Origin of the sequence: Nocardia terpenica (genome assembly GCF_013186535.1) — a bacterium.
In the GTDB taxonomy this organism is placed as follows: domain Bacteria; phylum Actinomycetota; class Actinomycetes; order Mycobacteriales; family Mycobacteriaceae; genus Nocardia; species Nocardia terpenica.
The window spans coordinates 113,919-229,261 of the sequence record NZ_JABMCZ010000002.1 but is presented as its reverse complement, the minus strand read 5'-3'; the positions used below and the strand labels follow the sequence as shown (position 1 = coordinate 229,261).

106 protein-coding genes and 1 pseudogene (2 of these 107 cut by a window edge) are annotated in these 115,343 nt (G+C 69.9%); 79 read left to right on the top strand and 28 right to left on the bottom strand.

Annotated features, from left to right (window positions below; translation table 11 throughout):
- From HPY32_RS12410 to HPY32_RS12335, 16 genes are all read left to right on the top strand, one after another.
- Positions 1 to 867, top strand: partial view of a hypothetical protein gene (locus tag HPY32_RS12410; RefSeq protein WP_082870851.1) — the 3' portion only. It extends 300 nt beyond the left edge of the window; only the last 867 of its 1,167 coding nucleotides appear in the window; its start codon lies off the left edge, out of view; the stop codon is at positions 865 to 867.
- Positions 864 to 1,418 carry a hypothetical protein gene (locus HPY32_RS12405; protein ID WP_067581264.1) on the top strand — a complete coding sequence of 185 codons (555 nt, stop codon included), beginning with the start codon at positions 864 to 866 and terminating at the stop codon, positions 1,416 to 1,418. Before HPY32_RS12410 ends, HPY32_RS12405 begins: the two co-directional genes overlap by 4 nt.
- A 436-nt stretch (positions 1,419 to 1,854) precedes the next feature.
- Positions 1,855 to 2,160 carry a 30S ribosomal protein S10 gene (gene rpsJ, locus HPY32_RS12400; RefSeq protein ID WP_003938093.1) on the top strand — a complete coding sequence of 102 codons (306 nt, stop codon included), beginning with the start codon at positions 1,855 to 1,857 and terminating at the stop codon, positions 2,158 to 2,160.
- Between the two features lie 14 nt (positions 2,161 to 2,174).
- Complete coding sequence (rplC, locus tag HPY32_RS12395; protein WP_067581266.1) at positions 2,175 to 2,840, top strand: 50S ribosomal protein L3; 666 nt, start codon at positions 2,175 to 2,177, stop codon at positions 2,838 to 2,840.
- Positions 2,837 to 3,508 (top strand): 50S ribosomal protein L4, encoded by a 672-nt coding sequence (gene rplD / locus HPY32_RS12390; protein WP_067581268.1) that lies wholly within the window; start codon positions 2,837 to 2,839, stop codon positions 3,506 to 3,508. The genes rplC and rplD overlap by 4 nt, the downstream gene beginning before the upstream one ends.
- Positions 3,505 to 3,810 carry a 50S ribosomal protein L23 gene (rplW, locus tag HPY32_RS12385; RefSeq protein WP_014981657.1) on the top strand — a complete coding sequence of 102 codons (306 nt, stop codon included), beginning with the start codon at positions 3,505 to 3,507 and terminating at the stop codon, positions 3,808 to 3,810. The genes rplD and rplW overlap by 4 nt, the downstream gene beginning before the upstream one ends.
- 33 nt (positions 3,811 to 3,843) lie before the next feature.
- Positions 3,844 to 4,674 (top strand): 50S ribosomal protein L2, encoded by an 831-nt coding sequence (gene rplB, locus HPY32_RS12380; RefSeq protein WP_067581270.1) that lies wholly within the window; start codon positions 3,844 to 3,846, stop codon positions 4,672 to 4,674.
- A 15-nt stretch (positions 4,675 to 4,689) separates the two neighbouring features.
- Positions 4,690 to 4,971: a 30S ribosomal protein S19 gene (gene rpsS, locus HPY32_RS12375; RefSeq protein ID WP_067581272.1), complete on the top strand. Its 282-nt coding sequence runs from the start codon at positions 4,690 to 4,692 to the stop codon at positions 4,969 to 4,971.
- Positions 4,968 to 5,366, top strand: coding sequence for a 50S ribosomal protein L22 (gene rplV / locus HPY32_RS12370; RefSeq protein ID WP_067581274.1), 399 nt, complete (start codon positions 4,968 to 4,970; stop codon positions 5,364 to 5,366). Before rpsS ends, rplV begins: the two co-directional genes overlap by 4 nt.
- Positions 5,367 to 6,173 carry a 30S ribosomal protein S3 gene (gene rpsC / locus HPY32_RS12365; RefSeq protein WP_067581276.1) on the top strand — a complete coding sequence of 269 codons (807 nt, stop codon included), beginning with the start codon at positions 5,367 to 5,369 and terminating at the stop codon, positions 6,171 to 6,173.
- A gap of 3 nt (positions 6,174 to 6,176) precedes the next feature.
- Positions 6,177 to 6,593, top strand: a complete 417-nt coding sequence (gene rplP / locus HPY32_RS12360) for a 50S ribosomal protein L16 (RefSeq protein WP_067581278.1) — start codon at positions 6,177 to 6,179, stop codon at positions 6,591 to 6,593.
- On the top strand, positions 6,593 to 6,832 hold the full coding sequence (gene rpmC, locus HPY32_RS12355) for a 50S ribosomal protein L29 (RefSeq protein WP_067581282.1): 240 nt from the start codon (positions 6,593 to 6,595) through the stop codon (positions 6,830 to 6,832). The genes rplP and rpmC overlap by 1 nt, the downstream gene beginning before the upstream one ends.
- Entirely contained in the window at positions 6,829 to 7,125 is a 297-nt protein-coding gene (rpsQ, locus tag HPY32_RS12350; RefSeq protein ID WP_067581284.1) for a 30S ribosomal protein S17, read from the top strand. Before rpmC ends, rpsQ begins: the two co-directional genes overlap by 4 nt.
- A 225-nt stretch (positions 7,126 to 7,350) precedes the next feature.
- Positions 7,351 to 7,884 (top strand): hypothetical protein, encoded by a 534-nt coding sequence (locus HPY32_RS12345; RefSeq protein ID WP_171982843.1) that lies wholly within the window; start codon positions 7,351 to 7,353, stop codon positions 7,882 to 7,884.
- 70 nt (positions 7,885 to 7,954) lie between these two features.
- Complete coding sequence (locus HPY32_RS12340) at positions 7,955 to 9,166, top strand: MFS transporter (RefSeq protein ID WP_067585311.1); 1,212 nt, start codon at positions 7,955 to 7,957, stop codon at positions 9,164 to 9,166.
- 151 nt (positions 9,167 to 9,317) lie between these two features.
- Complete coding sequence (locus tag HPY32_RS12335) at positions 9,318 to 10,139, top strand: DUF6585 family protein (protein ID WP_231951440.1); 822 nt, start codon at positions 9,318 to 9,320, stop codon at positions 10,137 to 10,139.
- 6 nt (positions 10,140 to 10,145) lie between these two features.
- Here HPY32_RS12335 and HPY32_RS12330 read toward each other — a convergent pair whose 3' ends face one another.
- From HPY32_RS12330 to HPY32_RS12300, 7 genes are all read right to left on the bottom strand, one after another.
- Positions 10,146 to 10,544 (bottom strand): VOC family protein, encoded by a 399-nt coding sequence (locus HPY32_RS12330; RefSeq protein ID WP_067581286.1) that lies wholly within the window; start codon positions 10,542 to 10,544, stop codon positions 10,146 to 10,148.
- Positions 10,537 to 11,331: a phosphosulfolactate synthase gene (locus tag HPY32_RS12325; protein ID WP_067581288.1), complete on the bottom strand. Its 795-nt coding sequence runs from the start codon at positions 11,329 to 11,331 to the stop codon at positions 10,537 to 10,539. Before HPY32_RS12325 ends, HPY32_RS12330 begins: the two co-directional genes overlap by 8 nt.
- 146 nt (positions 11,332 to 11,477) lie before the next feature.
- On the bottom strand, positions 11,478 to 12,707 hold the full coding sequence (locus HPY32_RS12320) for an acyltransferase (RefSeq protein ID WP_067581290.1): 1,230 nt from the start codon (positions 12,705 to 12,707) through the stop codon (positions 11,478 to 11,480).
- The gene (locus HPY32_RS12315; protein WP_067581292.1) at positions 12,707 to 14,248 is read right to left on the bottom strand and encodes a class I adenylate-forming enzyme family protein; all 1,542 of its coding nucleotides are present in this window, start codon (positions 14,246 to 14,248) and stop codon (positions 12,707 to 12,709) included. Before HPY32_RS12315 ends, HPY32_RS12320 begins: the two co-directional genes overlap by 1 nt.
- A gap of 138 nt (positions 14,249 to 14,386) precedes the next feature.
- A complete protein-coding gene (locus tag HPY32_RS12310; RefSeq protein WP_067581294.1) occupies positions 14,387 to 15,052 on the bottom strand; it encodes an SGNH/GDSL hydrolase family protein in 666 nt (221 codons plus the stop codon).
- A 117-nt stretch (positions 15,053 to 15,169) separates the two neighbouring features.
- A complete protein-coding gene (locus tag HPY32_RS12305) occupies positions 15,170 to 16,783 on the bottom strand; it encodes a hypothetical protein (protein WP_067581296.1) in 1,614 nt (537 codons plus the stop codon).
- 117 nt (positions 16,784 to 16,900) lie between these two features.
- Entirely contained in the window at positions 16,901 to 17,656 is a 756-nt protein-coding gene (locus tag HPY32_RS12300; protein WP_067581297.1) for a CPBP family intramembrane glutamic endopeptidase, read from the bottom strand.
- Positions 17,657 to 17,802: 146 nt separating this feature from the next.
- Here HPY32_RS12300 and HPY32_RS12295 point away from each other — a divergent pair, with 146 nt between their 5' ends.
- Positions 17,803 to 18,249 (top strand): EXLDI protein, encoded by a 447-nt coding sequence (locus HPY32_RS12295; RefSeq protein WP_067581299.1) that lies wholly within the window; start codon positions 17,803 to 17,805, stop codon positions 18,247 to 18,249.
- Between the two features lies 1 nt (position 18,250).
- On the opposite strand, the gene HPY32_RS12290 is transcribed toward HPY32_RS12295, so the two are convergent.
- Both HPY32_RS12290 and HPY32_RS12285 read right to left on the bottom strand, forming a co-directional pair.
- On the bottom strand, positions 18,251 to 19,189 hold the full coding sequence (locus HPY32_RS12290; protein ID WP_067585316.1) for a pseudouridine synthase: 939 nt from the start codon (positions 19,187 to 19,189) through the stop codon (positions 18,251 to 18,253).
- Positions 19,190 to 19,275: 86 nt separating this feature from the next.
- Positions 19,276 to 19,746 (bottom strand): MTB12 C-terminal domain-containing protein, encoded by a 471-nt coding sequence (locus tag HPY32_RS12285; protein WP_067585319.1) that lies wholly within the window; start codon positions 19,744 to 19,746, stop codon positions 19,276 to 19,278.
- Positions 19,747 to 19,893: 147 nt separating this feature from the next.
- Between HPY32_RS12285 and HPY32_RS12280 the strand changes: the two genes are divergently transcribed.
- The 10 genes from HPY32_RS12280 to HPY32_RS12235 are packed head-to-tail and all read left to right on the top strand — an operon-like array spanning position 19,894 to position 40,618.
- Positions 19,894 to 21,180, top strand: a complete 1,287-nt coding sequence (locus HPY32_RS12280; protein WP_067581301.1) for a SidA/IucD/PvdA family monooxygenase — start codon at positions 19,894 to 19,896, stop codon at positions 21,178 to 21,180.
- Between the two features lie 31 nt (positions 21,181 to 21,211).
- Positions 21,212 to 22,153 (top strand): methionyl-tRNA formyltransferase, encoded by a 942-nt coding sequence (locus HPY32_RS12275; RefSeq protein WP_067581303.1) that lies wholly within the window; start codon positions 21,212 to 21,214, stop codon positions 22,151 to 22,153.
- Between the two features lie 30 nt (positions 22,154 to 22,183).
- On the top strand, positions 22,184 to 22,939 hold the full coding sequence (locus HPY32_RS12270; protein ID WP_067581306.1) for a thioesterase II family protein: 756 nt from the start codon (positions 22,184 to 22,186) through the stop codon (positions 22,937 to 22,939).
- Positions 22,936 to 24,249 (top strand): beta-ketoacyl [acyl carrier protein] synthase domain-containing protein, encoded by a 1,314-nt coding sequence (locus tag HPY32_RS12265; RefSeq protein WP_067581308.1) that lies wholly within the window; start codon positions 22,936 to 22,938, stop codon positions 24,247 to 24,249. Before HPY32_RS12270 ends, HPY32_RS12265 begins: the two co-directional genes overlap by 4 nt.
- Complete coding sequence (nbtC, locus tag HPY32_RS12260; RefSeq protein ID WP_067581310.1) at positions 24,242 to 27,406, top strand: nocobactin polyketide synthase NbtC; 3,165 nt, start codon at positions 24,242 to 24,244, stop codon at positions 27,404 to 27,406. Before HPY32_RS12265 ends, nbtC begins: the two co-directional genes overlap by 8 nt.
- A 34-nt stretch (positions 27,407 to 27,440) precedes the next feature.
- Positions 27,441 to 33,392, top strand: a complete 5,952-nt coding sequence (locus HPY32_RS12255; protein WP_067581313.1) for a non-ribosomal peptide synthetase — start codon at positions 27,441 to 27,443, stop codon at positions 33,390 to 33,392.
- Complete coding sequence (locus tag HPY32_RS12250) at positions 33,389 to 38,080, top strand: non-ribosomal peptide synthetase (RefSeq protein WP_067581315.1); 4,692 nt, start codon at positions 33,389 to 33,391, stop codon at positions 38,078 to 38,080. Before HPY32_RS12255 ends, HPY32_RS12250 begins: the two co-directional genes overlap by 4 nt.
- A gap of 23 nt (positions 38,081 to 38,103) precedes the next feature.
- Positions 38,104 to 39,075 carry an ATP-binding cassette domain-containing protein gene (locus tag HPY32_RS12245; protein ID WP_373686629.1) on the top strand — a complete coding sequence of 324 codons (972 nt, stop codon included), beginning with the start codon at positions 38,104 to 38,106 and terminating at the stop codon, positions 39,073 to 39,075.
- Complete coding sequence (locus tag HPY32_RS12240) at positions 39,072 to 39,857, top strand: ABC transporter permease (RefSeq protein WP_067581319.1); 786 nt, start codon at positions 39,072 to 39,074, stop codon at positions 39,855 to 39,857. The genes HPY32_RS12245 and HPY32_RS12240 overlap by 4 nt, the downstream gene beginning before the upstream one ends.
- The gene (locus HPY32_RS12235; RefSeq protein WP_171982842.1) at positions 39,854 to 40,618 is read left to right on the top strand and encodes an ABC transporter permease; all 765 of its coding nucleotides are present in this window, start codon (positions 39,854 to 39,856) and stop codon (positions 40,616 to 40,618) included. Before HPY32_RS12240 ends, HPY32_RS12235 begins: the two co-directional genes overlap by 4 nt.
- Before the next feature lie 263 nt (positions 40,619 to 40,881).
- Here HPY32_RS12235 and HPY32_RS12230 read toward each other — a convergent pair whose 3' ends face one another.
- Positions 40,882 to 41,868, bottom strand: coding sequence for an ABC transporter substrate-binding protein (locus tag HPY32_RS12230; RefSeq protein WP_067581323.1), 987 nt, complete (start codon positions 41,866 to 41,868; stop codon positions 40,882 to 40,884).
- 229 nt (positions 41,869 to 42,097) lie between these two features.
- Here HPY32_RS12230 and HPY32_RS12225 point away from each other — a divergent pair, with 229 nt between their 5' ends.
- The 20 genes from HPY32_RS12225 (at position 42,098) to HPY32_RS12130 (ending at position 64,845) form a co-directional block, all read left to right on the top strand.
- Complete coding sequence (locus HPY32_RS12225) at positions 42,098 to 44,218, top strand: amylo-alpha-1,6-glucosidase (protein ID WP_067581325.1); 2,121 nt, start codon at positions 42,098 to 42,100, stop codon at positions 44,216 to 44,218.
- Positions 44,219 to 44,591: 373 nt separating this feature from the next.
- Positions 44,592 to 45,668 (top strand): ParB/RepB/Spo0J family partition protein, encoded by a 1,077-nt coding sequence (locus HPY32_RS12220; RefSeq protein ID WP_082870854.1) that lies wholly within the window; start codon positions 44,592 to 44,594, stop codon positions 45,666 to 45,668.
- A 175-nt stretch (positions 45,669 to 45,843) separates the two neighbouring features.
- Positions 45,844 to 46,515, top strand: a complete 672-nt coding sequence (locus HPY32_RS12215; RefSeq protein WP_507236492.1) for a flavoprotein — start codon at positions 45,844 to 45,846, stop codon at positions 46,513 to 46,515.
- Between the two features lie 8 nt (positions 46,516 to 46,523).
- The gene (locus HPY32_RS12210) at positions 46,524 to 49,127 is read left to right on the top strand and encodes a class III lanthionine synthetase LanKC N-terminal domain-containing protein (RefSeq protein WP_067581329.1); all 2,604 of its coding nucleotides are present in this window, start codon (positions 46,524 to 46,526) and stop codon (positions 49,125 to 49,127) included.
- On the top strand, positions 49,124 to 49,915 hold the full coding sequence (locus HPY32_RS12205; protein WP_171982841.1) for an SDR family oxidoreductase: 792 nt from the start codon (positions 49,124 to 49,126) through the stop codon (positions 49,913 to 49,915). Before HPY32_RS12210 ends, HPY32_RS12205 begins: the two co-directional genes overlap by 4 nt.
- Positions 49,912 to 51,165: an aldehyde dehydrogenase family protein gene (locus HPY32_RS12200; RefSeq protein ID WP_067581334.1), complete on the top strand. Its 1,254-nt coding sequence runs from the start codon at positions 49,912 to 49,914 to the stop codon at positions 51,163 to 51,165. The genes HPY32_RS12205 and HPY32_RS12200 overlap by 4 nt, the downstream gene beginning before the upstream one ends.
- Complete coding sequence (locus HPY32_RS12195) at positions 51,158 to 51,625, top strand: hypothetical protein (RefSeq protein WP_067581336.1); 468 nt, start codon at positions 51,158 to 51,160, stop codon at positions 51,623 to 51,625. The genes HPY32_RS12200 and HPY32_RS12195 overlap by 8 nt, the downstream gene beginning before the upstream one ends.
- Positions 51,618 to 52,967 (top strand): AMP-binding protein, encoded by a 1,350-nt coding sequence (locus tag HPY32_RS12190; protein WP_067581337.1) that lies wholly within the window; start codon positions 51,618 to 51,620, stop codon positions 52,965 to 52,967. The genes HPY32_RS12195 and HPY32_RS12190 overlap by 8 nt, the downstream gene beginning before the upstream one ends.
- Positions 52,949 to 53,965 (top strand): beta-ketoacyl synthase N-terminal-like domain-containing protein, encoded by a 1,017-nt coding sequence (locus HPY32_RS12185; protein ID WP_067581340.1) that lies wholly within the window; start codon positions 52,949 to 52,951, stop codon positions 53,963 to 53,965. The genes HPY32_RS12190 and HPY32_RS12185 overlap by 19 nt, the downstream gene beginning before the upstream one ends.
- Positions 53,966 to 53,978: 13 nt before the next feature.
- Positions 53,979 to 54,248 (top strand): acyl carrier protein, encoded by a 270-nt coding sequence (locus HPY32_RS12180; protein ID WP_157777303.1) that lies wholly within the window; start codon positions 53,979 to 53,981, stop codon positions 54,246 to 54,248.
- The gene (locus tag HPY32_RS12175) at positions 54,242 to 54,856 is read left to right on the top strand and encodes a hypothetical protein (protein WP_067581342.1); all 615 of its coding nucleotides are present in this window, start codon (positions 54,242 to 54,244) and stop codon (positions 54,854 to 54,856) included. The genes HPY32_RS12180 and HPY32_RS12175 overlap by 7 nt, the downstream gene beginning before the upstream one ends.
- Positions 54,853 to 55,476, top strand: coding sequence for a GNAT family N-acetyltransferase (locus HPY32_RS12170; protein WP_067581344.1), 624 nt, complete (start codon positions 54,853 to 54,855; stop codon positions 55,474 to 55,476). Before HPY32_RS12175 ends, HPY32_RS12170 begins: the two co-directional genes overlap by 4 nt.
- Positions 55,473 to 55,937: a MaoC/PaaZ C-terminal domain-containing protein gene (locus tag HPY32_RS12165; protein ID WP_067581346.1), complete on the top strand. Its 465-nt coding sequence runs from the start codon at positions 55,473 to 55,475 to the stop codon at positions 55,935 to 55,937. Before HPY32_RS12170 ends, HPY32_RS12165 begins: the two co-directional genes overlap by 4 nt.
- Before the next feature lie 14 nt (positions 55,938 to 55,951).
- Positions 55,952 to 57,553, top strand: a complete 1,602-nt coding sequence (locus tag HPY32_RS12160) for a thiamine pyrophosphate-binding protein (RefSeq protein WP_067581348.1) — start codon at positions 55,952 to 55,954, stop codon at positions 57,551 to 57,553.
- Between the two features lie 40 nt (positions 57,554 to 57,593).
- A complete protein-coding gene (locus tag HPY32_RS12155) occupies positions 57,594 to 58,343 on the top strand; it encodes an ABC transporter ATP-binding protein (protein ID WP_197696382.1) in 750 nt (249 codons plus the stop codon).
- A complete protein-coding gene (locus HPY32_RS12150; protein ID WP_067581352.1) occupies positions 58,340 to 60,871 on the top strand; it encodes an ABC transporter permease in 2,532 nt (843 codons plus the stop codon). Before HPY32_RS12155 ends, HPY32_RS12150 begins: the two co-directional genes overlap by 4 nt.
- 25 nt (positions 60,872 to 60,896) lie before the next feature.
- On the top strand, positions 60,897 to 61,463 hold the full coding sequence (locus HPY32_RS12145; RefSeq protein WP_231951441.1) for a hypothetical protein: 567 nt from the start codon (positions 60,897 to 60,899) through the stop codon (positions 61,461 to 61,463).
- Complete coding sequence (gene fabG / locus HPY32_RS12140; protein ID WP_197696383.1) at positions 61,460 to 62,203, top strand: 3-oxoacyl-ACP reductase FabG; 744 nt, start codon at positions 61,460 to 61,462, stop codon at positions 62,201 to 62,203. The genes HPY32_RS12145 and fabG overlap by 4 nt, the downstream gene beginning before the upstream one ends.
- A gap of 12 nt (positions 62,204 to 62,215) precedes the next feature.
- Complete coding sequence (locus tag HPY32_RS12135; RefSeq protein ID WP_067581358.1) at positions 62,216 to 63,271, top strand: SAM-dependent methyltransferase; 1,056 nt, start codon at positions 62,216 to 62,218, stop codon at positions 63,269 to 63,271.
- Positions 63,272 to 63,315: 44 nt separating this feature from the next.
- The gene (locus HPY32_RS12130; RefSeq protein ID WP_171982840.1) at positions 63,316 to 64,845 is read left to right on the top strand and encodes an AMP-binding protein; all 1,530 of its coding nucleotides are present in this window, start codon (positions 63,316 to 63,318) and stop codon (positions 64,843 to 64,845) included.
- Between the two features lie 278 nt (positions 64,846 to 65,123).
- Here the strand turns inward: HPY32_RS12130 and HPY32_RS12125 are convergent, their stop codons facing one another.
- Together HPY32_RS12125 and HPY32_RS12120 are read right to left on the bottom strand one after the other, a co-directional pair.
- Complete coding sequence (locus HPY32_RS12125; RefSeq protein WP_067581362.1) at positions 65,124 to 65,714, bottom strand: Uma2 family endonuclease; 591 nt, start codon at positions 65,712 to 65,714, stop codon at positions 65,124 to 65,126.
- A 96-nt stretch (positions 65,715 to 65,810) separates the two neighbouring features.
- A complete protein-coding gene (locus tag HPY32_RS12120) occupies positions 65,811 to 67,856 on the bottom strand; it encodes a M13 family metallopeptidase (RefSeq protein ID WP_231951442.1) in 2,046 nt (681 codons plus the stop codon).
- Between the two features lie 291 nt (positions 67,857 to 68,147).
- Between HPY32_RS12120 and rplN the strand changes: the two genes are divergently transcribed.
- The 4 genes from rplN to HPY32_RS12100 are packed head-to-tail and all read left to right on the top strand — an operon-like array spanning position 68,148 to position 69,585.
- Entirely contained in the window at positions 68,148 to 68,516 is a 369-nt protein-coding gene (rplN, locus tag HPY32_RS12115) for a 50S ribosomal protein L14 (protein ID WP_040745724.1), read from the top strand.
- A 3-nt stretch (positions 68,517 to 68,519) separates the two neighbouring features.
- Positions 68,520 to 68,834, top strand: a complete 315-nt coding sequence (gene rplX, locus HPY32_RS12110) for a 50S ribosomal protein L24 (RefSeq protein WP_067581364.1) — start codon at positions 68,520 to 68,522, stop codon at positions 68,832 to 68,834.
- A complete protein-coding gene (gene rplE, locus HPY32_RS12105) occupies positions 68,834 to 69,397 on the top strand; it encodes a 50S ribosomal protein L5 (RefSeq protein WP_067581366.1) in 564 nt (187 codons plus the stop codon). Before rplX ends, rplE begins: the two co-directional genes overlap by 1 nt.
- A gap of 2 nt (positions 69,398 to 69,399) precedes the next feature.
- Positions 69,400 to 69,585: a type Z 30S ribosomal protein S14 gene (locus HPY32_RS12100; protein WP_029923637.1), complete on the top strand. Its 186-nt coding sequence runs from the start codon at positions 69,400 to 69,402 to the stop codon at positions 69,583 to 69,585.
- A 68-nt stretch (positions 69,586 to 69,653) separates the two neighbouring features.
- Here the strand turns inward: HPY32_RS12100 and HPY32_RS12095 are convergent, their stop codons facing one another.
- Complete coding sequence (locus tag HPY32_RS12095; RefSeq protein ID WP_082870857.1) at positions 69,654 to 69,914, bottom strand: PIN domain-containing protein; 261 nt, start codon at positions 69,912 to 69,914, stop codon at positions 69,654 to 69,656.
- A 303-nt stretch (positions 69,915 to 70,217) separates the two neighbouring features.
- Between HPY32_RS12095 and rpsH the strand changes: the two genes are divergently transcribed.
- The 10 genes from rpsH to HPY32_RS12045 all read left to right on the top strand — a co-directional run bounded on the left by rpsH (position 70,218) and on the right by HPY32_RS12045 (position 76,387).
- Positions 70,218 to 70,616: a 30S ribosomal protein S8 gene (rpsH, locus tag HPY32_RS12090; RefSeq protein ID WP_067581370.1), complete on the top strand. Its 399-nt coding sequence runs from the start codon at positions 70,218 to 70,220 to the stop codon at positions 70,614 to 70,616.
- A gap of 14 nt (positions 70,617 to 70,630) precedes the next feature.
- The gene (gene rplF / locus HPY32_RS12085) at positions 70,631 to 71,170 is read left to right on the top strand and encodes a 50S ribosomal protein L6 (protein ID WP_067581372.1); all 540 of its coding nucleotides are present in this window, start codon (positions 70,631 to 70,633) and stop codon (positions 71,168 to 71,170) included.
- Between the two features lie 3 nt (positions 71,171 to 71,173).
- Positions 71,174 to 71,581, top strand: coding sequence for a 50S ribosomal protein L18 (gene rplR, locus HPY32_RS12080; RefSeq protein ID WP_067581374.1), 408 nt, complete (start codon positions 71,174 to 71,176; stop codon positions 71,579 to 71,581).
- A gap of 37 nt (positions 71,582 to 71,618) precedes the next feature.
- Entirely contained in the window at positions 71,619 to 72,251 is a 633-nt protein-coding gene (gene rpsE, locus HPY32_RS12075; RefSeq protein WP_067581376.1) for a 30S ribosomal protein S5, read from the top strand.
- Position 72,252: 1 nt separating this feature from the next.
- A complete protein-coding gene (rpmD, locus tag HPY32_RS12070) occupies positions 72,253 to 72,438 on the top strand; it encodes a 50S ribosomal protein L30 (protein ID WP_067581378.1) in 186 nt (61 codons plus the stop codon).
- Positions 72,435 to 72,878, top strand: coding sequence for a 50S ribosomal protein L15 (rplO, locus tag HPY32_RS12065; RefSeq protein ID WP_067581381.1), 444 nt, complete (start codon positions 72,435 to 72,437; stop codon positions 72,876 to 72,878). Before rpmD ends, rplO begins: the two co-directional genes overlap by 4 nt.
- A 156-nt stretch (positions 72,879 to 73,034) precedes the next feature.
- On the top strand, positions 73,035 to 74,357 hold the full coding sequence (secY, locus tag HPY32_RS12060) for a preprotein translocase subunit SecY (RefSeq protein ID WP_067581383.1): 1,323 nt from the start codon (positions 73,035 to 73,037) through the stop codon (positions 74,355 to 74,357).
- Positions 74,354 to 74,899, top strand: coding sequence for an adenylate kinase (locus HPY32_RS12055; RefSeq protein ID WP_067581385.1), 546 nt, complete (start codon positions 74,354 to 74,356; stop codon positions 74,897 to 74,899). Before secY ends, HPY32_RS12055 begins: the two co-directional genes overlap by 4 nt.
- A 5-nt stretch (positions 74,900 to 74,904) precedes the next feature.
- Positions 74,905 to 75,705 carry a type I methionyl aminopeptidase gene (gene map, locus HPY32_RS12050; RefSeq protein WP_067581387.1) on the top strand — a complete coding sequence of 267 codons (801 nt, stop codon included), beginning with the start codon at positions 74,905 to 74,907 and terminating at the stop codon, positions 75,703 to 75,705.
- A gap of 58 nt (positions 75,706 to 75,763) precedes the next feature.
- Positions 75,764 to 76,387 carry a DUF6585 family protein gene (locus HPY32_RS12045; protein ID WP_067581389.1) on the top strand — a complete coding sequence of 208 codons (624 nt, stop codon included), beginning with the start codon at positions 75,764 to 75,766 and terminating at the stop codon, positions 76,385 to 76,387.
- A gap of 8 nt (positions 76,388 to 76,395) precedes the next feature.
- Here the strand turns inward: HPY32_RS12045 and HPY32_RS12040 are convergent, their stop codons facing one another.
- The 4 genes and pseudogenes from HPY32_RS12040 to HPY32_RS12025 form a co-directional block, all read right to left on the bottom strand.
- Positions 76,396 to 76,683 (bottom strand): hypothetical protein, encoded by a 288-nt coding sequence (locus HPY32_RS12040; protein ID WP_067581391.1) that lies wholly within the window; start codon positions 76,681 to 76,683, stop codon positions 76,396 to 76,398.
- A gap of 25 nt (positions 76,684 to 76,708) precedes the next feature.
- Positions 76,709 to 77,154: pseudogene (gene dtd, locus HPY32_RS12035) on the bottom strand (D-aminoacyl-tRNA deacylase).
- 28 nt (positions 77,155 to 77,182) lie between these two features.
- Positions 77,183 to 79,417, bottom strand: a complete 2,235-nt coding sequence (locus tag HPY32_RS12030; RefSeq protein ID WP_067581393.1) for a serine/threonine-protein kinase — start codon at positions 79,415 to 79,417, stop codon at positions 77,183 to 77,185.
- Positions 79,418 to 79,490: 73 nt separating this feature from the next.
- Positions 79,491 to 81,008: an amino acid permease gene (locus tag HPY32_RS12025; RefSeq protein ID WP_067581395.1), complete on the bottom strand. Its 1,518-nt coding sequence runs from the start codon at positions 81,006 to 81,008 to the stop codon at positions 79,491 to 79,493.
- Between the two features lie 155 nt (positions 81,009 to 81,163).
- On the opposite strand from HPY32_RS12025, the gene HPY32_RS12020 reads away from it, so the two are divergent.
- Together HPY32_RS12020 and HPY32_RS12015 are read left to right on the top strand one after the other, a co-directional pair.
- Entirely contained in the window at positions 81,164 to 81,949 is a 786-nt protein-coding gene (locus HPY32_RS12020; protein ID WP_067581397.1) for a MerR family transcriptional regulator, read from the top strand.
- A 118-nt stretch (positions 81,950 to 82,067) separates the two neighbouring features.
- Complete coding sequence (locus HPY32_RS12015) at positions 82,068 to 82,265, top strand: hypothetical protein (protein WP_067581399.1); 198 nt, start codon at positions 82,068 to 82,070, stop codon at positions 82,263 to 82,265.
- Between the two features lie 15 nt (positions 82,266 to 82,280).
- On the opposite strand, the gene HPY32_RS12010 is transcribed toward HPY32_RS12015, so the two are convergent.
- The 7 genes from HPY32_RS12010 to HPY32_RS11980 all read right to left on the bottom strand — a co-directional run bounded on the left by HPY32_RS12010 (position 82,281) and on the right by HPY32_RS11980 (position 93,228).
- Positions 82,281 to 82,943: a response regulator transcription factor gene (locus HPY32_RS12010; protein WP_067581402.1), complete on the bottom strand. Its 663-nt coding sequence runs from the start codon at positions 82,941 to 82,943 to the stop codon at positions 82,281 to 82,283.
- A gap of 57 nt (positions 82,944 to 83,000) precedes the next feature.
- The gene (locus HPY32_RS12005) at positions 83,001 to 85,007 is read right to left on the bottom strand and encodes a DUF6585 family protein (RefSeq protein WP_067581404.1); all 2,007 of its coding nucleotides are present in this window, start codon (positions 85,005 to 85,007) and stop codon (positions 83,001 to 83,003) included.
- Positions 85,007 to 85,366, bottom strand: a complete 360-nt coding sequence (locus HPY32_RS12000; RefSeq protein ID WP_067581406.1) for a hypothetical protein — start codon at positions 85,364 to 85,366, stop codon at positions 85,007 to 85,009. Before HPY32_RS12000 ends, HPY32_RS12005 begins: the two co-directional genes overlap by 1 nt.
- A gap of 43 nt (positions 85,367 to 85,409) precedes the next feature.
- Complete coding sequence (locus HPY32_RS11995; protein ID WP_067581408.1) at positions 85,410 to 86,108, bottom strand: hypothetical protein; 699 nt, start codon at positions 86,106 to 86,108, stop codon at positions 85,410 to 85,412.
- A gap of 72 nt (positions 86,109 to 86,180) precedes the next feature.
- On the bottom strand, positions 86,181 to 92,291 hold the full coding sequence (locus HPY32_RS11990; RefSeq protein WP_067581410.1) for a WXG100-like domain-containing protein: 6,111 nt from the start codon (positions 92,289 to 92,291) through the stop codon (positions 86,181 to 86,183).
- Positions 92,292 to 92,321: 30 nt separating this feature from the next.
- Entirely contained in the window at positions 92,322 to 92,840 is a 519-nt protein-coding gene (locus tag HPY32_RS11985) for a YbaB/EbfC family nucleoid-associated protein (RefSeq protein ID WP_082870858.1), read from the bottom strand.
- A 70-nt stretch (positions 92,841 to 92,910) separates the two neighbouring features.
- A complete protein-coding gene (locus tag HPY32_RS11980; protein WP_067581414.1) occupies positions 92,911 to 93,228 on the bottom strand; it encodes a type VII secretion target in 318 nt (105 codons plus the stop codon).
- 231 nt (positions 93,229 to 93,459) lie between these two features.
- Between HPY32_RS11980 and HPY32_RS11975 the strand changes: the two genes are divergently transcribed.
- The 13 genes from HPY32_RS11975 to eccB all read left to right on the top strand — a co-directional run bounded on the left by HPY32_RS11975 (position 93,460) and on the right by eccB (position 104,401).
- Positions 93,460 to 94,776, top strand: coding sequence for a hypothetical protein (locus HPY32_RS11975; protein WP_067581416.1), 1,317 nt, complete (start codon positions 93,460 to 93,462; stop codon positions 94,774 to 94,776).
- A gap of 27 nt (positions 94,777 to 94,803) precedes the next feature.
- Positions 94,804 to 96,669 (top strand): hypothetical protein, encoded by a 1,866-nt coding sequence (locus HPY32_RS43860; RefSeq protein ID WP_195115727.1) that lies wholly within the window; start codon positions 94,804 to 94,806, stop codon positions 96,667 to 96,669.
- On the top strand, positions 96,666 to 97,451 hold the full coding sequence (locus HPY32_RS11965) for an ESX secretion-associated protein EspG (RefSeq protein ID WP_067581420.1): 786 nt from the start codon (positions 96,666 to 96,668) through the stop codon (positions 97,449 to 97,451). The genes HPY32_RS43860 and HPY32_RS11965 overlap by 4 nt, the downstream gene beginning before the upstream one ends.
- A gap of 61 nt (positions 97,452 to 97,512) precedes the next feature.
- Positions 97,513 to 97,881: a DUF2694 domain-containing protein gene (locus tag HPY32_RS11960; RefSeq protein ID WP_067581422.1), complete on the top strand. Its 369-nt coding sequence runs from the start codon at positions 97,513 to 97,515 to the stop codon at positions 97,879 to 97,881.
- Positions 97,882 to 97,895: 14 nt separating this feature from the next.
- Positions 97,896 to 98,204 carry a YbaB/EbfC family nucleoid-associated protein gene (locus HPY32_RS11955; protein ID WP_067581424.1) on the top strand — a complete coding sequence of 103 codons (309 nt, stop codon included), beginning with the start codon at positions 97,896 to 97,898 and terminating at the stop codon, positions 98,202 to 98,204.
- A gap of 95 nt (positions 98,205 to 98,299) precedes the next feature.
- A complete protein-coding gene (locus tag HPY32_RS11950; RefSeq protein WP_067581426.1) occupies positions 98,300 to 98,617 on the top strand; it encodes a type VII secretion target in 318 nt (105 codons plus the stop codon).
- Between the two features lie 2 nt (positions 98,618 to 98,619).
- A complete protein-coding gene (locus HPY32_RS11945; RefSeq protein ID WP_067581428.1) occupies positions 98,620 to 99,957 on the top strand; it encodes a hypothetical protein in 1,338 nt (445 codons plus the stop codon).
- 16 nt (positions 99,958 to 99,973) lie between these two features.
- On the top strand, positions 99,974 to 100,270 hold the full coding sequence (locus HPY32_RS11940) for a PE family protein (RefSeq protein ID WP_067581430.1): 297 nt from the start codon (positions 99,974 to 99,976) through the stop codon (positions 100,268 to 100,270).
- Positions 100,271 to 100,279: 9 nt separating this feature from the next.
- On the top strand, positions 100,280 to 101,278 hold the full coding sequence (locus HPY32_RS11935; RefSeq protein WP_067581432.1) for a PPE domain-containing protein: 999 nt from the start codon (positions 100,280 to 100,282) through the stop codon (positions 101,276 to 101,278).
- Positions 101,275 to 102,063, top strand: coding sequence for an ESX secretion-associated protein EspG (locus HPY32_RS11930; RefSeq protein ID WP_067581434.1), 789 nt, complete (start codon positions 101,275 to 101,277; stop codon positions 102,061 to 102,063). The genes HPY32_RS11935 and HPY32_RS11930 overlap by 4 nt, the downstream gene beginning before the upstream one ends.
- Before the next feature lie 87 nt (positions 102,064 to 102,150).
- Positions 102,151 to 102,453 carry a WXG100 family type VII secretion target gene (locus HPY32_RS11925; protein ID WP_067581436.1) on the top strand — a complete coding sequence of 101 codons (303 nt, stop codon included), beginning with the start codon at positions 102,151 to 102,153 and terminating at the stop codon, positions 102,451 to 102,453.
- 32 nt (positions 102,454 to 102,485) lie between these two features.
- Positions 102,486 to 102,794, top strand: coding sequence for a WXG100 family type VII secretion target (locus HPY32_RS11920; protein WP_067581438.1), 309 nt, complete (start codon positions 102,486 to 102,488; stop codon positions 102,792 to 102,794).
- Positions 102,795 to 102,883: 89 nt separating this feature from the next.
- Positions 102,884 to 104,401 (top strand): type VII secretion protein EccB, encoded by a 1,518-nt coding sequence (eccB, locus tag HPY32_RS11915; protein ID WP_067581440.1) that lies wholly within the window; start codon positions 102,884 to 102,886, stop codon positions 104,399 to 104,401.
- 4 nt (positions 104,402 to 104,405) lie between these two features.
- Here eccB and eccE read toward each other — a convergent pair whose 3' ends face one another.
- From eccE to eccA, 4 genes are all read right to left on the bottom strand, one after another.
- Complete coding sequence (gene eccE, locus HPY32_RS11910) at positions 104,406 to 106,160, bottom strand: type VII secretion protein EccE (RefSeq protein ID WP_231951443.1); 1,755 nt, start codon at positions 106,158 to 106,160, stop codon at positions 104,406 to 104,408.
- A 4-nt stretch (positions 106,161 to 106,164) separates the two neighbouring features.
- Positions 106,165 to 106,965 carry an ESX secretion-associated protein EspG gene (locus HPY32_RS11905; protein WP_067581442.1) on the bottom strand — a complete coding sequence of 267 codons (801 nt, stop codon included), beginning with the start codon at positions 106,963 to 106,965 and terminating at the stop codon, positions 106,165 to 106,167.
- Positions 106,962 to 108,956, bottom strand: a complete 1,995-nt coding sequence (locus tag HPY32_RS11900) for a hypothetical protein (protein WP_067581444.1) — start codon at positions 108,954 to 108,956, stop codon at positions 106,962 to 106,964. Before HPY32_RS11900 ends, HPY32_RS11905 begins: the two co-directional genes overlap by 4 nt.
- Positions 108,957 to 109,109: 153 nt before the next feature.
- The gene (gene eccA / locus HPY32_RS11895; RefSeq protein WP_067581446.1) at positions 109,110 to 110,936 is read right to left on the bottom strand and encodes a type VII secretion AAA-ATPase EccA; all 1,827 of its coding nucleotides are present in this window, start codon (positions 110,934 to 110,936) and stop codon (positions 109,110 to 109,112) included.
- A gap of 147 nt (positions 110,937 to 111,083) precedes the next feature.
- Here eccA and eccD point away from each other — a divergent pair, with 147 nt between their 5' ends.
- The 3 genes in view from eccD to eccCa are tightly spaced (at most 31 nt apart) and all read left to right on the top strand, a layout consistent with a single transcriptional unit that may run on beyond the window.
- The gene (gene eccD / locus HPY32_RS11890; RefSeq protein WP_067581449.1) at positions 111,084 to 112,559 is read left to right on the top strand and encodes a type VII secretion integral membrane protein EccD; all 1,476 of its coding nucleotides are present in this window, start codon (positions 111,084 to 111,086) and stop codon (positions 112,557 to 112,559) included.
- Between the two features lie 14 nt (positions 112,560 to 112,573).
- A complete protein-coding gene (mycP, locus tag HPY32_RS11885) occupies positions 112,574 to 113,974 on the top strand; it encodes a type VII secretion-associated serine protease mycosin (RefSeq protein ID WP_082870859.1) in 1,401 nt (466 codons plus the stop codon).
- A 31-nt stretch (positions 113,975 to 114,005) separates the two neighbouring features.
- A protein-coding gene (gene eccCa / locus HPY32_RS11880) for a type VII secretion protein EccCa (protein WP_067581453.1) crosses the window boundary here: on the top strand, positions 114,006 to 115,343 show its start. The gene runs 2,712 nt beyond the window's last position; only the first 1,338 of its 4,050 coding nucleotides appear in the window; its start codon is at positions 114,006 to 114,008; its stop codon lies off the right edge, out of view.

The following is a 115,343-nucleotide window of genomic DNA, read 5'->3' as shown; positions in this document are numbered from 1 at the left end:
CCGCTGCCGCGCCTCGGCGGCACCCCGATCCGGGTGTTCGGCGGCCGGTTGACCGCGCCGCTGGGCTATATGGTCTCCGGCGCGGGCGCCGCGAGCTTCCTGCTCTACGGCCTGCTGGACCTGCAGTGGCACACCATCTACGGCTTCGACGCGGTGCTGAACACGCCCTCGCACGTGGCGCTGTTCCTGTCCATCTCGATCACCATGATCGGCAGCATCATCGTCTTCTCCGCCCACCGCGACGAGCTCTGGGGCCGCCTCGGCCTGATCTCGGCGCTGCCCATCCTCATCAGCTTCGCGCCCATCCCGGTCGACGCGCTCGCCAATCTGCGCATGCCGGTCGACCCGATCATCATCGGCGTCGTGCTGTTCGCGCCGCTGCTGCTGATCCTCGGCGCGGCCGTGCTGGCGTGGCCCGGGGCCGCCCTCGCCATCACCGCGGCCACCGCGGTCCTGCAGGGTGCGCTGTGGTGGTTCTCGCCGTGGGCCGCCCACGCGTACGCCGCCGCGACCGGCCTGCCGCTGCGCGACGGCCTGCTGCCCCGGCCCCCGAGCTTCCCGAGCCTGATGCCGATGTTCCTGGTGGTCGCGGCGCTCGTCGTCGAGGGCGTGTTCTGGTTGAGCCGCACCCGCGGCATCGACCTGAAGAAGCTGCTGCCGGTCACCGGCCTGGTTTCCGGGGTGATCCTCGCGGTGGGCATGCCGCTGCAGGTGCTGCTCACCAATCACTATGCGCACGTCCCCGGTTCGCAGTTCGTGCTGCTGGCCGTCCTCGGCGTGCCGCTCGGCCTGCTCGCGGGCTACCTGGCGGGCCGGTTCGCGATCATGCTGCGCACCCTCGCGCCCGCTGCGGAGGCCGCCCGATGAGCCCGCGCGCCGCCTGGCCGCGCCGCCTGGCCGCCACCCTGCTGGCCCTCACCGCGGTGTCGCTGGTGACGGCCGGGCCCGCCGCGGCCTACGCCCCCGTCGACATCGTGCACACCGAGCGGGTGCAGGCCGGGCCCTACGCGCTCACCGTCGGCTTCTCCACCTGGCCGATTCGCGCCATGCGCTCGCTGGACTTCACCTTCATGCCCGACGGCGGCATCGCCGACAAGTCCGGCACGCTGCTGATCAGCGGCCCCGGCGTCCAGTACAAACACCCCGCGCCCCTGGTCCGGCACCCGCGCAAGCGCGACTCCTGGGGCCTGGACGTCAAGGCCCTGGACGACCCCGGCACCTACACCTTCCGATTCGCCGTCGACGGCCCCGCCGGTCACGGCGAGGGGGCGCTCACCTCGCTGCAGGTCCTCGACCAGCCCGGACCGCCGCTCGCGCTGAGCTGGACGGTCGGCACCCTGCCGCTGCTGGGCCTGGTCGTCCTCCTGGCGGTAGCATGGCGGCGCATCCGCCCGGGCCGGCGTGCACTGGCCGTCTGACCTGGGATCGGCGTCGTTACGGGAGTCACACGCACCCCGATTTGAAGTCCCTGCGGGGGCTCAGGCATACTGTTCGGGTTGCCTGCACCGGGTGGCGTGTGTCCTGCGGATATGCGGCCCGAACGGTAGCAGGTGAGCACTACCCATTGTGTATCCCGTCGAGTTCGGCGTGGGTACGTCCGGGACGAACGTTCCGAGGCTCAGAGGGATTGCACCCGGGCCGGAGAATGAGCGGAGAGGCGACACGCCCGACCGCGTGGACCGGAAGAACCATGACAGATGAACAGCGGCGATGGATCGGGTCGGTAGAGATCCCGGTCGTGTTGAGCGCTGATGCGTCTTCGTAGGTTCGGGCATGCAAAGAGGGTGCTTCGGGAGTTCACTCCCGAACGCTGTCACAGCGGAGCAAGTACAAGCGGAGAAAAGGACACTCAGCGTGGCGGGACAGAAGATCCGCATCAGGCTCAAGGCCTACGACCATGAGGCGATCGACGCGTCTGCGCGCAAGATCGTCGAGACGGTGACCCGCACCGGTGCCCGCGTCGTCGGGCCGGTGCCGTTGCCGACCGAGAAGAACGTGTACTGCGTCATCCGTTCGCCGCACAAGTACAAGGACTCGCGCGAACACTTCGAGATGCGCACGCACAAGCGGCTGATCGACATCCTCGACCCGACGCCGAAGACGGTCGATGCCCTCATGCGCATCGATCTGCCGGCCAGTGTCGACGTCAACATTCAGTGACGGGGACTCCAGATATGACTGACAACAAGAGCAGGCCGGCTGCCGGCATCCTGGGCACCAAGCTCGGCATGACCCAGGTGTTCGACGAGAAGAACCGCGTCGTTCCCGTGACCGTCGTCAAGGCCGGGCCGAACGTCGTGACCCAGATCCGCACCGTGGAGCGCGACGGCTACTCCGCCCTCCAGATCGCCTTCGGTGCCATCGACCCGCGCAAGGTGACCAAGCCCGTCGCCGGGCAGTTCACCAAGGCCGGCGTGACCCCGCGTCGCCACGTCGCCGAGATCCGCGTCGCCGACGCCTCGAAGTTCGAGGTGGGCCAGGAGCTCAGCGCCGACGTGTTCGAAGAGGGCGCCTACGTCGACGTCACCGGCACCAGCAAGGGCAAGGGCTTCGCCGGCACCATGAAGCGCCACGGCTTCCGTGGTCAGGGCGCCTCGCACGGTGCCCAGGCCGTGCACCGCCGGCCGGGTTCGATCGGTGGTTGCTCCACCCCGGGCCGCGTGTTCAAGGGCATGCGCATGTCCGGCCGGATGGGTAACGACCGCGTCACCACGCAGAACCTCTCGGTCCACAAGGTGGACGCCGAGAACGGGCTGCTGCTGATCAAGGGTGCGATCCCGGGTCGCAAGGGCGGCATCGTGATCGTCAAGAGCGCCGCGAAGGGTGGTGCGCACGCGTGAGCACTGAAACCAAGACCAACCTGACGCTGCCGGTCAAAGAACCGGGCGGCAAGACCAACGGCACCGTCGAGCTCCCCGCGGAGATCTTCGACGTCACCGCGAACATCGCGCTGATGCACCAGGTCGTCGTGGCCCAGCAGGCCGCGGCTCGCCAGGGCACGCACGCCACCAAGACCCGCGGCGACGTCCGCGGCGGTGGCAAGAAGCCGTACCGGCAGAAGGGCACCGGCCGCGCCCGTCAGGGCTCGACCCGCGCGCCGCAGTTCGCCGGCGGTGGCACCGTGCACGGCCCGCAGCCGCGCGACTACTCGCAGCGCCTGCCCAAGAAGATGAGGATCGCCGCGCTGCGTGGCGCCCTGTCCGACCGGGCCCGCAGCGAGCGCATCCACGTGATCACCGAGCTGGTCGCGGGTCAGACCCCGTCGACCAAGACGGCCAAGAACTTCCTGGCCGAGCTGTCGGAGCGGAAGAAGTTCCTGGTGGTCGTGGGCCGCGAGGACGTCACCGCGTGGAAGAGCATGGCGAACCTGCAGAACGTGCACCCCATCGCGCCGGATCAGCTCAACACGTACGACGTGCTGAACAGCGATGAGGTCGTGTTCAGCGTGGAGGCCCTGAACGCCTTCGTGCACGGGCCCGCCGAGGCTGCACAGGAGGAGAGCAAGTGACCACCATCGCCGACCCCCGCGACATCCTGCTCGCGCCGGTCATCTCCGAGAAGTCCTATGGACTGATCGAGGAGGGCACCTACACCTTCCTGGTGCACCCGGACTCGAACAAGACGCAGATCAAGATCGCCGTCGAGAAGGTTTTCGGCGTGAAGGTGACCAGCGTCAACACTGCCAACCGTCAGGGCAAGCGCAAGCGGACCCGCTTCGGTTACGGCAAGCGCAAGGACACCAAGCGCGCGCTCGTGACCATCTCGGCCGACAGCAAGCCCATCGAGATCTTCGGAGGCCCGGTCGCGTAAGCGGCGGGGAATCCAGAAAGCAGAGAAGAACTCATGGCAATTCGTAAGTACAAGCCGACAACGCCGGGCCGCCGCGGCGCCAGCGTCTCGGACTTCGCCGAGATCACCCGGTCGACCCCCGAGAAGTCGCTGCTGCGCCCGCTGACCAAGTCCGGTGGCCGCAACGCGCACGGCCGGATCACCACCCGGCACCGCGGTGGCGGTCACAAGCGGGCCTACCGTCTGATCGACTTCCGTCGCCTGGACAAGGACGGCATCCCGGCCAAGGTCGCGCACATCGAGTACGACCCGAACCGGACCGCGAACATCGCGCTGCTGCACTTCGCCGACGGCGAGAAGCGCTACATCCTGGCGCCGAAGAACGTCACCCAGGGCACCCGCATCGAGTCGGGCCCGGGCGCGGACATCAAGCCGGGCAACAACCTGCCGCTGCGCTCGATCCCGACCGGTACCACCATCCACGCGGTGGAGCTGCGTCCGGGTGGCGGCGCCAAGCTGGCCCGTGCCGCGGGCATGAGCATCCAGCTGCTGGGTAAGGAAGGCGCCTACGCCGTCCTGCGTATGCCCTCCGGCGAGATCCGTCGCGTCGATGTGCGCTGCCGCGCCACCATCGGCGAGGTCGGCAACGCCGAGCAGTCGAACATCAACTGGGGCAAGGCCGGCCGCATGCGCTGGAAGGGCCGCCGCCCCACGGTTCGTGGTGTCGTGATGAACCCCGTCGACCACCCGCACGGCGGTGGCGAGGGCAAGACCTCCGGTGGTCGCCACCCGGTCTCGCCGTGGGGTAAGCCCGAGGGCCGCACCCGCAAGCCCAACCGTCCGAGCGACAAGCTCATCGTCCGCCGCCGCGGCAAGAAGCGTTAAGGAGGAGGTTAAGACATGCCACGCAGCCTGAAGAAGGGCCCGTTCGTCGACGAACACCTCCTGAAGAAGGTGGACGTCCAGAACGAGAAGAACACCAAGCAGGTCATCAAGACCTGGTCGCGTCGTTCGACCATCATCCCCGATTTCATCGGGCACACCTTCGCGGTGCACGACGGCCGCAAGCACGTGCCGGTGTTCGTGTCGGAGAACATGGTCGGCCACAAGCTCGGTGAGTTCGCGCCGACCAGGACGTTCCGGAGCCACGTCAAGGAAGATCGGAAGAGCAAGCGGCGATGAGCACTGACACTCAGATCACCACCGCGCGCGCGACCGCGAAGTTCGTGCGCGTGACGCCGATGAAGGCTCGCCGCGTCGTGGACATGGTCCGCGGCAAGCGGGTCGAGGACGCGCTGAACATCCTGAAGTTCGCGCCGCAGGCCGCGAGCGAGCCGGTCGCCAAGGTCGTGGCCTCCGCCGCGGCCAACGCCGAGAACAACTTCGGCCTGAACCCGGCCACCCTGGTCATCTCGACGGCCTACGTCGACGAGGGCGCGACCATGAAGCGTTTCCAGCCGCGCGCCCAGGGCCGCGCGTTCCGGATTCGCAAGCGCACCAGCCACATCACCATCGAGGTCGAGAGCGTCGCCAGCGCCGCCCCGGCTCGCAGCCGCCGGAAGGGAGGGGCTGAGTAAATGGGACAGAAGATCAATCCCCATGGCTTCCGCCTCGGTATCACCACCGACTGGAAGTCCCGTTGGTACGCGGACAAGCAGTACAAGGAATACGTCAAGGAAGACGTCGCGATCCGCAAGCTCCTCGCCACGGGCATGGAGCGGGCCGGCATCTCGAAGGTCGAGATCGAGCGCACCCGTGATCGCGTGCGGGTGGACATCCACACCGCGCGCCCGGGCATCGTGATCGGCCGTCGCGGCGCCGAGGCCGACCGCATCCGCGCCGAGCTGGAGAAGCTGACCGGCAAGCAGGTGCAGCTGAACATCCTCGAGGTCAAGAACCCCGAGTCGGATGCGCAGCTCGTCGCCCAGGGCGTCGCCGAGCAGCTGTCCAACCGCGTCGCGTTCCGTCGTGCGATGCGCAAGGCCATCCAGTCGGCCATGCGTTCGCCGAACGTCAAGGGCATCCGCGTGCAGTGCTCGGGCCGCCTCGGTGGCGCCGAGATGTCGCGCTCGGAGTTCTACCGCGAGGGTCGGGTGCCGCTGCACACGCTGCGCGCCGACATCGATTACGGCCTGTACGAGGCGAAGACCACCTTCGGCCGGATCGGCGTGAAGGTCTGGATCTACAAGGGCGACATCGTCGGCGGCAAGCGTGAGGTCACTGCCAGCGCTGCCCCGTCCGGTGAGCGTCGCGAGCGTCGTGAGCGGCCGAGCCGTCCCCGCCGTTCGGGTGCCCAGGGCACCACGGCGACCAGCACCGAGGCCGGGCGTTCCGGTGCCGCGACCGCGGTGGTCGACGCTCCGGCAGAAAAGCAGGAGGGCTGACCCATGCTGATGCCCCGCAAGGTCAAGTTCCGCAAGCAGCACCACCCGAAGCGCTCCGGCATGTCCAAGGGTGGCACTGCGGTGTCGTTCGGCGAGTACGGCATCCAGGCGCTGGAGCCGGCCTACGTCACCAACCGTCAGATCGAGTCGGCGCGTATCGCGATGACCCGCCACATCCGTCGTGGCGGCAAGATCTGGATCAACATCTACCCGGACCGCCCGCTCACCAAGAAGCCGGCCGAGACCCGCATGGGTTCCGGTAAGGGTTCGCCGGAGTGGTGGGTCGCGAATGTGAAGCCCGGACGGGTCATGTTCGAAATGAGTTACCCGAACGAGGAGACCGCTCGCGAGGCCCTGCGCCGCGCGATGCACAAGCTCCCGATGAAGTGCAGGATCGTGACGAGGGAGGAGCAGTTCTGATGGCTACCGGAACTCCGGCCGCAGACCTGCGCGAGCTCACCGAGGACGAGCTCGTCGCCCGCCTGCGTGAATCGAAGGAAGAGCTGTTCAACCTGCGCTTCCAGATGGCGACCGGCCAGTTGCAGAACAACCGGCGCCTGCGCGTTGTCCGTCACGAGATTGCGCGCATCTACACCGTCATGCGCGAGCGTGAGCTCGGCCTGGCCACCGGTCCTGCGGACAAGGGAGATGCGGCATGAGTGATGCCAAGGGCCCGGCCAAGACGCCGGCCAAGCAGGAGGAGCGTGGCTCGCGCAAGGTGCGCATCGGCTACGTCGTCTCCGACAAGATGACCAAGACCATCGTGGTCGAGCTGGAGGATCGCGTGAAGCACAAGCTTTACGGCAAGATCATCCGCACCACCTCGAAGGTGAAGGCGCACGACGAGAACGAGATCGCCGGCGTCGGCGACCGCGTTCAGCTGATGGAGACCCGCCCGCTGTCGGCCACCAAGCGCTGGCGGCTGGTCGAGGTCCTGGAGAAGGCCAAGTAGGCCCGCTCCACGGCTGACAGTCGAACACCGAAGGCCCGCTTCCCGTTTCGGGAGGCGGGCCTTCGGCATTTCCACCCGCCCGCTCCGGGAATACGTGTGTCGGGGAATACGTTTGTGCGGGAAGAGTATTGGCGCGTGACCCGATCCATTCGATACCGTGGACGGGCTATGAGGGATGCTGTGACGACGACTTCTGGGGCCTGGCGAACCGACGACGGAGAAGCGGTGTCCTTCCGTGACGCCACCGTGGCGTGGGCGCTGGCCGCGCACGAGGTACTGCTCGAAACCGCCCAGGACTACGGGCATTTCGTGACGATGAACGAACTGGCCGCGCGGGTGCAGGAGATGTCCGGCGTGCGCACCGACGCGCCCACCCGCACCTGGGTGGACGCGGTGCTGCGCAAGGTCGCCCGCCGCTGCCGCTCCGCCGACGAGCCGCCGCTGACCGCGCTGTGCGTGCGCCAGAACCACACGGTCACCGACAGTTACAAATACGTCCTGGAGCTGGCCGCCCTCCCGATCCCCGACGACCTGGAACTGCACGCCGCCTACGCCCGCTGGCAGTGCTACCACACCTACGGCACCGACGTCCCCGCCGGAATCCCGCCCCTCACACCCAAGGTCGCCGCCCGGCGCGGCGCCACCACCCCCACCCGCCCCGCGGGCACCCCCGAACCTGCCCGGGCCCGCGTGTGCGACGAATGCTTCGTCCAGCTCCCCGCCAGCGGCGTCTGCGGCTTCTGCAATCCATCGCGGTAGCGGTCGTACCGGCCGATTCATGGGATAAATCCGTGGCGCGCCCGTGTATTCCCGTGTCACGCTGAACGAGATGCGGTCGTACAGGGAGGTTTTGGCTACACCGGCGGTGCGGAATGTGCTGCTGCTCGGTGCGCTGGTGCGAATTCCGTTCTTCGCCGGGACAATCCTGCTGTCGCTGCACGTGGTGCAGACGCTGCACGGGTCCTACGCCCAGGCGGGCGCGCTCACCACGGCGGTCACGCTGTGCATCGCGATCAGCGGGCCGTGGCGCGGGCGGCTGCTGGACCGGTTCGGACTGCGCCGCACCATCGCCCCCTCGATCCTGGTGGGGGCGGCGTGCTGGAGTATCGCGCCGTTCGTGGGCTACGGGCCGCTGCTCGTACTCGCCGCCGTCGCAGGGCTTTTCGACATCCCGATCTTCACCGTCGTGCGGCAGGCGGTGATCGCCGCGACCACCGAGCACAATCGCCAGCCCGCGCTGGCGCTCGAATCCGTCTCGGTGGACGCGGCGTTCATGGTGGGCCCGGTGATCGGTGTCGCCGCCACCGCGCTCGGATCCACGCGGCTGGTGCTGTTCGCGGTGCAGATGTGCCTGGTGCTGGCGGGAATCCTGGTGTGGCTGCTGAATCCGCCGCTGCGGTCGGCGGCGAGCGACCGGGGCGCCGAGCGGGCCGTGCCGCGGCGGCAGTGGTTCGGTCCCGAATTCATTGCGCTGTGTGTCGGTGCGTGCGCGGCGATCTCGGTGCTGGCGGCCTCCGAGCTCACCCTCGTCGCGGCCGTCCGCACCGTCGGCGCGCAGCGGTGGCTCGGGCTCCTGATGGCCGTCTGGGGGCTCGGATCCGTGCTCGGCGGCCTGATCTACGGCGCGCTGCACCGGTCGATCTCGACCTACCTGCTGCTGGCCGCCCTCGGCGCGGTCACCGTGCCGCTGGCGTTCGCGAACGGCCCCGTCCTGCTGGGCGTGGCCGGTCTGATCGCCGGATTGTTCTGCGCCCCAACCATCGCCGCCTCGGTGAGCCGGCTCAGCCACATCGTGCCCGAGGGCGGGCGCGGCGAGGCCATCGGCTGGCACGGCGCCACCATGACCCTCGGCAACGGCATCGGCAGCTCGATGGCCGGTATCGCCATCGACGCGGGCGGATACCCGCTCGGCTTCGGTGTGTCCGCCGCCGTGGGAATCGGTTTCGGCCTAGGATTGGCCGTGCTGGTCGGTATTGTGACGCGCCGTCGCGCCGGACGCGCCGATAACGCCCGCGGCCGTACCATGGCCTCTCCGGTCTGAAATCCGAAGACCCGGGAGATAATCCGAACCGGTGTTCCCGGTGTCGTCGGCTTCGCCCGTTTTCCTCGGTGTGAAAACGCGCGTAGCAGTAGCAGAATTCGATACTGTCGAATACGCTTCGCCGCGGAGAAAATCTGCCAATGGAGGACGAGTGAGCACCCCGAGCACGCTGCAACGCGGAACCGGGGGAACCGAAGATCGGCGAACGGTACCCCTGTCGCAGCTGATCTACCTGATGGCCGAGCACGAGAGACTCGGCACGCATCGGCAGACGTTCCAGGCGGCGCCGATCAGCGGCGACACGCTGGTGCGCGGTTGTGCGCTGATCGCGGGTGGCCTGGTCGTGGTGGGTGCCATCTGCGCGACGGCCGGGACCTTGGTCGGCAGCGCCGCCGTCGGCGGGCTGGCGCTCGGCCCGGTGGCGGTCGCGGTGCTGCGCTGCCGGCGCAATCGGCGCCGCCGCGGGGCCCGGCTGGACCTGTTCGACCAGGGCATGACGGTGTATCGCAGCGGCGAGCAGATCGTGGCGTTCCGCTGGGAGGCCGCCGAGGTGCGCCAGCAGGTGATCCCGTTCCGGCAGGCCGACGCGCTGGCCACCGACTATTCGCTCACCGTCACCGGCCCCGGCGGCGCGCGTGCGGAATTCGACGAGGAGCTGTTCGTCGACGCCCGCGAATGGGGCCCGGCCATCCAAACCGCCGTCACCGCAACGCAATTGCCGAAGGTCGTCGCGGCCATCGATGCGGAGCAGACGGTGGAGTTCGGCGATCTCGCGCTCTGCCTGGACGATCTGCGCTTCGCGGGGCGGTCCTATCCGTGGGAGCAGGTGCAGACCATAGACTCGCGCGACGGCCTCGTCCGCATCAAGGTCTCCGGCCGGTGGGTCTCGCTGGTCCCGGTCGAATCCGTGCCCAACTTCTACATCTTCAACGAGGTCGCCGAGCGGCTCCGAATCGCCGCCGCCACAGCCTGATTCGGGTCAGTACATCATTCGCGGATCCAGGTAGTGCTTGAACTCCAGCAGATTGTTCGACGGATCGCGCAGCACGACGGTCAGGTGCTCCTCGGCGGTGCCCTCGAACCGGGTCGAGACGGGGGAGAAGACCGCGAGCTCGCGCAGCCGCACCAGGCGCAGCAGGCGATCGAAGTCCGCCCGCTCGCGGAAGGACACCCCGAAATGGCGCGGATACAACCGTGGGTCCGGGTCGATCCGGTCGGACAGGTGGCACACCACCTGATCGCCGAAGAAGTCCAGCGTGATCCGATCGTCGTAGCGGCGCGCCAGTTTCGCGCCCAGGCCCCGGACGTAGAACCGCTCGGCCTCGTCCAGATCGCGGGCCGGAATGGCCAGATGGAAGGCGTCGTGGGCGTCACGCATGGGTGGGCAGCTCCCGGTCGAGACGGGTGAAGTCGGTGAGGGTGTCGGCGCGCAGGCCCAGGCGCAGCGTCTCCAGCCCGATCACGCTGTCGGCGTGGATATTGCCGAGATTGGCCTGCGGGCCGAGTCTGTGTAGCAGATGCACCTGGAGCTCCTTGGTGGGCGCCTCGAACATGATGCGGTTGGTGTCGATGCCGGACTCGGCGATCTCCTCGATCAGCCCGATGCGCAGATCCCCGTTGGGGCGGCAGATTCCGCTGCGGCCGCTCTCGCGGGCCTCGGCGATCACCAGCCGCGCGCCCGCGTCGAGATCCTGCTCGATGAACTCGATCCACCGATTCGGCGGCAGCCGCTCCGAGCGCTCCGGGTCCTTGAAGCCGACCTCGGACACGATCTCGAACTCCCCGGCGAAGCGCCGGATGTGGCGGGCCTTCTCGTCGTTGGACAGCGCGATGGCGCCGTTGGAGATCTCCACCGTCCGCGCCCCCGCCCGATGACACAGCCGCGCCCACTCGCCGATCCGATCGCTGACCAGGAATTTCTCGAAAAGCGTGCCGCCGAAATAGAATTCGATGCCATTGCGGCGCAGCACCCGCGTCTTCTCGGCGATATGCGGGGTGACCAGGCAGGTGGCCCAGCCGAATTTGACGAAATCGATGAGATCGCCGTAGCTCTCGACGATGTCGGCGAAGTACGCGTCGGGCAGGCCGGGATCGATGACCATGGTCAGGCCGCGCCCGCGCGGTTTCGCCTCACGCACGGGCAGGCTCACGGTGTGGGGGTACATGGCATCTCCTTCATGTCGTCATCGCCTTGCCATTCCGGCGCGCTGTCCGCTCCGTCGTTCCGGCGTGCTCGTCATTCCTTGGTTCCGGCGCGCTGGTCATTTCTTGGTTCCGGCGTGCTGGTCATTTCTTGGTTCCGGCGTGCTGGTCATTTCTTGGTTCCGGCGTGCTGGTCATTTCTTGGTTCCGGCGTGCTGGTCATCTCTTGGTTCCGGCGTGCTTTTGGCCGGAACCGCAGCATCGGGCGCCCCACCAGCCACAGGCTCACCGGCAGTCGGCGCACCACCTCGGCCCCGGCGACCGCCAGCGCGAGCACACACAGATACAGCAGCGCCGTGCCCCAGCCGACGCCGAAAACCCGGTGGAGCCAAGGGATCACGGGGGCGAGCAGTTGCAGCATGAGCGGATGGATCAGGAATACGCCGAACGAGCGGTCCGAGCCGTAGCGCACGGCCCGCGCCAGCCACCGGTGCCCCTCGCGGCGCGCGGCCCACCACGAGCTCACCGTGTACAGCAGCGCGATGATCCCGACGAAGCACACCAGCAGGTGCGGCAGGAAGACATAGCTGGCCTGCCACGGCGGCATGCCCAGCCGGGTCGAGCGCAGATAGTCCCACTCCGACAGCGCCACGGCCACCACCGCACCGGCGACCAGCAGCGGGCCGAAGCGACGCACGGTCCGGTTCACCGCGTCGATGTGGCAGGCGGCGACCGCGCCGAGCAGCACATAGAACTGATACGGGAGGATGGTGACCGACAGATGGTCCCAGATGCCCGCGGCGACACCGGTCAGCGTCGGCGGATGCGCCAGCCACCACAGGCAACCCAGTTGCAGCGCCGCGCTCGCGGCCAGCAGCCACCGGTGCCTGCCCGCGGTCGCGCGCAGCACGCGCAGCAGCAGCGGGAACAGCACATACGCCTGCATGGTGACCAGCAGGAAGTACAGGTGATACCAGGCGCCGCCGGTGACGAGCTCGAAACCCAAGCGCCGCAGCGATTCCGCGGCGGTCTCCCGCTGTAGGCCCGCGCCGACGGAGTAGCCCCAGTAGATCAGCGACCAGGCCACGTAGGGGATGCCGACCAGCGCGAAACGCCTGCGCCAGAAGCGCAGTGCGGTAACCGGCCGGTCCGCGTACTGGTAGACGAGCACGAATCCGGTGAGCGCGAAGAACGCCTCGCGGGTGAAATGCAGCAGCACCAGCACGCCGTTGCCGGAAACGCTGCCGGGATCGGTGGATCCGCCGATCACATGCACCGCGATGACGCAGGCGAAGGTGAGGATCCGGAACAGATCGATCTGATGTAGATACGGCCGCAACGACTTTCGTGGCGCGGGATCGGCCGGCGCTTCGGCGGCGATGTCGACGGCGAGGCTCATCACGCCACCGCGGACCGCAGCCGGTGCCGCTGCACCTTTCCCGTCGCCGCGCGCGGAAAGTCGTCGACGACAAGGAATTCGACGGGACGTTTGACGCGGCTGAGCTGGTCGTCGCAGCGATATCGCAGGCCGCGCAGCAGGTTCGCGCGTTCGCGGTCGGTGCCAGGACGGTGGGCCGGGACGACGAATGCGATCGGGACGCTGCCGAGGATCGGATCCGCGCGGCCCACGACCACCGCGTCGCGCACGCCCGGATCGGCCACCAGCACCTCCTCGATCTCGCGCGGATACAGCAGCTCGCCGCCGCGGTTGATGACGTCGTCGGCGCGCCCGGCCAGGTAGAGGTAGCCCTCGGTGTCGCGGTGGCCGAGGTCGCCGGTGTCCAGCCAGCCCGCGGCGTCGAAGCGTTCCGCCGCCCGGCCGCCGAGGTAGCCGTCGATCACGGCGGTGCCGCGAATGTGAACGCGCCCAACGATTCCGGGCGGGACGGGCCGCCCCAGATCGTCCCGGATCTGCAGCTGGACCGCCACCGGCCGCCCGCACGAGCCGCGCGGCGCGGGGGTATCCAGATCGGTCGCGGTGATCTGGCTGGCCGCCTCGGTCATGCCGTAGCTCTCGACGATCGGTATGTCCGCCGCGGCCTCGAGCCGGGCGCGCACGGCCGCGGGCAGCGGCGCGGAGGCGGACCGAATGAACCGCAGCCCCGCCGGAACCACGGGCGGGGCCGCCCGCTCCGACGTCAACACCCCCAATATCGCCGGAACCGCATTGAGCCAGGTAATTCCCTTGTCCGCCAACAATTCCCAAAACCCGGTCGCATGAAATCGCCGGTCCAGTACCAGGCACGCCCCCGCCTCCAAGGTGGCCAGCAACGCCACCACCTCGGCATTGATATGGAACAGCGGCAGGCAGTTGTACCCCCGATCGCTGGGCCCGAGCTTATTGTGCTCGGCCACCGCCCTCGCCACATGCAACAACTGCTTCTCGGTAAGCCGCATGGCTTTGGGCGCACCGGTCGACCCGGAGGTAGCGAGTATGACCGAGCCCCCTTCCCGGCTCACCCCTTCCTGATCCCGGTGTGCCCCTTTCTGATCCCGGCGTGCTTTTGGCCGGGATCTCGCTGAGGATTCCGGCCAAAAGCACGCCGGAATCATGGGTAGGGCGGGATCGAATGCGTGCGCCAGATCAGTCCGGTCGCTCACGACCGCGCCGGGCTCCAGCGGAGCCAGCGTGCGGTGGCGTTCGGCGAGCGGGGCGTCGGGATCGACGGGGATGACACAGCGCCCCGCGGCCAGCAGTGCCAGGTAGACGGACGCGAAGGTGAGCGGGTCGGCGGTGTCGAGGACGACGCGTGCGCCCGGCGGCACGGAGTGGGCGTCCAGGTATCGGGACCACGTGTCCATGGCGGTGGCCGCGGCGGCGTAGCTGAGGGTGCGCTCGCTGCGTGCGTCCGCCAGGAACGGGTGCGCGGGCCGCTCGGCCGCGCGGGCGGCGATCAGAGTCGCCACGGTGGTCTCGGTTGCCCGGTTGTCGTGCGTCATCTGCTTCCTCGCGTCGGCCGTCACCCCATGGTTCCAACCGAGGCTGGGAATCGCCTCAGTGCATGCTCCGAAGCCACTGTGCCGCTTCGCAAATCGAATCGTAGCAGGTCACAGCGGGTGCGCGGGCCGCGATGCCGATCAGTGCACGAGGCCGTCGCGCCGGAAGTCTGTGAGCATGCGGTCGGCGATCCAGCGATGCCCGGCCGGTGTGGGGTGCAGGCGATCGGTCACGGTCGGGAACATCCAGTGCGCGGTGATCGGGTCGAAGACGGCGACGTGCGGGTCGGCGGAGCGCGCCGCGGACACGATGACCGCGTCGGTCGCCGCCGCCGCCTCCGAGGGCCGCCCCTTCGGGAACACCGTCAGCACACCGATGGCAGCGCCCGGGGCCTCGGCGTGGATCTGCCGGACGACCTGCCGCACGCTGTCGGTCAACTGCGCCGCGGGCATGCCGATGTCGTTGTACCCGGCCTGCACGATCACCACGGACGGGTGCGTGGTCGTCAGGTCGAGCTCGGCGAGCAGCTTCCGCATCGGCCCGCGCGCCCGCTGCCCGGGGGCCAGATAGCCCGCGCCCGGATCGGCGCTCACGACCGTCCGCCAGCCGAGCTGCTTGCCCAGGACCGCGGGCCACGCCTGATTCGCACCGTCGGCGCCGATGCCGTAGCTGATCGACGCGCCCACCACCGCCAGCACCGGCCGCGCCTGCGCCTTACCCGTCGAGCGCCCGGCCGTCGCCACGGCCACGATCGCGATGATGCCGACAACGACGGCGAGCAGTCCGATTTTCAGGGCGCGCCACACGCCGACAGTGTTCTGCGTGCCCCCGCGAAGGTCAAGAGGGTATGCGCCGCACCGAGAGCCGGGCACCAACGGATCGGCGATCGACCATCGACGGCCTGGCCTCGATCGCGGTGGTCGTTATCCGCTGACCGCATAGGGGCGCAGGCGGCGGGCGGCCTCGAGGATGCCGAGGATTCGGGAGCCGGGGAGGCCGATGGCGGCTCCGATGGCGGCGGGGGTCCAGGATTCGTCGGCGAGGGTGAGGACCTCGACGAGTTGTTCGACCGGGAGTTTGGAGAGCTTGCGCTCGGAGATCTCGCGGGCCACGGCCCGCACCTCGACCTCGGCGTCCATCCCGGCGCCTTCATCACCGTATTCGCCGTGGTAGGGGCCGGGGATGCGAGGGGTGTCGGCGGTGTCGTCGAAGGCCAGCTGGGTCGCGCGGTCGATGGCTGCTCGGGTGCGCGACGTCGCGGGGGCCTCCGACGGATGTTTGTCGGTGGCGTCCTCGGGCTCGGGGTGGGCCGGGCGGCGGGTGTAGGGGTGCTCGGCGGCGGCTTTACGAGCCGGAGGCTGAGATCCGTTGTGGTTGAGGGATTTCGAGCCGTCGTCCGGTGAAGCGGTAGGCAACGAGTAGTGGTAGCCGTTGTGTAGCGCGTCCGTGTGTGCACCATTACCGTTGCGCACCAACGGCTCTCGATGATCATTCCCGTTGTGGAGGGTTGTGGAGTAATCGTCCTCGACCGGCGAATCCGCCACGTGCTCATGGCCATTGACGGGCTGCCGCTCGTCTCGATCGGCTATGCGATGCAGGTACCCGTCGACAGCGTGGTCCTCGTGGCCGTTCACGCCGTGTTGCTCGTGCCCGTTGATCTCCCGGTGCTCGTGCCCATTGACACCGTGTAGCGCCGAAGGCCGTGCCGCCGTGGGGATTTCGCGGTCGATGTGGTCATCCTCGTCCAATGGCATGGCGATGACCGGCCCCGTCCCCCGGTCGACCACCGGAACCGCGTCGATCAGCTGTGCGTAGCGCGCGGATACCCAGGCGTGCAACCAGATCACGACGCCGACCATGACGGGGGCCACGGCGGCCTCGGCGGCGCGGGCGGGGGCGTGCGATACCAGGTGCGGGCCCGCGTTCAGGGCGATGGTGACCCCCAGCAGGGCCGTCTCCAGGAAAACGACCTTGCCCCGGGCGATTTCGCGGCCCCACCGGGCGGCCGTGGTCGCCACCACCATGATGGTGATGATCGGGATCGAGATCATGGCCTCGAAACCGTAGCTGAGCCAATACAGCGGGTCGGACATATCGCCGCTGGGCACCAGATTGTGCTGGACGTTGACCCCCGCCCACACCATGCCGAGCACCACCACGCCGATCAGCGCGCGCGAGGACCACTCGGCGCGGCGGTACAACTGCGCCAGGCGCGCATCGGGACTGGACACCCGGCGGCGGGCCGCCAGCGCCCTGCGGTGCCAGCGGGCGTCGGCGTCGTCGGCCCGGCGCAGGGCGCGCGCGACCCGCCGGTCGCGCCGTTCGGCGGACAGCTCGGCGGCCACGGCGCGGCGGCGCTGTCTACGGCGCTGGGCGCGAATCCATTCCGCGAGGTCGCGTTCGGCGGCGATCTCCGCCTCGGACAGTTCTTCCAGCAGTGCGGGGTCGGTCTGCAGCGGCAATTTGCCGCGCGCCGTCGCCACTCGCTGTGCCAGCGCGGCGATCTCGGTATTGCCGGTCGACTGGTCGTCGAGCATGGCGGGCCTTCCTGAGAGCAGGTATGGTGCCGTATGTCGGAGACCTGATTACTCGAACATATGTGTGATCGCAGTGAGAGTAATCCGTGACCTACTCGCGGTCAATGCTTTCGGCAATCAGTGCAGGGCGGTATGCCAGGCGACGGCCGCGGCGAGCGCTCCGGCGCCATTCAGCGACCAATGCAATGCGATGGGCGCGAGCAGACTTCCGCTGCGCCGCCGCAACCAGGTGAACACCACGCCCGCCCCGGCGGTGGCCACCACCGCGAGCGCGATTCCCGCGATCTGACCGGTCGTTCCGCCGCCGAGCAATCCGCTCAATCCGCGATTTCCGCTGGTCAATCCGAGCGACGAGGCGATATGCCAGAGTCCGAAAAGCAATGAGCCCGCGGCGAATACGCCGCGAGCGCCCCAGGCGCGGTCGAGCGTTCCGTGCAGGACGCCCCGGAATGCCAGTTCCTCCGGGATGGCGGTCTGCAGCGGGATGACGATCATCGACGCGATCAGCGCGCCGGAAATGGTGGCATAGCGGTCGGCGAGAAAGAACGGCCGCGTGATCGGCAGCAGTGCCCCGACGGCCACCGCGCCCAGCACGACCCCGATCGCGGCCAGCGCGTAGAGCGATCCGCGCCGCCACTGCCTCGGGTCGAGTCCCAGTTCGGCCCAGCCCAGCCCGCGGCGGCGCATCAGCGCGACGAGCGCGACGGCCGCCACCGGAACCGTGAGGATATTGGCCCACGCGGAGGTGAAGTGGGCAATGAGGTTGGTGCCCGCCAGCACGACGACGACCACGGCCACATCGATCCACGCATGCACCCGCGGGCGGGGGCCGGGCGCCGCCGAGGTCGGGGCCGTGTTATCGCTCCGAGACATTGCGGCCAGTCTACGTTCATTTGCCGCGCGTGTGCCGTGTCCGTCCTCTCACCCCCGGCGAATTGGGCCTTGCTCTATATGTATACGTCTACGTATAGTACCGAGCGGGGGACGGGTGATCCCCCTCGGCAATCGATGGAGGAGACATGACCACAGATCCGCAGCAGTCCGATGTGCTGGACCGGGTCCACGGCGACGCACCGGAGCCCGTGACCGACGGCCTCGAACAGATCGTGGTGAAGGACGGTCCCGGCGGCGCGCGGGCCAAGCGGTTCTTCGGGCGCTTCGTCGCCGAGACCCGCGACTACGCCAAGACCGGCGTCACGGTGATCCGCGTCTACCGCAGCCGCCGCGGCAAGTTCGTGGTGCAGCACCAGAGCTCGGACTGGTCGGACTTCTCGTCCCTGGCCAACTTCCCGGCCGACTTGCGCGCCTGGCGCAGCATGCTCGGCGTCGGCGACCCGCATTGGGGCGACTTCCAGGTCGACGTGGTCGATTCGCTCGACGAACTGGGCGGGGTGGTGCCGCCCAAGCTGTACCGCCGGGTCGTCGCCGCGATCGAACCGCCGCGGCTGGAAGACCTCGACATCTGACTCACTCGACGCCGGCGGCCCAGCCGTCCGGATCGGTCCACGCCCGCAGCGTGCGGGTGGTGCGGAAGCGGCGCGGCTCGCGGGTGACCGGATCGGTGAATTCCAGTGTGGTGGCGAGCAATTGGAGGGGACGGGTGAAATCGTCCACCGATCGGTCGGTGAGCTCGGGATAGAAGTCGTCGCCGAGAATGGGGATGCCGAGGCCGTTCATGTGCAGGCGTAGCTGGTGGGTGCGGCCGGTGTGCGGGATCAGCCGGTAGCGGCCGAGCCCGTCGCGCCGGTCGAGCAGTTCCACGCGGGTCTCGGCATTCGGCTCGCCGTCCACCTCGAAGGCCCGGATGATGTTGCGCTCCTTGACGATTCGGCTGCGAATCGTCAGCGGCAGCGTCAGCTCCGGATCGAAGCGGGCGATCGCCTCGTACTCCTTGTACACCCGGCGCTGGTGGAACATCGTCTGATACGCCCCGCGCCGGGCCGGATTGATCACGAACAGCACCAGGCCCGCGGTGGCGCGGTCGAGTCGATGCGCGGGTATCAGGTCGGGCAGGTCCAGATCGCGGCGCAACCGCACCAGCGCGGTCTGCAGAATGTGCTGCCCGCGCGGGATCGTGGACAGAAAATGCGGTTTGTCGACCACGAGCAGATCGTCGTCGCGATGCACCACGGTGATCTCGAACGGCACCTCGGTTTCGCGCGGTAGGTCGCGATGGAACCACACCGCGCCGCCCGGCACATAGGGGGCGTCGGGCGCGATCGGCCCGTCCAGATCGACGACGCCGCCCTCGGCCAGCAACCGATCGATCCGCTCGGCCGGGACCCGCGGCAGCCGCTCCACCAGGTGATCGCGAATCGTGGCCCAGCCGCCGTCCTCCGGCAGCCGCACCCGGGCCGGATCCAGTCCGTGCCGCTTCGCCAACGGCGGCTTCTGCCTGCGTCTCATCTCCAGCAAGGCTAACGGTTTGCTCCGAGCGCACGCGATTCGGCCGAGCCGGTCGGGACCGACCGGCCGATTCCGACGCGTGGCGGCTAGACCGTGCAGGGCAGCATCGCGATGCCCGCCACCGTGCACTCGGCCTCGCGGGTCAGCTTCCAGGTGCCGTCGATCTGCTTCCAGGACAGCTGGAAATGCCACGGCTCGTAGCCGTCGATGGAGGTCTGCAGGCCCGCGGTGAGTTGATCGCCGTCCACGGCGACCGGGCCCTGCACCTCCCAGCGGAAGCTCGGCGGCGCGGCGGCCATCACGGTGCCGACCTGGTCCACCAGCGGCAGACCGGCCTCGCCCGCCTCGAGTTCGTTGGCCCGGGCGCTGCGCGAGGCGCCCGTGTTCAGCACGAGTTGCAGCTTGGATTGCAATTCGCCGACGCCGGGGGCGGCGGCGTGGACGGGGGCGACGACCGGCGCGGCCAGCGCCGTGCCGGTCCCGGCGACCGTCCCGGTGACGACGGCGGCGGACAGGGCGAACGCCGCGACGGCGGCGCGGAACTTGCTCGTGTTCATGGGTGTGTCCATTCCTTTGCTGGCGTGTCGGGCCGCTCGCGGGTCGTGCGTCCACGGGCTGGCCCCACGAAGCAATATAAGGTAAGCCTATGCAAAGCTAGGTAACGCTTACTTTTGCGGTGGCCGGAATCACAGACGGGAGCATCCGTGGACACACTGGTCGTAGTCGGCGCCGGGCCGAAGGCCATGGCCGTGGCGGCGAAGGCGCACGTGCTGCGGGGGCTGGGTCTGCCCGCGCCGCGGGTGGTGGTCGTGGAATCCCATGCGGTGGGCGGCAATTGGCTGCCCGGCGGCGGCTGGACCGACGGGCAGCATCGGCTCGGCACCAGCCCGGAGAAGGACGTCGGCTTTCCGTATCACTCCACCTGGGCGCGCGGGCACAATCGCGCGATCGATGCCGCGATGCGGGCGTTCAGCTGGACCTCCTTCCTGGTCGAGCGGGGCACCTACGCGGAGTGGATCGATCGCGGCCGACCGAATCCGCATCACCACGTCTGGGCCGCCTACCTGCAGTGGGTGGCGGCCACCTCCGGTGTCGAACTGGTTCTCGGTGCGGTGCGGCGCATCTCGCCCGCCGCGGGCGGCTGGGTGGTGTCGGTGGCCGAGCCGGACGGCTCCGTCGCCGACATCGATGCCGACCGGTTGATGATCACCGGCCCCGGCGACAGCCGCCGCGCCCTGGCCGATCACCCGAAGGTGCTGAGCATCGCGGACTTCTGGGAGCTGGCGGGCAATCGCCGCCTCCCGGCCTCCTCGCGCGCCGCGGTGATCGGCGGCGGCGAGACGGCCGGATCCGCGATGGACGAGCTGGTTCGCCACGACGTGCTCTCGGTATCGGTGATCTCGCCCAACGCCACCATCTACACCCGCGGCGAAAGTTATTTCGAGAACGCGCTTTTCAGCGACCCCACGCGCTGGTCGGGACTGAGCGCCGACGAGCGCCGGGAGGTCATCCGGCGCACCGATCGCGGCGTGTTCTCGGTGCGGGTGCAGGAAAGCCTGCTGGGGGACAACCGGGTTCAGCACGTGCGCGGGCGGGTGGTGCGGGTGGCCGACCACGGGGACGCCGTCGCGCTCACGCTGCGCAACGAGCTGCGCCCGGATCGGACGCTCACCTTCGATCTGGTGGTCGACGCCACCGGCGGGCAGCCGCTGTGGTTCCTGGAGCTGTTCGATTCCGATGCTTTGGATTTGCTGGAACTGGCGGTCGGCGGCCCGCTCACCCAGGCGCGGCTGGAATCGGCCATCGGCTACGACCTGTCCGTCACCGGCCTGGACGCCCGGCTGCATCTGCCGAATCTCGCTGCGCTGGCGCAGGGTCCGGGCTTCCCGAACCTCAGTTGCCTGGGCGAACTCTCCGATCGCGTGCTCCGGCTGGCGCCGCGGCAGCTGCGGTCCGCGGCCGGGGAACTTGCCACCGCGCGGCAAGGATAGGTTAGGCTCAGCTTAGTTAACTGGAGGTTGTATGCGTATCGTGTCGTTCGGTTACCAGACCTGGGGCCGGAAAACTCTGCAGGCCCTGATCGATTCCGGTCACGAGGTGGTGCTGGCCGTCACCCATCCGACGAGTGCCGAGTCCTACCGGGCGATCTGGAACGATTCGGTCGAGGAGCTGGCACGCGAGCACGGCATCCCGGTGCATCTCACCGAGCGGGCCGACGCCGAGACCATCGACCTGGTCAAGCGCGCCGAGCCGGACCTGATCGTGGTCAACAGCTGGTACACCTGGATGCCCGCCGAGCTGTACAACCTGCCGCCGCACGGCACGCTGAACCTGCACGATTCGCTGCTGCCGAAGTTCACCGGGTTCTCGCCGGTGCTGTGGGCGCTGATCAGCGGTGAGTCCGAGATCGGCCTGACGATCCACCGGATGGACGAGGGCCTGGACACCGGCGATATCCTGGTGCAGCACGCACTCGCGGTGGGCCCCAACGCAACCGGGACCGAGCTGGTGCGGGCGGGCATGGAGCTCATTCCGGGCGCGCTGCGCGAGGCCCTGACCGCCATCGAGACCGGGACCGCGGTGTGGCGGCCGCAGAACAAGGCCGAGCGCACCTACTTCCACAAGCGCTCCGACCGCGACAGCCGCATCGACTGGTCCTGGCCCGCAACGGATCTGGAGCGTTTCGTGCGCGCGCTGTCGGAGCCGTACCCGCGCGCCTACACCCACTACCGCGGGCAGCGCGTCGAGGTGCTGGCCGCGACGGTGTCGCAGGCCCGCTACGGCGGCACCGTAGGCCGGGTGATCGTTCAGGAGGGCGGCGGCGCGGTGGTGTGCGGTCCGGACGCCTATCGCGGCGGCAATCACGGGCTGGTGATCACCCGGGTGCGCACCGCGGACGGCCGCGAGCTCGACGGCGCCGAATTCTTCGCCCGCGGTGGGTATCTCACCGATTCGCCCGAGTAATCCTCTCGTCAGTAGCGCAGGAGCCCTGTCATGCCAGCAAGTCTCGGGTGGGTCCGGCAGTTCCACAAGCCGGCCTCCGCCGCCCTTCCGCCCCTGGTGATCTGCCCGCACGCCGGTACCGGCGCCTCGGCCTACCGGGCCTTCTCCAAGGCGTGCAGCGAGCACTTCGACGTGGTGATCTTCCAGTACCCCGGCCGCCAGGACCGCGCCCGCGAGCAGGCGCTCACCACGGTGCCCGAGATCGCGCGCGGCGCGCTCGCCGATTACCTTGCCTCCCCGCATCATCGGGGCCTGCCGCTGACCGTGTTCGGGCACAGCATGGGCGCGATGGTCGGCTTCGAGCTGGTGCGCGCGGCGGAGGCGGCGGGCGTGCAGGTGCGGCTGCTGGCGGCCTCGGCCGCGGTGCCGCCGTGGCGGGTCGCCGAACTGCCGCCGCATCCGAGCGAGGACGAGCAGATCCTCGATCACCTGACGGCCCTGGAGGGTACCGGCGCGGAGGTGCTGGCCAGCCGCGAGGTGATGCGCATGGCGCTGCCCGTGGTGAAGGCCGACTACCGGGCCTTCGACGACTACACCTGTGCCCGGGATATCAAGGTGCGGGCCAGAATTGCGGCACTGGGCGGCGCGGAGGACCCGTACGTGACGCCGCGCGACCTGTACGGCTGGGCCGACCACAGCGCGCAGGAGCTCGAGGTGACCGTCTTCGACGGCGGGCACTTCTATCTGAACGACAATGTCGCGGGCATCGCCGAACTGCTCGCGCCCGAGCCGTCCGCCGTCCGATGACGGGAGCGAACGACCCGATCGTGGTGTCGGGCATGGCGATCGAGGCGCCCGGCGGGATCGATACCCCGGCGGCGTTCTGGTCGGCCCTGGCGCAGGGGCGCGAGCTGATCGGCCCGTTCCCGCGCGACCGCGAGTGGCCGGTGGACCGGCTGCTGTCGCTGCATCGCCTCGAGGGCTGGTCCAAGGTCTGCGACGCGGGCGGATTCCTGGACGAGGCAACCGAATTCGATCCGCTGTTCTTCGGCATCACGCCGCGCGAGGCGGTGGCGATGGACCCGCAGCAGCGGGTCGCGATGCGGGTGGCCTGGCGGGCGCTCGAGCACGCCGGAATGAATCCCGGTGCGCTGGCCGGTGCCGAGGCGGGCTGCTTCATGGGGGTGTCGATCGCCGAGTACGGCCCGGCCGCCGCGGCGATCACCGAGCACAGCGGATATCGGGTCACCGGAACGGCGCTCGGCGCGGTCGCGGGCCGGATCTCGCACGGGCTGGGCCTGATCGGGCCGTCGCTGAGCGTGGACACCGCCTGCGCCTCGTCGCTGTCGGCGCTGCATCTGGCCGCGAACGCGGTGCGCGACGGGGAGTGCGAGTGGGCGCTCGCCGGGGGCGTCTGCGTCATGGGTTCGCCCGCAGCGTTTTTCGAATTTTCCAAGAACAATGCGCTGTCCTCGGACGGGCACTGCCGCTCCTACGCCGCCGACGCCAGCGGCACCCTGTGGGGCGAGGGCGCCGGAATCGTGGTGGTGGAGCGCGAATCCCGCGCCCGCGCCCTGGGCCACCGCGTCTACGGCCGGGTGCTGGCCACCCGGATCAACCACAACGGCAGGGGCGCGCCGCTCGCGGTGCCCAGCGCCGCGGCACAGCAGCGGCTCATCGAGAACACCCTCGCGGCGGCCGGTATCGACGCCGACCGGGTGGGCCTGATCGAGGGGCACGGCACCGGCACGCCGGTCGGTGACCCGCTGGAGCTGACCGCGCTGGCCCGTGTCTACGGTGCGCCGGACCGCGAGCGGGGGCCGCTGCTGGGTTCGGTGAAGACGAATGTCGGTCACGCCCAGGCGGCCTCGGGGCTGCTGGGCCTGATCAAGGTGCTGCTGTGCGGCGCGCACGGACAGATCGCGCCGAGCCTGTTCGCCGACAACCCCACCGCCGCGGTCGACTGGGACGCGACGAGCCTGCGGCTGGCCGCCGAGCCGACGCCGTGGGAGCCCGTGGACGGCGTGCGCTACGGCGCGGTGTCGTCGTTCGGGGTCGCCGGGACCAATGCGCACGCGATCCTCGCCATGCCCGTTCTGGAGGAAGAACATGTCTGAGTACCGGCTTCCGGACGGCACCGTCCCCGTGCTGCTGTCCTCGGACACCGCCGACGGGCTGCGGACCGAGGCCGCGCGGCTGCTCGACTACCTGGAGGCGCACCCCGCCGTGACCCCGGATCCGGTGGCGGACATGCTGTTCCGCACCCGGACCGCGCGACGGCAGCGGGCGCTGGCGGTGGTCACCACCCGCGCCGAACTGATCGACGTGCTGCGCGCCGTGATCGCCGGGACCGAGCATCCCGCGCTGGTGGCGGGCACGGCGTCCGCGCGGCGGGTCGCCTTCGTGTTCCCGGGGCAGGGCAGTCAGCGGCCGGGCATGGGACGGCTGTATTACGAACTGTCCCAGCACTATCGGGACGAGGTGGACGCCTGCGCCGAGGTGCACCGCGAACGCTACGGGCACGTGCAGCCGCTGCACTACCTGCGCGGCGACGAGGGCGGGTACCGGGACGAGGTCTGGGAGGTCCAGCCCGCCTTGATGTTCCACATGGCCGGGCTGGCCGCGCTGTGGCAGGCGGCGGGGGTGCGGCCCGCCGCGACCGTCGGGCACAGCCAGGGTGAGCTGGCCGCGGGCTGGGTGTCCGGGGTGATGACGCGCCGCGACGCGGTGCTCGCGGTGACCGAGCGGGCGCTGCTGGTCGACAAGCTTTCTCCGCGTGGCTATTCCATGGCGGTGCTGGGCATGGACCGGGAGAGCTGCGAGGCGCTGCTCGCGCGCCGGTCCGGCTGGGCCGAGCTGGCGGTGATCAACTCCCCGCACATCCTGGCCGTGTCCGGCGATCGCGACACCATCGTGGGGCTGGTCGCCGACGCCGGGGCGCGTGGCTATTTCGCCAAGGAGATCCGGGTCTCCTACCCCGCGCACACCTCGCTGGTGGCGGAGCTGCGCCGCGGATTCCAGACCTTCCTGGACGGCGAGATGAGCGCGCCGACCTTCCGGGCGAGCGACATTCCCTGCTACGGGGCGACTCTCGGCGAGGCGATCACGCCGGAGCTGGTGCACGAGGACTACTGGTACTGGAACCTGCGCAATCGGGTCCGGTTCGACCGGGCCGTGGTCGCGGCCGCCGCCGACGGCATCGACACCTTCCTCGAGGTGTCCGAACATCCCATGCTGCAGTTGGCGATTCAGGAGAACCTGACGCTGGTGCCGCAGGATCCGGCCCTGCCGCCGCGCGATTTCCGGGTGCTCGGCACCTCGCTGCGCACCGCCACGGGCCTGAGCGAATTCGCCCGCAATCTCGCCACTCTCGCCGTGCTCGACCTGAATTACGACTGGCAGGCGCTGCGCACCGCCGACACGGTGCGGCCGCCGCTGCCCGATTTCCCGCACACGGTGATGGGTCGTCAGCGGCTGTGGCTGGCACCGGGAAGCGCTGCGGCGGAGCAGCTTTCGCTGCCGTCGCAGCGTCGCCCGCAGCGGTTGGCCGAGGAGTGGATCCGGCTGGATCGCCGCGGCCTGCTGCCGCCGCGGCGGATGCTGGTGGTCGATCACACCGGCCGCTGCGCCGAACTCGCCGCCGCCGTGTGCACCGCCGCGCACAATCACGGCGGCTCGGCCTGGCTGTCCGGCGACACCACCGCCACCGACATCGATACCGTCGTGGTGCTGCTGCCCGAATCGGCCGAGACCGACGAACCGCGCGCGGTGGACGAACTGGCCGAATTCTTCGGCGCCCCCGACTGGTTGCCCGATCTGACCGGTGTGCGCGACTGCTGGCTGCTGACGGTCGGCGGCGAGGCGGTCACCGCGGACGATCCCGCGCCCCATCTCTTCCACGGCGCGGTGGCGTCCGGGTTCCGCTGCGTCGGCATGGAGCAATTGGGTACCGCGTTCCGGCACCTGGATCTGGCTGCGGGACAGACGGATGCGAGCGTGGCCGCGGCGATCGTGCGCGCCCTGCACATCAAGGAGGAACCGGAACTCGCGCTGCGCGGCACAGCGGTTTACGCCAAGCGGCTCGAGATCGACGGCGGGCACGCGGGCGACGCGGGCGCGCAGAACCTCGAGCACGTTGTAATCATCGGCGGCACGGGCACACTCGGTGTGAAGTTCTGTGAACACTATGCGCGCCTGGGCGCGCGGCGCATCACGCTGGTGAGCCGGTCCGGCCGGACCCGGGCGGTGGAGCGGAAGCTGGCGGGGATCCGCACCGACACCGAGATCGTCGTCACCGCCTGCGATGTGAGCGATCCGGTGGCCGCGGCGGAGTTCGCGGCGACGCTGGCGCAGCGCCCGGCGAGCCTGATCATGCACGCGGCGGTGAACTATGTCCGTGCCGAGCTGGCCGAGGTCACCGCCGAGAAGATGCGAAACATGGCCGGTTCCAAGATCTTCGGCACCGCGCACCTGCTGCGCGAGCTGCCGCGCACCCCGGACTGCCGGATCGTCCTGTGCTCCTCCATCGCCGCGACCTTCGGCGGTCGCGGACAGATCCTGTACGCCGCGGTGAACCGCATGCTGGACGTGCTGGCCCGGCGGCTGCGCGCGGACGGTGTCGACGCCGTCGCCGTCCAGTGGGGCCTGTGGGACCTGGCGGGCCCGCTGCACGCGGTCGGCGTCGAGCCGGTGGAGGCCGCCGGTGTGGTCGCCATGGCGGCCGACGACGCCTTGACCGTCGGCCTCGCCGAGCACGCCGATTTGCCCGGCGCGGGCAATCGGCTGGTCGCTGCGGCGGAGTGGGCGGACGTGCGGGCGATCATCTCGGCGATCGGGTACGGGCCGCTGCTCGAGCGTGTGTGCGTTGCGGAAGCTAGTGGTGCGGTGGGCGAGTCCGGTTCGGAATCGGCGGGCGCGTCGAGTGTGGATTCCGGCCAAAAGCACGCCGGAATCATGGAGGCGCAGGCCGGAATGGCTGGGGCGCAGGCGGGTATGGCGAGCGCTGAGTGCGGAACGACGGTCGCCGCAGCGAATGGTGGTGCGTCGCTGGCGGAGCGGGTGCGGTTGGAGCTGGGGAAGGTGATGGGGGCCGAGGGGGCCGAGGCGCTGGATGGGTCGGTGCCGCTGGTTGCTCTGGGGCTGGATTCGTTGCAGGCGTTGGAGTTTCGTAAGCGCGTGCGGGCCGAGCTGGATAGGGAGCTGCCGGTGGCGGCGATTCTGGGCGGTGCGTCGCTCGACGATGTCGTGCGGTTGATGGCCGGGAATCGGGCGTGAGTCGTCGATGAGTATTTCAGGGAGCGAGATCTCGATGTCCAACGATGCCAAGTCCGTGCTGGACCGGCGCAGGGAACTGCTGCGGCGGCGCATGGCCGAAAGCGGCGTCGCCACCGCGGTATCCGCCCCGGCGATGCCGGGGCGGCGCGCGGGGGAGCGGGCCCGTCTGTCGGCGGGACAGCGCCGGATGTGGTTCCTGCAAACCCGCGGTCCGCGCGACACCACCCTCAATATCTGTGTCGCCTACCGGCTTTCGGGCGCGCTGGACCCGGAGCGGCTGCGCGCGGCGGCGCAGGCGGTCATCGCCCGGCACGAGATTCTGCGCACCACCTACGGTCTCGGCGACGATGGTGAGCCGTATCAGATCCTGCGCGACGACCTGACGCCGTCGTGGGAGACGCACGATCTGCGCGACCTGCCGGAGGCGAGCCGCGGGCGGCGGCTGGAGGTGCTGGCGCGCCGCGAGTTCGGCCGCCCGTTCGATCTGGCGTCGGAATCGCCGCTGCGGCTCACCCTGGTGCGCACGGGGGACGACGAGTTCGCGCTGGTGCTGGTCGCGCATCACATCTGCTGGGACGACGACTCCTGGGCGGTGTTCTTCGGCGAACTCAATGCCGCCTATCGCGGCGCCGAACTCCCCGCTCTCCCCGGCCAATTCGCCGATATCGAGGACACCGCGGGCACCGAGGCCGAGCTGGAATTCTGGCGGCGCACGCTGCGCCCGCTCCCGGAACCGCTGGAGCTACCCGGCCGCGCCGCCACCGCGTCCGCCCAGGCCGACCTGCGCCGGTACCCGATTCCCCCGGACCTGGTCGAACGGGTGGAGGGCTTCGCGCGCGAACACGCCGCCTCCCCGTTCATGGTGCTACTGGCCGCCTGGAATGCGGTGATCCACCGCTACACCGCCGCCGCCGACTTCCTGGTCTCGGTGCCGACCACGGTGCGGCGCACCGCGCTCGCCGAGACGCTGATCGGCTACTTCGGCAATACCCTGCTGCTGCGCGCCCCCATCGCGGCCGACGACACCTTCGCCAGCTTCGTCGCGACGGTTCGGGAGACCTGCCTGGGTGCGTTCGCCCACCAGGGCATCGGCATCGATCGCGTGGTGCGCGAGGCGAATCCGGAGCGGCACGGCGGTCGCGACGGCCTGGAGCAGCTGGTGCGGCTCGGATTCGCGGTGCGCAAGACCGCCGACGGCTTCGACCTGCCCGGCGTCGCCTCCGCCCAACTCGAGCTGGGCAGCCCGGTCGCGCAGGTGCCGCTGGGCCTGACCGTCGTGCTGGAGCCCGGCCGCGCCCACCTCGAGGCCGCCTACCGGACCGGCGAGCTGGAATCCACACTGGTGGAACGGATGCTGGCGCACTATGTGCGGCTGCTGGACAGCGCGCTGGCCGCCCCGCACCGGCGGCTGGCCCACCTGGACATGCTCGGCACCGCGGAACGCGTACGCGTGCTGGCACATTCGCACGGCGAACTCGTCGTCGCCGCACCGACCACGATGGTCGCCCTGTTCGAGCACACCGTGGCGACGCGGCCCGATGCGGTCGCGCTGGTCGCGCCGGACACCGGAGTCGAACTCGACTACGCCGCACTGAACGTGCGCGCGAACCGCTTGGCGCACTGGCTGATTCGGGCTGGGATCGGCCCCGAGGACATTGTCGGGCTGCGGCTGTCGAATTCGGTGGAGTTCGTGGTCGCCGTGCTGGGTGTGCTGAAGGCCGGGGCGGCGTATCTGCCCATCGATCCGGCCTATCCGCAGGACCGCATCGACTACCTGGTGAACGACGCGCGGCCGCGAATCGTGCTGGGACGCACCGAATTCGATGAGGCTGAGCGGGACGCTACCGGCCTGTCCGAGGCCGATCCCGCCGACGCGGACCGGATTCGGCCGCTGCGCCCGCACAATCTGGCCTACGTCATCTACACCTCCGGCTCCACCGGGAAGCCCAAGGGCGTCCCGGTGCCGCATCACGCCATCGCCGAGCACCTCGAGGGATTCGCCGCGCAGTGGGGGATGACCGCCGAGGACCGGCTGCTGCAGTCGTCGTCGGTGAGCTTCGACGCGTCGCTGCTGGACATCTTCGTCACCTTCACCGTCGGCGCGCGGCTGGTCGTCCCGAAACCCGATGCGTACCGGGATATTCCGTACGTCGCGGACGTGATCACCCGGTGCCGGGTGACGGTATTGCACATGGTGCCGTCGATGCTCAGCACCTTCCTGCTGCTGCCGGAGGTGTCGCAGTGGCGGGCGCTGCGGCACGTGCCGGTCGGCGGCGAGGCGCTGCCGGGCGAGGTCGCCGACCGGTTCGCCACCGTCTTCGACGCCGAGCTGCGCAATCACTACGGGCCGACCGAGGCTGTGGTGTGCGCGACGCATATGCCGGTGGAGGGACCGCAGGGCACCAGCATCGTGCCGATCGGCGTGCCCAACCGGAATGTGTACGCCTATCTGCTCGACGAGTCGCTGCAACTGGTGCCGGACGGGGTGGTCGGCGAAATCTATTTGGGCGGTGGGCAACTCGCGCGCGGGTACTTGAATCGCCCCGGGCTGACGGCGGACCGATTCGTGGCGGACCCCTTCGGGGAAATGAGAGGTGCCTCCGGCGAAGGAGGAATGAGAGGTGCCTCCGGCGGAGGAGGAATGCGGGGATCGCGCCTGTACCGCACCGGTGACCTGGCTCGTCGCAATGCCGCCGGTGAGATCGAATTCGTCGGTCGCGCCGACGAGCAGGTGAAGGTGCGCGGCTTCCGGATCGAGCTGGGCGAGGTCGAGGCCGCCGTCGCCGCGCACCCGGCCGTCGGCCACTGCGTGGTGATCGCGGTGCGCGACGAGGCCGTAGGGGCCATGCTGGCCGCCTATGTGGTGCCCGCCTCCGGGGCCCGGGTGGACCTGGACGAGGTCCGCGCCCGCGCCGCCGCCACCCTGCCGGACTACATGGTGCCGTCGGCGTTCGCGGAGATCGAGGAGATCCCGCTGACCGTGCACGGCAAGCTCGACCGCCGCGCGCTGCCCACCCCGGAACGCGCCGTCTCGCACCGGTATCGGGAGCCGGCCACCGCCACCGAGGCGCGGCTGGTGACCCTGTTCGAGCGGATCTTCGACCGCGACGGCATCGGCGCCGACGACTCGTTCTTCGAACTGGGCGGGCATTCGCTGCTGGCGACCCGGCTGATCGTGCTGATCCGCGCCGAATTCGGTGTGCGGCTGGATGTGCGGGCGCCGTTCGACACCCCGACCGTCGCCGGGCTGGCGGCGCTGATCGAGGCCGCTCCGGCCGACGTCGCCCCGGCGCAGCCCGCGCTGGCGAGACAGGCTCGCCCGGAACGGATTCCGCTGTCGCATTCGCAGCTGGCGCTCTGGTTCCAGCGAAAACTGGAGGGGCCCAGCCCGATCGGCAATATCCCCTTCGCGGTGCGGCTGGACGGCCCGATCGATCCGGCGGCGCTGACCGCCGCGCTCGGCGATGTGGTGCACCGGCACGAGGGACTGCGCACCGTCTTCCCGGAGGACGGCGGCGTGCCGTATCAGCACATCCTGCCGCCCCAGCCGGTCGAGGTCCCGGTCACGGTGCTCGACGACGCGGGCCGGTTGACCGCCGAACTGGACGCGGCCGGACGCCACTGCTTCGCGGTGGAGACCGAACTGCTGATCCGCCCGCATCTGTTCGTGCTGGACGAGCGCACCCACGTGCTGTCGCTGCTGGTCCACCACCTGGTCGCCGACCACTGGTCGTTCCGGACCATTCTCGACGACGTGGCCGCGGCCTACGCCGCCCGGGCGGCCGGGGTCGCGCCGCAGTGGGCCCCGCTGCCGGTCGACTACGCGGATTACGCACTGTGGCAGCGGAATTCGGCCGAGGCCGGGGCGGCGCACCTGGACTACTGGCGCGATCGACTCGCCGGAATGCCGGAGGAGCTCACCGTGGCGACCGACCGGCCCCGCCCGGCGGTGCTCGGCAAGAACGGCCACGTCGCGCCGTTCACGATTCCCGCCGATCTGCGCCGCGCACTCGGGGCGCTGGCCGAACAGGCGGGCGCCTCGGAATTCATGCTGTACCAGGCGGCCGTGGCCACGCTGCTGCACAAACTCGGTGCGGGCGTGGACATTCCGCTGGGCACGCCGGTCGCCAACCGGGTCGATCCGGCCGCCGCCGATCTGGTCGGCCTGCTCGCCAATATGGTGGTGCTGCGCAACGACCTGACCGGTGATCCCACGCCGCGCGCTCTGCTGCGACGGTCGCGCGATGTGGCCCTGGACGCCTACGCCCACCAGGAGGTGCCGATCGAGCGGGTGGTGGAGGCGCTGAACCCGCCCCGCTCGCGGTCGCGAAACCCGTTGTTCCAGGCCATGATGCACTTCCGCGAGGAGGACTGGGCGGCGGCCGGGCTGCGGCTCGGCGCGGCGACGGTGACGGTGCTGCCGCTGGACTTCGACATCTCGCTGCTGGACCTGAGCATCAACTTCTTCGCCGGTGCCGACGGCGGTTTCGACGCGAGCGTCATCGTCAACGCCGACCTCTACGATCCGGCGACCGCGGAGTCCTTCGCGCGCCGCATGATTCGGGTGCTGACCGCGTTCGCCGAGCAGCCGGACCTGCCGGTGAGCGAGCTGGACGTGCTGACCGGCGACGAGCGGCGGCGGCTCACCGGCGAATGGGCCACGGGCGTGGAGCCTTCCGAGGTCTCGAGCGTGGCCGGGCTGCTGCGCCGCGGCCGCGACGTGCCGCAGGTGCGGACCGCGCTGCGCTGCGACGGCCGGGCGATCACCTACCGCGAGCTGTTCGACGAGGCCGCGCGTGTGCCCGGCGGATACGACGGCGACACCGCCACGATCGACGGCGTCGTCCGGTTACTCGCGGCACTGGATCAGGGACTCGAACTGCCCGGTGGCACGGTGCGATTCGAACCGCATGCGATGGCCGTAGCGGCCGCCGATCGCCGGGCGCTGGCCGCCGAACGCCGCACCGTCTCCGGCGATCGCGCCTTCGGGTCCGCGGACGTCCGGCTGATCGCCGCCCCCTGGGGCAGTGCGGAGATCGCCGTCGAACTGCTCGCGGCCGTGGCCGACGGGGCCACGCTCGTGCTGGCCACCGAGGCGCAGCGGGAGGATCCGGTGGTGCTGGTGGAGCTGATTCGAGAGCACGCGGTCACGCACGTGGTGGCCGACCCCGCGACGCTGGCCCGATTCGTGCACACCGGCGTCTCGGTGCTGCCGTCGGTGCTGCGTTGGGACGTGCTCGGAACCTCCTGGCCCGCAGCGCTACCCGACCTGCTGCCCGCGCTGGCGGCCGACTCCCTGGCGACGTTCTCCTATCGCGTGCCCGGCTACGCGGGCGCGGTCGCGCGGGGCGCGCTCGATGCGACGGCGCGGGCCCGGCCCATTCCCGGTGCGCGCGTGCTGGTTCTGGACGAGCGGGGAAAGCCGGTGCCGCCCGGCGTCTTCGGCGACGTGTACATCGGTGGTGCCGCCCTCGCGACCGTCTCGGCCGGTGACGTCGTTCCCGATCCGTGCCTGCCCGACGAGCGGCTGCTCCGTACCGGCGACCGCGCCCGGTGGAGCGCGGAGGGCCGGTTGTCGTTCGCCACCAACGATTCCGAGGCCGTCGCGCCGCGGCAGCTCTCCGGGGCAGCCGGCGGTGACAGCGAGACGGAGCGGCGGCTCATCGCGCTCCTCGAGGAGCTGCTGGAGATCGAGGATGTGCGGGCCGACGACAACTTCTTCGCCCTCGGCGGGGACAGCGTCATCTCCATCCAATGGTCGGTGCGCGCCAACGAGATCGGCCTGCCGCTCTCGCCCCAGCTGGTGTTCGAGCAGATGACCATCGCCGATCTCGCGGCGGCGGTCGACGACGCGGTGGCCGCCGCGGGGGGCGGCACCGAAACCGACTGCGCGCCGGTCGAATCGGCGGCGCCCGAGGCGAATCTGTCGGGCCTGAGCGATGATGCGCTCGCCGCCCTCGGCTCGGCCTGGAAGGCGGCCCGATGACCTCCGGTGTGGATCGTTCGGCGCCCGCGGAGATCCAGGACGTGCTGGCGCTGAGCCCGTTGCAGGCGGGCCTGTTCTCGCTGGCGCGGCTGGCCTGCGACGGCGTCGACCTGTACTCGATGCAGTTCGTCATCGATATCGGCGGGCCGCTGGACACCGCCCGGCTGCGGCGCAGCGTGGCGGCGCTGCTGGAGCGGCACCCCAACCTGCGGGCCTCGTTCTGGGACCGGGATCTGCCCCGGCCGGTACAGATCGTGCCCACCCGGGTGGACCTGCCGTGGACCGAGATCACCGCGGCGGCAGCGGAATTCGACGCCATCGCGGAGGCCGACCGGCGGCGCAACTTCGATCTCGCCCGGGGGCCCGCGCTGCGCGTCACCCTGGTGACCCTGCCCGACGCCCGCCGCCGGATGATCCTCACCGCGCACCACATCCTCATGGACGGCTGGGCGGTCGCGGTGTTCTTCCGCGAACTGATCGCGGTGTACCAGGCGGGCGGGACCGCCGCGGCGCTGCCCGCGCCGCGCCCGTATCGCGACTACATCGCCTGGCTCGCGGCCCAGGACACCGCCGCCGCGACCCGCGCGTGGGCCGACTACCTGCGCCCGCTGTCCGGCCCGCTCATGCTGGCCGAGGCCACCGCCGAGGTCGGCGCGACCATGCCGCAGCGCACCCGCTGCGGCCTGGACGCCGCCGACACCGACCGGCTCGTGCGCTGGGCCCGGTCGAACGGGCTCACCCTCGGCTCGGTCGTCCAATTCGCCTGGGCCGTCGTGCTTTCCGGGCTGACGGGCCGCCGCGACGTGGTGTTCGGCACCACCATCTCCGGCCGCCCCGACGCGCTGCCCGGCGTGGAGTCGATGATCGGCCTGTTCATCAATACCGTCCCGGCGCGGGTCGTGCTGGACGGCGAGCACAGCGTGCGCGAGCAGTGCCTGCGGGCGCAGCGCGAGCAGGCGGCCATGCGCGACGCCGGATATCTCGGCCTGTCGGAGATCCAGCGCGCGGCCGGGCACGGCGCGCTGTTCGATGTGCTGTTCGTCTTCGAGAACGCCCCCATCGGCGCGGCCACCGACCCCATCGTCACCGCGGACGGCACCCGCTTCCTGCCGATGGCCATGGAAAGCCTGGTGCACTACCCACTCTCGGTCGTCTCGTACCTGAACGACGGGGTGCTGGTGGTCATGCTCGAGGCCGTCGCCGCCGCCCTCCCGTACTTCCCGCCCGCCGAGATCGGCGCCCGCATCCTGTCGATCCTGCGCCAGCTCCCGAACCACGGCGATCGCAGCCCGGACGAACTGGACGTGCTACTGCCCGAGGAGCAGCCATCGCCACCGACCGCTGCGGGCCATGTGGAGATCTCGCCGCGGCAGTCGGATTCGAGCGCAATGGGCATCGAGGAGCGTCGGCGGCAGGTGCGGGCGGCCAATGGTGAAGTCCGGCAGCGGCAGTCGGGTGCGAATGTCGTCGAGCTGTTCGAACGGCAAGTGGAGGCGACTCCGGACGCTCCGGCATTGAGCACCGGGTCTACGCGCTTCTCCTATCGCGAGCTGGAGGTGGCGTCCGGGCGGTTGGCGGCCGAATTGATCGCACGGGGGGTCGGGCCGGAAGGTGTTGTGGCGCTGGCGCTGCCGCGGTCTGCCGATTCCGTCATCGCCATTCTGGCCGTGCTGCGGGCAGGGGCCGGGTATGTGCCGATCGATATCGCGGCACCGGCCGCGCGGATCGGATCTATTCTGCGGCAGGCGGATCCGGCGCTCGTGGTGACCACCCTCGCCGGTCGGGGGCTGGTCGATGCCGCCGAGGTGCCGGACTCGCGGGTGCTCGTGCTCGACGAATCCGTGGCCGATCGGCGCATTGCGGAGCGCTCGGTGCCCGAAGTGCGTGCCGTGCACGCGCTTTCGCGCGCCTACGTGATCTTCACCTCCGGATCGACCGGGGAACCCAAGGGCGTCATGGGTACCCACGCCGCCCTGGCCAGCTACTTCGCCGATCATCGCGATCGCGTCTATCGCCCGGCGCAGGCGCGGCTGGGCCGCAACCTCCGCATTGCCCACGCCTGGTCGCTGAGCTTCGACGCCTCCTGGCAGCCGCTGGTCGGCCTGCTGGACGGTCACGAGGTGCATTTGTTCGACGAGGACGAGATGCGCGACGCGCACGGGCTCGTCGACGGCATCGCCCGGCACCGGGTCGACATGATCGACACCTCGCCGTCGATGTTCACCCAGTTGTCGGCGGCCGGGCTGGTGGACGGCGACCACCTGACCGTGCTCGCGCTCGGCGGCGAGGCCATCGGCCCCGCGATGTGGGAGCGGCTGCGCACACTGCCCGACACCGCCGTCTACAACTGCTACGGACCCACCGAGACCACCGTGGAGGCGGTCGTCGCCACGGTGAATACCGGTGGGGGACAGGCGATACCGTCCGAGATTCCGGTGATCGGCGCTCCCGTCGACGCAATGGCCGGGTACGTGCTCGACGCCGCGCTGCGGCCCGTGCCGCACGGCGCGGTCGGCGAGCTGTATCTGTCGGGCGCGCAGGTGACCCGCGGCTATATCGGCAGGCCCGCCCGGACCGCCGACAGGTTCGTCGCCGACCCGTTCCGCCGCGGCGACCGCATGTACCGCACGGGAGACCTGGTGCGGCAGTTGCCCTCCGGCGCGCTGTCCTACCTCGGCCGCGCCGACGACCAGGTGAAGATCCGCGGCTACCGCATCGAACTCGGCGATATCGAATCCGCCCTGCTGCGACTGCCGTCCGTGCGCGCCGCGGCCGTCGTGGTCGTGCAGCGCCCGAGCGGCCCCAGTCTGGTGGGCTTCGTGGTGGACAGTCCCGCGCGGGCCGAAGCGGCGCCGACCTCGAGCGATGTTCCGGACGGCGACCGTGGGTGGTCGGTGCGGGCGGGGCTCGCGGAACACCTGCCCGCCTACATGATTCCGGCGCGCGTCCTCCCGGTGGCCGCGCTGCCGATGACGCCGAACGGCAAACTGGATGTGCGGGCACTGACGGCGATCGCGCGGGAAGCGCTCGACGGCCAGGGCTCGGGCACCGCCCCGCGCACCGAGACCGAGCGGGCGCTGTGCGCGGCGTTCGGGGAGGTGCTCGGCGGCCGCGCGCTCGGCATCGACGACGACCTGCTGGATCTCGGCATCGACAGCATCGTGGCCATCTCCCTGGTGAACAAGGCGCGGCAGGCCGGTCTCGCGGTGAGCCCGGCCATGGTGCTCGGCACGCCGACCGTGCGGGATCTGGCGGCGGCGCTCGATGCCCGTGCGGCGCAGCGGGATTCGGCGGAGGTGGCCGTCTACGGCGAGGTGCCGACCACGCCGATCATGTCATGGCTCTACGAGTACGGTGGCTTCCGCCGCCTCGCGCTGTCCACCCTCGTCACGCTGCCCGCCGGTATCGATGGCGACCGGCTCGCGGCCGTCCTGCAAGCCCTCGTCGACGGCCACGACATGCTGCGCGCCCAATTGACCGAAACCCCGCAGGGCCGACGGCTGATCACCCGGCCGCCCGGCTGCGTGCGGGCGGCCGACCTGCTCACCGAGCGCACCGTGGACGGCGACCTGGGACCGGTCCTCGCCGACGCCGCCCGCGCCGCCATCGATCGCGTGGACCCCTACGCGGGCACCATGATTCAGGCCGTGCGCCTGCGTCGCGCATCCGGCGACATCCTGCTGCTGTCGATCCATCACCTCGCGGTGGACCCGGTCTCCTGGCACATCATCCTCGCCGATCTCGCCGACGTCTGGACGCGGCTCGCGGCGGGCGAACCGGCCGCGCTCCCGCCCGAGCACACCGGATATCGCCGCTGGGCCGAGCTGCTCACCGCCCGCGCCACGGACCCGGATGTGCTGGCGCAGCGCGACTTCTGGGCGGCGCAGCTGGCCGCACCCGATGCGTCGCTCGGCGACCGCCCGGCCGACCCGCGCCGCGACACCTGGTCCTCGTACCGGATCACGCCGTCGTTCGCCTCGACCGACCTCACCCGCCGTATCCTCGCCGGGACCGGCCGCGAGGGACGGCCCGCCCTGCCCGAATTGCTGCTCGCCGCATTGTGTCTCACGCTGTCGACATGGCAGTCCGGGCACGGCCGGGACACCGGTGCGGGCACCCTGGTCGCGCTGGAGGGCCACGGCCGCGAGGACGCGATACTGGGCGCCGACACCGCCCGCACGGTCGGCTGGTTCACCACCGTGTACCCGCTGCGCCTGGCCGCCGGGCTGGAACTGGATGTGGCACAGGTGGAATCGGATCCCGACGCCGGGGCGCGGCTGCTGAAGACCGTGGCGGCGGAACTGGGCGCGGTGCCGAACAAGGGCCTGGACTACGGCCTGCTCCGCTACGGCGGCGCGCTCGGCGAACCGGTGGCCGAACCGCAGGTGCTGTTCGACTACCTGGGCCGGATGGACCTGGCCGCGGGCCCGGCCGATGCCGCCCCCGCGCCATGGTCGCCGGTCTCGGATCTCGCGGTGCACCAGCATCTTCCGATCGCGCCCGAACCGGAGATGCCGCTGCGTTATGCGCTGGATCTGATCGCCGCCGTCCATCCCGGCGTGGACGGGCCGCAGCTGGTCGCGCTGTGGCGATGGAGCGACGCGGTGTTCGACGCCGCGGATAGCCAGCGGCTGACCGAGATCTGGGAGCGCGCGGTGCAGGCACTGTCCGGCAAGGGAAAACAATGATGAGGATCAGGACGGAGAACCCGGTGTCGAAAACACGCGCGGACACGGAGTCGGCCATCGTGGTCGAATCCGTGCGGAAGGCATTCGGCGACGTGCAGGCCCTGCGGGGCATCAGTTTCAGCGCCCCGGCGGGCAGCGTGCTCGGCGTGCTCGGGCCCAACGGCGCGGGCAAGACCACCATGGTCTCGGTGCTGTCGACGCTGATCCGGCCCGATGCGGGCCGGGCGCTGGTCGCGGGCCACGACGTGGTCCGCGAGGCCGCGCGGGTGCGGTCGTCGATCATGCTCACCGGCCAGTACGCCGCGCTCGACGAGGTGCTGACCGGGCGGGAGAACCTGGTGCTGTTCGGGCGTCTGATGGGGCTGCGCCCGAAGCAGGCGAAAGACCGTGCGGTGCAACTGCTCGAGCAGTTCGAGCTCACCGACGCCGCCGATCGCCGCGTCGGCCAGTACTCCGGCGGCATGCGGCGGCGCATCGACATCGCCTGCGGCCTGGTGCGATTGCCGAAGGTGGTATTTCTCGACGAGCCGACCACCGGGCTGGACCCCGCCAGCCGCCAGCGGCTGTGGTCGCTGGTGCGCGAGCTCAAGCAGCAGGGCGTGACGATCCTGCTCACCACGCAGTACCTCGAGGAGGCGGATGCGTTGAGCGACAACATCATTGTCGTCGACAAGGGCACCGTCATCGCCGAGGGCACCGCCGACCAGCTCAAGGCCCGCTCCGGCGCGAGCTACTGCGAGGTGGTGCCGGTCGACGCCGCCGAGGTGCCCGCGGTGGTGACGGCGCTGCGGGGGCTCGAGGGCGTGACGGTGGCGGAGTCGGCCGACCGGGTCGCGCTGCCCGCACCCGACGGCGCCGCGACGCTCGGTGAGGTGCTGCGCCGGGTGACCGACGCGGGCATCGACCTGATCGATATCGCGCTGCGGCGGCCCTCGCTCGACGAGGTCTTCCTCGAGCTGACCCGCCCGGCCGAGCCGGTGGAGGCGGGCGCATGACCGTCGACACCGCCACGGCCCCCGCGCAATTGCGGGTGCCGTCCGGATTGCAGTGGCGGGCGCTGAGCGGGCGTACCATCCGCGCCGCGCTGCGCGAGGGCGATCTGCCGTTCGGCTTCCTGGCCCCGATGATCTTCTTCCTGTGTTTCTATGTGCCGCTGCGGCATTCGATGGAGCTCGGCGGTGGAAAGTACGCCCAGTATCTGCTGCCGGTGATCGTGATCCAGGGCATGTTCTTCACCGCCATGTCCGCCGGGGACCGCGCGGCCCGAGACACGTTCACCGGCATGGGAACCCGGCTGCGGTCCATGCCGGTGCCGCCGTGGCTGCCGCTGGCCGCTCGCATGTCGGCGAATCTGGTGCGCGCGGTGGCGGCCGTCGCGGGGGCGCTGGTGATCGGGACCGCCTTCGGATTCCGGTTCCACGACGCCGGTTCGGCGCTGGCGTTCGCGGTGCTGGCGCTGGCGTTCGGGGTGGCCATCGTGATCGGCGCGGACGCGCTGGGCGTGGCGACCGGGAAGCCGGAGATCGGCGCCTCGGCGCTGCTGGCGCCGCAGCTGCTGCTGATCATGATGTCGACGGGTTTCGTTCCCGCGCAGGCGTTCCCGGGCTGGATCCAGCCGTTCGTGCGCAATCAGCCGGTCTCCCAGGCGGCGGCCGCGCTGCGCGACCTGGCGGAGGGGAAATTCACTGCGGCGCTGGGCGTCTCGATTGCCTGGATCGCCGCGATGGTCGTGGTGTTCACCGCGGTGTCGGTGCGGGTGGAAAGGCGGAGGGCGTGAGAAGTCTGGTGGACCAGAGCCTGGTCGAGGCCGGGCGGCTGATGCGGCGCTGGCCGCGCGAGCAGGAGGTGCTGACCTCCACCCTCATCCTGCCGGTCCTGCTGCTGCTGATGTACCAGCTGGTGCTGAGCAAGGTGCTGACCATGTCCTCCGGCACCGAGGCCATCTACGGTTTCGTGCCCATGATCGCGGTGACCGGCGCCATGTACGGCGCGATGGGCACCGGCCTGTCGCTGCACGCGGAGGTGGAAAGCGGTCTGCTGCGGCGCTTCTGGGTGCTGCCGGTGCATCGGGGCGCGGGCCTGATCGGCCGGCTGGTCGCCGAGTGCGGGCGCACCCTGGTCGCGACGGTGATCGTGGTGGCGCTGGGCGTGGCGCTCGGGCTGCGCTTCCACGCCGGATGGTGGGGCGCGCTGGGCCTGCTGGTGGTGCCCGTCATCCTGATCCCGGGCTTCGCCACCATGGTCATCACCGTCGGTGTCGGCAAGGCCGGAGCCAAGGTGGTGCAGCTGTTCGCCGCGGTAACCCTGCTCGGCATGTTCTTCAATTCCGGCTTCGTCCCCCTCCAGAACTACCCCGGCTGGCTCCAGCCCATAGTCCGCGCCCAGCCCATGAGCTGCGCCATCGAGGCCATGCGCAACTTCACCCTGGGCGGCCCCACCGCCCTCCCCCTCCTCCAAACCCTGGCCTGGTCCCTAGGCCTCGCCCTGGTCTTCGGCACCCTCGCAGTCCGCGGCTACCGCAAGGCAGCCGAGAGCTGATCCCGGCCAAAAGCACGCCGGGATCATGGGAGTGAGCCGCCGGGATCATGGGAGTGGGCTGCCGGGATCATGAGAATGGGCTGCCGGGATCACGAGGGTGGGCTGCCGGGATCACGAGGGTGGGCCGTCGGGATCACGAGGGTGGGCCGTCGGGATCACGAGAGTGGGCCGCCGGGACCACGAGAGTGAGCACGCCGGGGCCACAGGATTGGTCCCGGCGTGCTCTATTTCTTGGCCCCGGCGTGCTTTTGGCCGGGGCCTGGCTACTTGGCGGCGTTTTCCAGGGCGGGGGTGATCTTGTTCAGGATGTAGGGGAGGGAGAGGGCGGTGGGCTGGTTGATGGCGCTGATTTCCTGGACGGGGAGGAAGGCTACTGCGTTGTTGTGGACTGCGGGGAGGTCGGTGTATCCCGGTAGCTGGCGGTACTTTTCGTCCATGCCGGGGGAGTAGCCGGCGATCAGGAGGTCGGCGTTGAGCTCGTTCACGCGCTCGGTGGATAGTTGGGCGCGGCCCTGGTTGGCGGGGAGGGCGGTGATGGTCGGGGGGATGGTGAGGCCGAGGCGGCCGAAGACCTGGGACGAGCCGTCGTTCGGGTCGGTCAGGACCATCAGCTGGGAGGGGGCCGCGAGCCAGGTGGAGACGAAGGTCTTTCCCTTCAGGCCGGGGTTTTTCGCTACCAGGCCGTCCAGCCGGGCGTTCACGTCACCGATCACCTTGTCGGCGATCTCGCTGCGGTGCAACACTTTTCCCAGCGTCCGCACCTGATCCGGCCACGGCGTGATGGTGGCGCCGCCCAGCGCCGGAATGGTCGGCGCGATCTTGGATAGGGTGTCGTAGGTCTTCTGGTCGCCGAAGGACCCGTCCACCAGGATGAGATCCGGATTCAGCGCCGCGACCTGCTCGTCGATCTTGCCCGTGGTCTGTAGTTTGCGGGCGGAGTCCAGCGATGTCGGCAACCACGGCGACGGCTCCCGGGACATGGCGGCGATATTGTCGATGTACCCGACCGGCGTCATGCCCAGGGCGACGGTCGTATCCAGCCACTGGCTGCCCAGCGCGACAATGCGCTTCGGCGTGCCGTGGACGGTGGTCGATCCGCGTGCATGGTCGATCACGACGGCGGCGCCATCGGACGCCCCGGAATCGTCCGCCGCCGAACCGCATCCGCTCAGGGCCACCGCGAGCGCACCCGCGAGAGCGACCACCGCCGCGCGCGCCCATCGATAGCGAGGTCTCCGGGCAGATTTCATCGTGGCACTCTCCTTCACCAGGCCGACGGACGCGAACGTCCGGCAAATATAGGTCAGCCTAGCCTAACTCTGAAGCCGCGCTCCGATACCGCGGGTGCCGACGATCGCCCCTATCGGACGAAGTGGAACGGTTACGCTTTGTTCGCGAGCCCCACGCGGTAGCCAGACGAGAACTGTGTTGTCCGAAGCCACCTGTCAGCTGTTCCGGCGCAATGGGAGGAGCCCGCTCATGACCACACCCGCCGCGTTCAATGCCGGGGAGCCGTCGATCATCGGCGGGGGTGGGGGCTCGATCACCCTGGTGGACGGCAGCACCTTCTGCCTGTCCGACAGCGTCGGCGATATCGAGCAGAGCACCTCGCACGGCCTGTTCTACCGCGACGCCCGGGTGGTGTCCCGGTGGGAGCTGCGCATCGACGGGCACCGCCCCGAACCGCTGTCGGTGCTCAGCCCGGAGGCGTTCACCGCGCGCTTCATCCTGCGCCGCCCCCCGCGCGCCGGGGCGGCCGACAGCACGCTGCTGGTGATGCGGGAGCGACTGGTCGCCGGTGGCCTGCGCGAGACCATCACGCTGGAGAACCTGGGCCGCGAACCCACGGCGGTCGCGCTGGACCTGCGCGCCGACGCCGACTTCGTCGACCTGTTCGCGGTCAAGGAGGGCCGCGCCGGGCACGGCCGCTCGGAGATCCTGGTCACCGATAACGAACTGCTGCTCAACGACCGCTCCGATAGTGCTCGCGGCCTGGCGATCTCGTCCTCGGAGCCACCCGTGGTGCTGCCCGGCTCGCTGTCGTGGCGGATCGTCGTCCCGGCCGGCGGCCGCTGGCAGACCGAGATCCTGGCGCAGCCGACCCTGGCGAATCAGCGCGTGCACGCGCCGCTGCGGCCCGGCGAGCGGTACGAGAGCAGCGAGCCCGGCCGCAAGATCGAGGCGTGGCGCGATACCGCCACCAAGCTGACCGCGGGCGATCCGGTGCTCACCGCCGTGCTGCAGCGGACCGAAAGCGACCTGGGCGCATTGCAGATCCACAACGACAGCCACGACGGCCGCACCTTCGTCGCCGCGGGCGCGCCCTGGTTCATGACCCTGTTCGGCCGCGACAGCCTGCTCACCGCGTGGATGGCGCTGCCGCTGGATGTGAGCCTGGCGCTGGGCACCATGCAGCAGCTGGCCGAGATGCAGGGCCAGCGCGTGGATCCGCTCACCGAGGAGGAACCGGGCCGGATCATGCACGAGATCCGCCGCGGCCCCGCGAGCGGCCAGGTGCTGGGCGGCGAGACCTACTACGGAACCGTCGATGCCACACCGCTTTTCGTGATGCTGCTGGCCGAGACGCGGCGCTGGGGCGCCCCGCGCGACGCGGTGGCGGCGCTGCTGCCCGCCGCCGACGCCGCGCTGGACTGGATGTCGCACTTCGGCGATCGCGACGGCGACGGCTTCGTGGAGTACCAGCGCGCCACCGACCGCGGCCTGATCAATCAGGGCTGGAAGGACAGTTTCGACGGCATCAACGACGTCGCCGGGCGTCTGGCCGAGGCGCCGATCGCGCTGTGCGAGGTGCAGGGCTACGTGTACGCGGCGCTGCGGGCGCGCGCGGAACTGGCCGAGGAATTCGGCCACGCGGAGCTCGCGACCCGATTCCTCGACCGGGCCGCCAAGCTACAGGCCGCATTCGCCGAGACCTTCTGGATCCCCGAAAGAGGCTGGTACGCCGTGGCTTTGGACGGACGCAAGCGCCGCGTCGACGCGCTCACCAGCAATGTGGGGCACTGCCTGTGGTCGGGCATCGCCACCGACGAGCATGCCGCGCAGCTGGTGCGGCGGCTGTCGACGCCGGAGATGGACTGCGGATTCGGTGTGCGCACACTGGCTTCCAACATGGGCGCGTTCAATCCCATGAGCTACCACAATGGTTCGGTGTGGCCGCACGACACCGCCATCACGGTGGCCGGGCTGCTGCGCTACCGCCACATCCCGGGCGCGATCGAACTCGCCACCCGGCTCGCGGACGGGCTGCTGGACGCCGCGGCGGCATTCGGCGGCCGACTGCCGGAGTTGTTCTGCGGCTTCGACCGCACGCGGTTCCCCGCGCCGGTCCCGTATCCGACCTCCTGCTCCCCGCAGGCGTGGGCGAGCGCGGCGCCGCTGCTGCTGGTCCGCTCCTTCCTGGGCCTGGACCCGGACGTGCCGCGCCGCACCCTCACGGTGCTGCCGCATCTTCCGCAGCGCTGGGGGCGGGTCGAGCTCACCGAGCTGCGCCTGGGCGGCAGCGCGATCGACCTGTCGGTCGACGGCGAGCGGGTGACCGCGTCGAATCTGCCGGAGGATTGGCAACTCCTCACGCATTGAACCCGCGAATTCCGCCGCAATACCGTGCCCGATGTGGTATTGGTTGTCGCCCCCGATATCGATGCGTTCCGGCCCGAATACCGAATCGGAGGCCGCAAAAATAGGGGCTTGCGGCCCTGGTAGGGCCGATTTTCGCCGGTGAGAGGAGTCGAAGCGACTACTCGGTTTGAAATGCGTCGATGCCGCTCGAAGCCGTCTTGACTTGTTTCGGGGCGACTGGTTTACTTCCGGCTAGAATTATCGGCAACAGGGGGTTTGCAGGGATAGATTTTCGGGTTCATTCTCCGCTCTCGGCCCGTCTACCCGTGCCCCATCCGGTTGCGTTCGGCCGAGGCATGTCGACGTGCTTTGAGAACCACCTGGAGTAAGGCTTATGGCCGATGGTAATTGTGTAGACCCGTCCTGTCCGAACGAGGCCGATATCCACCATTGGCTGTCGCGCGCCGCAACGATCCCCGTCGAGCAGGTTCCGGTGGAATCGATAGCGCCGGGCTATTCACCGCGGTCGGACGCCGGTACGAATGCCGACCATATTCGCGTCCTGACCGAGGCGGAAGTACCGCTGCCCGCCATCATCGTGCACCGCCCCTCGATGCGGGTAATAGACGGCGCGCACCGATTGCAGGCCGCCCGCGCGACGGGGAAGCCCACCATCGCGGTCAAATTCTTCGACGGTACCGAGGCGGACGCCTTCGCGCTCGCGGTGCAGGCGAACGTCGCGCACGGTCTCCCGCTGTCGCTGGCCGAGCGCAAGGCCGCGGCCCGGCGGTTGATCGCCTCGCACCCCGGCTGGTCGGATCGGCTGATCGCGGGCACCACCGGGCTCTCGCACAAGACGGTCGGCGCGCTGCGGCGTTCAGATGGGGAAGTTCCCCACTTGAACGGCCGGATGGGCCGGGACGGCCGGTTGCGTCCGGTCGAGATCGCCGAGGCGCGGCGCACCGCCGAGGAGTTCATCGAGCGCAATCCGCAGGCGTCCCTTCGGGAGATCTCGAAGCGGGCGGGAATCTCGCTGGGCACCGCGAAAGCCGTCCGGGACCGGATGGCGCGCCCGCTGGACAAGGCCGTCCGGCGCGGGACGGCGGGGCGGTCCGCGGTGCCCGCGGAGAAGGTCTCGGTGCTCGCCCCGCCCGCGGATCGCGCGGCCGTCGCGGTCACCTCGCTCCCGGAGGAGATCGTCCGGCGCACCGCGGGCGCCTCGATCCAGCAGATCATCCTGCGCAGCCTGCGCAACGATCCGGCGCTGCGCCTGAAGGACAACGGCCGGGCGCTGCTGCGCCGGTTGGCCATCTCGGTCATGAACATCAACGAATGGGACGAGCTGACCGTCGACGTTCCGGTGCACTGCCGGGGTTCGCTGGCGCAATTGGCGCGCGCGAATGCCAGATCCTGGCAGGAGTTGGCGCACAAGCTGGAGAACCCGGCGATTCCTGATCGCCGCGACGCATAAACAAAATTCCGGACACTCGATATTGCCGCTCCGGAACGGGTGCTGTTAGAAATGTGACCGGAGCGGATTCCCGCTCCACAAAGAGAGATCGAATTCAAGGAGATCGAAATGATCGACGTCACCAACATTGCGGAGCTGCACGAACTCGACAGCACCTCGGCCTCCGCCGAGCTGGTTGCTTCGATTTCGTCCAACGGCTGCTAATTCGTTCGGCACAAGCCGTGACACGCGGTGCTCATGCGCCCGGGCGCATGAGCACCGTCCCGGTTTTTCCAGAAGAGAGGAAGTTCGGCAGATGAGGATTCTCCTGTTCGCCACGGGGGCGCTGAACACATGCTTTCTCCCCGTCTGGATCAATTGGATGACGGCGAATCGCGCGGGCGATTCGATCGATATCGTGCTCTCCGAGCACGCCACCGAATTCGTCGCCGTCCGCAGCGTGGCCGCGCTGACCGGGGAACCGGTGGCGATCGACCGCTGGGACGATCCGGTGCTGCTGGGCCGCTCCCCGTCCCCGCACACCTGGCTGGCCGGTCACGACGCGATCCTGATCTGCCCGGCGACGCTGAACACGCTGTCGCGAATCGCCGCGATCGACGCCTCGACCCCGATGCTGAACGCGGTGCAGTGCACCGCCGCGCCGGTCTTCCTGGCCCCCAACCTGCCGCCGGGCGCGGACCGCAATCCCGCCGTCCGCGCGCTGCTGGACGAGCTGCGCACCCGCGCGACCGTCGTCGAGCCGGTGTCCCGGCCGAGCGTGAGCGTCCCGGACAACGCCCTGGTGACGCCGCCGATCTGGGATGTCTTCGCCGTCGTCGACGCCGAGTCGGCCGCGAGAGCGGCCTAGGCGCCATCATGAGGTTCTACCTGGAAACCCTCGCCGACCCCGAGCATTTCGCGCCGCTGGAACGCTGGCGCCTGGACGCCGCGAAGAATCCGCACCTGGCCGCGATACCGCACGGACCGATCGACTGCGGCGACCTCCCGCCGCGATGGCATGCCGCATCGCGCGGCCCGTGGACCGTCGTCGCACCCGTCGGCCACGAATTCGCCCCGCAGGGCTGGAAGGCGCATCTGGCGCCGGAGCTGTCCGACGTGCCCGAGGTCGTGACCCGGACCGCCCGTTGGTGTTTCGAGCGCGGGCTGGCGTTCAAATACCTCGCCCGCCACGAATACGCCTGGGCCCTGAACGGAAAATACGCACCCCGCGAATCCTCCGGGAAGGTCGTCGTCGTATATCCGGACGCCGACACCGATCCCGGCGAATTCCTGCGCGCCCTGTACGAGGTGTTCGGCGGCTTCCGCGGCCCGCGCATCCTGGGCGACTACCGGCTGGGCGAGTCGATCGTGCACACCCGCTACGGCGCGTTCACGGCCCGCTACGGCCGCGACGCCGAGGGCGAACCGGTGCTCGCGCTCACCGACGCCTCCGGCCGCTCGATACCGGACCCGCGCGGGATGCGGCCGCACACACCGGGATTCGCCACCCGCCCCGCGGTGATCGATGAGCTGGCCGCCGCCCCCTCCGGCCCCGACCGCCCCGTCTACCGCGTGCTGAGCGCGCTGCACATGTCCAATACCGGCGGCGTCTACCGCGCCACGCACCTCGAGACCGGCGACGAGGTGGTCTTGAAGGAGGCGCGGCACGCCACCGGCCGCGACGCCGGGCTGCGCACCGCGACCGATCGGCTGCGCGCGCAACGCGACATCATGCGGCGGCTCGCGCCCACCGGCGCGGTGCCGGAGGTGCTGGACCATTTCACCCAGGGCGACAGCGATTTCCTGGCCTACCGCTTCGCCCCGGGGTCGACGCTGCAGGAGTGGGCGGCGGCGCACAATCCCGCCCTGATCCAGGGGCACCCGGACCGGCCGGTGAGTGTCGACGCCGCGCGGCGGTTCTCGGACTCGGTCACGCGCTACATCGGGCAGTTGTCGCGCGTGGTGGCCGCCGCCCACGGGGCCGGGGTAGTGCTGGTCGACCTGCATCCCGCCAATGTGATTGTGGGACCGGATGATTCGCTGCGGCTCATCGATCTGGAGGCCGCCACCGATATCGGCGACGCCTCCGCCACCTTCGTCGGCGCGCAGGGTTTCGGCCGCCCCGGGGTGAGCGGCCCGGCCGCCGACGAGTTCGGCATCGCCGCGGTCGAGCTCTACCTGTACGTGCCGATGCTGCCGATGACCTTCTACATTCCGGAGGGACTGGCCGCCCTGGTCGACTTCGCCGCGGACACCTTTCACCGGAATACGCGGTGGCGCAGTGGAATGCGGAAGCGGCTCGGGCTGTCCGAGACCGCGCCCGGCTCCGGCGTTCGCGTCGGCGGCCCGAATTCCCTTCGCGACGCGCTCGAACGCCATATCGATGTCCTGACCGAAAGCCTCGGCAGCCGTATCGATTTCGAGGACCGCTACCCGATTCCGTGCAGCCCCACCGGCTTCGGCGAATTCGCCCGCTTCGGCATCAGCCACGGCGCGGCCGGGGCGGTGTGGGCGCTGTCCCGGGTGGACCGGGTGCCCGAACGCGTGTCGACCGATTACCGGATCTGGCTGGAGAAGAATCTCGACCGGTTCGGCGCGCTCGGCAATGGCCTGCTCGACGGCTGGGCCGGAAATATCGTGGTGAGCGCCGAACTCGGGGACCACGACCTGGCCGCCCGCCTGCTGGACCGCCTGGTCGCGTCCGCCGATCTCGCCGCCTCGCCCACCGGCGTCCGCGGCGGCCTCGCCGGGCAGCTGCTGCTGGCGCTGTGGTGCCGCACCCACGCCAACCTGCCGGTCACCCCCGAGTGGCTCGCGGCCGCCGCCGACGAGGTGGAACGCCGGGTGCGCGACCTGCTCCGCCGCGACGACCCGCCGCCGACCGGCCTGCTGAACGGACTGTCGGGCGCGGCCTTGGCGCTGACCCGCGCGCACCGGGTGCTCGCCGACCGGCGCTACCTCGACACCGCCCGCGCCGCCCTGGACGCCGAGCTCGCCACCTATGTCGAGCACCGGGCCGAACAGCGCCTGCTCTTCCACTGGGACAGGCGGATTCGCATGCTCAGCTACCTGGATCGCGGCAATGCCGGGCTGCTCGTCGCCGCCGCCGAGATGGACGGCGCCTGGCATCCGGGCGAGGACACCCTGCGGGCGCTGCAGCGCGCGGCATGCAGCCGGGTCGGCGTGCAACCCGGCCTCTACATCGGGCTGGCCGGTGGCCTCGCCGCCAATGCCGTGCTGCGCAGGCGCACCGACTGGCTGGACGCCGACTACCTCGACCGGTGCAACGAGTGGATCGCCGCGAGCATCATGGCCTTCTCCGGCCGGGGCGCCAGCGGTTTCCACACTCCCGGCCAGCTGTCGGCCCGCGCCTCCGCCGATTTCGCCACCGGGAGCGCCGGTGTGCTTGCGGCGCTGGCCTTCTGGACCGGCCGCGGCACATCGTGGCTGCCGGGCATCTGCCGGGAGGTGCGGTCGTGACCGAACAGCAGCGGCCGACCGCGGTGGTCACCGGCGGTTCACGGGGCATCGGGGCGAGCATCTGCGCCCGCCTGACCGATGCCGGATACGCGGTGCACTTCTGCTATCGGCGCGCGGAGCGCCGCGCCGAGACCACCGTCGCGCGCCTGCGCCGCACCGGCGCGCACATCCGGTCGCATCGGGCCGACATCACCGATCCCGGCCGGGTGGCCGCGTTCGCCGCCGCGGTCCGCGAATCCGGCCGCGGCGTGGACGTTCTCGTCCTCAATGCCTCCGGTGGGATGGAACGCGAGGCGCCGCCCGGGTACGCCGACCGGATCAACGGTGACGCGCAGGTCGCCGTCCTCGACGCCTTCGGCGCGCTGCTGCGCCCCGGCGCGTCGATCGTCTACCTGACCAGCGTGCAGTCGCACCGCTTCGGCACCATCGACGAATTCGACAGCTACCACGCCATCGCGGCGAGCAAACACCGCGGCGAACGCCTGGTGGGCCGGTGGTGCCTGGCCCGGACGCCGCCGGTGGCGTGGACCACCGTCGTCAGCGACATGGTCGACGGCACCCCCGCCGCCCTGCTCATGGACCTGCGGGAGCCGGACGCCTCCGACGATCGGCGGCGCGCGGCCGCCCGCAACGCCGCGCCGCTGCCCACCGTGGAAGCGGTTGCCGCACAGGTTGTCTCGGCGGTCACCCCGGCGCGGTCGCCCGGCGCGTATGTCGATTTCGTCGCCGGTGGCGCGATCGGCGCGGCCGTGGTCCGCCAACCCCATCCGCTCGGGAGCACGCAATGAAGAATCTGTCCGAACCTGCCCTCTCGGATCGGGGCAGCCCGGCCGACTATCACCGGATCGTCGAAACCGGCTGCCGCGCCGCCGCATTGATCGAATGCCGCCGCGACCGCATCCGCGACGCCATGGCCGAGATCGCCACCGCCGACAGCATCGAGACCGAGATCGAGGACTCCATCCGCCTGCTGCGCACCGCGGGCGTCGAGTACGCGGCCTACCGCCACAGCGATCCGGACACCCAGCTGCGAGTGTTCCTGCCCGCCAACAATGTTCTCTACAGCACGGCGCTGTTCATCCTGCTGCCCTCGCTGTATTTGGACAATGTGCTGGCCCGCCCCGCCTCCCGGGTCGGGCAGGTGTACGGCGAACTGGCGCGGATACTGTCCGACGGCCCGATCGATGTCGCCGGGCGGCTGCGCACCTACTCGCAGCAGTCGTTCATCGATGTCTCGCAGGGCAGCGTCGTGGTTTTCAACGGCAAACCCGGCAATGGCCGCCGGGTACACGAGGACTGCGGCAGCCGGTTGTTCCTCGGCTTCGGCACCGGCATCAACCCGATCGTCGTCGGCCGCGACCTGTCCGCGCCCGAACTGGGCGTCGCCATCGACGCGACCATCGACGCGCGGCTGTACAACAACGGCCAGGACTGCCTGTGCCCCGACGTGATCTTCGTCGATGCCGCGGTGTCCAAGGAATTCGTGACCGAGCTGACCCGCCGCCTGGAACGCATCCCGGTCCGATCCAGCGGGGCGCTGCCGGGCCCGGTGAGTTCGCCCTTGGCGGACAAGGGAACCTACGATCGCGCCGTCGCCGAGATCGCGGCGCTGGACTCGGCGGTGGTGTGGGCGGGCGACACCAGCGCGCACCCGCGGCACTGTCCGACGGTGGTCGCCGTGCGGCGTTCGGACGAGATCGCGCCCACCGCACCGGAACTGTTCGGCCCGATCTTCAATGTCGTTGTGTACGAACGATTCGATGAGGTGGTGGCCTTCCTGACCGACGCCGCCACCGCGGAGCTCGGCATGTATGTGAGCGCGTTCGGCGAGGCCGAGCTGATCGGCGTCGACCGGGTGGGCAATGCCCGGAACACGGGCAACAGCACGGCCTTCCGGTTCGAGAACGGGCACGAACCCTTCGGCGGCTACGGCACCGACGGCACGCTCGTGGCCGGGACCGGCATCGCGCCGACCGGTCGCCCGCTGCTGCTGTCGGCGGAGCTGGCCCGCCTGGCGAACGGAGACACGGATGCGTGACAGCGAGACGCCCCCGGTGCTGGAGCAGATCCATTGCGAGACCGTCGATTCGCTCGACTTCCTGCGCTGGAACACCCAGATCGGCCGGGTGCTGAGCCGGTATCTGCAGGCGCTGCCCGGACCCGAGACCGAACGCGACGGCGCCAATATCGTCTTCCGCTCGCCGGAGCTCATCGACTGGGCCGCGGCCACATACGTCGTCGCCGAACGCGAGGACCGGCCGACGCTACCCACCGAGGTGCTCAATGCCGACGGCTGCCGCGTCTTCGGCAACTGCACCAAGCGCGGCTGGCGCGGCGCGGCGCTGGCGGTGTGCTGCGACCGCGACGCCGCCCTCGACGTGCTCGCCGCGCTGGCGGTCGGCACCGGCCAGCCGCTGTGCGTGCTGCTGGAGGCCCGGCTGACCGCGGCCGACCGGCCGGGTGCGGAGATCACGATCGGGAGCTTCCGCCATGCGTGAGGCCCGGCTACCCATCCTGAACGGCGTCCGGCTGGCCGGGTCGGAGGTGGAATCGCTGCGCCGCGAACTGGTTTCGGTGGCGAGGCCCGGGCGGCACGCGCTGCTCGCCCCCGCGGACCCGATCGCCTACGCCTACGCCTACCTGGCCGCGCGGGCGCTCGGCGTGCCGTTCGTACTCGGCACCCCGGCGCAGCAGGCGAGCGCCTTCGGCCCGGGTGCGACGGTCGCCGGTCTGACCGTGGTCCCCTGCCCGACCGCCGACCTGCCGGAACCGCCCGTGGTGCTCGCCACCACCTCCGGCACCAGCGGCAGCGGCCGCTATGTGACCTGGACCGAGCGTGCCCTCGACCATCAGGCCCGCGCCACCGCCGAGCGCCTGGCCGTCGGCGCGACGGGCCGCTACGCCATGGCCCTCGGCCTGGGCAGCTCCTACGGGTTCAGCGTGCTGAACCTGACATTCGGTCACGGCGCGGAATTCCGGACCTGCGATGCCACCGCGGTGGGGCAGCTCGTCGGCATGCTGAAGGCGCGCGCCTGCGACAGCCTCGACACCCTGCCGGGCGTGTGGCGGTACCTGGTGCAGGCCGTGCGGGTGGACGCCGAACTCGCGGATGCGGTGCGGGCGTTGACGGTTCGCGGCGTCGGCGGCGAGGTCGTCTCGCACGACCTGCTCGACGCCTGCCACGATCTCGGCGCGCCGCTGCACAACGGATACGGGCTGACCGAGGCCGGGCCGAACGTCGCGATCTCGATCGGGGCCTGCTACTCGCCGCGGCACGTCGGAACGCCGCTGGCGGACACCGAGGTTCGCGTCGTCGACGACGAAATCCAGGTCCGCAGCCCGAGTGTCGCCGCACACGTGTGGGATCCCGTCGCCCGCCGCATGATCGCCAACCCCGACCGCGCCGCGGACGGCTGGCTGCACACCAGGGACATGGGCGCGCTGGAACCGAACGGGCTGCTGTCGGTACACGGCCGACTGGACTCGATCCTGGTCAGCCAGGGCTGGAAACTGCATTCCAGCGTGCTCGAGCAGCGGGTGCGCGGCGCGGGCGGCAGCCCGCTGGAAGTGGCCGTGCTGCAGGTGGATCCGGAGCGCAACGGGCGACGGCGGCTGGTGCTGGTCGCGATCACCGACACCGACGGCCCGACGCTGGAGCGCGCCATCGTCGCGGACGCGAAAAGCTTTCCGCCGCAGTTCAAGGCGCGGGAAATCCTGTTGGTGCGATCCGCGGACGTCCCGCTGACGGCCGCGGGCAAACTGGACCGCCGCCGGTTGACGGCCAGGGTGGCGGCCCACCTGAACGGATCGGTGCAGATGCCATGCAGACAACTGTCGTAGATTATCTCGGGGCACATCGAGCGAGCGGGAGCGACGGCGCCTCGGCCTTCGAACCCGGCCCGCACATCGTCGGTCCCGAGATCGCCCACCGCCCGCGCGCCGAGGTGCTCGCGCACTGCGTGGACACCCTGCTGGCCCGCAATCCGGAGGTCGAGGACACCCGCCTGACCGTCGTGGAGGCCGCGCAGACCACCGGCGCGTACTACCCGGTCAACCTCGGCGAATACCTGCCTCCACCCAGCCTGACCTATGAGCGGCTGGCCGCAGGGGACCGGGTGCTCATCTCGCACGCCTGCGCCTCCTCCGGACTCGCGCTCGCCGTCGGCGCCGCGCTCATTCACCGCGGCCGATGCGATCACGTGCTGGTGCTCGGGGCCACCGACCCCGGCTTTATCGAGCGCGCCGCGTTCGCCAGCGCGGGCGCGCTCACCCCGCGCGACCACTGCCGCCCCTTCGACGCCGCCGCGGACGGGACGGCGCTGGGCTTCTTCGTGGGCGCGGTGCTGCTCGGGCCGGAGTCGGCGGCGCGCGCGGATCGCCCGGTGATCGGCGGCGTGGGCATCCAGACGCTCGGTCTCGGCGCCCAGTCCGACCTGGACAGCCAGCTGTGGTGCATGACTCACGCGGTCGAACAGGCCGGTGCCGCACCGCAATTCGTCTCCGCGCACGCCACCGGCACCAGCCACGGGGATCGGGTCGAGCTCGACGCGGTGGCCGCGCTCGGGCGGTCCCTCGGCGACGAGCTCTTCCTCTCGTCCTGCAAGGGCGAGCTGGGCCATTCGGTGCACTCGGCCGGATTGGCCTCGGCCATCGTCGCCTTCGAGACGCTGCGGCGCGGCCGGATCTTCGGGACGCGGCGATGCCACGACCCGATCACCGCCCCCGGCGCGCACGTCCTCGCACACGGGCAGACCGTCGACACCGCCGCTCCCACAGCGGGATTGGTCAATGCGTTCGGATTCGGCGGGACCTCCTGCTCGATTCTGGTTCGGAAATGAAGGGATAAGTGCAGTGACCGCAGATGCGAACACCACGATCGAGGACCGATTCCTCGAGGTCGTCGCCGCCGAGGTGGAGCGGATCAACGACCTCGACGACACCCCGACCGTCACCGTCGACGACGCGATCATCGACGACCTGGAGCTCGACTCGCTCGGCGTGCTGGAACTGGTGCTGCGCCTGCAATCGGTGTTCTCGGTCGCGCTGAGCGAGGAGGAGGTGGTGGCCGCCACCACCGTCGGCGACCTGCTGAAGCTCGTGAACCCGGTGCGGCCGTGCTGAAGTTCGTGGCGCTGGAACCGGTGCTGACGCAGGAGGATACGGCCCGCGCCGCCCGGCTCGTCAGCGCCGGTCCCGTCTCGGCGGTGTCGAGCGCGGGCCCGCAGTGGGTGCGCGAGCGCGAGGCCACCGCGCTGCTGGACCGGTCCGCGGTGGCGTTCGTCGTCGCCGGCGGCGAGGCCGGAATCGGCGTCCTGCGCGCCGAACGATTGCAGACCCCCGGGGTTTTCGAGCTCGCGCTGCACAGCGCCGACGACGCCGCCCTCGAAACCATCGGCGTCGCGGCAGGTTTCGACGAGATCGTGCGATACCTGACGAGCACGACCGAGGTGCACCGCATCGAACTGTGGTTCGGCGTGTACAACCGGCTGCTGCTGGATCACTGCCTGGAGTCCGAGCACTTCCGCTGCGAGGGCATGGTCCGGGATCGGTACTTCGCGGCCGGGCGGTACTGGGACGGGCTGGTGTGGTCGATCACCGGGCCGCGGCTGCGGGCCATCCGGGAGGCCGACCCGGCCGCCGCCGAATCCGAACGCGCCTACGCGCGGACCTCGGCGCGGCTGCGCCGGGCCATCCGCGACCGGCTGGCCGACCCGGAACCGGCCTCGTGACCATCCACGGTCTGTGGACCCGGCTCGAGGAGAGCCGGGGCGCGGACCCGTCCCGGATGCTGGCCCGGGTATTCGAATCCGCCGCGCAGCGGCTGTTCGCCGGGTCCGCCGTCGCGCCCGTGGACGATCGGGGCCTCGGCGCGCTGGCCGATGCCTCGGACCGGATGCTGGGCTACATCTACCGCCGCGACGACGGCGGCCCCGGCGCGCCACGGCCGATCGGCATCTACGACTGCCGCCTGGCCGAGCCCGCGCGCATGCACGTCGGCGTGGTGCTGGCGGGCGATGCCGCCTGGGGCGACGGGGTGGGCATGGACGCCATGCTGGCGCTGCTGCGCTACCTGTTCCACTTCGACGGCCGCCGGGCCTTCGAAATGACCGCGGCCGTGCACAATCCGCACACCGTCCGGATCATGGTCCACCGCGCGGTGCGGCCCGAGGCCCTGCTCGCCGATGTGGTCGCCGACGGATCGCGGCTGGTCGAACTGGCCGTCGGCACGCTGACCGAACCGGAGTTCGCCGAGGTCGGCTACCGGGTGCCCGGCGGCAGCGAATTCACCGACACCCGCTGGCGCGAGGTACGCGAGCGGGTCCTCGCGCAGATCGGGGCGCAGTCGTGACCGCCCTCGGCGAAATATCCGACGCCGCCGCGTATCTGGCCGACCTGGCCGCCGCGCCGGCGCGCCGGTCCCGCGTGGTCGTGCTGACCCAGGAGCGGATCACGGCGTTCGGCCGGGTGACCGACGACATGCAGTGGATCCACACCGATCCCGCGCGGGCGGCCGCAGTGGGCGGCGAGACGATCGCGCACGGCATGCTGGTGGCCGCGCTGATCCCGCCGCTGGTGGCGGAGCTGATCGAACCGCCGGGCATCGAACGGGTCATCAATCGCGGCTTCGACCGGCTCACCTTCGCCGCGCCGGTCCCGGCGGGCGCCTCGATTCACCTGGACGCCAAGGTGATCGGCACCGAGGCCGCCCCGGGCCGGGTGGAGGTGCACTGCGATGTGACGGTGTGGACGGCCGCCCGGCGGGCGCGGATCTGCGCCGCGGGCGTGCTCCGCCTGCGATTCGTACTGTGAAAGGGCATGTGGGGATGGGTATCTGGGATGAGATGGTGATCATGCTGGAGCGCACCGGGGCGCGGTTGTATACCGGTGTGCCGGGCGACGATCCGGACATCATCGATGCGGCGCGGGCGGCGGGAGCGGAATACGCTGCGCTCCAGGATCAACGGACGGCGGGCTACGCGGCGGTCGGATGGTCGCGCAGCACCGGCCGCGCCGCCGTGCTCGCCACCGCCACCGGGCCCAACCTGCTCAACGCGCTGATCGCGGTCTCGGAGGCATACACCTCGCGCACGCCGCTGCTGGTGGTGACGACCCTCGTGCACGATACGGCGGTGGGGCGCGGCGGTTTTCAGGAATTCCCGGTGTCGGGCCTGAGCGACGGGCTGTTCACCTGGACCCACCGCGTCGCCGATCGCGCCGAACTGGAGTGGGCGGTCTCCCGGGCGTGCTACCTGGCCGAGCACGGGCGGCGCGGCCCCGTGCATCTGTTGATCTCCCCCGAGGTCGCCGGTGCCGAGCCCGTGCCGACCTTGCCCACCGCGACTGCGGGACAACCGATTCCGGCGGGGCAGCCGATCGAGGCGCTGGACCCGGTGCTCGACGTGCTGCGTGGGGCGCGCACTCCGGTCCTGCTGTTCGGTGGCGGCACCCGGCGCGACGAGGTGGCCGAATACGGTGTGCGGCTGGCGGATTCGATCAATGCGCTGTGCCTGGTGACGGCGTCGGGGCGGGGCGGATTCCCCGAGGATCACCCGCGCTTCGGGGGTCTCGCCGGACTGTATCTGCCGCCGCAGTCGAAGGATGCGCTCGACGAGGCCGATGTGCTCGTGGTTCTCGGCAGCCAGCTCGAGGAGACGGCGCTGATGGGCTGGGAGTCGGTGCACCGGCCCACCCTGATCCACGTCGACACCGATCCGACGGTGCTCAATCGCGTTGTCGCCGCGCACCATCCGGTGATCTGCGACTCGGGCGCCTTCCTGCGCGCGGCGTGCGCCGGGCTCGCCGACACCGGCGCGTCGGTGGCGCCGTGGTGGCGACCGTGGCAACCGGAGACACCGGCTACCACCGAATTCGTCGAGACCGTGCGATTCTGGACCACCCTGCGCGCCGTGCTGCGCGAGCATCCCGTCGACGTGCTCGCCCAGGAGAACGGCCTGGCCGACCTGTGGGGCTACTACGCGCCGTGTTTCACCCTGCCCCCCGGCGTGGTGCCGCTGGTGCCGAGCGAGCAGACACCGCTGGGATTCGGCCTCGGCGCGGCCCTGGGCGCGGCGCTCGCCGGGCGCCGCGCGCTGGCGGTCGGCGGCGACGGCGCCTTCCTCACCAACCTGCCCACCCTGGTCGCCGCGGGCCGCGCCCGGGCCGATATCTGCTACCTCTGCCTGGACAACGGGGGATTCGGCTGGCCGTCGCTGAGCCGAGACGACACCGAACTCGTGGATTTCGATGCCGCGGAGCCGATTTCGGCGCTCGCGCAGGCCACGGGGTTCGCCACCGCGACGGTGTCCGAGCCCGAGGCGCTGGCCGAGACCCTCGCTACCATGGTGGTGGGGAGGGGTCCGCGCCTGGTGGTGATCCGGCTCGGCGATCGCCCGCCGTTTCCACCGGCTCCCGCCGTCACGCTGTAGTAGCGTGCCCGAGAAGTACTTCTGTATGAAAGGAAGTGTCGTGCCTGGTTCGGCGAGTGCACAGCCTCCGGTTCTGCGGGCGCACGCGGTGAGCGTGACCTTCGGCAAGAAGGATGCGGCCGTGGTGGCGCTGGACGAGGTCGACCTGGCCATCGCGCCCGCGTCGTTCACCGTGATCATGGGTCCGTCCGGATCCGGCAAGACCACCCTCATGTCCTGCCTGAGCGGGCTGCTCGCGCCGACCCGCGGCGAGGTCGTCTACGGCGACACCGGCCTGTACGCCCTGGCCGACCACGAGCTGTCGCGGCTGCGGCTGGAGCATTTCGGCTTCGTCTTCCAGGACTACGGCCTGCTCGAATCGCTGTCCGCGCGCGGCAATATCCTGCTGCCCGCCCGCGCCGCCGGAAAGACGGTCGACGAACGGCGGCTGCGCGGCCTGTGCGAGGACCTGGGCATCACCAGATACCTGGGCATGCGGCCCGACGAACTGTCCGGCGGCACCCAGCAGCGGGTGGCGTGCGCGCGGGCGCTGATCTCCGACCCGGACGTCATTTTCGCCGACGAGCCGACCGGTGCGCTGGATTCGCACAATGCGGCGCGCATCCGGGAACTGCTGCGCCGCATCGTCGACGAGCGCGGCATCTCCGTCGTCACCGTCACCCACGATCCGCAGTTCGTGGAGTTCGCCGACCGGGTGCTGCTCATCCGGGACGGCCGCATCGAACAGGATCTGGTGGGCGCCACCGTCGACCAGGTGGTGGCGTCCGCGCAGCAGCGGGTGGCGATGTGAGCCTGCCCCGTGCGCGCATGACCTGGGGGCTGGCATTCGGGCAGCTGCGGCAGTACCGGCGCCAGACCGTGCTGGTGCTGATCATCTCCACCGCCTTGCTGGCGGCGCTGCTCATCCCCGCGGGCCTGTACGTCTCCTACCGCGACAAGGTCACGCAATCCCTCGCCGACACGGTGCTGCCGGGCGAACTGATCGTCACCGCGGCCAAGCCCCTGGCATCCGAAACCATCACCGAGGCACTGCGATCCGCCCCCGGCGCCTGCGCGCTGTCGCAGATCACAGGCCAGGTGGTGCTGTATTCCGGTGGAGCTGCGTCGCAATCGATTCCGGGAACCTACGTGCGGTCCGACGGCCCTTGCGCGAACGCAGCTCCCGGCCCGGGTGAGGTATCTGCCACGCCCGCAACCGATTCCGGTCCGGGTGGGTTAGCACCCACGCCCGCACGCGATTCCGTCCCGGGTCGGGTATCGCCCACGCCTGCGACCACTCCCGGTCCGGGTGAGGCATCGCCCGCAAACGATTCCGGGTCGGCCGGAGTGATGGGCGTCTCCGGCGCGCGGGCGGCGGTGGGGGTGAATACCTCCACGCCCGAGGCGGCCGCCGCCGTTCGGTTCGGCAACGAGGCGCTGGCGCGGGAAATCCTCGGCGTCCCGGCGGGTTACACGCTGGTCGCGCTGGCCGGACCCGACGCCGGTAAGGTCGCCGACCGGCTCGCGGCCGCGGGCGGCACGGTGAACACCCGCGCGGCCTACGTCGACGGGCTGACCTCTCAGCAGCTCGCCAACGTGAGCTTCCTCGGCGTCATCGCCATCACATTCGCGGTGGTACTGATCGGCGGCCTCGCCGCGGCCCTGGCCTTCTCCCTGGCACTACTGGCCATGCACCTGCGCCCCCAGCTCGCCACCCTGCGACGAATCGGCGTGCCCCGCACCCAGATCCGCACCGCCAAGGCCATCCAGGCGGCCCTCCTGCTGACGGTCGCCGCCGTGGCCGGAACAGCAATCGCGTTCGCCGCCGACGCCACCGTCCCCACCGGACGCGTACTACTGGGCACCTTCCCGGTAGACGGCGTCACCATCAACGGACCGGTCATAACCACATCCCTGCTCGCCCTCACAGCACTACTGACCGCCGCCTGGTTCCTGGGCGACGCAATCTCCACCGGACCCCGCGAAACCACCACCGCCCGCCCACAATTCGCCACCATTCGCCGAGTACTCCCGTTCGGCTTTGTGCGCCGGGTGTTGTCGTTCATTTCTGTGCGCCGGGTGCTGTCGTTAATTTCTATGCGCCGGGTGTTTTTGCCGGTGCTCGCCCTCGGTTCTCTTGCGGTGGGGATTTGGTCGGTCGTGACGCCGCGGTTCGGGTTTGCTGGGCTGGTTGTGGGGTACTGCTTGGTGTTGGCGGGGTTGTTCGTGCTTGCTGCGCCTGGGCTGCGGGTGTTCGGGCCGTTCGGGGAGGTCGGTGCTGCGCGGGGGGTGTTGTTGCCGTGGTTCGGTATCGGGAGCGTTGCTCGGGTGCGGGCGCAGGCGGCGGTCGCCGTGTCCTGCATCGGGTTTACCGCGACGCTGGTGGCCATTGTGTCGGTGTTCGCCACCTCCACCGATGTTTCCATCAACCGGCAGATCGACGCGAATGTCGGTGCGCAGGTCGTGGTCGAGCCCAAGACCGGATTCGCCATCGCCGGATCGGATGTGACGGCGCTGCGCGGGGTTTCGGGGGTGGCCGGGGTGGTGGCCGTCGCACCGCGCAACGGCGTCGATGTTCAGGGCGGGACCAGCAATGGCGTGGGCATCGATGGCCCGCTCGACAGCGGCGCCCTGCAGATCACCATGACCGACGGCACGGCCACCGCGAATCCGGGCGAGGCCATGCTGTCCGCCACCGAGGCGTCGAAACTGGGTGCGCGCGTGGGTGATTCGATCACCGTGGCGGGCGCGCCCGTCCGGGTGTCCGGCATCTACCGGGACGCGCCCACCCTCGGCGACTTCGTCGTCCACGCCGATCTCGGCGCGGGCTTCCAGTACGTCCTGATCCGCACCACCGATCCGAACGCCCGGACCGGCATCGACACGGTCGCGGCCGGTCTGCCGAATCTCGCCGTGCGCTCCATCTCCGAATACGTGGTGCAGCAGAAGGAACAGACGCGGGTGATCATCGCGGCGCTCACCCAGCTGTCGATCGTGGTCGGCGCGGGCCTGCTGCTCGCGCTCGGCGTCGTGCTCGGCGTGCTGACGGGCGGTCGGCTGAAGGAGTGGGCCACCCTGCGGCAGCTCGGATTCAGCCGCGGCCTGGTGTTGCGCTCGGTCGGCATCGAGGGCGCGGTGGTCGCGACGGTCGGCGTGCTGGCCGGTCTCGCGGTCGGCTCCGCCTTCGGCTACGCGGTGTGCAAGTACCTGCGCTGGGCGGGCCTGACGGACGTGGTCCTCGACCCCGTCACCTCGGCCGCCGCCGGCGCCTGCCTCATCGCCGTCGGTATCGTGGTCTACCTGATCGCCTGCTCCAGCACCCTGCGGCAGCTGCGATGAGAACGAATCCGGGGGAATTATGAATGTGAATCCCATTGCGGGACTCGGCGCCAATCCGATCGTGGCGGTCATTCTCGCCTGCGAGATCGGGTTCTGGATCACCGTCGGGTCGGGCCTGCTGCTCCGCTACCTGCTGCGCATGACGAGGGCCAGTTCCGTTGTGCTGGCGCTGATTCCGCTGATCGATGTGATCCTGGTGGTGGCGGTCGCCATCGATGTGTACCGGGGCGCGGAGGTCACCGGCGTGCACCGGCTCGCGGGCATCTATCTGGGCTGCACCGTGGTATTCGGCAAGTCGATGGTGCAGTGGTTGGACTCCTGGTTCGCCTACCGGTTCGCCGGTGCGCCGCGACCACCCAAGCGACCCAAAAAGGGGCCCGAGGCCGTCCGGGCCGAGACCAAATCGTTCGTGAAATGGCTGTTGGCCGCGGGAATCGCCCTGATCGTGTGCTTCGGCCTGTCGGTCACGGTGGCCGACGCGCAGCAGGGCGCGGCGCTGCGCCAGGTCGTGCAGCCGCTGGGCACCATCACCCTCATCTGGTTCCTGACCGGACCGGCATGGGTCAAGGGCACCTCGGAGGCGAGCAAGTGACAACCGAACGACCGCTGGCCATCGTGACCGGCGGCGCCCGCGGCATCGGCGCGGCCTGCGCGGTCCGGCTCGCCGCCGACGGCTACGACATCGCGTTCTGCCACCGCAATCCGGGTACCGCCGCCGAGGCGGTGGAAACCGAATGCGCCGAACGGGGCGCCGCGGTTTTCCGCGCGGTCTGCGATATCGCCGACGCCGCGGCCGTCGACGACTTCGTCCGGGCGGCCCAGCAGCGCTTCGGCGATCCGGCGGTGCTGGTCGCCGCGGCCGGAATCACCCGCGACGGCCTGCTGATCCGGGCGACCGAGGACGACTGGGACCGGGTGCTGCGGACGAATCTGTCCGGCGTGCGGCACATCTGCAAGGCGGTCGTGCCCGGCATGATGCGCCGCCGCGCGGGGTCCATCGTCACCCTGTCCTCGGTCGCGGGCCTGACCGCCGCCCTGGGACAGAGCAATTACGCGGCGACCAAGGCGGGCATCATCGGATTCGGCAAGGCGCTCTCGGCCGAGGTCGCGCGATTCGGCGTCCGCGTGAATGCCGTCGCGCCCGGTTTCATCGAGACCGAGATGACCGAGGCGCTGGGCCCGGAGGCGCTGCGCGAGGCACGCAAAACGATTCCGATGCGGCGATTCGGCGCGCCGCGGGAAGTTGCCGCCCTCGTCTCCTTCCTCGCCTCGGAGGAGGCGAGTTACATTACGGGCCATACGTTTTGCGTCGACGGCGGTTTGGCGGCCTGAAGGAGAATTCTGGTGACCGATGTGGACGCCTATCCGCGCATCATGCTGATTCCGTCGGTCGGTGAATATCCGATCTACGACGAGAAGCTGTATTCCGTGATGACCGCGGACACCATTCGAGTGGAGGCATTCGAGCGGGCCGTTCGTCGGCACGCACCCGGCAGGACGGTTCTCGATATCGGCACCGGCGCGGATGCCAACTGGGCGCTGGTCGCCGCCGAGGCGGGCGCCACCCGGGTGTGGGCCGTGGAGGCGCTGCCCGAGGCGGCCGAGAAGGCGCGGGCGCTCGTCGCCGAACGCGGCTTCGACCACATCATCACCGTGCTCACCGGAACCTCCCGCGAGATCGACCTGCCCGAGCGCGTGGACGTCTGCGTCTCCGAGACCATCGGGACCATCGCGAGCTCCGAGGGCATCTGTGCCGTCTTCGACGACGCCGCGCGGCGGCTGGTCCGCGAATCGGGCGTCTTCATCCCGCACCGCGCCGAAACCACCGCCGTCCCTTTCGATTTCGACGCCGTCCTCGCGGGCGCCGACCCCACACTGATGGACGAGTACGCCCCCTATGTGGAGCGCGTCTTCGCCGCGGTGGGCAAGAGCTTCGATCTTCGACTGTGCTGGACCGAGATTCCTCCGGAGGGCCGCCTGGCGACCCCCGCCGTGGTCGAAGACATCCGATTCGGCGGCGCGGCACACGAATTCGGCACCACCGCAACCCCCATGCGAATCACCCGCCCCGGCCGCTTCACCGGCATCGCCCTCGGCATCCGCCTCTGGGTCTCCCCGGACGACCCCGCCCCCATCGACTCCCTCGACCAGCAAACCTCCTGGCTTCCACTGTTCGTCCCCGCCGATTCCGACACCCCGCGCACCGTGACCCCCGGCGACGAATTCACCCTCACCTTCGGCGCGCAACCGGGCCCGGACGGAATTCACCCCGACTACACCCTCTCGGCCCGTTTCACCGACGCCGACCACAATGAAATCACCTGGGCCGCACCGCATCACGGCTCCGGCAACCTCGGCGACAACCCGTTCTACCGCCGGGTGTTCCCCGGCGCCCGCTGATCGCTCCCGTCGCCCCCGCCTCCCGTCTCTGGCAGACTGCGACCATGGCTGATGGGGTGGATGGTGGGCCGGTGATCCGGTGCGGGGGACGGGTGCGGGCGCAGGCCGAGGCGCAGCGGCGGGCCGGGCGGGTGGCGGCGGCGCTGGCGGAGCAGGGCGCGGGTCGCGGCGTGCGGATTGCCGTCATGCTCCGCAACGACATCGAATTCCTCGAGGTGTCGCTGGCGGTCGCGGCGACGGGAGCCAATCCGGTGCCGGTCAATACCGGCTGGCAGGCGCCCGAGGTGGCGCACCTGCTCGCCGACAGCGGGGCCCGCGTGGTCGTCGCGCACACCGAATTCGTCGCCGTCGTGGAACGCGCGCTGGAACTCGCCGCCTCGACCGCCACGGTCGTGGAGGTCGAGATGCCCGACGCGCGCCCCACCGGCCGCCACCCGCTGCTGGACCAGTGGATCGCCGCGCACCCCGAGCCGCTCGCCCACGTCGAGGGCGCCATCGCCGACTCCATGGGCCTGATCTACACCTCCGGCACCACGGGCCGCCCCAAAGGCGTTGTGCGCCAGAAGATGACGCCGGAGCAACTGCTGTCCTCGGCCGGGGCCATGGCGAAGCGGATGGGCCTGCTGCCCGGCGGCGAGATGCTGGTGGCGGGCCCGCTCTATCACACCAGCCCCAATACGGTGGCGGTGCTCGCGCTGCGCATGGGCGCCAACATCACGATCATGCCGAAGTTCGACCCCGAAGGCTTCCTGCGCGCCGTGCACACCCACCGCATCACCCAGGTCAAGGTGGTGCCGACCATGCTGTCGCGGCTGCTGTCGCTGCCCGCCGAGGTCCGCGCCCGCTACGACGTCGGCAGCCTCACCCACGTGATCCACTCGTCCGCGCCCTGCCCCCCGGCGGTGAAGCGCGCCGCCATCGAGTGGTTCGGCGAGGCGCTCATCGAGTTCTACGGCTGCACCGAGGCGGGCGCGATCACCTGGATCGCCGCCTCCGAGTGGCTGTCGCACCCCGGCAGCGTCGGCCGCCCGGTCGACGGCTCCGGCGTGGTCGTCGCCGACGACGACGGAAACGCGCTGCCGCCCGGCGACATCGGCCGCGTGTACGTCCGGGGCGCGGAGTACTGGCCCGCCTCCGGCTATCTGAATGTGGAAGAAAAGCCCGGTCCCGTACCGGGTTTCCTTGCCGTCGGCGACAACGGCTACCTCGACTCCGACGGCTACCTGTACCTCACCGGCCGCTCGTCGGAAATCATCATCCGCGGCGGCGTCAATATCTATCCGGCCGAGATCGAGAACGCGATCATGGCCCTGCCCGGCGTCGAGGACGTCGCCGTCTTCGGCATCCCGAACGCCGATCTCGGCGAAACCGTTGCCGCACACATAGTCCCGCGCCCCGACGCCGACCTGTCACCGGACGGCATCCGTGCCGCCCTGAAGGACCAGCTGGCCCGCATCAAGGTGCCCGCCACAATCGAGATCACCCCCGCCCTCCCACGCGACGACGCGGGCAAGATCCGCAAGCGCCTGCTGCGCGCCCGCTACCCGGACGGGCTCACAGCCCCGCCTCGATAGCCGACGCATCGGCCTGCATGCCGGTGGCATTCGGGTGCAGGGACCCTGCGATATCGCCCAGCAGGCGTCGTGACCGATACTGGGCGTGAAGGTATCGACGAAGGTTGCCCCGTGCCCCCGCGCCTGATCGCTCAGCATGCCGTTGAGCGCGAGCACGATTCCGTTGGCATAGGCCACATCCCCGACGGTGAGCGGGAGCTGGTCGCAGCCGCCGCTCTGCGGCAGCACATCCAGATAGCCGAGACCAGAATTCTTGCGCCAGTTCCCTGGTCACCGCGCTAGAGGGCACTGTCGAGGTCCAGCAGTTCCGCAGGATCCAGCGCCAGCGGGAAGGGGGTATCCGACCGCAGGGTGCGGCCAGCGTGAACAACTGTGGGAGAACCGTATTCGCCGTCGACCAAGGTGTACGCCTCGATACGCGGGTGGGGTTCGAGGTCGATAATCCAGTACTGCGGAATACCCGCATGCGCATAGTCGTGCAGCTTGTCGACCCGGTCGACCTGCTCGCTGCCGCTGCGCCGCGAAACGACCTCGGCGACGAGCAGGACGTCACGCCCGTAATAAGTGCGCGCATTGGCCTCGTGCGCGGCCCGTGCCGCGTCGCGATCGATCACGCCCACGTCGGGCTTGCGAACCCCGGCCGGTGTCGAGATGTCCATCGGAGCCTGTACGAAGACCTTGACCTCGGCGGCGCGGGCTGCGGCACGGAATCGGTCGCGAAGTATGTCGGCGGCCAGGTCGTGCCGTGGGCTCGGGGACAAGGGGATCAGCCACCCATCCGCGAGCTCGTACCCCTTGCCTTCGTCCGGCAGGGCATCCAGGTCGTAGACCGTGTACGGCCCGAAGGCGTGGTCGTGGGCAACACTCACCGTGTCCTTCCTTCCCGGCCGATTCGTCGACACCCCACAGCGTAGTCGTTCGCGGGCGCGCGATCAGGGCCGAACGCGCGCCCGCGACACGGCGACTCAGAGCGAGACGCGCTGGTCCTGGGGCAGGAACAGTTTGTCGGAATCCTTCACCCCGAAGGTCGAGTAGAACTCGGGGAGGTTGCGGACCACCTGGTTGCAGCGGAATTCGCCGGGGGAGTGGACATCGTTGGTCAGCAGCGACTCGGTGTACTGCCGGGTCTGCTTGTTGCGCCAGTTGCGGGCCCAGGACCAGAACATATCGGTGTAGTCCGGGTTGTCGCGGCCGTTGCGCTTCTCGAGCAGGCGGAAGGCGGCCAGGGCGATCATCAGGCCGCGCAGGTCGGCCAGGTTCTCGCCCACGGTGAGCTCGCCGTTGACGTGCTGGCTCGGATCCAGCCCCGCCGGGACCAGCACGTTGTACTGGGCGATGAGCTGCTTGGTCTTGGCGTCGAAGGCCGCCTTGTCCTGCGGGGTCCACCAGTCGCGGCGATTGCCGTCGCCGTCGTACTTGGAGCCCTGATCGTCGAAGCCGTGCCCGATCTCGTGCCCGATCACCGCGCCGATGGCCCCGTAGTTCACCGCGGGCTCGGCGTCCTTGTCGAAGAACGGCGGCTGCAGGATCGCGGCCGGGAAGTTGATCGAGTTGGAGCTGGACTCGTAGTAGGCGTTGACCGTCTGCGGCGTCATGCCCCACTCGGTCTTGTCGACCGGGGTGCCCAGCTTGTTCATCCCGCGCTTGTTCTCGAAAGCCGTGACCGCGCGCAGGGATTCGATCAGCTTGCCGCGCGTGATCTTGACCGACGAGTAGTCGATCCACTTGTCCGGGTAGCCGATCTTCACGGTGATCTTGTTCAGCTTGGCGATGGCCGCCTCCCGGGTGGGCGGCGACATCCAGCTGGAATTGGTGAAGTTCTCGCGATAGGCGGCCATGAGATCCTCGACCAGCGCCTTGGCGCGATCCTTGGCGTCCGGCGGAAAGTGCTTGGCCACGTACAGCTTTCCGAGCTGATCGCCCGCGAACTGATCGACCGTGGTGATCGCCGACTTCCACTGCTCGGGCTGCTGCTGGGTGCCGTTCATCACCTTGCCGAAGAACTCGAAGTTCGCGTCGGCGATGTCCTTCTTCAGATACTTGGCGAACTGCCGCACCACGGCGATCTTCAGGTACTCGCGCCACTGCGCGATATCCACCTCGCCCCACAGCTGCGCGGCCGCGGTGACGAACGACGGCTCGCTCACCACCACCTTGTCGAACAGGTTCTTCGGCCGATCGGTATTACCGGCCAGCCACGGATCCCAGTCGAACCCCGGCGCCAGAGCGGGCAGCTCGCTCCAGGACTTCAGGTTGTAGGTGGCGTCGTCGTCGCGGGTCCGCACGTTGTCCCAGAACCCGGCGGCGATCCGCTTCTCCAGATCGAACACCCGCTGCGCCATCCCGACCGGATCCGGGAACCCCGCGCCGGTCGCGATCTTCTCCAGGTAGGTGTGATACGCGGCGAGCTTGTCGGCGTACTCGGGCTTGCGGTAGTACTGCTCGCTCAGCCCGATACCGGACTGCGAGAGATAGGGCAGGTAGGCGTTGGAGTTCTTCTGATCGACCCCGACGCCCATGCCGATCAGGCCGCCGATCGGCAGCGCGCCCATCACCTTCGCCAGATCCGGCTTGGCGGGCGCCTTATCGATCTGATCGAACAGGTCCTGCAGCGGCGACATGCCCAGCTTCTCGATGGTGTCGGTGTCCATCCGGGCGTCGTACAGGTCGCGGATCTGCTGCTCGGGCGTCCCGTCCTTCGGGTTGTGGATGCCCTCCACGATCTCCCGCAGCTGACCCTCGATCCGGTCGCTGACCTCGTCGAACGTGCTGTAGCCCGTCTTGTCCGGGGGCAGCTGGTAGTCGGCGAGCCACTTGCCGTTGAGGTGCCGGTACAGGTCGTCCTGCGGCCGGACCGCGGGATCGACGCCGGACAGATCGGGCCCGGTCGGCGGTTTCTTCGCGGGCTGCTCCGTACTGCACGAGGCCAGCGCGGTCACCACGGGCACCGCGCCCAGCGCGATCAGCAGCGAGCGGCGATTGATACGAATCGGACGACCGGACGATGTCACAGGAAAATCCTCTCCCCACAGCGTGGCGATCTTGCTCGGCCTTGGTTCGGATGAGGCTAACCCACCGTGCTGAGCGATGCCTGAACATGCGCAGGTCGGTCCGGCGACCCCGATTTGGGTCGGACCTGCGGCATGGCTACACTGGTCGGGTTGCCCGCGGGACTGTGTGCCCGCACTTCGGCCGCGAACCCACAGTGTTCACTGGCAGGCGCGCGTGCGAAGGGCAACTGGCCATGCCCGTCGGGTCGGTAATCCGGCGTGCATATCGTCCAGGTCTTAGGAGGAGCTGAAGTGATTCAGCAGGAGTCGCGACTGCGCGTCGCCGACAACACGGGTGCCAAGGAGATCCTCTGCATCCGCGTGCTCGGCGGGTCGTCGCGTCGCTATGCCGGTATCGGCGACGTCATCGTCGCCACCGTGAAGGACGCCATCCCCGGCGGAAACGTCAAGAAGGGTGATGTCGTCAAGGCCGTCGTCGTGCGCACCACCAAGGAGCGCCGCCGTCCGGACGGCTCGTACATCCGTTTCGACGAGAACGCCGCGGTGCTGATCAAGGCGGACAACGATCCGCGCGGCACCCGCATCTTCGGCCCCGTCGGCCGCGAGCTGCGTGACAAGCGGTTCATGAAGATCGTTTCGCTGGCCCCGGAGGTGCTCTGACTCATGAAGGTGCACAAGGGCGATACCGTGATCGTGATCTCGGGTAAGGACAAGGGCGCCAAGGGCAAGGTCATCCAGGCCTACCCGAAGGACAACCGGGTCCTGGTCGAGGGCGTGAACCGGATCAAGAAGCACGTCGCGAACTCCGCGAACCAGCGCGGCGCCAGCTCGGGCGGCATCGTGACCCAGGAGGCGCCCATCCACGTCTCGAACGTGATGGTTGTCGACTCCGACGGCAAGCCGACCCGCGTGGGTTACCGCACCGACGAGAACGGCAAGCGGGTGCGTATCTCCCGTCGCAACGGGAAGGACATCTGATGACCACCTCCGAGAAGATCCAGCCCCGGCTGAAGCTCCGCTACCGCGCGGAGATCAAGGACGCGCTGAACAAGGAATTCAACTACGCCAACGTGATGCAGATCCCGGGCGTGGTGAAGGTCGTCGTGAACATGGGTGTCGGCGACGCCGCCCGCGACGCCAAGCTGATCAACGGTGCCGTGGCCGACCTGGCCCTGATCACCGGCCAGAAGCCGGAGATCCGCAAGGCCCGCAAGTCGATCGCGCAGTTCAAGCTGCGTGAGGGCATGCCGATCGGCGCCCGCGTCACCCTGCGTGGCGACCGCATGTGGGAGTTCCTGGACCGCCTGGTGTCCATCGCCCTCCCGCGTATCCGCGACTTCCGCGGCCTGTCGCCGAAGCAGTTCGACGGCAACGGCAACTTCACGTTCGGCCTCTCGGAGCAGTCGATGTTCCACGAGATCGACGTGGACAAGATCGACCGCCCCCGCGGTATGGACATCACCGTCGTGACCACGGCGACCAACGACGAAGAGGGCCGTGCCCTGCTGCGTCACCTCGGCTTCCCGTTCAAGGAGAACTGAGCATGGCCAAGAAAGCTTTGATCAACAAGGCGAACGCGAAGCCGAAGTTCGCCGTCCGCGCCTACACCCGCTGCCAGCGCTGCGGCCGCCCGCACGCGGTCTACCGCAAGTTCGGCCTGTGCCGCGTGTGCCTGCGCGAAATGGCCCACCGAGGCGAACTCCCGGGCGTACACAAGTCCAGCTGGTAAGCCACGGCTGCATAGCGGAAAAGCAATGCGGTGGTTCGTCGAATCGACGAACCACCGCATTCGCGCATCTAATGGAGATCGCCGGGCAGTACCCGGAATGCCTCGTGCTCGGTGAGCGGAGTGACGGCCCGAAAACCTCTGCGGTCCAAGGTGAGAACCTCATTGGTTTCGTAGTCGGCCGCCAAGGCCACGGAGACGGCATCGGCAAGGTCTAGATCCAGGTCCGGATAGAGTCGCCGCACGGCATTCGCCTGATCGAGGACATCGGTGGTCACCGCCGCGATCTCGAAGTGCTCCGTCCGAGCTTGCGCGGCCAGATCCTCGATCATCTCGATCGAGATCCGCCGACCGAGCGCTCGTCGCGCGACGGCTCCGCCCGCCGCCGCACCCGCGCCGCTGTGGCCAAGGCCATGTCCCCTGGATTTTGTCACGTTCGAGGCCCCCTCTACACTAGAGCGGTTGCCTGGGCAGCATCGTACGCGCATGCGTGCACGCGGTTCCGGGCACATGCACTCAACCGGACAACCAAAGTTGTCCGGACCAGCCGAATTGCTGTAGGCCCACGATCGGTGCGTGTTGATGCGTGCCGGTGCTGGATGGGAACCGCGGCGAGAAAGGTGAGTGGTCTACCCATGACCATGACCGATCCGATCGCAGACTTTCTGACCCGTCTGCGCAACGCCAACTCGGCGTACCACGATCAGGTGAAGGCGCCGCACTCGAAGCTCAAGGCGAATATCGCCGAGATCCTCAAGCGCGAGGGTTACATCGCCGACTACCGGACCGAAGAGGCGCCGGTGGGCAAGACCCTGATCGTCGACCTGAAGTACGGCCCCAGCCGTGAGCGCAGCCTGCAGGGCGTGCGCCGCGTCTCGAAGCCCGGTCTGCGCGTGTACGCGAAGTCCACCAACCTGCCCAAGGTCCTGGGTGGCCTCGGCGTGGCGATCATCTCCACGTCGACCGGTCTGCTCACCGATCGTCAGGCCAAGCAGCAAGGCGTGGGCGGCGAAGTCCTCGCCTACGTCTGGTAAGGGAGGTAGGAACAATGTCGCGTATCGGTAAGAAGCCGGTCCCGGTTCCCGCCGGCGTCGAGGTGACCATCGACGGCCAGAACATCACGGTGAAGGGCGCCAAGGGCACCCTGTCGCACGTGGTCGCCGAGCCGATCACCGTCACCAAGGCCGAATCCGGTGAGCTGGAGGTGGTCCGTCCCAACGACGAGCGCCAGAACCGCTCGCTGCACGGCCTGACCCGCACCCTGGTCAACAACATGATCATCGGTGTGACGCAGGGCTACGAGAAGAAGATGGAGATCTTCGGCGTCGGTTACCGCGTGCAGGCCAAGGGCTCGAACCTGGAGTTCGCCCTGGGCTACAGCCACCCGGTGCCGATCGAGGCTCCCGAGGGCATCACCTTCGCGGTGGAATCGCCCACGAAGTTCTCCGTGTCCGGCATCGACAAGCAGAAGGTCGGCCAGATCGCCGCGGTGATCCACGGCCTGCGCAAGCCCGACCCGTACAAGGGCAAGGGCATCCGCTACGCCGGTGAGGTCGTTCGCCGCAAGGTCGGAAAGACGGGTAAGTAAGCCATGGCACAAACCGAAACTCAGAAGGCCGCGCGCAAGCCGCTCGGCAAGGATGCGTCGACTCGGCGTCGTGTTTCCAAGGCGCGCCGGCACTTCCGTCTGCGCAAGAAGGTCCTCGGCACCCCCGAGCGTCCGCGCCTGGTCGTGTTCCGCTCCGCGCGGCACCTGCACGCCCAGCTGGTCGACGACTCGGTCGGCAAGACCGTCGCCGCCGCCTCCTCGATCGAGGCGGACGTGCGTGCCCTCGAGGGCGACAAGACCGCCAAGGGCCGCAAGGTCGGCGAGCTGCTCGCCGCCCGCGCCAAGGCCGCCGGTGTGGAGGCCGTGGTGTTCGACCGCGGTGGCCACGACTACCACGGCCGCATCGCCGCCCTGGCGGACGCCGCTCGGGAAGGCGGGTTGAAGTTCTGATGACCAACACCAAGCGTATGAACGGAAGGAACGTCTGATGCCGGGACGTCAGCGCCACGGCGGAAACGGACCCGCCGGACAGAACGGAAGCAACGACGGCGGTCGCGGGGAGCGTCGCGGTCGCCGCGACGATCGTCGCGAGCAGAGCCAGGCCGAGAAGAACCAGCTCGAGCGGGTCGTCGCCATCAACCGCGTGTCCAAGGTCGTCAAGGGTGGTCGGCGCTTCAGCTTCACCGCCCTGGTGATCGTGGGCGACGGCAACGGCCTGGTCGGCGTCGGTTACGGCAAGGCCAAGGAAGTTCCCGCGGCCATCCAGAAGGGTGTCGAGGAGGCGCGCAAGGGCTTCTTCCGCGTCCCGATGATCGGCAGCACCATCACCCACCCGGTGCAGGGCGAGGCGGCGGCCGGTGTGGTCATGCTGCGCCCGGCCTCCCCGGGTACCGGTGTGATCGCCGGTGGCGCCGCGCGCGCCGTGCTGGAGTGCGCGGGCATCCACGACATCCTGGCCAAGTCGCTCGGTAGCGACAACGCGATCAACGTCGTGCACGCGACGGTTGCGGCCCTCAAGATGCTGCAGCGTCCGGAGGAGGTGGCCGCTCGCCGCGGTCTGCCGATCGAGGACGTTGCCCCGGCGGGCATGCTGCGTGCACGTGCCGGACAGGGAGTCTGACATGGCACAGCTGAAGGTGACTCAGATCAAGTCCACGATCGGCGCCAAGAAGAATCAGCGGGAGTCGCTTCGCACCCTCGGCCTGCGCGGAATCCGCCAGACCGTGACGCGCGAGGACAACCCCCAGAACCGCGGGCTGATCAACGTCGTGCGCCACCTCGTTACCGTTGAGGAGGTCAACGCATGACCATCAAGTTGCATCACCTGCGTCCCGCCCCTGGCTCCAAGACCGAGAAGACCCGCGTGGGTCGCGGTGAGGGCTCCAAGGGCAAGACGGCGGGCCGCGGTACCAAGGGTACGAAGGCTCGCAAGAATGTCCCGGCCCGCTTCGAGGGTGGCCAGATGCCGCTGCAGATGCGGCTTCCCAAGCTGCGCGGCTTCAAGAGCCCCTTCCGGGTCGAGTACCAGGTCGTGAACGTCGGCGACATCGCCCGGCTGTTCCCGCAGGGCGGCACGGTCGGCAAGGCCGAGCTGGTCGCGGTCGGCGCGGTGCGCAAGAACGAGCTGGTGAAGGTGCTCGGCGAGGGCGAAATCGGTGTGGCCGTTCAGGTTAGCGCCGACAAGTTCTCCGGCTCCGCCAAGGAGAAGATCACCGCCGCCGGTGGCACCGCCACCGAGCTGGGCTGACGGCAGTTGATCTGACATCGGGCGCCGGACGGGTGAGAGCTCGTCCGGCGTCGCTGTTAAAGTTCAAGTTGTCTGCCACGACTCGCCTGCGCCGTCTCCGCGGCGAATGCCGGCGACGGAGACAGCCCGCACCCATGTCATGAGCCAGGAGGATCTGTGCTTTCCGCCTTCGCGTCGGCTTTCCGCACACCGGACTTACGGCGGAAGATTCTCTTCACGCTGGGCCTGATCGCGCTCTACCGCATCGGTGCCACCGTTCCGTCTCCCGGTGTGGACTACAAGGCGGTCAAGAAGTGCATCGACATCGTCTCCGGTGGTGAATCGGGTGGTATCTACCAGCTGATCAACCTGTTCTCCGGTGGCGCGCTGCTGCAGCTGTCGGTGTTCGCGATCGGCATCATGCCCTACATCACGGCGAGCATCATCATCCAGTTGCTCACGGTCGTCATCCCGCGGTTCGAGGAGCTGCGCAAGGAAGGCCAGTCCGGCCAGACCAAGATGACGCAGTACACCCGGTATCTCGCGATCGCGCTGGCGATTCTGCAGGCCACCGGCCTGGTGGCGCTCGCCGCGCGCAAGCAGCTGCTGCAGGGCTGCCCGCAGGAGATCCTCGCGGACCAGAGCATCTTCGGCATGATCATCATCGTGCTGGTGATGACCGCCGGCGCGGCGCTGGTCATGTGGTTCGGCGAGCAGATCACCGAGCGCGGCATCGGAAACGGCATGTCGCTGTTGATCTTTGCCGGTATCGCCGCGCGACTTCCCAGCCAGGGCAAGCAGATCCTGGACACCAAGGGCGGATTGATCTTCGGGCTCATCTGTTTCGCGGCCCTGGTGGTCATCGTCGGCGTGATCTTCGTCGAGCAGGGCCAGCGCCGGATTCCGGTGCAGTACGCGAAACGTGTCGTCGGCCGCAAGATGTACGGCGGCTCGTCGACCTATCTGCCGCTGAAGGTCAACCAGGCCGGTGTGATCCCGGTCATCTTCGCGTCCTCGCTGCTGTACCTGCCGAACCTGGTCGCCCAGCTGACCCGCAACACCTCCGGCGGCAAGGGCAGCTGGTGGCAGGAGATCATTCAGAAATACCTGGTGAACCCGGGTAACCCGGCGTATATGGCGATCTACTTCGCGTTGATCGTGTTCTTCACCTACTTCTACGTCGCGATCACCTTCAACCCGGAGGAGCGCGCCGAGGAGATGAAGAAGTTCGGTGGTTTCATTCCCGGGTATCGTCCCGGTAAGCCGACCGCCGACTACCTGCAGTTCGTCCTGAGCCGAATCACCCTCCCCGGTTCCATCTACCTCGGTGCGGTGGCCGTGCTGCCGAACCTGCTGCTGCACATCGGTGGCGGGGGCGGTTCGAACTTCCTGCCGTTCGGTGGCACCTCGGTGCTGATCGTCGTGAGTGTCGGCCTCGATACGGTCAAACAGATCGAGAGCCAACTGATGAACAGAAATTACGAAGGGTTCCTCAAGTGAGACTCGTACTGCTCGGACCGCCGGGTGCCGGTAAGGGCACGCAGGCCGAACTGCTGTCGGACAAGCTGGGTGTTCCGCACATCTCCACGGGCAACCTCTTCCGTGCGAACATCGACCAGCAGACCCCGCTGGGCCGTGAGGCGCAGAAGTACCTGGACGCCGGCAATCTGGTGCCCAGCGACGTGACCAACCGCATGGTGGAGTCCCGCATCGCGGAGCCGGACGCCGCCAACGGGTTCGTCCTGGACGGGTACCCGCGCACGGTCGATCAGGCCGAGGCGCTGGAGAAGATGCTCAAGGAGTCCAGCCGGGAGCTGGACGCCGTGGTGAGCATCGTGGTGCCGGAGGACGTCGTGGTGGCGCGCATGCTCGGCCGCGGCCGCGCCGACGACAACGAGGGCGTCATCCGTAACCGGCTGCGGGTCTACCGCGAGGAGACCGAGCCGCTGCTCGACCACTACGACGGCACGGTCGTCGCGGTGGACGGCGTCGGCGAGGTCGACGAAGTGAACGAGCGCATCCTGCGCGCCCTGGGTCGCTGACGCGAATGGTGTTCGGGCGCAAGCAGAAGAAGGTGGTGCCGTTCCGCACCTCCGGCGAGCTGGAGGCGATGGCCGCGGCCGGCGCGATCGTGGGCCGGGCCCTGGTCGCGGTCCGCGCGGCCGCCAAGCCCGGCGTGTCGACGCTGGAGCTGGACGAGGTCGCCGAGCAGACCATCCGGGACGCGGGCGCGGTGCCGTCCTTCAAGGGCTATCACGGCTTCCCCGGGTCGATCTGTTCGTCGGTGAACGACCGTGTGGTGCACGGGATTCCGGCCAAGGACGAGATCCTGGCCGAGGGCGATCTGGTGTCCGTCGACTGCGGCGCGATCCTGGACGGCTGGCACGGCGACTCGGCGTGGACCTTCGGCGTCGGCGAGATCATCGAGGCCGACCGGCTGCTCAGCGAGGCCACCCGGCTCTCGATGGAGGCGGGGATCGCGGCCATGCTGCCGGGCAACCGGCTCACCGACGTCTCGCACGCCATCGAGCTCGGCACCCGCGCGGCGGAGCGCGAGCACGGCCGCGCCTACGGAATCGTCGACGGCTACGGCGGGCACGCCATCGGCCGCCAGATGCACATGGATCCGTTCCTGGCCAACGAGGGCGCGCCCGGGCGCGGACCCAAGCTGGTGGTCGGGTCGGTGCTGGCCATCGAGCCGATGCTCACCCTCGGAACCACCCAGACCAAGGTCCTCGGCGACGACTGGACGGTGGTGACCGAGGACGGCAGCCGCGCCGCGCACTGGGAGCACACGGTCGCGGTCACCGAGGACGGTCCGCGGATTCTGACGCTGCGGCCCGAATAGCGCATAGTTTGTGTAAACGGGGGGATTGAAGTAGCGCGCCGGTGGGCATCATTCGGGGATGACGACGGTCGTACAGGAGTCCCCGGCGGCCGCCGCCATTGATGCGGCGGCGGATCGGGAGCGACTCGGGCGGCATCGCGGGACCTATCGCGCGATGCTGCCCAATGCGGTGTGGTACACGGTGTGCAATCGAGGCACGCGGCTGGATCTGTTCGAGCGCGGCCTCGTCGTGAGCCATCGCGGCCGGGTGCGGGTGGTCCGCTACGACAGCACCAGGCTGTGCCGCCGGGTGGTCCGGGTGGCGAAAGATCGCGTGCAGCACGAGTGTTCGTGCGATTACACCCTCATCGACACGGCCGGGGCGCCGGTGCGATTGCAGCACGGCATCGAGCGGGCGGCGCAGTGGGGGCCCGCGGTCGAGCGGGCCGTCACCGAGGCGCAGCTGCCCGCGGCGCGCGCCGCGCTCGCCGCCGGTGAGCGGCTGGACTTCGAGCACTTCTGGATGACCGCGACGGAGCTCGGGGTCGGGGATCGGTCGGTGCCGTGGTCGCGGGTGTCGCAGATCGGCGTGGTCGGCGGGTGGCTCAGCGTGCGGGTCGCGGGGGAGTCGCAGCCGCTGGAGTCGCTGCCCATCAGCCTGATCCCCAATTTCGCGATCTTCCGCGCGCTGGCGCCCGCCTGACGACGGAATCAGCGCGCGCCGAACGTCTTTCCGCGGGCGCCGTGCGCGGTCATGGTGGTGAGCGGCACGGTGTCGCTCCAGCCGCAGGGCCGATCGCAGAAGGCGAGGACGGTGGTCTCCCCGCGCCGGGCGGCCGCGGCCCGCGCCGGATATCCGCACTCGGGGCACTTGCCGAAGAAGTCGAGAATCTCCTGATATCCGGGAACCGCTGGGGTGCGGTGGTCGGTCATGTCCTTCTCCTCGCCGATCGGTGTTCCCTCGGCGGTGGACAGTAGCCCGTGTGCGGTGCGCCGCAAGCGGATTCGCGTATTCCTGGAGAAGTCACAGCCCTTCGAGGAGCAGGGTGACCGGTCCGTCGTTGACGAGTTCGATGCGCATGTGGGCGCCGAAGCGTCCGGTGGAGACCGTGGCCCCGAGTTCGCGCAGGGTCGCGGCGAAGCGGTCGACCAGCGGCTCGGCGACCGGGCCGGGCGCGGCGGCCGACCAGGACGGGCGGCGGCCCTTGGCGGTGTCGGCGTAGAGGGTGAACTGGCTGACGACCAGGATGGGGGCGTTCAGGTCGGCGGCGAGCGTTCGCCGTCGAGTATCCGGAGCCGGAACAGCTTGTCCGCCAGAGTCTTCGCCGTCGCCTCGGTGTCGGTGCGGGTGACTCCCACGAGCGCGAGCAGTCCGTGCGGCGCCCCGGCGGCGGCCGGATCGATCCGCCCCACCACCTCGTCTCCGACGATCACCCGCGCCGAACTCACCCGCTGCACCAATACCCGCACGACCGATGATTCTCGCAGGCGCGGGCGGCTACCACAGGGATCGGGGCCGGATCGCGTTCGCGAGATCGACGAGCGCATAGCGTTGCAGCCGCCGGGGGGTGGTGCGAGCGATCGAGCGGAGCACCCACTCCAGGCCCTCGCGCAGCCCGGTCTCGGTGAAGGGGACGTCGAGGATGGTCGCCTCCGCCGGGGGCTGCCCGCCGCCGCGGCACCACGCCAGCGCCGCGCCCAGCACCAGCGCCCGCAGCTGCGGCTGCCGCGGTTCGTCGGGCAGCGTCTGCAGCCGGGCCGCGGCCGCCTCGAGATCGGCCCGCGAGATCGCCGCCGGTGGCCGCGACACCAGCAGCAGACACCCGGTCAGCTGCGCCACATTGTGATGCCGCGAGGTGGCCGGAACCTGCTCCAGCACCGCCACCGCCGCGTGGACATCCCCGTCGGCCGCCAGCCGCCGCACCACACCGAACGCCGCGCTGGCCACCGTCCGATCGGTCCGCCAGACCGTTCGGTAGTGCTCGGCCGCCACCCGGCACCAATGCTCCGAATCCCCGGTCGCACCGAGCGATTGCAGGACCAGTTCCGCCGATCCGCCCAGCGCCAGCTGGGGGGCCAGCTCCCCGGGCACCTTGGCGTGGACGCGGGCGAAGCGGTCGTAGGCCCGGTCGTAGTGGCCGTCGATCAGGTCGGCGATGCCGAGGTACCACTCGATGCGCCAGTCGGCGGCGTGGTCGGGGAGCAGGCGTTCCAGGTCTGCTCGGGCCTGTTCGGGGCGGCGCAGGTCCAGGTGGGCTCGGGCGGCGGCGAGGGAGCCCTCCGGCTCGAAGTTCTCGGGGGTGCCGATGGTGCCGGACCGCATCTGGTCGAGCGCGTCCAGGGCGCGATGCGGGTCGCCGTGCAGCAGCGGCGCGAGCAATTCGGCGGCGGGGTCTTCGCTGTCGATCAGCGGGACCGGCAGGGCGGCGACGACGCTCGCCGCGTCGAGCGCGGGCGTGCGGTGGACGCCGTCGACGAGGCCGTCGGTCTGCCGGATGAGGGTATCGATGCCGAATTCGCCTCGGGGAGCGCCGAATACGACCGACACCTGCGGATGTTCCGCGCCGGTGTCCTCGGCGAGCACGATCCGCAGCACGCCCCCCAGCTGGCGATACATCGCGTAGGCGGACGGAAACCGCTCGGCGGCATCGGGATCGGTGGCCCGGGCGAGCAGCCGCGCGTAGGACGGGTACCGGCGCAGCACCGAATTCGCCTCGGGCGCGGGCAGACCGGGGCACTTGTGCCCGGCCTCGTCGGTGGGCATGTCCAGGGTCAGCGCGGCCAGCGTCCGGCCGACGGTGTAGATGTCGGAGGCCACCGTGGGTCCGGTCGCGGTGAACTCGGGCGCCTGGTATCCCGGTGTGCCGTAGAGATTTCCGCCGGAGTTGCGGGCCGCCACCGCGCCCAGGTCGATGAGCTTGATCTCGTCCTCGCCCACCATGATGTTGTCCGGCTTGAGGTCGTTGTAGGCCAGGCCGAACGAGTGCAGATAGTCCAGTGCCGGAAGCACTTCCATGACGTAGGTGATGGCCTCGGCGACCGGTAATCGCGCGGGCGCCAGCTCGTCGAGCGTGGTCTTCAGCGACCGCCCGTCGACGTACTCCATCACGATGTAGCCGACCTGCACGCCCGCGGACTTGTGTTTGACGAAGTTGAAGATCTTCACGATCCCCGGATGCGCCATCTCGGACAGGAACTGCCGTTCGGCCAGCGCCACCACGTGCGCCTCGAAGTCGAGCGGATTCTGCAGGCCCTTCAGCACCACCCAGCGATCGCTGACATTGCGGTCGCGGGCCAGATAGATCCAGCCCATGCCGCCGTAGGCGAGACAGCCGCGCACCTCGTACTGCCCGGCGACCAGATCGCCGGGGTGCAGCAGGGGCGAGAAGTTGAACGAGGCGCCGCAGTGCCCGCAGGCGCCCGAGATGGCCCCCGGCCCGTCCGCCCCCGCGCGGCCGACCGGGTGCTGGCACTTCCAGCAGAACCGCTTGTTCTCCGGCACCTCGGGATCGGCCAGCACCGCGGCGGCCGGATCGACCGGCGAGATCCGGGGGAGGGAGACCAGCCCCGCGCCGAGGCGGCGCACGCTCGGCCGCGAACGGGTGGTGGGGCCGGATCCGGGATCGCCCGGCGCGGGCGCGGTGTCGGGGTCGGCCGCGAGCGGAGGATTGGAGGCGGTGCGGCGGGTCGCCCAGACAGGCGACGGCTGCGGCGCCGGGTCCTCCTCCCGCATGCTGCGAACCTCTCCGACGACGGGCAACGTCAGTGCGATTGTGCCCTATCGCCCGGAGAGGTGTTGTCGCTTGTCAGGATGTCTGGCCGGGGCGCTCGTCGCGGTGTTCCAGGGGGCGCTCGGCGACCACCGGGAACTGCCCGGTGTACCCGATGCGCTGCGCGGCGAGCCGCCGGACCCGCCGGCGAGCCAGGAACCAGCCCACGATCAGAGCCGGAATCATGACGACCACCATGACGAGGACCGCGCCCCGCTGGATGTCGTCGTTGCTGAAGGCCATCAGCAGCACCACCGCGGCCAGGAAGATCAGCGTCGCGATGCTGGTGTAGGGGGCGCCCGGCAGCCGGAAGGAGGGCCGCTGCATGCGTCCCGCGCGCGCCCACCGCCACAGCTGCAGCTGGCAGAGGATGATCGCGGTCCACGCCATGATGGTGCCCAGCGACGACATGTTCAGCACGATCTCGAACGCCTTGCCCGGCACGATCGCGTTCAGCCCGACACCGGCCAGCGCGATCACACCCGTGGCGAGAATGCCCACGTAGGGCACGCCGTTGCGGGACATCCGCGCCCCGACGGCCGGCGCGCTGCCGTTCATCGACATCGACCGCAGGATCCGCCCGGTCGAGTACAGCCCGGCGTTCAGGCTGGAGAACGCCGCGGTCAGCACGACCAGGTTCATCACCGTCGCCGCGCCGTCGACGCCGAGCTTGGAGAAGAAGGTGACGAACGGGCTCTCGCCGGACTTGAAGGCCGTGTAGGGCAGCAGCAGCGACAGCAGCACCAGCGAGCCGACATAGAACAGGGCGATGCGGGCGATCACCGAGTTGATGGCGCGCGGCATGACCTTGTGCGGATTCTGCGCCTCACCGGCCGCGGTGCCGACCAGCTCGCACGAGGCGTAGGCGAACACCACGCCGGTGACCGACAGCACGAGCGGCAGCGTGCCGTGCGGGAACAGGCCGCCGTGCTCGCTGATCACGCTGATCCCGGTGCTCTGGCCCTGAATGGTGAAGCGGCCCGCGAGGAAGACGCAGCCCAGCACGAGGAAGCCGACCAGCGCGATCACCTTGATGATCGCCGCCCAGAACTCCAGCTCGCCGAACCACCGGACCGACACCATATTGATGCTCAGCACGATGATGAGCGCGATGAGCGCGATCGTCCACTGCGGGATCGCCTTGAAGGCCGACCAGTAGTGCACGTAGGTGGCGATCGCGGTGATATCGGTGATCCCGGTCATGCACCAGTGGAAGAAGTACATCCAGCCGACGCCGAAGGCCAGCTTCTCGCCGTAGAACTCGCGGGCGTAGGAGACGAACGAACCCGACGAGGGGCGGTGCAGCACCAGCTCGCCGAGGGCACGCAGGACGAAGAACACGAAGATGCCGCAGACCGCGTAGGCCAGGAACAGTCCGGCGCCCGCATTCGCCAGTCGGCCGCCCGCGCCGAGGAACAGTCCGGTGCCGATCGCGCCGCCGATCCCGATCATCTGGAGCTGGCGTGGGCGAAGGGCCTTGTGGTACCCCGCATCCTCGGCGTCGAGGCCGTGCGCGGCGGTCGGGACATCCGCCGGAGGTCGCACTGTGGTCATGAACTGGCCTTTCCTGTGATGCCGGTCATAATCATCGAAGAACGTACCGCTATTTAACGGCACGTTCAACAAGCGTGCGCGATCGGTACCCTTCCGACGGCCGATCGTGGCCAACCATGGGGTCACCCCATGTTTCGGTGTGGTTTCCTTGAGATATGGCAGCGGGTGCGGAGTTTACGATCGACGAGCTGGCGCGCGAGGCCGGCACGACGGTACGAAGTCTGCGGGTCTATCACGAGCGTGGCGTGCTGCCGCCGCCGCAGGTCAAGGGCCGGACCGGATTCTACGGACCCGAACATCTGAACCGCGTGCGCACCATCAGCCGACTGCTGGATCGCGGCATCAAGCTCAACGGCATCCGGGAACTGCTGCAGGCGTGGGACCGCGGCGACGATCTCGGCGACATCCTCGGTGTCGGCGAGCCGGGCGAGATCGCCGCCGCCGACCCGGCCGCCGCGTCGCCCGCGCCCGACCGGGCCGTCCCGTCGCCGCCGGAATATTCCGAAACCACGGTTGCCGCAACCGAACTCGCGCAACGCTACCGCGAGGTTCCCAACGGCCTGGCGCGGGTGATCGCGGCCGGTCTGTACGAGCCGGTGGACGCGGCGACCTACCGTGTCGTCGATCCCCAGCTGGTCGGCCTGGCCGAGCGGCTGGCGGCGGCGGGCGCGCCGCCCGCGCAGGTGCTCGACGAGCTGGACCGGCTGGTGGCCGACTGCGATCGCATCGCCCGGCGCTTCGTGGACGTGTTCGAGCGGACGGCCTGGCAGGAGTTCCGGCAATCCCCGGGCGGCGCCGACGATCTCGCCCTGCTGACCGCGCGGGTGACCGACGCCCTGGCGGTGCCCGGCCGGGTGTCCGCGGAGCTGGTCGACCGGTTCGTCGCGCGGTACCTCGAGCGCGATATCGCCGAACTCGGAGATCTGCTGCGCGAGCGGTGATCCGGCGGGTGCTCGTAATATCAAGAATAGGTAAGGAGTTCGTATCCGCTCGACCGGCTCCGCGCCGGTGGGTGAAGATGGGGTTGGAAGCGTCTCGCTCCGCCGGAGGTGAATCATCATGTCGGACAACCCGATTTGCACCGCGGACGTGCGACCGGCAGACCTGCAGGAGGCGCATCGCCTGATGCAGGTACACCGCGCGTGCCCCCGTTCGTGTCCTTCCCGGCGGGCGGCGCTGCAGGTGCTGGTAGCGGCGGGGCACTATCGGCTGTCGACCCGATTCGGGCCCACCGACGACGATCGGGTCGCGAGCTGAAACCGTCCGCACCGGTCACGCCTCCCAGCGGTAGCCGTGGCCGCGGATCGTCGTGATCAGCCCCGGCCGGTCGAGTTTCGCGCGCAGCGAGGCCATGTGCACGTCCAGCGCCCGCGAGACGGCCAGGAAGGCGTCGCCCCAGATGCGATCCATCAGCTGCTGCCGGCTGACCGCCGAGCCGGGCCGCTCCACCAGGATGCGCACCAGCTCGAATTCCTTGTGCGTCAAGGTGACCGGCTGGCCGCCCACCCGCACCTCGCGGGCCGCCAGGTCCACCCGCACGTCGCGGGTGATCACCACCTCGGGTGCGACCTGCGCGACGGCGACGGTGACGCGCCGGGTGACGTTCTCCAGCCGGGCCACCAGTTCCGCGATGCGGGGCGGCTTCACCAGGTAGTCGTCGGCGCCGGTGCGGAGCCCGCGCACGATCGAGCGCTCGTCGCCGCGCGCGGTGAGGATCACCACCGGCACCGTGCTGACCTCGCGTAGCTGCCGCAACACCTGCAGGCCGTCCATATCGGGGAGGCCGAGATCGAGGATGATCGCGTCGTAGTCGCGGTGGGACAGCAGCACATCGGCGCCGCGGCGCTTGCGATCGGTCTCGTGGCCGAACGCGTTGAGCGCCTCGACGAGCGCTTCGCCCACGCCCTCGTCGTCTTCCACCACCGCGAGTTTCACCGGCCGATCTTCGCAAATCGCCCGATTGTCCGCAGGGTTTCGCGGTGAGACCAGGGGTTACCGCGAGGCAGCCTGGGCGCGCAGCCGGTCCGCGAGTGCCAGGAAGACGAAGTAGTTGGGCACCGCGTTGACGGCGATCTTGGCCAGCGACAGCCACTGCCCCGCGACCCGCACCGACAGGAAGCCGCTCCGCACGCGGATCTCCTCCACCTGCGACCAGTGCACCGAACGTGCGTGTGCCGCAAGGGTGGTGGCGGTGACGCGGAGCGGGCCGAAGGTGATCTTCGCGCCGGAGGAGACGTCGGCATACGCGCGGGGGAGCTGGGCCTCGATCACGTGTTGGCGCAGTTGCTTCGCCCAGGCGTCGGGCTGGGCGAATCGGCCTGTGATACGGAAGGATTCGCCGGACGGATCGGTCAGCATGAAGGTGTACGTCAGGCGCGTGGGGCGGCCGTAATACCGGTGCTGGACAATGTCCTGCCGCACGGTCACGGTATCCCACCGGAAGACGGTCGTCCGGCTGCCCGCGGCAACGACCAGCCCGTGCTCGAACAGACTCAATTGCGCGGTGCGGCTGCCGAATCCGACACCGCGCACCGGCAGGTAGGCGAACCGGGCCAGCGCGTGCCGCGGCGACTCGAGGAAGGTCGGCAGCCAGCGCCACCCCGCGATCACCACCGCCATGAACGGGATGAGCCCGAGCACGACCGGGCCGCCCCGTGCCAGCCCGATGGCCAGAATCGCCAGCACGATGACCGTGGCGATGATCGGGCCGGTGGGGAGGCGGTCGAAGTAGCGGTGCGGATAGGTGGCCTCGTGCCGACCCAGCCGGTGGTTCTGCGCCGCGGCCAGAATCTGCTGGGACGGTTGATATCCGGGTGCGCTCGGCCGGACCTGGTCTGCTGCGAGATTCTGCTGGGGCTCGGACATGCCGACCGTTTCGATGGGGCGGGGTGGCGGAGCAGGATTGGCGGCGGCTGCCGGGGGCGCCGTCGTAGCGACGGCCACGATCTCGTCGCCGCCGGTGCCGGGCGGCGCGGGTGCGGAGGGGAGCGTCATGGATTGCGCCGCGGTGGTGGTCAGGTCTCGGGCCGTGATCGTGATGCGGCCGTCCGCGGTGATGTCGACGGCGACCTCGATCTCCGTCGTCCCGGCCGGGGCGGGCAGCAGACCGGTGAGCACGATGGCGCCCAGCTCGCCGACCGACGCGAAGGCGTTGCGGCTCTCCACGATTCGAATCCGGGCGCTGGTCTGCTGATCCACCGTCGTGGTGAAGGTGCGCGTCCAGCCCACCGGCACCGCGGTATTGCGGACGACGAGTTCGGCGCACTGTCCGCCCGCGGTCACCACGCCCAGGTCGATCGGAAGCACCTCGCGCACCAGGGCATTGATGGTGCCGTCCAGGGCGGCCGCGCGCACGGCGGCGCCCGAGGCGATCAACTGCTCCGGCGGCAGCGCACGATACGGCGGTCGGCCCCGTTCCAGTTCGTGAATCCACTGCTGGGCGGCCGGGAAGCGCAGGCCGTCGCCCGCCGCCACCACCTGCCCGATCTCGCCGGGGGTGAGGTCGAATTCCGCGAGCATCCGGTCGAGCGCGGCCCGGGCCGCCGACAGCGGGTCGGCGGTGGCCCCGCCGTGCACGGCCAGGATCTCGACCACATCGCGCCGGGCCTCGACCAGGGACAACCCATAGGCGTCGGCGGCCAGATCGATGGTGAGAATGGTGGCCGACTCCGGATGCTGGGTGAAGGTATAGGCCACGCCGATCGCGGTGGTGGCGCTGACGACCCGCGCGGCGGCGAAACCGGCCTGGGTGCAGGCCACTTCGAGGGCGCGCCGCTCGGCGATCGAGGCGTAGGCGGGCGCGGCCAGCACGGCCCCGACGTCCGCCGACCCGAGCCGGGCCTTCGCCTCGGCCGCGAGGTGGGTGAGCAGCGGGATCGGGGACTCCGACGAGGTGCCCGTCCAGCGGGCGGCGGCCCCGGCCACGACGGTCGGTCGCCCACCCTCGAGCACGCACGCGACCGCCTGCGGGGCCGCCAGATCGATGCCGATGTACCTCATCAGCTGATCGTCAACTCCTCGCCGAGCGGTTCACCGTCCGCGTCGACCTCGACGTAGTCGATCTCGAACGGCAGGCCGCGCTCCCGGCACAGCCGCCCCAGCGTCTCGAGCCGGGCCGCCGCGTCCGCGGTCGGCCCGTGCAGATCGCCCTCCAGCACGAAGAACGAATACGCCGTTCCCGCCGGGGGTTTGGCCTGATAGCAGTACAGCTCCAGGGTGTCGTCGCGATAGGACACCTCCCACCGGCTGCGGTGGGACTTCATCGTCAGCTCGTCGGCGCTCAACCAGGTCCGCAGGATGGCCTGGGCATTCTCGTGATCGCCGGTCGCGATGTCGCCGCGAAACTCGGTGCGCTGCATGGAACTCCTCATCGGATGGGAAGCACGATACGACGGGTGCGATTCAGTCGAGGGTCTTTTCCTCACCGAGCAGATTGCCGTCCGCGTCGACCTCGACATAGTCGATGTCGAAGGTGATACCCCGCTCGCGAAACAGCCGCGCCAGCGCCTCGAGCCGCCCGAGGGCAACCTCGGGCGCCTGATCGATATGACCCTCCAGCAGGAAGAACGACGGAGCCTCCGAGGGGTTCGCCCCCTGGGTGGCATACAGCTCGATGGTGTCGTCGCGGTATTCCACCGCATATCCATCCTGGCGCACGGTCATCGTGAGGTCGCCGATCCCCAGCCAGGTGCGCAGGATTTCCGCCATGACCGCGTGGTCGGCGGTCTTGGCCCAAGTGTGGTACTCGGTGCGCTGTAGCGGGCTCTTCGGCTGCTCGCGCTCCGCCTGCTGCCGTTGTCTCTCCTTCGCCTCCCGGACGTACATGTCGGTGTCCCAGGTGGGGTCCTCGTGGTCGGGCGGATCGCCCTTCCAGGAGAAGAACCACTCGATCCAGTCCTCGGTCGGTAGTTCGCTGAGCGGGAAGCGGCGGTCGATGGCCAGTTGGCGTGAAAACTCCTCCGCGGTCTTGCGATCGACGGTCTCGTAGCGATCCCAGTTCCGGTAGTCCGCAGTGAAACGCACGACCCGATCCGGGTCGTACTGCCATGCCTGGGTCCGCTGATTCCAGACCAGAGCATCGTCCGATTTGTCGGTCGTCACGAAGATCGTGAAGGGGGGTGACTTCCCGTATTCTTCTTCGCAGACTGCTACGTAGTAAAACATGCGGCTCTCCTACTGTGTACCGGGGTAGTCGGGGAGTATATCCGATACATCCAAGCCGAATTGGCTTGTTATCCATGAGAGGTCACGGCCGTTTTCGATAAGCCAATTCGAGTACCGCTGCCAGAGGAACGGGTTCTTTCTGGCCCACTTGGCGAAGCTGGTGTCGAGCGGCGGCCACAGCCGTTCCAGTCCCGGCGGAACCTGGTCGGCGAGGCCGAGTTCGTGATTGATGCGTAGGATCTGTAGGAACGCGTGGACCCGGCGCTCGATGGGCTCCTCGAGTCGTCGGAATACCTCGTAGAATTCATGGGTTAGCTTGTTGGCGCGCCAGGCCGCGTCGGTGGGAAACTGCACCTCGAACAACCGGCCGTCGGGCGTCCGCAAGGTGGTGTTCATACCGAAATAGCGGTTCCCGTCGCGCCAGAAATTCTTGACGTCGACGACCGTGTAACCGCGCTGCTGGAGCTGCTCCAGAGTTGCTTCCAGCGCTCGGGTGTAATGCTCGCCTTCGGGCAAGCGAATGGAGAAACGGACCAGGTCATTGACTCTCCCGAGGAAGTCGGCCACACTCTCGCCGCCCTTGGCATCGATGCCGTACTTGCGTTCGAGCGAGTCTGCGGTCTTGACCCGGTGGTCCTCCCCTCGCATCTCGAGGGGATCACCCTGCTGCCCCAGATGATTCGTCACGTCTCTGATTGTCTCTTTGAAGTCGGTGAGAATGCGGTCCGCGACCGGATGAGCGTTCGACACCTCGGCGACCAGGTATGCCGAGTCTTTCGGCGATGCCGTGAACTCGACCGCCTTTGGAGGCTTGTCCGCGTACACCGGAGTCTGATCCGACCCTGTGAGATCACCCGGCAGCAGGCTCCGTTGCTCGGCGGCCCGGAACAGCGCGATTTCGCCCCACGTCTCCGCAACCTGACCGCGGCGGTAAGCGATCTCGCCTACATCGCCGCCAACCCGGAGCGTGCCGTCGGGCAGTCGGCGAATATCGACGGCGAGCGGTTTGCCTTCACGCTTGCCTTGGTTCCATTCATGCGGCCACTCCGCAAGTCGGTCGGTGGGCGCGTGAATCGCCGTGGGGATCTCGGTCAGGCCCGCCATGCGGGCTGCCTTTAAACGACGATTGTCCAGGCTGGTAATTCGGCCGTTCTCGTCGATGACGGCATGGACCGGCCCGCCGCGCCAACCGTGCTCGGCCATCTGTTCGGCCACCTCGGTGACGGTCTGCCCATCCGAGGTCGTGCGGCTCACACTGCGCTGAGTGAACCGAACCTCTTCCGTCGGAACGATTTCGGTGCAAGGCAGTGCCTGTTGGATGCCAGGCAGCTTTTCCGGCGGCACCCCTTCGCCATCCGGATAGCCGAGATCGTCGAATGTCGCACGGCGGTACCCGTGACCGGTGGTCTCGGACTCGCTTTCGGCCGACCCGGCGGAGTCCTCGATGCGCGGCGGGGCGTCGGGATGCTCGACCTTCATCGTGGGCCGGGTGTCGAATTCGCCGCCGCGGACGAGGACGGAGACGCTCTCGACGTTCTGGTCGGGGTGTAGCCGCTGCATGTCCTTGGCGACGGCCTTGAGTGGCTTCGAGATATCGAGCTTCGAGCTGATGATGTCGTTGAGGACCGCGTTCTTGAAGGTCTTCGCCTGCGCGTTGTAGCCCGACTCGTTCGCCGCGATCTCCCGGGCGAGGTCGACCAGTTCGGCGGGCGTCCTGCCCTTCAGGTCGATCGGCCCGTCGGCGGACTTCAGTTTGATGCGGCCGTCGAACCGGTCGATCAGCATCTTGTTGAACTCGTCGCGGCCGACGAAGACGGCCAGGTCGACATCGCCCGCGCGCGGAGTGCGCAGCGACGAGCCCTGGACGACCACATCGTCGGTCGGGATGTCCGCGCGCTCCAGGCCATCGATCAGGTCCCTGCGGAAGCTCTCGTAATCCGTTGCGTCGGTGAACTTGTACGGATAACCGCGCTCCTGCACCACCTCGACATAGTTGTGCATCTGGGTCGCGAGTTCGTCCGCGCCGATCCGCTTGGCATCGCGGGACCCGACCTTGAGGAACTCCTCGATGGTGTGATCGTCGATCCCGAGCCGACGGCCCTCCTCGACCAGCGAGCGCATCTCGGAGTCGCTGTACTCGAGCCGGAACTTGGCATTGGCCTCGATCCGCGATTTCGCGCTCTCCACAACGGATTCGACGCTCCGCTCGGCGGGGCCGTGCTCGTCGGCGACCACCGGGTGGTCCTCCGAAGGCGTTGTCGGCCTTGGTTCCTCGTCCGGTGGCACGAACTTGCCGCCGGACTGCTTCGGCGGCCGGGGCGCGGATTCGCGTGCGCCGCCGAGGTTTTCGGTCTCCGGACCCGTCGCCCGATCCGGCACGCGCATGGCGGGTTTGGTGTCGAAGGGCCCGTCGTGCACCAGCGCCGACACGCTCTCGACATTCAGATGCGGGTACTTCTCCTGGATGGCCTTGGAGACGCCCTTCAGTCCCGGCGACACCTTCGACTTGGAATTGACGATGCCTTCGTCGATGGCATTGGCAAAGGTGCGGGCGTGCGCGTTGTAGACCTCACGGTTGGTGTCGGCCAGGATATTTCGGGACAGCTCGACCAGCTGCGAGTGGGACAGGTCGCCCAGCGGAATCTGCTCGCCGCTCTTGAGTTTCACCTTCCCGTCGAAATGGTCGACGACCATCTTGTCGAAGTGGGCCTGGTCCACGAACACGGCGAGATCGACGTCGTTCGCATGCGGCGTGCGCAGCGACGATCCCTGAATGGCGATGTCGCCGGTCAGGATTCCGGCCTCGCGCAGGCCGTCGACCAGATCGTTGCGGAAGTTCTCGAAATCCTCCGGACCGGTGAATTTGAACGGATATCCGCGATCCTGAACCTCCACCCAGTTGTGCATCTGCTCGATGAGCGCGTCGGCGGTGACGGGTTTGTCACCGCGCGAGCCGATCTTGATGAAGTCCTGGATGGTGTCGTCGCCGAGCCCGAGGCCGCGGCCCTCCGAGACGATCTCGTGCAGTTGGGAATCGGAGTAGTCGAGGCGGAAGTCGCCCGGCCGGTCGTCGATCCAGGACTTGGCCCCGTCGATGACCTCGGCGACCGGGGCGTGCTCCCCGCCGCCTACGCCTGAATGGTCCCCGCCGGAATCCAGATTCCTTCCTTGCGGTGTGTGGTCATCGCCTTCCCGGCGACCTTGATCGCCAGCGGGTCGGTCCTCCCGTCCGCCACTCTGACGGTGTGATCCGCCTTGTTGATCGTCAGTTCGCGATTCAACTGATGATCCGCCCCGCCGAACCGGTACGTCACTTCCTGCTCCGTCTCGGACACCTTCTGAAACACCAGGTATATGGCCATGTTCCGAGCTCCAACCCTCTATGTTCTCGCCGGTTCTGCCCGGGATATTCGATTCCCAGTCGAAGTTCTTGTTGGCTTCCACATGCGCGTCCCGATACGACGCGCCGGGGTGTTCGTCATAGTACTTGGCCTCGGCGATCTCATGCTCGAGCAGCACGATGTCCTCCGGCAGGGCGCGGCCCGAGGACAGGCGCATCCACGCCTCGGCGATATCGGCGTCGGCGTCGTAGCGCCGCATCTCCGTCCCGACCGGCTTGCCGTTCTCGTCGTAGACGGTGAGCGGATGTTCCTCCCGGAACAAGTGTTCCTTGACCCGCGAAATCTCGTCGTGGCCGAATCCGGTCGAGCCGTCCGCGCGGGTGACGTCGGACAAATGGTCTGCCATATGGGCAACGTCGTTGTCCGCGAGGCGGAAACGGTCGTACGCCTGCTCGGCCCAGGCATCCTGGGCCTCGGTGTCGAGGACGTCCCGCGGCCGCACCGCGCCACCGGACTGCACGTCACCCTCGCCCGGACGGTGATCGGCGGGGCCGTCGCCGGAGGTGCCATGGTCGTCGCGCCCGGGGCGATCGCCGGTCCGGGTGTCCCCGGCGCGGCCGTCCCCGGCGCGCGTGTCGCCCGGGCGGCCGTCCCCGGCCCGCACCTCGCTCGGTCGGCCGTCCCCGGCGCGCGTCTCGCCGCCGCGAACCTCGGCGGCCCGGGTGTCGATCGGCGTAATGCCCGGTGCGCCAGGGGTATCCGCGCCCTCGCGGCGGCCGTCTCCGGTGCTGCGGGTGGACTGGGTCTGCGCGGCACGCGTGTCCGGCCTGGCGCCGTCGCCCGCGCCGGGGCGGCCGCCCTCGCCCGCTCCCCGGCCGTCGGGGTACGGGGCGAGCGGGCGCTGCGGGTCGGGGCCGGGCGGGGTGTCCGCGGGTCCGCGGCCACCGGTCGTGGTTTCGGGTCCGCGGCCGGGGGCGGTGTCGGCGGGCCCGTGCCCCTGCGACACATCGCCCGGCGTGCCGGTCTGCGCGGCCGGGCGCGCGTCGGGGACCGCGCCGCGCGCCTCGGGCGTGACGCCGACGACCTGCGGCCTCGACTCGACACCGCTGCGCGTCGGAGCGACGGGCCTGTCCTGTTGCCCGGCAACGACTTTCGCATTCGGATCCGAGGCCGTGCCCGCTCCCGCGCGGCTCGCGCCACGATCGGCCGGTGTACCGGCGCCACGGTCCGCGGGTGTTCCGGCACCGCGATCGGAGGGTGTGCCCGCGCCGCGATCACCGGCAGGCCCGGCACCGCGATCGGGGGTGGCGGTGCCACGGTCGGCCGGTAGCCCGGCACCGCGATCCGCGGGTGCGGTACTCCCGCGATCCGATCCGGCCGTATCGGCCGTCGTCGGCCGCGTGCCGGTATCGCCGCCCGGCGCCGTCGAGCGGGTGCCGCTGTCGGCGGCGGGCGTGGTGGAGGTCGGCCGGTCGGCGACACTGGCTCCCGGGCGCGCGCCGTCGGTCGATGCCGGTGTCGCGTTGGTTTCCGCGTGCTGATGCGAATCCGTATGGCTCGCAGGGGAATCCGAGGTAGAAGTATGTGAATCGGTTGGTGCGGTAGAGGTTTCGGGCGGCGTGGACGCGCGAGCGGGTACGGTATCGGCCGGGTGGGTGCCGGTGTCGCCCGCCGACGGATGGGTCGAACTGGCGTCTCCCGCAGTGACTTCCGGTCGTGTCGCGGCCGCGGTGTCACCGGCGGAGACCTCGGTGCGAGCCGACTGGCCATCGGGCGTCGACTTGAGGAGTTCGGCCCCATCCTTGGCGCCGTGCACGGCGCCCATGCCGGCACCGGCGATCACCAACTGCGGATCGAAGGTCGTATCGACCTTGCTCCAGTCGAAGTTGCCGTGCGCCAGTTGATCGCCCACCTGCCAGGCGATTCCGGCGCCGTACATGCCGACACCGCCCGTAGCGCCGCCGATGGCACCGCTGAGCACCTTGTTCATGAACGGCGACACGGCGTCGCCCAGCAGTTTTTCGGCGCCCTTACCGACCGGTGCGCCGATCATGCCGCCGACGCCGAATTCGAAGCCGGTCTTCATGGCCTCGCTCAGCGAGAAACCGTCGTCCCGATGCCCCTCCAGCATCTCGATGCCCTGGGTGCCGACATCCAGCCCCACGCCCATACCGAAGCCCTTGACACCGGCCTCGAGGGCCTGTTTACCGATCACCTTCAGGCCGTCGATGCTGATGGTCTTGACGATCTGCTTCAGCAGCGTCCGCATACCGACGGACGCGGCCTCCTCGGCGAGCACCCGACCACCCTGCTCGGCGGCGATCTCCAGACCCGCGCGCCCGGCCGCGGCGGCGAACGGCACACCCAGCTCCCCGAAGGGGAAGTCGGCGATCAGGGCGATGATCGTGTAGGCCGTGATCCCGGCGAAGACCGCCTCCTGGATCTTGGTCGACTCGATCTGTGTCCCACCGTTTCTCGTGTAATGACCTAGATCCTTGAGCCCCTGCGCGAGCTTCTGCATCGAGGCGTCGCCGCCGTCGTAGAGGGTGCTGAACTGCTTGCGCACCGCCTCGGCGCCGTCGCCGACGTAGCATTTCTGCGTGTCGTCGGTGACCGAATGCATGTGGGGGATCAGCTTTTCGATGTCGGCGCCGGCCTTGTTCCAGGCATCGCCGAGCGCGAACAGCGAATCCTCGTCGCCCTCCGGATAGTGCGCACCGAAGTTCAGGATGTCCAGGATCCAGGACGGGATCCACTCCCACAGACTGGTGATCGACACGTGGCTTCCCCGAATCCTCGGACTAGGGCGTCACCAGGGACGATCGACGGAGAACGGAGTGGATGCCGTGGACTTGCCGTGATCCCACTCCTCGACATTGTCGAACCGCATGGAACCGTCCACCGGCGGCTCGTCACGGTCGGCCGACCGCGGTGGCGCGGTGGAGACCTCCGGCGCCTCGGGCATCATGTCCCGCACGTCGGGCATGCCCGGCAGGAACTCCGAGAGCCGCGGCATGCGCTCCTGGTCTTTGCGCACGTCCTCGAAGATTTCCCGGGTGCGCCGCTGCACCTGGGCGGCCGCGTCCTGGGCCGCCTGGGTGACCGCGCGCGCGATCTCGGGATAGGTCAGATCCTCGATGTCGCCGGAGAATCGGGTCTCGATGACGGTGCCCTGCGCGTTGACCGTGACACAGACGCGGTTGCGGGCCGCGGTGGCCGTCGCGGTGAGGCGAACCTGCTCCTGCTGCGCGCGAGCGATGTTCTCGATACCGGCCCGCACCATGTCCATGATGTCGGCCGCCTGCGCCTTCGCCATCTCGTTAGTCATCCGGCCCTCCTGATTCCCCGCCCTCGACCGACGCGAAGGACACTACGTCACGACCTCGACAGCGAAACGTTCAGGACTGGAAGGTGTCGGAGTTGCCGTGGTCCATGTTGTCGAGGCTCTGCGCCGCGTCGCGCAGGCCGGACGAATACGACCGCATCAGGTCCGATCGGGAGCCGACGACCTGCTGCAGGTTCGAGTCGGACTTGTCGTAGCCGTTGTCGCCCCCGGCGAACTTCTCGCCGAAGTCGTCGTTGCCCCACTTGCCCCAGTAGGTGGTCGAAGCGGCGGAGACCGTGGAGAGAATGCTGTCGAGTTGGCCCGCGACCCCGTCGAGTTCGCCGGCCACATTGCGCAGATGCTGGGTTTCGGCCTCGATGCGATCGGCCATCACAACCCCCGTGGTTTCGAAACAACTGTCGCCAGCGGCGGCACGCCGATTCGTCGTGCCGGGCGCACTGGTGGAACCGACTGTGCCATAAGGGGCTGAAGAGCACAATTCCCGAATTCCGGGGGGCCGCGGGCGGTCGTCGGCAGTGGCGCGGCGGGGTGACGATGCGGCAGTATATGTCCATCTATGCCCGTCGCGACAGTGTCGCGGCGATGAGGGAGGACAGCTTGCATGAATGCGCCTGCGGAGCGGGCCTCCGGAGAGGGCCTACCCGATGACGGTCGGCGGGCCGACTCGCCGGATGTCGGATTCCGGCTCGCCGGATCCGAGCCGACGTCCGTGGCGACGGTCGCGCCGGAGCAGGTGACCCCGGCGGCGTCCGAGACCGCCCCTCCCCCGTCGGCGGACGAGGAGTACGCCCGCGAACTCGCGCAGTCGATCGCGCACGAGCTCGCCGCCGGTGGTCCCGCCGGGTGGCATCGGGTGGACGCCGTCTTCGCCTTGGCCGCGACCGGCGGTGTGGCGCATGTGTACTACTCGGATTCGCAGCGCCGGGTGGCCCGCTTCGAGCCCTCACAGACGGTGCTGCGCATGGTGCGCGCGCATCGCGAACTGTCCGCCGGGCTCGGCGACGGGCCGTGGTGGCGCATGGTGCTGCAATTCACCGCCGCCGGGGAGTTCTCGGTGGACCTGGACTACGGCGAGGAGCCCTTCCCCGAGGGCCAGCTGCTGGCGCCGCACCTGTATGCCGAGGATCTGCAGGCGTTTCCGCGCAAGCACGTCCCGGTCTGGCTGGCCGCCTACATCTCGCACGGCGGTCGGCAGCAGCGGTCGCCGCAGCTGGCGGCGGCGCGGGCGCGGGCCGACCGCGCGGCCGGGGTGCTGCCGGTCCGCTCGGTCACCGACTTCCCTCCGCTGCGGCCGCTCTGGGCGCGCTGGGCCGTCATCGCGGCGGCCTTCGTGGCGACCGGATCGGCCACCGGCCCCCGCATCCTGCCCGCGACGGCGGTGTTCGAGGGCTCGCGCAACAGCGGGGCGACGCTGTATCTGCTGCCGGGCGACCGAGCCGTCCTGTCGGGCGGCGTCTGGAACACCCCGGAGCTGGACGCGGTCTACAACACCGGCGCGGCCATGCCCAATTACTATGCGGGCGCACCGGAATGGGTGGCCGACCCGGTGCTCAACCCGCGCGCGACCGGCGGGCTGCTGTCGTTCTGCTACTGGTGGGACCGCACCGGCTGGTATCGCGGCGAGTCGCCGCCGGCCATGCGGCTGGCCGAGGCGGTCCCCGGCCTGTGGACGGCCGAGACCACCGCCGACGTCGTCTGCCGCGTCGCCGCGCCCGACCGGTCGCCCGAACGGCGCAGCGCCGCACTGGCATTGGTGCTCGCCGCGGAGGCGGGCCGGGTCGGCGCGGACCTGCTGCGCCGGGTGTTCGGACCGGAGGGGACGGCCGATATCGACGGCGCGCTGTATCAGTTGTCGCTGGCGGGCCTCGCGCCCACGGTGTCCTCGGCCTATGCCGCCGGGATCGACGGGCACGAATGATTTTTCGACAGGTAGGGAGGAGGACCTGTGGGTAGCGGAGTGAATCCCTGGGACGCCATCGAGTCCCAGGCACGGGGCGGCAGCATCACCGTCGATCACGATGTGGCCAAGAACGCGGTGGGTTACGTCGCCGACGCGTTGAACATGGTCGAGACGGTGCAGGGCCACGTCAAGGATGTGGAGAAGTACCAGGGTTTCGGGAATCTGCCGTCGGGCGCGGCGCTGGCCTCCAAGTTCTTCCACGCGGCCGGTGATCTCGACACGCGGCTCAACGATCACAAGGAGATCCTGCGCAGCATGGGCGAGACGTTCGTGCTCGCGGGAAAGCTGTACGAGCATAACGAGTCCGAGACCTCCTCCGCCTTCGACGGGATCAAGAACGACCGCTACAGCCACCGGCCGCCGGTCCCCGATCCGCCCGCCAAGGGCACCGCGCAGCCGCCCCAGTGGGGCTACAACACCAAATCCGATGCGAAACTGCCCGATCTGCCGTCGGATCTGCAGGGCCTGTCCGGTACCGACAACACCCCGGTGACCGCGGACCCGGCGCCCGCGAAGCCGGTGGACAACGCGAAGAAGGACAGCAACTGGACCGAGAGCCCGCAGGTCGAGAACGCCTACTCGCTGGAGTACAACACGTATTACTCGCTGGGGCAGTCGATCAACGACCACGCGGGCGAGATCGGCGACGCCGCGGGCGTGTGGGGGTGGATGGGCGATCAGCTCAATACCGCGTTCACCAACCTGAGTAACCAGATCACCAGCCTGCAGGAGAGCGGCGCGTGGACCGGGCAGGGCGCTTCGTCCGCGGTGTCCGCCGCATCCGCATACCAGGGCAACGTGGCCAACCTGACCAAGGACATGCACCTGGTCAGCGAGAACCTGACCTACACGTTCGGCTGGCTGACGTCCGTCTCGGCCAATATGCCGAACATCCCCTGGGAGAACGTCGGTAAGCCGTACGCGCGCGATTACCTGCTGCCCCAGGCCCGCGCGGCGTTCCAGACCTGGTACGTACCCGGTATTCACAATTCCAGCAACGCGATTCCGGTGCTGCCCGCGGCCGAGAGCCCGGTGAACCAGCCCCCGGGCAATCAGCCGCCGGGCAACCGGCCACCCGGCAATCAGCCCCCGGGAAACCAGCCTCCGGGCAGTCAGCCGCCCGGCACCAAGAGCGGCTCGTCGCCGGACGGCAACCAGGGCGACCCGAAGCAGTCGGCGGAAGACCAGCGCAAGCAGCAGGACGCGGCCCGCCGCCTGCAGGACCAGCAGAAGGCGCTCGGCAACCTGACCCCGCAGCAGCAACAGGCCGAGCAGGCTCGACAGCAGGCCCAGCAGGCGGCCCAGCAAGCGGCGCAACAGATTTCACAGCAGGGACAGCAGGCGCTGCAGCAGGCGATGCAGGCGGGTCAGCAGGCCGCGCAGCAGGCGTCCCAGCAGGCGCTGGCCGGGATGCAGAAGGACCTCACCGGCGCCGGTCTGCCCGCCGGGCTGGCGGGGCTGCCCGGCGCGCTCGGCGCCAAGGGCGGCGGCGGAGGCGGTGGTGGCGCCAAGGGCGGCGGTGGCAAGGGCGGTGGCGGCGTCGGCGGCGGTGGCGTCGGCGGTGGCCCGCACACCGAGCTGAGCCGCGAGAACCTGCAGACCTCCAAGCTCTTTCCGCGCGCCGCCGTGTCGACCGCGGCGGACGCCGCCGTCGGCCACACGGGCATCGCGGCCGCGGGCGCGCAGGGGCAGCAGGGCATGCCCGGCGGCATGGGCGCGGCCGGGCACGGCGCCGGTGCGGGCGGCGGCGCGAAGGAGCGCAAGCGCCCCGACTACCTGAACTCCGACGAACACCTGGAAGAGGCGCTGGGCGAGGCCCCGCGGGTGGTCAAACCGGTTGTGGAGCAATGAATCGGACCTGGCGTTTCACCGATATCGAGTTCTTCGTCCTGTGGGACTCCCTGAGGGAGGGCCCGCTGCCGCCGCCGCTGGTGTTCACCAGCCGCACCCCGCTGCACGACGATTTCGTCCGCGAACTCGTCGAGACCCAGGACGCGCTGCGTAGCCGGGTGGACAGCTCCTTCGACGAGGTCCTGGAGGTGCTGCTGCACCCGGACATCAAGATCGTGGTGGACGGCTGGGACGGCGCGGACGCCGACGACCCGAAGCGGTGCGTGCGGCAGTACGCCGCCCGCCGGGGCGACCGCGGATACGTGGTCACCCAGCTGCCCGGCGAGACGATCTGGCACAGCGGCGGATTCGTGATCACCGAGACCGAGGCGATCGCGCTGGCGGACGCGGTGGTGGCGGCCCTGCCCGAGGCCGAGCCCGGCCGGCAGTCCGGCATCGTGCTGGCCGACGCCGACGGCGGCGACGAATTGGACTACAGCTACGGTCGTTCGGCGGTGGCCGACTCCTTCGAGGAGTCGGCGCCGGGCCGGGCCGCCCGCTTCCTGCGCGCCCCGGCCGTCACGATCGGGACGATCGCGGTGGTGCAGGGGTGGTCGCGGTTCGGGCCGCGCGGCATCGTCCGCCGCGAGATCGGCTGGCGCGATATCGAGGACGACGGGCGCTACGCCATCGCCCCCGACACCTCCTCGGCGGTGGTCGGTGTGACGCCGGATCGGTTGCGCACGATGATCAACACCGAGATCGCGGTCGTGGTCGGCGCGATCAAGGACGAGAGAATCTGACGTCTGGTGTGTTAGCGCATGTGGTGGTATATCTGGCAGCACGTTTCGGGAGGGAGGACTGATGACCGACGTGGGGGCGGCCGGTCCTGACGCCACGGCCGACGAGCCGTGGCCGACCTTCACTGCCGAATCTCTGACCGGTGCGATCGTCGTGCGCACCACCGAACAGGGCCTGCCCACGGGCATTTCCATCGAGCGCTCCGAATTGACGCGCGACCCCGCCCAACTGGCGGGTGAGATCCTGCGGCTGTGTCAGCGTTCGGCCAATCGCGCGGGCCTGGCCCGCCGGGCGCAGCTGGCCGCCGCGGGCATGACGCCCGAGGCACTGGCGCTCACCGGGCTCCCGACCGAGGCCGACGTCGCGCGCCAGGAGATCGTGGAGGAGCAGGATTACGACACCGAGCCGCAGAGCTGGCTCCGATCGGTGTGAGGGGGAACCAACCCATGGTCGACTCCATGGACGAGCTGGAGGCGCGGGTGCGCGGCCAGCTCTATCGCATCAGAGATCTCGGCGATCGGATGGCGGCCATCCGGGCTCGGGAGGTGTCGGCCGACGGCGCCGTCACCGCCGAGGTCGACGGCAACGGCGCCCTCACCGGGCTCGAGTTCACCGCCGCCGTCGCGCGCCTGTCACCCGCCGATTTCGAACGGAGACTGGTCGATACCGCGGCCGCGGCGGCGGCCGCGGCCTTCGAGCAGCGCGCCCGGCTGATCACCGAGTTCACCGAGGAGCTCTCCGGCAATCCGGGTTAACCGAGCCGTTGCGCGGCCTTGGCCCGGATTCGTCTGGCGTCGGCTCGCGTGCTTTTGTACCGTTAACTGATCGCGACAACTTGGGAGGGAACCCGATGGCCGGATATATCGAAGCCAACCCCGCCGCCATCGCTGGATACGGCACCGCAGCAGCAGGAATGGCCACGCAGGTCGCCACGGCCGCCGGGGCGGACCAGGCGGCGTCCCTCGCCGCCGCGGTGCCCGTCTTCGGACTGATCGGCCAGGAGTTCCTGGCGTCGTTCGCCTTCGCGCAGGCCAACCATCTGCTCTCGGCCGCGCAGATCGCGGCCGTGCACGCGGGCACCTCCGTCACCGCCTTCGAGGCGGCCGGTGCCTACGAGGGCAACGAGGCGGCGTCGGCGGCCTCGCTGCTCGGCACCGTGATGAGGTAGCGGTGACCGACGCAGTGGACCCCACGGTCCTGGACGTGCTGCGCGGCAGCGCGTTCGGGCCGATGCTGGACCGCCCGGTGCACGAGGCGCTGCACGGCATGGGCCTGCCCGCCCTGCCGCAGTTGCCCGCGTTGCCGCCGCTGCCCGACCTGCCGCCGCTGCCGCCGCTGGACCCGACCGTGCTGATCAAGCCCGCGGTCGACCTGGCGGCCAGCTTCGGCAGCGGGAAGTTCCCGACCGCGGGCGGCGGCATCGACCCGATGCAGGTGCTCAATACCGTGGCGAGCACGCTGCAGCAGGTGGTGTCGCTGGGTACCTCCGCGCTGCAGGCCGCCACCTCGGCGGGCTGGGCGGGCGACGGCGCGACCTCGGCCGCGTCGAAAAGCGCTCGGGTGCAGCAGGACAGCGTCCAGGTGGCCGCGCAGGGCATGCAGCAGAAGGCGATTCTCGCCGACGGCGCCCGCGTGGTCGGCGAGGGCGCCGCGCACATGGCCACCATCATCGCGAAGTTCGTCAACGGCGTCCTCGCGGCGGGACCGTTCCTGGCCACGCCGCCCGGGCAGGCGTTCCTGATCGCGCTGGCCACCGAGTCGATCACCGAGGCGACGGTCTGCGTGGCCAAGACCAAGGTCGAGCTGATCGCCAAGTCCGGTCAGATGGCGTCCGCGGGGCAGCCGGTGCCCGTCACCGGCGCGCCCACCGGCGTCGACCCGATGCAGATGGTCTCGCAGGCAATGGGTCTCGTGCAGCCGCTCATCGGCCTGGCCACCACCGGTGCGCAGGTCGCCACGCAGGTGGTGAACACCGGTGCGCAGCTGGCGGGACAGGCGGGACACGCACCCGGCGGTCTCGCCGACATCGCGGGCCACGCGCCCGCGCAGCAGGGTGCGGATGCCGGGCTCGACGGCGGCGGCGCGGGCGGCGGCCCCATGGGCGTGGGCGGCGTGCCCGGCTCCTACGGGGGCGGCGGCGCGATGTCCGGCGGCGGTGGCGGCGGCGTGGCCCGCAGCTTCTCCACGTCCGAGGCGTCGGCCGGGCTCAGCCCCTGGCAGGGGTCGCGCGCCGGGGTCGCGGGCGGAAGCGCCGCGCCCGCCGAGGAATCCACCACGGTGCAGGGCGGTTCGGCGGGCACGGCGCCGGGCGGCATGATGCCGATGGGCGGGGCGGGTGCCGGGCTGGCGGCACGCGGCGCGGACAGCGCCGGCGGCGACCGCAGCCACCTGGTCACCGACTCGCACGGCGACGAGGTCGTCGGCCCCATCGAGGGCGTGTCACTACCGGTGGTGGGGGCCGCGGAGAACCAGACGGAACCACCGCCGGACAAGGCCCTCACGCTCTGAAACAGGAGAGACTGTCATGGAATTCGATCCCGCACGGGCCCACCGGACCGCCGCCGACCTGGACGCGCTGGCCGACCGGCTGGAGGCCGACCTGCGCACCAACGCGCCCGCGCTGAACGTGCCCGCGCCCGGCGCCGACGAGGTGTCCCAGCGCGCCGCCGCGACGCTGCGCGACGTCGCGTCGTCCTACGGTGCGTCCGCCGACGCGGGCGTGCTCGAGCTGCGCAAGCTGGCCGCGGGCCTGCGCTCGCAGTCGCGGCAGCTGACCACCATGGACGCCGACAACGCCGCCGACGTCGGATCGACGGTCTGAGCGACGCCGATGGTCGAACCCCCGTTCGCCAGCTACACCGGTGTGGTCTGGGAGGCCAGACCCACCGACCAGCTGGCGCGTGATCTCACCACCGGACCCGGCGCGGTGCCGCTCGCCGAAGCGGGCGCGGCATGGGGCCGGGTGGCCGCGAGTTTCGGTGCGGCCGTGGGCGAATACGATCAGGTCATCGCCGCGATCCGGGACCACTGGCGCTCGGCCGAGAGCGAACCGGTGCTGGAGCGGCTGTCCCGCATGCGCGACTGGCTGATCGACGCCGCGACCGCCGCGGGCCAGAACGCGGTGCACGCCGGAAATCAGGCCGCCGCCTACGAGGTCGCGCGCCTGGCCATGCCGCACGTCGCCGAGATCGCCGTCCTGGAGGCGGCGAAGAAGGCGATCGAGCAGGCCGCTTCCGCGCTCGGCGCCCCGATCGTCGCCGCCGCCGCGCAGGTCAGCGCCGACCAGGACGAGGCCAAGGCGAACGCGGCCCGGGTGATGCGCGCCTACGAGGCCGCGACCGAACCGCTGGCGCAACCGTGGCAGCAGCAGACCCCGCCCGCGCTGGCCCGCGCCGACGCGCTGGAGGCCGAACGCGCCGGGGCGCAGGCGAATCCGACCGCCGCGCCCACCGCCGGTGGCTACGGCGCGATGGGCGTCCCGGCCCTGCCGTCGATCGGCTCGATCGAGGTCAAGGCCCCGCTGACCGCCTACCGCACCCAGCAGACCTTCGTCCGGGCGCAGTTGGAGCCGGAGGCCACGGTCGAATCCGGTGCGACACAGGTCGATCCGGTCGGGAGCCGGATGATGCCCGCCGCGGCGAGCGCCGGTGCGGCCGCGCCGGTCGAGGCCGAGCACACCCCGCGCGCCGGTGCGGCGCCCGCCCGCCCCGGCGAGGGACTCGAGATCGAGGCCGGAATCGACGTGGCACCGGCCGTTCTCGGCGCCACCGCGCCGCCGCCGGACACCGACGCGCCCCGCGCCACCGCCAATCCGGAGCAGACGCCGTGACGACGCTGACCAACGACGCCGTGCTCGTCACCTCCGAGCTGCTGGGCGTGCAGACCCTGCCGCTGGTGCTGGAGGTCGGCCCGCGGCAGGACGAGATCGGCGCGTTCCTGGCCGCCCGCGAGACCGCGCTGACCGGCCTGCGCACCGCGGGCCTGATCGATCCGCACGACGAGGTCGACGCCGATCTGGCGGCGGCCCTGTTCACCCTGGCGCAGCCGGAACGGGAACTGGCGGCGCGGATCTTCACCGAATCCGGCACGCGCCGAGTGTGTCTGGCCCGCCGCGGCGCGCAGCACGCGGTCGCGATCCGCGACGGCGACGCCATCGACGTGCGCACCGCCTGGTCCGACGGCGAGGGCGCCACGCTGGCGCGCCCGGTGCTCGAGGCGCTGGGTCCGGCCACACCCGCGGCCGTCGCCAGCTTCAGCGCCCCGTCGGACGAACTGCGCGACAAGCTCGATCAGGCCGCCGCGTCCAGCGAGTTCACCCAGGTGGTGTACGACGCGGGCGTGCGGGAGCGGGAGGCGATCGAATTCGGCCTGGCCATGGCGAGTTGCCACGCCCACGCCGAGATCGTCGCCTACGCCTACGACGACGGCCTGACCACGACCTCGTCCGGATCGGTCGCGGTGTACGACACCGCGCGGGGGCGCATCGTCGCCAGTCCCGGCGCCGCCCCGGACTTTCGGGTCTGGACCACTTTCCACCCCGGCTCCGATCATCGGATCGCACAGGCGATTTCGGCCCTGGTCGAAACCCTGCCGGGAGGAAGGTGGTTGCCCTAGCTCGGGGCCGTCACCGGCGTCCGAGTACAGATATCCGGATCCATCCGTCCATCCACGAACAATCATCCAAGCAAAAGGGGAATTCATATGTCCGGTGGAAGTGTAAATTTCGACGCGTTCGGTGCCGGTAAGGCCGCCGACGACATGGGCGACGCGGTGAACAACATCCGCTCCACCATCAAGCAGCTGACCGACGCCGTCGACAGCTCGAAGGGTGGCTGGCAGGGCGACGCCAGCGACGCCTGCGGCAAGGCCGCCACCTCGTGGGACGACGAGGCCTCCCGGCTGAACTCGATCCTGGACGAGATCACCCAGATGGTCGGGTCCGGTAACAAGGACTACGGCCACATGGACACGGGCAACGTCCAGCACTTCACCAACCTCGGCTGACAGCCACCAGACCAGCACCGAAAGGGATTCCTATGAAGTACGACGCGCCCACCCTGACCCACCTGTCCGAGGAACTGGGCCGGCTGTACGGCCAGCTGCAGACCCAGGCGAGCCAGCTGCAGGCCGCCGCCAAGACCCTGGAGACCGCCTGGGAGGGCAACCAGGGTTTCGAGGGTTTCCACGCGGCGAAGAACAAGTGGGACAACCAGTTCGGCCGCGAGGGCGACACCGGCCCCGACACCGCGCTCGGCAAGGTCAACGCCCTGTCGAAGGCGGTCTCCGACGCCCTGAGCTCCGCTCAGCACACCGACGGCAAGGTCGGTTCCGGTTTCGGCGGCTGATCGTCCGCGCGGCGGCCCGCCCTCCCGCAGGCCCGGTGTGCACCGGAGCGCGAGGGCGGGCCGTGGCATGCTGATTCGATGGAGTTACGGTGCCAGCGCAGCTGACCACGCGGGCCCAGGTCAATGGGTACCGATTTCTGCTACGCCGACTCGACCACGCCCTGGTCCGGCGAGACGTGCGGATGCTGCACGACCCGATGCGGTCACAGACCCGCTCGCTGATCGCCGGTGCGGTCCTCGGCCTGCTCGTCGTCGCCGGCTGCGCGATCCTGGCGTTCCTGCGGCCGCAGGGCGCGATCGGCAACGCGAAGATCGTGATGGGCAAGGACAGCGGCGCGGTCTACGTCCTGGTGCCCGACGCCAAGGGCGAGAAGGTGCTGCATCCGGCCCTGAACCTGGCCTCGGCCCGGCTGATCACCGGCAGCAACGAGACACCCACCTCGGTGAAGGACGTCAAGCTCGGATCGCTGCCGCGCGGCCCGATTCTCGGCATTCCCGGCGCCCCGGCGGCGCTGCCCGGATCCAAGCAGGGCGACCGATCCGACTGGACCCTCTGCGATCAGGTGCGGCTCTCGGACTCCGGCAGCGCGGCGGGCGCCACGCAGGTGGCCACGACGGTGCTGGCCGGGCAGCCCCGGTTGAGCGAGCGCATGCGGGTGGCCGACAAGGACGCCGCGCTGCTCGTCAAGCGCAACGACAAGACCTATCTGATCTACGGCGGCCAGCGCGCCGAGGTGGATCCGCAGAACACGGTGATGGCCCGCACGCTCGGCCTGACCGCGCACCCGGCGCGCCCGGTGTCCACGGGGCTGATCGATGTGGCCACCGAGGTTCCGGCCCTGACCCCGCCGACCATCGCGCGCGCCGGTGAGCCCGGCCCCGGCCGCCTGTCGAGCGTGCCGATCGGCGGCGTGATCCGGGTGGCCTCGCTGGACGGCTCCGACCGGTCCGAGCTGTATGTGGTGCTCGCCGATGGGGTGCAACGCATTTCGCCGTTCACGGCCCAGGTGATCCGCTTCGCGAACGCGCAGGGCATGAGCGATGTCAAGGCGATGCCGCCGGACGTGCTGGACGGCGTGCAGCCGGTGCACGAGCTGCCGGTCGACCGCTTCCCGGACGCCGTCCCGAAGATCCTGTCCGCCGACGACGCCCCCGTCGCCTGCCTGGCCTGGTCGAAGGCGCCCGGCAACGCGCCGGGGCAGCGCGGCGACACCACCGACGCCCCGTCGGACCGCGCCGGGGTCACCCTGCTGGCGGGAACCCGTCTGCCGCTGGCGGATTCGGAGAAGCCGGTGACGCTGACGACCGCCACCGGCACCGGCGAGCACGTGGACGCGGTCTACATCCCGCCCGCCTCCGGCGAATTCGTGCAGGCCACCGGCGTCGCCACCGGCAGTCCGCGCCGCGACGCCCTGTTCTACGTCGCCGACAACGGTGTCCGCTACGGCGTTCCGGATCTCGGCACCGCCGAGGTGCTCGGCCTGGGCCGCGCGCCCAAACTGGCGCCGTGGGAGATCGTCGGCCAGTTGGTGCCGGGCCCGACCCTGTCCAAGGACAACGCCCTGACCAGTTACGACGCCCTGCCCACCGGGCCCGGCCAGCACTGAGCGATCAGGCGTCGACCAGCGCGCCGCCGATGTAGCGCTGCTCGGTGGGGGTGGTGACCAGCCGCGCCGTCGTGGTGGTGGCCGGGGTCTGCACCGTGACGGTGTGGGCGGTGGCCGTGTGCTCGATGATCGTCACATCGGCGTCGAGCTGCGGCGCGGTGGTGCCGTTGTGGACGGTGAGGATGGTGGCCGAGCCGGACGGGGCGGAGGCGACCACGCCGTCGAACACGATGACCGTGGCGGCCGGATGCGGCGCGCCCGGGGCCATGCCCACATTGCGCTGGCCGGTGGTGCGCGAGGCCAGCGACAGGGCATGCGGCGCACCGACATTCGCCACCATGCGCTGCCAGGCGCCGGGACGGTTGGTGTACACGACCACACCCGCGCCCAGGGCGATGGCCCGCAGGATGACCTGCTGCGCCAGGTGCAGGCTGCCGACGATATCGATCCGCCGGGAGCCGTCGCCGATCAGCGGGACCGCGATGCCGCGCCCGGACTCGTCGGCGCCGATCAGCTGGCCGCAACCCGCGGTCGGCACCATCAGCCCCCGCAGCGCCGAGATCGGACCGCGATAGCCGCGGGCGGGCCGGGTGTCGCGCGGGCCGATGGGCAGGCCGTCCAGCAGCGCCCACTGCTGTCGGCGCGGCAGCTCGCGCAGCCCCGGCAGCGGCGGCGCCTCGGGGGCCGCGCCCATGTCGTAGCGCACCCGGGCCTCCAATTCGACACCGGCGCTACGGTTCTCGGCCGGGGCGCCCGGGTCCCGCGCCGAGCGCAGCCGCACCGTGACCGTGGTCGCGAGGCTGGGGCTGGCCCAGATCTGCGCCAGCCCGTCGGCATCGATCAGCTCCTCGCCGATCTCGTAGGTCACCAGGTGAATGCCGTTGTGCTCCAGCGAGTTCTGCAGCTCGGTGTAGTCCTCGACCGCGATGCCGCGGGTCAGCTGCCGCATGACGCCGTTCATCTCCGCGGAGGTGAGGATCGAGGCCGTGATCCCGCGCGCCGCAAGGCGATTGGCGACGCGGCGGGTGGCGATGATCGCCGACCGCAGCGCGCCCTCGCCACCGCCGCCGCGGTTGGAGACGGCCTGGGCGTTGGCCAGCGGGTCGAGCCGCAGCACGATCCACACGGTGCGGTGCGCGATGGCGGGCAGCGGGCCGAGGATCTCGTGGTACATGCCCATCAGCGGCGCCACGGTGTAGGCGTAGCCGGACAGCACGGCCTCGTTGTTGGCGGTGCGGGTGCCGGTGCTGATCACGTCCACCGATTCCAGCCCGATATCGAATTGCTCCAGGCAGCGGGCGATTTCGCTGAGCGGGAGCACCTGATCGGTGCTCAGCGAACCCCGGCGCAGCAGCGTGAGCGTGTCCGGCGGCGGGTCGATGCGCAGCATCGTCGTGAGGCGGGTGCCGTCCCAGTAGGTGCCGCAGCTGCCGCCGTCGGGCAGCGGCACGTCGAACGGGGGCTCGGGCTCCATGCTCCGGCGCCGCGACGACCGCCAGCGAAACACCATCCACCCCGCCAGCCGCATGCCCGCGGGCGTGCCGCGCACCGGCGCCAGGCCCGCAAACGCCACGGCCACACCGGCGATCACGCCGCCCCACCAGGGCGCGCGGGCGGCGATGGCGATCAGGGAGGCGACCACGGCGAGCAGGATCACCGGCACCACCAGCCGCGGCGGCAGCACCCGGAACAGCCACATCTCGTCCGAGCGCAGCTCGTCCGTCGCCGGGCTCGCGGGCTCGCTCACGGTGTCGTTCACCTCGCTACGCCTCGTACTCCCAGTGCGTCTCCAACCGGTCGAGCATCTTCTCGATCGACGTGCCGACCAGCGCCGTCAGCTGGGTGGGGCCGATGCCGTTGGCGACCGGGGCGTGGTCGAGCACGATCACGTACCGCCCGTCGTCGGGCAGGTCGCGCCACAGCATGTACTGCTCGAGAATGCCACGCGGCCCGAACTTGGAATGACCCTGGTGCACGGTGATGATGCCGGTCGTGGTGGCGGGAGCGTTGAGGAACCGCTCGCTCTCCAGCAGCGGCGACAGGTCGGCCTCCTCCAGCACCGTCCACACCCCGCCGCGCAACCGCTCGAGCTCCGCGGCGTTGTCGGTCATGATCGGGATGTTGTGCCGGTGCCCGGCGCCGGTGGGCGGCAGCGCCGAGACGACGGCGTCGGCCAGGCCGTGCGGCCCGATCTCGGTGATCGTGAAACCGCCGCTGTGGTACACGGTTTCGCCGGGCAGCTGGGTCACCGCGTAACCGCGCGCGCCCGACCGGGCGGCGCGCACCCGGATGCGCTTGGCCGGGTTCTTCATATCGCTGTCGCACCAGGCGTAGCCGACCACGTAGACCTCGGGCCGGATCAGTGTCTCGATCACCTCGGACAACCCCTCGTCCAGCATGGGTTGCAGGCGCTGCCAGGTCTCGTACTTCTCGCGCTCGTAGTCGTCGAGCAGCGGGGTGCGGCTGATGAAGCTGAACGGCGGCGGCAGATTGGCATCGGCCCGGCGTTCCCACAGCACCTTCAGCTCGAGATCGGTGAGATCCCAGGTGCGGGTGACGGTCATGACCCGCTCGCCGGGTCGTGGGGCCTGGCCTGCTCGAGGACGGCCTCATCGGGGTCGGCCGCCTGGGGGATCCGGAAGGCCTGATCGGGCGCGCGCCCGGTGGCGATGCCGACGTCGGGAACTCCGGGAATCGTTGCGGCGCCGGGCAATCCGGCCCCGAACGCCGCCGCCGGTGCGGTGACGCCGGGGATGCTCGGCGCGTCGGCGTTCGGAACGCCGGGGACGGAAGGCAACTCGAAGCCGGGCACCGACGCGCGGGGGAACAGCCGCGAGGGCTGGGTGGCGGCGGGCGTCGCGCCGTCGGGTGTCGAGGGCGCGCCGGGACGGGCCGGGTCGTGGGCGTCCTCGGGTTTCAGGCCGAGGGCCTCGAGCGGGTCCTTGCCGTTGAGGATGTCGGTCAGCGCCTTGCCGTCGAGGATGTCGGCGAGGTTGAGGTGATCGAGGCCGAACAGGCCCGCGATGTCCTTGTTGCCGAACAGGTTCTGTAGGTCCTTGTTGCCGAACAGCTGGTCCAGCAGCGCCTTGATCGGGTCGGGGGGAGTGCCGGGCTGGCCCGGCGGCGGGCCGCCGGGCTGACCGGGCAGCGGCTGGCCCGGCAGGCCCGCGACCGGATTGGTGCCCGGACGCAGCTGCTGGCCGAGTTGCCCCAGCGACGGCGCCAGCGACGAGATCGATTGCAGGCCCTGGGTAATGGCGCCGGTCAGCGTGCTGACCAGCTGGCCGATCATGGCGCCCTGGTTGTTGGGATCGGTCGCATTCGGCAGACCCGGAGGCGTGCTGCCGGGCGGAGTGCTTCCGGGAGGCGTACTTCCGGGCGGGGTGCTGCCCGGGGGCGTGTTTCCCGGCGGCGTGCTCCCGACCGGTGAGGGGATGTTCGGCTGGTTGCCGGGTGGCTGGCTGCCCGGCGGCTGGTTACCCGGAGGTTGATTGCCGGGAGGTTGATTACCCGGCGGCTGATTGCCGGGCGGCTGGTTCCCCGGCGGCTTGTTGCCCGGCGGTTGGTTGCCGGGTGGCTGATTCCCCGGGGGCTGACCGGTATTGGTGTACGGATCGGGGATCGTCGGGAATGCCTTGGCGCTGTCCTGCGCGCCCGGCTGATAGGTCTTCTTGAAGGCGTCCTGGCAATCCTTCAGCGCGGACTCGGACTCCTCGTTGTCGTAGTCGTCCATGACCTTCTGGATGGAATCCTGGGTGGAGTAGAGCCATCCGGCCGTGTAGTCCAGGTTCTGCCCGACCACATCCATGGCATTGCTCATCGACTTGACGCTCTGCCCGTACTTCTGGATCGAGTCGACGGCCTGTGAGCCGCCGTAGCCCGTCCAGTTCTCCGCGGTCAGCTTGCGCAGCGCGTTCACCAGATTGGTGGCCTGGGTATCGAGGTCCCCGGCGATATACGACCACACCGTGCTGTCGTTCTCCGGTGGGTCGGGATCGATCGAGTCGACCAGGCTGACGAAATCGTCCCAGGACAGCGATTCGCCGTTCTCGACCGACACATTCGAGGTGTCCATGGCCAGACCTGCCGGGGGCGTACTCACCGAGGTCGGCGCGGCGAGCTTGTCGTCGCTCGCATTGTCGGTATCGAAGCCGTCGCCCGGCTTGAAATCGGAGAAGCCCGCCGCATTGGGGGTCGAGGAGATCTTGTCGAGCGCGTCCGCCGAGGCCTTGTCGGTGTCGGAGTACGCCTTGCCCGCGGCCTTGAACGTGTCGACCAGATCCGACAGCACCTGAATATGGTGATCCAGGTCGGTGGTGAGTTCGGATGCCTTGCCGTTGAAATCGTTCGCCAATTGCGTTCCGCTGCGCAGATAACTGAGCGGCTGTAGCTTTCCGACGCCGTTGTTGTTGATCAGGGCCTGGTAGCCCTTCATTTTGGCGATCATGTCCGAGCACGCCTGCGCGCAGGCCTCGGCCACGCCCGGCTCGACCTTGATTTCCTTACCACCCGAGGTCGCGTGGTTCTTCAGGTCATCCCAGGGTGTGGTCCCCATATTGCGAAACGCTCCTCCGACGCTTGCACCCGACGGCACGCGCGTCCTCATCACCGCATGCCGGCAACGGCTTACTCTAGTGCATCCTATGGTCGCGGCACCCCGAGTCGATGCAGGTCGAGTCGGGGGCTTGACGCGGCTCGCCGCGGGCGTTTACGACCCGGACAGCCCGAGCGAGGCCAGCAGGCCCGCCAACGCCGTCTCCATGTCCGAGCCCTCGATTCGCATCAGCACCGAGGAGTCGACGGCGTCGAGATCGATGGAATCGTCGTTGGCGAGCCGGAATTCGCGCTCCTCCTCGGCCGCTTCGATGACGTTGCGGATGAATCGGCCGTTGCCCGCCAGGTCGACGCCGCGGCGGGGCTGGCCGCTCTGATCGGTGCTCTCCAGCGCGTACAGCCGCCCGCAGGTCTGCACCAGGCGCTCCAGCGCGTCCTCGGACAGTTCCGAATCGCGTTTGGACGCAACGACTTTCGCGATATCGCCCAGTTCCTCCGGGGTGTAGGACGGGAACTGCAGGCGCTTGGCGAAGCGCGACGCGAGGCCGTCGTTGGCGGCCAGGAACCGGTCGATCTCGCCGTCGTACCCGGCGATGATGACGACCAGGCGGTCGCGGTCGTTCTCCATCCGGGCCAGCAGGGTGTCCACCGCCTCGCGGCCGAACGCGTCGCCGCCGGAGAGCCCGGTCTGAATAAGCGTGTACGCCTCGTCGATGAACAGCACGCCGTCCATGGCGGTGTCGATCAGCTTGTCGGTCTTGATGGCCGTGGAACCCAGGTGCTGGCCCACGAAATCCGAGCGCTTGGCCTCGACCACCTTGTCGGTCTTCAACAGGCCGACACCGCAGTAGATCTTGGCGACCACGCGGGCGATGGTGGTCTTGCCGGTGCCCGGCGGCCCGGTGAACGCCAGATGCTGGCCGCGCGAGGCGCTGGCCAGGCCCTTCTCGGCGCGGATCTTCGCCAGCTGCGCCGACGACTGCAGCTTGGCCACCTGGTTCTTCACCGCGGCCAGGCCGATCTGCCGGTCCAGTTCGGCGCGGGCCTCGGTGAGGATGCGCTTGGCCCGGTCCTCCGCCTCGGCCTGCTGCTTGGCCTCCATCGACGGCGCGGACGCCGGATCCCAGCGGTCGGTGCGGGCCTCGATCTGTTCTTTGCTGGTGACCGTGATCCGGTAGGTGCGGTCGCGCATGGCGGCGGTGTTGGCCTCGAAGTCCGGCGACTGGGTGTACACCTGCTCGAACAGCGCCTGGGCCTCGGTCTCGTTGCCGGTCTCGCGCAGGCACAGGCCGCGGCAGAACATGGCGGTGGTGCGCGCGGCCGGAATCGGGCCCGCCTCGGCCTGTTCCATGCGCCGGATGGCCTCGCCGAACAGGCCCAGCTGGGCGCAGGCGGAGCCGACCATCACGTGGGCGCCGGCGGCCAGGTACGGGTCGTCCCATTCGGCCGAGCCCGCCAGCACCGTCATCACGTCCGGCCAGCGCTGGGTGTTGTAGTGCAGCACGCCGCGCACGTAGGCGCAGATCCGGTCGTCGAGCTGGCGGTCCGGGTCCGAGGGGCGGGCGCGCCGCTGCTCGGCGAGCCGGTCGAGCACCTGCTCGGCCTCGTCGTACTGCTTGTCCGAGATCAGTTGCGCGGCATAGCTCAGCCAGATCTCGGTCAGGCTCGCCAGCGGGTAGTCGATGTAGAGGCCGGGCAGGAAGCGGCCCGCCATCTGCCGCGGGGGCAAACCCAGCCGCCGCTGCTGCTGATACAGCGTGGCGGTCGTCTTGAACAGGTTCGCGACGACCTCGCGGGTCACCTCACCGGCCGCGGCGCGGCCCAGCCAGGCGTCGCACATCGTCGGGTCCCACTCGGTGGCGCGTTGGAACGCCAGCTTCGCGTACTCCACATCGCGGGTCGACTCCTGCCCGTCGATGCTCAACCCGAGCGACAGGACGCCGGCATCGAAGGCGCGCTGAGCCTGGCGAATATCGGTCATGCGTGTCGAACCCCGAAATCTTGTCCCTGGTGCACGGTTACTTTCCCCTCCCCAAGCACGACTCCGTCGCGTCGCAGAGGACATTCGGATACATTATGAACGACCGCTAGTGGCGGCAACCAGCAGATCTCAGGAGCAGTAAGGGCATTGACCGCACAGTCGATCAGCGGCGCGAGCGCCGTTGAACCCGAGTTGTGCCGGGTGTCGGTCATCGGGGGGAATACCCAACTCGACGTCGGCCTGCCGGCAAACGTGCCGATCGCCGCGTTCATCGGCGAGCTGGTGACGCTCATCGAGTCGCGCAACCCGAACCCGGTGGACCAGGAGGACGGCGGGGCCCCGCTGCGACCCCAGCACTGGGCGCTGGCCCGGCTCGGGCGCGACATCATCGCGCCGAACCAGACCCTCGCCGACGCCGAGGTCTTCGACGGCGAACTGCTGGTGTTGCGATCGGTCACCGCCAAGGAATCCCCGGCCCTGTTCGACGACGTCATCGACGCGGTCTCGCGGCTCACCGCCGAGGAGTTCCGGCCCTGGTCACCGGCCGCCGCCCGGTGGACCGGCCTGGTGGCCGCCGTGCTCTCGGTGCTGGTCACGATCGGTGTGCTGGCCGCCGCGCGACGGCACGGCGACGGCCTGGCCGCCCCCATCGTGCTGACCGGCGTCGCGCTCGGTGCCCTCGTCGCGGCGGCCATCGCGGCGCGCAGATACGCCGACGAACTCACCGCCACCGTGCTGGGGCTGTGCACGGTGTTGCTGGCCTTCGGCGCGGCGGCCCTGTTCGTGCCCGGCGCGCTGGGCAGCGCGCATCTGATGTTCGGTTTCGTTGCGGCCGGGGTGTCCTCGATCGCCTGCTACCGGGCCACCGGGGCGGGCCCGGCCCTGGTCGCCGCGACCACCACGATCTCGCTGATCGGCGCGATCGCCGCCGCGGTGCAGATGGTGTGGTCGCCGGGCGTGCCCAGGATCGCCGCCGGTGTGCTGGTCGTCGCCATCGTCACGATCTCCGCCGTGCCGCGGCTGGCCGCGGTGCTGGCCCGGCTGCCGATTCCCCCGGTGCCCACCGCGGGCGCCGCGATCGATCCGGCCGACCACGAACCCCGCCCGACCATCGAGGGCATCGGCGCGATCGGCGCCACCGTGCTGCCGTCCGCGGCGGGCCTGGGCCTACGGGCGCGGCTGGCCAACCAGTATCAGACCGGCATGCTGGCCGGGTGCGCGCTGGCCGCCGCCTTCGGGGCGGTCGCCGCGGCCGATCCGCTCGGGGCCGCCCGCTGGCAGGGCATCGTGCTGGCGGGGATCACGGCGGTGATCCTGTCCCTGCGCGGCAGGTCGTTCGCCGACCTGGCGCAGGCGTGCACGCTCATCGTCGGCGGCGCGACCACGCTCGTCGCCCTGCTGGCGCTGCTGGCGCTCGGCGATTCGGTCATGGTGCTGCCGGGGGCCGGGCTGCTGCTCGTCTTCGCCGCGGCCGCGGTCGGATTCGGCGTGATCGGCCCGCACGTCGAGGTCACCCCGGTGACCCGGCGGATGAACGAGATCTTCGAGTACGCACTGATCGTGGCGCTGATACCGCTGGTGCTGTGGCTGATGGACGTGTACTCCATGGCCCGCAACATCTGACCCGGCCGATGCCAATGGCCCGAACTCTTCGATTCGGCTGTGCGGTCGCCCTGCTCGGGGCCGCGCTGTTCGGCTGGCCGGTGCCCGCCGCGGCGGTGACCCCGCCGGTCATCGACTCGGGCGCACTGGGTCCGGCCCAGGCGGCCAGCACCCATCCCGCGCCGCAGGAACCCACCGAGAGGCACTCGGAGTGCGCGCGGCCGCTGCTGAGCGGGCCGTCGCCCACCGATCCGCCCGCCGCGCAACGGGTGCTGGATCTGCCCGCGGCCTGGCAGTTCAGCCGGGGCGCGGGGGTGAAGGTGGCCGTCATCGACACCGGCGTCAACCGCAACCCGCGGCTGCGCAACCTCGAGGCGGGCGGCGACTTCGTCTCCGACAGCGACGGCACCGAGGACTGCGACGGGCACGGCACGCTGGTGGCCGGGATCATCGCCGCGCAGCCGAGCCCCGGCGACGCGTTCGTGGGCGTCGCCCCGGACGCCGACATCCTCACCATCCGCCAGCTCAGCCTGGCCTACCAGCCCAAGAATCGCGGCGGCGGCAACCCGCCGCCGGGCACCATCGACGAGTCCGGCTACGGCAACGTGTTCACCCTCGCCGCGGCCGTGGTGCGGGCCGTGGACATGGGCGCGAACGTCGTCAACATCTCCGAGGTCGCCTGCACCGCGGCCGGTGCCGACGTCGCCGACGCCGCCCTCGGCGCGGCGGTCCGCTACGCCTACGACCACCAGGTCGTGGTGGTGGCCGCGGCGGGCAATCTGCAACCCAGCGGCGGCGCCTGCCAGAACCAGAACGACGGCACCGGCTGGTCCGCGGTGAAGACCGTCGCCAGCCCGGCCTGGTTCGCCCCGTACGTGCTCTCGGTCGCGTCGGTCGATCCCGACGGCAACCCGTCGCAGTTCAGCCTGCACGGGCCGTGGGTGAACGTGGCGGCGGTCGGCCGCAACATCTACTCCCTGGACAGCGCGCCGGGCGGGACCGGCCTGGTCAACGCCATCGCCGGGGCCGACGGGGTGCAGCCCATCGACGGCACCAGCTTCGCCGCGCCGTACGTGAGCGGGCTTGCCGCCCTGGTGAAATCGCGCTTCCCGAATCTGACCGCGCAGCAGGTGATGGACCGCATCACCCGCACCGCGCACGGTCCGGGCACCGGGCGCGACGATCGGATCGGGCACGGCCTGATCGATCCGCTCGCCGCGCTGACCGCACAGCTCCCGGAGCAACCGGTGAGCGCCGGGGCGGACCGGCCCGCGGCGTTCCCGCTGCCGGCGCCGCCGCGCGCCCCGGACCCACGGATCCGCTCGATCGCCACGATCGGCTCGATCGCGCTGGTCGCCGCGCTGGGAATCGGTCTCGCCGTGGCGATTCCATTCCGCCGCAGATCCGGCCGCGACCAGCTGCCCGATCTGGACTAGAGCTCCCACCACCAGAAAGTCGTCGACCGCTATGGCTACCGAAGGATTCGTCCGCCGGCCCCGCATCGCACCGCCGCGCTCGCCGGGCGGCGAGGTGGCGCTCACCCCGCCGCCGGAGGCGTCGCGGGCCGTCCCGATGCCGTTGCTGCTCAAGCTGATGCCGGTGGTGATGATCGTCGCCGTCGTCGGCATGCTCGCCATGATGGTGATGATGGGGCGGCAGATCTTCGCCAACCCGATGACCATGATGTTCCCGATGATGATGATCATGTCGATGGTCGGCATGTTCGCGGGTTTCGGGCGCGGCGGCGGCCCCAAGAGCGCGGGCGAACTGAACGAGGAACGCAAGGACTACTTCCGGTACCTGGAGCAGATCCGCCGCGATGTCCGCCGCACCGGCAACAAACAGCTGGAGACCCTGGTCTGGAGCCACCCCGAGCCCGCGGACCTGCCCGCGATCGTCGGCAGTCGGCGCATGTGGGAGCGCCGCCCCAACGACCCCGACTTCGGCCACGTGCGCGTCGGTGTCGGCAGCCACCGCCTGGCGACCAAGCTGGCCCGGCCCGAGACCGGCCCGCTCGAGGATCTCGAACCGGTGTCCACGGTGGCGCTGCGGCGCTTCGTTCGCACCCACTCGGTGGTGCACAACCTGCCGACCGCGGTGTCGCTGCGGGCGTTCCCCGCCATCAACATCGACGGGCCCACCAACGACGCCCGCATGCTGGTGCGGGCCATGCTGATGGAGCTCACCGCATTCCACGGCCCGGACCACCTGATGGTGGCGATCGTCTGCTCCGACCCGGACATGCCCGCCTGGTCGTGGGCGAAATGGCTGCCGCACCTGCAACATCCGAGCCAGCGCGACGGCATGGGGGCGGCGCGGATGCTGTTCCAGTCGCTGGGCGAGCTGGAGACGGCGCTGGCGGACGAATTGCTCGAGCGCGGCCGGTTCATGCGCAATCCGCAGCCCACCCAGGGCCGCGTGCACCTGGTCGTGGTCATCGACGACGGATACGTCAGCGGCAGTGAGCGATTGATCAGCGAGTCCGGCCTGGACTCGGTCACCGTGCTGGACCTGACCGCGCCGGAGAACGGCCTGGCCGCCCGCCGCGGCCTGCAGCTGGTCGCGTCCGGCGGCGAGGTCTCCGCGCGCAGCGCGGCCGGGGTGGAGAAGTTCGCCACCGCCGACCAGGTCGGCATCGCGGAGGCCGAATCCTTCGCGCGGCGGATCTCGCGCTACCGGATCGCCACCGCGGCGCAGATCGTCAGCCTCGGCGACAACACCTCCACCGCCGACCCGGGCATGATGGCGCTGCTGAAGATTCCCGATGCCGCGCAAATAGATCCGGCCAAGGTGTGGCGGCCGCGC

Bases quoted from the DNA above. Each gene is read 5' to 3' on its own strand.
- HPY32_RS12095 (WP_082870857.1), bottom strand. From the start codon at position 69,914: ATGATCGAGGATCTGGCCGCGCAAGCTCGGACGGAGCACTTCGAGATC.
- HPY32_RS11940 (WP_067581430.1), top strand. From the start codon at position 99,974: ATGGAATTCGATCCCGCACGGGCCCACCGGACCGCCGCCGACCTGGAC.
- HPY32_RS12300 (WP_067581297.1), bottom strand. From the start codon at position 17,656: ATGTCTCGGAGCGATAACACGGCCCCGACCTCGGCGGCGCCCGGCCCC.
- HPY32_RS12185 (WP_067581340.1), top strand. From the start codon at position 52,949: ATGCAGACAACTGTCGTAGATTATCTCGGGGCACATCGAGCGAGCGGG.
- HPY32_RS11985 (WP_082870858.1), bottom strand. From the start codon at position 92,840: ATGACTAACGAGATGGCGAAGGCGCAGGCGGCCGACATCATGGACATG.
- rpsS (WP_067581272.1), top strand. From the start codon at position 4,690: ATGCCACGCAGCCTGAAGAAGGGCCCGTTCGTCGACGAACACCTCCTG.
- HPY32_RS11950 (WP_067581426.1), top strand. From the start codon at position 98,300: ATGGCCGGATATATCGAAGCCAACCCCGCCGCCATCGCTGGATACGGC.
- HPY32_RS12130 (WP_171982840.1), top strand. From the start codon at position 63,316: ATGGCTGATGGGGTGGATGGTGGGCCGGTGATCCGGTGCGGGGGACGG.
- HPY32_RS12330 (WP_067581286.1), bottom strand. From the start codon at position 10,544: ATGCGTGACGCCCACGACGCCTTCCATCTGGCCATTCCGGCCCGCGAT.
- HPY32_RS12290 (WP_067585316.1), bottom strand. From the start codon at position 19,189: ATGAGACGCAGGCAGAAGCCGCCGTTGGCGAAGCGGCACGGACTGGAT.
- HPY32_RS12275 (WP_067581303.1), top strand. From the start codon at position 21,212: ATGCGTATCGTGTCGTTCGGTTACCAGACCTGGGGCCGGAAAACTCTG.
- HPY32_RS12015 (WP_067581399.1), top strand. From the start codon at position 82,068: ATGTCGGACAACCCGATTTGCACCGCGGACGTGCGACCGGCAGACCTG.
- HPY32_RS12190 (WP_067581337.1), top strand. From the start codon at position 51,618: ATGCGTGAGGCCCGGCTACCCATCCTGAACGGCGTCCGGCTGGCCGGG.
- rplC (WP_067581266.1), top strand. From the start codon at position 2,175: ATGACTGACAACAAGAGCAGGCCGGCTGCCGGCATCCTGGGCACCAAG.
- HPY32_RS12305 (WP_067581296.1), bottom strand. From the start codon at position 16,783: ATGCTCGACGACCAGTCGACCGGCAATACCGAGATCGCCGCGCTGGCA.
- HPY32_RS12255 (WP_067581313.1), top strand. From the start codon at position 27,441: ATGTCCAACGATGCCAAGTCCGTGCTGGACCGGCGCAGGGAACTGCTG.
- rpsH (WP_067581370.1), top strand. From the start codon at position 70,218: ATGACCATGACCGATCCGATCGCAGACTTTCTGACCCGTCTGCGCAAC.
- HPY32_RS12220 (WP_082870854.1), top strand. From the start codon at position 44,592: ATGGCCGATGGTAATTGTGTAGACCCGTCCTGTCCGAACGAGGCCGAT.
- HPY32_RS11955 (WP_067581424.1), top strand. From the start codon at position 97,896: ATGGTCGACTCCATGGACGAGCTGGAGGCGCGGGTGCGCGGCCAGCTC.
- rpsC (WP_067581276.1), top strand. From the start codon at position 5,367: ATGGGACAGAAGATCAATCCCCATGGCTTCCGCCTCGGTATCACCACC.
- HPY32_RS12285 (WP_067585319.1), bottom strand. From the start codon at position 19,746: ATGAACACGAGCAAGTTCCGCGCCGCCGTCGCGGCGTTCGCCCTGTCC.
- HPY32_RS11925 (WP_067581436.1), top strand. From the start codon at position 102,151: ATGTCCGGTGGAAGTGTAAATTTCGACGCGTTCGGTGCCGGTAAGGCC.
- HPY32_RS11965 (WP_067581420.1), top strand. From the start codon at position 96,666: ATGAATCGGACCTGGCGTTTCACCGATATCGAGTTCTTCGTCCTGTGG.
- HPY32_RS12195 (WP_067581336.1), top strand. From the start codon at position 51,158: ATGCGTGACAGCGAGACGCCCCCGGTGCTGGAGCAGATCCATTGCGAG.
- HPY32_RS11980 (WP_067581414.1), bottom strand. From the start codon at position 93,228: ATGGCCGATCGCATCGAGGCCGAAACCCAGCATCTGCGCAATGTGGCC.
- HPY32_RS12005 (WP_067581404.1), bottom strand. From the start codon at position 85,007: ATGAGGTACATCGGCATCGATCTGGCGGCCCCGCAGGCGGTCGCGTGC.
- map (WP_067581387.1), top strand. From the start codon at position 74,905: ATGGTGTTCGGGCGCAAGCAGAAGAAGGTGGTGCCGTTCCGCACCTCC.
- HPY32_RS12030 (WP_067581393.1), bottom strand. From the start codon at position 79,417: ATGCGGGAGGAGGACCCGGCGCCGCAGCCGTCGCCTGTCTGGGCGACC.
- HPY32_RS11935 (WP_067581432.1), top strand. From the start codon at position 100,280: ATGGTCGAACCCCCGTTCGCCAGCTACACCGGTGTGGTCTGGGAGGCC.
- HPY32_RS11905 (WP_067581442.1), bottom strand. From the start codon at position 106,965: ATGACCGTCACCCGCACCTGGGATCTCACCGATCTCGAGCTGAAGGTG.
- HPY32_RS11960 (WP_067581422.1), top strand. From the start codon at position 97,513: ATGACCGACGTGGGGGCGGCCGGTCCTGACGCCACGGCCGACGAGCCG.
- HPY32_RS11975 (WP_067581416.1), top strand. From the start codon at position 93,460: ATGAATGCGCCTGCGGAGCGGGCCTCCGGAGAGGGCCTACCCGATGAC.
- rpmC (WP_067581282.1), top strand. From the start codon at position 6,593: ATGGCTACCGGAACTCCGGCCGCAGACCTGCGCGAGCTCACCGAGGAC.
- HPY32_RS12025 (WP_067581395.1), bottom strand. From the start codon at position 81,008: ATGACCACAGTGCGACCTCCGGCGGATGTCCCGACCGCCGCGCACGGC.
- HPY32_RS12210 (WP_067581329.1), top strand. From the start codon at position 46,524: ATGAGGTTCTACCTGGAAACCCTCGCCGACCCCGAGCATTTCGCGCCG.
- HPY32_RS12250 (WP_067581315.1), top strand. From the start codon at position 33,389: ATGACCTCCGGTGTGGATCGTTCGGCGCCCGCGGAGATCCAGGACGTG.
- eccA (WP_067581446.1), bottom strand. From the start codon at position 110,936: ATGACCGATATTCGCCAGGCTCAGCGCGCCTTCGATGCCGGCGTCCTG.
- rpsE (WP_067581376.1), top strand. From the start codon at position 71,619: ATGCCGGGACGTCAGCGCCACGGCGGAAACGGACCCGCCGGACAGAAC.
- HPY32_RS12340 (WP_067585311.1), top strand. From the start codon at position 7,955: ATGCGGTCGTACAGGGAGGTTTTGGCTACACCGGCGGTGCGGAATGTG.
- HPY32_RS12240 (WP_067581319.1), top strand. From the start codon at position 39,072: ATGACCGTCGACACCGCCACGGCCCCCGCGCAATTGCGGGTGCCGTCC.
- rplV (WP_067581274.1), top strand. From the start codon at position 4,968: ATGAGCACTGACACTCAGATCACCACCGCGCGCGCGACCGCGAAGTTC.
- rplX (WP_067581364.1), top strand. From the start codon at position 68,520: ATGAAGGTGCACAAGGGCGATACCGTGATCGTGATCTCGGGTAAGGAC.
- HPY32_RS12160 (WP_067581348.1), top strand. From the start codon at position 55,952: ATGGGTATCTGGGATGAGATGGTGATCATGCTGGAGCGCACCGGGGCG.
- rplF (WP_067581372.1), top strand. From the start codon at position 70,631: ATGTCGCGTATCGGTAAGAAGCCGGTCCCGGTTCCCGCCGGCGTCGAG.
- rplB (WP_067581270.1), top strand. From the start codon at position 3,844: ATGGCAATTCGTAAGTACAAGCCGACAACGCCGGGCCGCCGCGGCGCC.
- HPY32_RS12100 (WP_029923637.1), top strand. From the start codon at position 69,400: ATGGCCAAGAAAGCTTTGATCAACAAGGCGAACGCGAAGCCGAAGTTC.
- HPY32_RS12320 (WP_067581290.1), bottom strand. From the start codon at position 12,707: ATGAGCCTCGCCGTCGACATCGCCGCCGAAGCGCCGGCCGATCCCGCG.
- rplP (WP_067581278.1), top strand. From the start codon at position 6,177: ATGCTGATGCCCCGCAAGGTCAAGTTCCGCAAGCAGCACCACCCGAAG.
- mycP (WP_082870859.1), top strand. From the start codon at position 112,574: ATGGCCCGAACTCTTCGATTCGGCTGTGCGGTCGCCCTGCTCGGGGCC.
- HPY32_RS12045 (WP_067581389.1), top strand. From the start codon at position 75,764: ATGACGACGGTCGTACAGGAGTCCCCGGCGGCCGCCGCCATTGATGCG.
- rpsQ (WP_067581284.1), top strand. From the start codon at position 6,829: ATGAGTGATGCCAAGGGCCCGGCCAAGACGCCGGCCAAGCAGGAGGAG.
- HPY32_RS12000 (WP_067581406.1), bottom strand. From the start codon at position 85,366: ATGCAGCGCACCGAGTTTCGCGGCGACATCGCGACCGGCGATCACGAG.
- rplO (WP_067581381.1), top strand. From the start codon at position 72,435: ATGACCATCAAGTTGCATCACCTGCGTCCCGCCCCTGGCTCCAAGACC.
- HPY32_RS11920 (WP_067581438.1), top strand. From the start codon at position 102,486: ATGAAGTACGACGCGCCCACCCTGACCCACCTGTCCGAGGAACTGGGC.
- rplR (WP_067581374.1), top strand. From the start codon at position 71,174: ATGGCACAAACCGAAACTCAGAAGGCCGCGCGCAAGCCGCTCGGCAAG.
- HPY32_RS12315 (WP_067581292.1), bottom strand. From the start codon at position 14,248: ATGACGCACGACAACCGGGCAACCGAGACCACCGTGGCGACTCTGATC.
- nbtC (WP_067581310.1), top strand. From the start codon at position 24,242: ATGTCTGAGTACCGGCTTCCGGACGGCACCGTCCCCGTGCTGCTGTCC.
- HPY32_RS12405 (WP_067581264.1), top strand. From the start codon at position 864: ATGAGCCCGCGCGCCGCCTGGCCGCGCCGCCTGGCCGCCACCCTGCTG.
- HPY32_RS12325 (WP_067581288.1), bottom strand. From the start codon at position 11,331: ATGTACCCCCACACCGTGAGCCTGCCCGTGCGTGAGGCGAAACCGCGC.
- HPY32_RS12295 (WP_067581299.1), top strand. From the start codon at position 17,803: ATGACCACAGATCCGCAGCAGTCCGATGTGCTGGACCGGGTCCACGGC.
- rpmD (WP_067581378.1), top strand. From the start codon at position 72,253: ATGGCACAGCTGAAGGTGACTCAGATCAAGTCCACGATCGGCGCCAAG.
- HPY32_RS12270 (WP_067581306.1), top strand. From the start codon at position 22,184: ATGCCAGCAAGTCTCGGGTGGGTCCGGCAGTTCCACAAGCCGGCCTCC.
- HPY32_RS12230 (WP_067581323.1), bottom strand. From the start codon at position 41,868: ATGAAATCTGCCCGGAGACCTCGCTATCGATGGGCGCGCGCGGCGGTG.
- HPY32_RS12200 (WP_067581334.1), top strand. From the start codon at position 49,912: ATGAAGAATCTGTCCGAACCTGCCCTCTCGGATCGGGGCAGCCCGGCC.
- HPY32_RS12020 (WP_067581397.1), top strand. From the start codon at position 81,164: ATGGCAGCGGGTGCGGAGTTTACGATCGACGAGCTGGCGCGCGAGGCC.
- HPY32_RS12225 (WP_067581325.1), top strand. From the start codon at position 42,098: ATGACCACACCCGCCGCGTTCAATGCCGGGGAGCCGTCGATCATCGGC.
- HPY32_RS12265 (WP_067581308.1), top strand. From the start codon at position 22,936: ATGACGGGAGCGAACGACCCGATCGTGGTGTCGGGCATGGCGATCGAG.
- rplE (WP_067581366.1), top strand. From the start codon at position 68,834: ATGACCACCTCCGAGAAGATCCAGCCCCGGCTGAAGCTCCGCTACCGC.
- HPY32_RS11900 (WP_067581444.1), bottom strand. From the start codon at position 108,956: ATGGGGACCACACCCTGGGATGACCTGAAGAACCACGCGACCTCGGGT.